Annotated in this window: 113 protein-coding genes, 1 other RNA gene and 2 pseudogenes (1 of these 116 only partly in view); 63 read left to right on the top strand and 53 right to left on the bottom strand. The window is 69.8% G+C overall.

Translation table 11 applies throughout. The annotated features are described in order from the left end of the window. Both MKK65_RS16760 and MKK65_RS16755 read right to left on the bottom strand, forming a co-directional pair. A protein-coding gene (locus MKK65_RS16760; RefSeq protein WP_243959096.1) for a CAP domain-containing protein crosses the window boundary here: on the bottom strand, positions 1 to 262 show its 5' portion. 248 nt of this gene lie to the left of the window's left edge; the window shows 262 of its 510 coding nt (coding positions 1-262); its start codon is at positions 260 to 262; its stop codon lies beyond the left edge, outside the window. A 101-nt stretch (positions 263 to 363) separates the two neighbouring features. After that, positions 364 to 3,090 carry a DUF3772 domain-containing protein gene (locus MKK65_RS16755; RefSeq protein WP_243959094.1) on the bottom strand — a complete coding sequence of 909 codons (2,727 nt, stop codon included), beginning with the start codon at positions 3,088 to 3,090 and terminating at the stop codon, positions 364 to 366. A 612-nt stretch (positions 3,091 to 3,702) separates the two neighbouring features. Here MKK65_RS16755 and MKK65_RS16750 point away from each other — a divergent pair. Beyond that, positions 3,703 to 4,251 carry an HNH endonuclease gene (locus MKK65_RS16750; protein ID WP_007563401.1) on the top strand — a complete coding sequence of 183 codons (549 nt, stop codon included), beginning with the start codon at positions 3,703 to 3,705 and terminating at the stop codon, positions 4,249 to 4,251. A 172-nt stretch (positions 4,252 to 4,423) separates the two neighbouring features. Here the strand turns inward: MKK65_RS16750 and MKK65_RS16745 are convergent, their stop codons facing one another. Next, the gene (locus tag MKK65_RS16745) at positions 4,424 to 4,573 is read right to left on the bottom strand and encodes a hypothetical protein (RefSeq protein ID WP_243959092.1); all 150 of its coding nucleotides are present in this window, start codon (positions 4,571 to 4,573) and stop codon (positions 4,424 to 4,426) included. Between the two features lie 362 nt (positions 4,574 to 4,935). Between MKK65_RS16745 and mnmG the strand changes: the two genes are divergently transcribed. The 4 genes from mnmG to MKK65_RS16725 are packed head-to-tail and all read left to right on the top strand — an operon-like array spanning position 4,936 to position 9,324. Further along, entirely contained in the window at positions 4,936 to 6,825 is a 1,890-nt protein-coding gene (mnmG, locus tag MKK65_RS16740; RefSeq protein ID WP_243959090.1) for a tRNA uridine-5-carboxymethylaminomethyl(34) synthesis enzyme MnmG, read from the top strand. Then, positions 6,822 to 7,457 carry a 16S rRNA (guanine(527)-N(7))-methyltransferase RsmG gene (gene rsmG / locus MKK65_RS16735; protein ID WP_243959088.1) on the top strand — a complete coding sequence of 212 codons (636 nt, stop codon included), beginning with the start codon at positions 6,822 to 6,824 and terminating at the stop codon, positions 7,455 to 7,457. Before mnmG ends, rsmG begins: the two co-directional genes overlap by 4 nt. Next, positions 7,454 to 8,347, top strand: coding sequence for a ParA family protein (locus MKK65_RS16730; RefSeq protein WP_058193189.1), 894 nt, complete (start codon positions 7,454 to 7,456; stop codon positions 8,345 to 8,347). The genes rsmG and MKK65_RS16730 overlap by 4 nt, the downstream gene beginning before the upstream one ends. 56 nt (positions 8,348 to 8,403) lie before the next feature. Then, positions 8,404 to 9,324: a ParB/RepB/Spo0J family partition protein gene (locus tag MKK65_RS16725; RefSeq protein WP_243959086.1), complete on the top strand. Its 921-nt coding sequence runs from the start codon at positions 8,404 to 8,406 to the stop codon at positions 9,322 to 9,324. A 319-nt stretch (positions 9,325 to 9,643) separates the two neighbouring features. Here the strand turns inward: MKK65_RS16725 and holA are convergent, their stop codons facing one another. From holA to MKK65_RS16700, 5 genes are all read right to left on the bottom strand, one after another. Continuing rightward, the gene (holA, locus tag MKK65_RS16720) at positions 9,644 to 10,675 is read right to left on the bottom strand and encodes a DNA polymerase III subunit delta (RefSeq protein WP_243959084.1); all 1,032 of its coding nucleotides are present in this window, start codon (positions 10,673 to 10,675) and stop codon (positions 9,644 to 9,646) included. 7 nt (positions 10,676 to 10,682) lie between these two features. Next, positions 10,683 to 11,228 (bottom strand): LPS assembly lipoprotein LptE, encoded by a 546-nt coding sequence (gene lptE / locus MKK65_RS16715; protein ID WP_243959203.1) that lies wholly within the window; start codon positions 11,226 to 11,228, stop codon positions 10,683 to 10,685. 121 nt (positions 11,229 to 11,349) lie between these two features. Further along, positions 11,350 to 12,303 (bottom strand): AEC family transporter, encoded by a 954-nt coding sequence (locus MKK65_RS16710; RefSeq protein WP_243959082.1) that lies wholly within the window; start codon positions 12,301 to 12,303, stop codon positions 11,350 to 11,352. A gap of 108 nt (positions 12,304 to 12,411) precedes the next feature. Then, positions 12,412 to 14,646 carry a TonB-dependent siderophore receptor gene (locus MKK65_RS16705; protein ID WP_243959080.1) on the bottom strand — a complete coding sequence of 745 codons (2,235 nt, stop codon included), beginning with the start codon at positions 14,644 to 14,646 and terminating at the stop codon, positions 12,412 to 12,414. A gap of 134 nt (positions 14,647 to 14,780) precedes the next feature. Further along, positions 14,781 to 15,647 carry an acid phosphatase gene (locus MKK65_RS16700; RefSeq protein ID WP_243959078.1) on the bottom strand — a complete coding sequence of 289 codons (867 nt, stop codon included), beginning with the start codon at positions 15,645 to 15,647 and terminating at the stop codon, positions 14,781 to 14,783. Positions 15,648 to 15,846: 199 nt separating this feature from the next. On the opposite strand from MKK65_RS16700, the gene MKK65_RS16695 reads away from it, so the two are divergent. After that, positions 15,847 to 16,410, top strand: coding sequence for a hypothetical protein (locus MKK65_RS16695; RefSeq protein ID WP_243959076.1), 564 nt, complete (start codon positions 15,847 to 15,849; stop codon positions 16,408 to 16,410). Then, positions 16,407 to 16,850, top strand: coding sequence for a hypothetical protein (locus tag MKK65_RS16690; protein WP_243959075.1), 444 nt, complete (start codon positions 16,407 to 16,409; stop codon positions 16,848 to 16,850). Before MKK65_RS16695 ends, MKK65_RS16690 begins: the two co-directional genes overlap by 4 nt. Before the next feature lie 68 nt (positions 16,851 to 16,918). On the opposite strand, the gene MKK65_RS16685 is transcribed toward MKK65_RS16690, so the two are convergent. The 4 genes from MKK65_RS16685 to MKK65_RS16670 form a co-directional block, all read right to left on the bottom strand. Next, complete coding sequence (locus MKK65_RS16685; protein ID WP_243959073.1) at positions 16,919 to 17,776, bottom strand: alpha/beta fold hydrolase; 858 nt, start codon at positions 17,774 to 17,776, stop codon at positions 16,919 to 16,921. Between the two features lie 23 nt (positions 17,777 to 17,799). After that, positions 17,800 to 18,645, bottom strand: coding sequence for a 2,3,4,5-tetrahydropyridine-2,6-dicarboxylate N-succinyltransferase (dapD, locus tag MKK65_RS16680; protein WP_243959071.1), 846 nt, complete (start codon positions 18,643 to 18,645; stop codon positions 17,800 to 17,802). 72 nt (positions 18,646 to 18,717) lie between these two features. Further along, a complete protein-coding gene (locus MKK65_RS16675) occupies positions 18,718 to 19,167 on the bottom strand; it encodes a cyclic nucleotide-binding domain-containing protein (RefSeq protein ID WP_058193200.1) in 450 nt (149 codons plus the stop codon). Between the two features lie 127 nt (positions 19,168 to 19,294). After that, positions 19,295 to 19,981: a response regulator transcription factor gene (locus tag MKK65_RS16670; RefSeq protein WP_058193201.1), complete on the bottom strand. Its 687-nt coding sequence runs from the start codon at positions 19,979 to 19,981 to the stop codon at positions 19,295 to 19,297. 446 nt (positions 19,982 to 20,427) lie between these two features. On the opposite strand from MKK65_RS16670, the gene MKK65_RS16665 reads away from it, so the two are divergent. Next, complete coding sequence (locus MKK65_RS16665; protein WP_243959201.1) at positions 20,428 to 20,925, top strand: L,D-transpeptidase family protein; 498 nt, start codon at positions 20,428 to 20,430, stop codon at positions 20,923 to 20,925. Positions 20,926 to 20,928: 3 nt separating this feature from the next. Here MKK65_RS16665 and MKK65_RS16660 read toward each other — a convergent pair whose 3' ends face one another. After that, complete coding sequence (locus tag MKK65_RS16660; protein WP_243959069.1) at positions 20,929 to 21,681, bottom strand: YggS family pyridoxal phosphate-dependent enzyme; 753 nt, start codon at positions 21,679 to 21,681, stop codon at positions 20,929 to 20,931. 376 nt (positions 21,682 to 22,057) lie between these two features. Here MKK65_RS16660 and leuS point away from each other — a divergent pair, with 376 nt between their 5' ends. Continuing rightward, a complete protein-coding gene (leuS, locus tag MKK65_RS16655) occupies positions 22,058 to 24,640 on the top strand; it encodes a leucine--tRNA ligase (RefSeq protein ID WP_243959066.1) in 2,583 nt (860 codons plus the stop codon). 190 nt (positions 24,641 to 24,830) lie between these two features. Here leuS and MKK65_RS16650 read toward each other — a convergent pair whose 3' ends face one another. From MKK65_RS16650 to MKK65_RS16640, 3 genes are read right to left on the bottom strand one after another with little or no spacing between them, the layout of a single operon-like run. Then, the gene (locus tag MKK65_RS16650; protein ID WP_243959064.1) at positions 24,831 to 25,622 is read right to left on the bottom strand and encodes an ABC transporter substrate-binding protein; all 792 of its coding nucleotides are present in this window, start codon (positions 25,620 to 25,622) and stop codon (positions 24,831 to 24,833) included. Beyond that, positions 25,619 to 26,362, bottom strand: coding sequence for a TerC family protein (locus tag MKK65_RS16645; RefSeq protein WP_243959062.1), 744 nt, complete (start codon positions 26,360 to 26,362; stop codon positions 25,619 to 25,621). The genes MKK65_RS16650 and MKK65_RS16645 overlap by 4 nt, the downstream gene beginning before the upstream one ends. Then, positions 26,359 to 27,312 carry a lipid kinase gene (locus MKK65_RS16640; RefSeq protein ID WP_243959060.1) on the bottom strand — a complete coding sequence of 318 codons (954 nt, stop codon included), beginning with the start codon at positions 27,310 to 27,312 and terminating at the stop codon, positions 26,359 to 26,361. Before MKK65_RS16640 ends, MKK65_RS16645 begins: the two co-directional genes overlap by 4 nt. A 280-nt stretch (positions 27,313 to 27,592) precedes the next feature. Here MKK65_RS16640 and MKK65_RS16635 point away from each other — a divergent pair, with 280 nt between their 5' ends. The 3 genes from MKK65_RS16635 (at position 27,593) to MKK65_RS16625 (ending at position 30,866) form a co-directional block, all read left to right on the top strand. Beyond that, entirely contained in the window at positions 27,593 to 28,429 is an 837-nt protein-coding gene (locus tag MKK65_RS16635; protein ID WP_243959058.1) for a hypothetical protein, read from the top strand. A 42-nt stretch (positions 28,430 to 28,471) separates the two neighbouring features. Continuing rightward, positions 28,472 to 29,740, top strand: coding sequence for a thermonuclease family protein (locus tag MKK65_RS16630; protein WP_243959056.1), 1,269 nt, complete (start codon positions 28,472 to 28,474; stop codon positions 29,738 to 29,740). 85 nt (positions 29,741 to 29,825) lie between these two features. After that, entirely contained in the window at positions 29,826 to 30,866 is a 1,041-nt protein-coding gene (locus MKK65_RS16625; RefSeq protein WP_243959055.1) for an aldose epimerase family protein, read from the top strand. A gap of 4 nt (positions 30,867 to 30,870) precedes the next feature. Here MKK65_RS16625 and MKK65_RS16620 read toward each other — a convergent pair whose 3' ends face one another. The 5 genes and pseudogenes from MKK65_RS16620 to MKK65_RS16600 form a co-directional block, all read right to left on the bottom strand. After that, positions 30,871 to 31,347 carry a hypothetical protein gene (locus MKK65_RS16620; protein WP_243959053.1) on the bottom strand — a complete coding sequence of 159 codons (477 nt, stop codon included), beginning with the start codon at positions 31,345 to 31,347 and terminating at the stop codon, positions 30,871 to 30,873. Between the two features lie 74 nt (positions 31,348 to 31,421). Next, entirely contained in the window at positions 31,422 to 31,775 is a 354-nt protein-coding gene (locus MKK65_RS16615; protein ID WP_243959051.1) for a hypothetical protein, read from the bottom strand. Positions 31,776 to 31,791: 16 nt separating this feature from the next. Then, positions 31,792 to 32,211, bottom strand: coding sequence for a hypothetical protein (locus tag MKK65_RS16610; protein ID WP_243959049.1), 420 nt, complete (start codon positions 32,209 to 32,211; stop codon positions 31,792 to 31,794). A gap of 107 nt (positions 32,212 to 32,318) precedes the next feature. After that, the gene (locus tag MKK65_RS16605) at positions 32,319 to 32,840 is read right to left on the bottom strand and encodes an Hsp20/alpha crystallin family protein (RefSeq protein WP_243959047.1); all 522 of its coding nucleotides are present in this window, start codon (positions 32,838 to 32,840) and stop codon (positions 32,319 to 32,321) included. A gap of 260 nt (positions 32,841 to 33,100) precedes the next feature. Then, positions 33,101 to 33,577: pseudogene (locus tag MKK65_RS16600) on the bottom strand (Hsp20 family protein); the annotation flags it as partial. A gap of 322 nt (positions 33,578 to 33,899) precedes the next feature. On the opposite strand from MKK65_RS16600, the gene MKK65_RS16595 reads away from it, so the two are divergent. Then, positions 33,900 to 34,475 (top strand): GNAT family N-acetyltransferase, encoded by a 576-nt coding sequence (locus tag MKK65_RS16595; RefSeq protein ID WP_243959045.1) that lies wholly within the window; start codon positions 33,900 to 33,902, stop codon positions 34,473 to 34,475. A 166-nt stretch (positions 34,476 to 34,641) separates the two neighbouring features. On the opposite strand, the gene MKK65_RS16590 is transcribed toward MKK65_RS16595, so the two are convergent. The 3 genes from MKK65_RS16590 to MKK65_RS16580 all read right to left on the bottom strand — a co-directional run bounded on the left by MKK65_RS16590 (position 34,642) and on the right by MKK65_RS16580 (position 36,561). Further along, a complete protein-coding gene (locus MKK65_RS16590; RefSeq protein ID WP_243959043.1) occupies positions 34,642 to 35,262 on the bottom strand; it encodes an outer membrane protein in 621 nt (206 codons plus the stop codon). 37 nt (positions 35,263 to 35,299) lie between these two features. Beyond that, the gene (locus MKK65_RS16585) at positions 35,300 to 35,545 is read right to left on the bottom strand and encodes a DUF6894 family protein (protein WP_058193222.1); all 246 of its coding nucleotides are present in this window, start codon (positions 35,543 to 35,545) and stop codon (positions 35,300 to 35,302) included. A 455-nt stretch (positions 35,546 to 36,000) separates the two neighbouring features. Continuing rightward, entirely contained in the window at positions 36,001 to 36,561 is a 561-nt protein-coding gene (locus MKK65_RS16580; RefSeq protein ID WP_058193215.1) for a L,D-transpeptidase, read from the bottom strand. A 181-nt stretch (positions 36,562 to 36,742) separates the two neighbouring features. Between MKK65_RS16580 and MKK65_RS16575 the strand changes: the two genes are divergently transcribed. The 8 genes from MKK65_RS16575 to MKK65_RS16540 all read left to right on the top strand — a co-directional run bounded on the left by MKK65_RS16575 (position 36,743) and on the right by MKK65_RS16540 (position 47,969). Beyond that, on the top strand, positions 36,743 to 37,210 hold the full coding sequence (locus MKK65_RS16575; protein ID WP_243959041.1) for a hypothetical protein: 468 nt from the start codon (positions 36,743 to 36,745) through the stop codon (positions 37,208 to 37,210). A gap of 233 nt (positions 37,211 to 37,443) precedes the next feature. Next, a complete protein-coding gene (locus MKK65_RS16570; RefSeq protein WP_243959039.1) occupies positions 37,444 to 38,745 on the top strand; it encodes an efflux RND transporter periplasmic adaptor subunit in 1,302 nt (433 codons plus the stop codon). Positions 38,746 to 38,763: 18 nt separating this feature from the next. After that, positions 38,764 to 41,931: a multidrug efflux RND transporter permease subunit gene (locus tag MKK65_RS16565; RefSeq protein WP_243959037.1), complete on the top strand. Its 3,168-nt coding sequence runs from the start codon at positions 38,764 to 38,766 to the stop codon at positions 41,929 to 41,931. A gap of 498 nt (positions 41,932 to 42,429) precedes the next feature. Further along, positions 42,430 to 44,046: an ABC transporter substrate-binding protein gene (locus MKK65_RS16560; RefSeq protein WP_243959035.1), complete on the top strand. Its 1,617-nt coding sequence runs from the start codon at positions 42,430 to 42,432 to the stop codon at positions 44,044 to 44,046. A 9-nt stretch (positions 44,047 to 44,055) separates the two neighbouring features. Next, positions 44,056 to 45,033 (top strand): ABC transporter permease, encoded by a 978-nt coding sequence (locus MKK65_RS16555; RefSeq protein ID WP_243959033.1) that lies wholly within the window; start codon positions 44,056 to 44,058, stop codon positions 45,031 to 45,033. A gap of 10 nt (positions 45,034 to 45,043) precedes the next feature. Next, complete coding sequence (locus MKK65_RS16550) at positions 45,044 to 46,015, top strand: ABC transporter permease (RefSeq protein WP_243959031.1); 972 nt, start codon at positions 45,044 to 45,046, stop codon at positions 46,013 to 46,015. Next, on the top strand, positions 46,012 to 46,992 hold the full coding sequence (locus MKK65_RS16545) for an ABC transporter ATP-binding protein (RefSeq protein WP_243959029.1): 981 nt from the start codon (positions 46,012 to 46,014) through the stop codon (positions 46,990 to 46,992). Before MKK65_RS16550 ends, MKK65_RS16545 begins: the two co-directional genes overlap by 4 nt. Beyond that, positions 46,989 to 47,969, top strand: a complete 981-nt coding sequence (locus MKK65_RS16540) for an ABC transporter ATP-binding protein (RefSeq protein ID WP_243959027.1) — start codon at positions 46,989 to 46,991, stop codon at positions 47,967 to 47,969. The genes MKK65_RS16545 and MKK65_RS16540 overlap by 4 nt, the downstream gene beginning before the upstream one ends. 30 nt (positions 47,970 to 47,999) lie before the next feature. Here MKK65_RS16540 and MKK65_RS16535 read toward each other — a convergent pair whose 3' ends face one another. Further along, complete coding sequence (locus MKK65_RS16535; RefSeq protein ID WP_243959025.1) at positions 48,000 to 48,674, bottom strand: Crp/Fnr family transcriptional regulator; 675 nt, start codon at positions 48,672 to 48,674, stop codon at positions 48,000 to 48,002. Between the two features lie 185 nt (positions 48,675 to 48,859). Here MKK65_RS16535 and MKK65_RS16530 point away from each other — a divergent pair, with 185 nt between their 5' ends. The 3 genes from MKK65_RS16530 to MKK65_RS16520 are packed head-to-tail and all read left to right on the top strand — an operon-like array spanning position 48,860 to position 50,810. After that, positions 48,860 to 49,660, top strand: coding sequence for a pentapeptide repeat-containing protein (locus MKK65_RS16530; RefSeq protein WP_243959023.1), 801 nt, complete (start codon positions 48,860 to 48,862; stop codon positions 49,658 to 49,660). Between the two features lie 31 nt (positions 49,661 to 49,691). Next, the gene (locus MKK65_RS16525; protein WP_243959020.1) at positions 49,692 to 50,081 is read left to right on the top strand and encodes a thioredoxin family protein; all 390 of its coding nucleotides are present in this window, start codon (positions 49,692 to 49,694) and stop codon (positions 50,079 to 50,081) included. Between the two features lie 9 nt (positions 50,082 to 50,090). Beyond that, positions 50,091 to 50,810 carry a cytochrome c biogenesis CcdA family protein gene (locus MKK65_RS16520; protein ID WP_058195071.1) on the top strand — a complete coding sequence of 240 codons (720 nt, stop codon included), beginning with the start codon at positions 50,091 to 50,093 and terminating at the stop codon, positions 50,808 to 50,810. A 211-nt stretch (positions 50,811 to 51,021) separates the two neighbouring features. Here MKK65_RS16520 and MKK65_RS16515 read toward each other — a convergent pair whose 3' ends face one another. Further along, positions 51,022 to 51,462: an MEKHLA domain-containing protein gene (locus tag MKK65_RS16515; RefSeq protein ID WP_243959018.1), complete on the bottom strand. Its 441-nt coding sequence runs from the start codon at positions 51,460 to 51,462 to the stop codon at positions 51,022 to 51,024. A gap of 136 nt (positions 51,463 to 51,598) precedes the next feature. Beyond that, positions 51,599 to 52,786 carry an SMP-30/gluconolactonase/LRE family protein gene (locus MKK65_RS16510; RefSeq protein WP_243959016.1) on the bottom strand — a complete coding sequence of 396 codons (1,188 nt, stop codon included), beginning with the start codon at positions 52,784 to 52,786 and terminating at the stop codon, positions 51,599 to 51,601. A gap of 717 nt (positions 52,787 to 53,503) precedes the next feature. On the opposite strand from MKK65_RS16510, the gene MKK65_RS16505 reads away from it, so the two are divergent. Then, on the top strand, positions 53,504 to 54,226 hold the full coding sequence (locus MKK65_RS16505; RefSeq protein WP_243959014.1) for a ParA family protein: 723 nt from the start codon (positions 53,504 to 53,506) through the stop codon (positions 54,224 to 54,226). On the opposite strand, the gene MKK65_RS16500 is transcribed toward MKK65_RS16505, so the two are convergent. Further along, positions 54,217 to 55,602 carry a M20/M25/M40 family metallo-hydrolase gene (locus MKK65_RS16500; RefSeq protein ID WP_243959012.1) on the bottom strand — a complete coding sequence of 462 codons (1,386 nt, stop codon included), beginning with the start codon at positions 55,600 to 55,602 and terminating at the stop codon, positions 54,217 to 54,219. The two genes, MKK65_RS16505 and MKK65_RS16500, sit on opposite strands and share 10 nt — an antisense overlap. A gap of 234 nt (positions 55,603 to 55,836) precedes the next feature. Between MKK65_RS16500 and MKK65_RS16495 the strand changes: the two genes are divergently transcribed. The 5 genes and pseudogenes from MKK65_RS16495 (at position 55,837) to MKK65_RS16475 (ending at position 60,412) form a co-directional block, all read left to right on the top strand. Continuing rightward, positions 55,837 to 56,361, top strand: coding sequence for a (2Fe-2S)-binding protein (locus MKK65_RS16495; RefSeq protein ID WP_243959010.1), 525 nt, complete (start codon positions 55,837 to 55,839; stop codon positions 56,359 to 56,361). Continuing rightward, a complete protein-coding gene (locus MKK65_RS16490; protein ID WP_243959008.1) occupies positions 56,358 to 57,365 on the top strand; it encodes an FAD binding domain-containing protein in 1,008 nt (335 codons plus the stop codon). Before MKK65_RS16495 ends, MKK65_RS16490 begins: the two co-directional genes overlap by 4 nt. An 8-nt stretch (positions 57,366 to 57,373) precedes the next feature. Beyond that, positions 57,374 to 59,626, top strand: coding sequence for a xanthine dehydrogenase family protein molybdopterin-binding subunit (locus tag MKK65_RS16485; RefSeq protein WP_243959006.1), 2,253 nt, complete (start codon positions 57,374 to 57,376; stop codon positions 59,624 to 59,626). A gap of 108 nt (positions 59,627 to 59,734) precedes the next feature. Beyond that, a pseudogene (locus MKK65_RS16480) lies at positions 59,735 to 60,171 on the top strand (EamA family transporter). Positions 60,172 to 60,256: 85 nt separating this feature from the next. Next, the gene (locus MKK65_RS16475) at positions 60,257 to 60,412 is read left to right on the top strand and encodes a hypothetical protein (protein ID WP_243959004.1); all 156 of its coding nucleotides are present in this window, start codon (positions 60,257 to 60,259) and stop codon (positions 60,410 to 60,412) included. 9 nt (positions 60,413 to 60,421) lie between these two features. Here the strand turns inward: MKK65_RS16475 and MKK65_RS16470 are convergent, their stop codons facing one another. From MKK65_RS16470 to MKK65_RS16460, 3 genes are all read right to left on the bottom strand, one after another. Further along, the gene (locus MKK65_RS16470) at positions 60,422 to 61,102 is read right to left on the bottom strand and encodes a glutathione S-transferase family protein (RefSeq protein WP_243959002.1); all 681 of its coding nucleotides are present in this window, start codon (positions 61,100 to 61,102) and stop codon (positions 60,422 to 60,424) included. A 172-nt stretch (positions 61,103 to 61,274) separates the two neighbouring features. Then, entirely contained in the window at positions 61,275 to 62,762 is a 1,488-nt protein-coding gene (locus MKK65_RS16465; RefSeq protein WP_409565439.1) for a M48 family metalloprotease, read from the bottom strand. A gap of 5 nt (positions 62,763 to 62,767) precedes the next feature. Then, positions 62,768 to 63,619 (bottom strand): thermonuclease family protein, encoded by an 852-nt coding sequence (locus tag MKK65_RS16460; protein WP_243958999.1) that lies wholly within the window; start codon positions 63,617 to 63,619, stop codon positions 62,768 to 62,770. Between the two features lie 563 nt (positions 63,620 to 64,182). Between MKK65_RS16460 and MKK65_RS16455 the strand changes: the two genes are divergently transcribed. The 4 genes from MKK65_RS16455 to MKK65_RS16440 all read left to right on the top strand — a co-directional run bounded on the left by MKK65_RS16455 (position 64,183) and on the right by MKK65_RS16440 (position 68,762). Continuing rightward, entirely contained in the window at positions 64,183 to 64,593 is a 411-nt protein-coding gene (locus tag MKK65_RS16455; RefSeq protein ID WP_058195106.1) for a helix-turn-helix domain-containing protein, read from the top strand. A 168-nt stretch (positions 64,594 to 64,761) separates the two neighbouring features. Continuing rightward, complete coding sequence (metK, locus tag MKK65_RS16450) at positions 64,762 to 65,940, top strand: methionine adenosyltransferase (RefSeq protein WP_243958997.1); 1,179 nt, start codon at positions 64,762 to 64,764, stop codon at positions 65,938 to 65,940. Between the two features lie 194 nt (positions 65,941 to 66,134). Further along, complete coding sequence (locus MKK65_RS16445) at positions 66,135 to 66,869, top strand: tRNA (guanine(46)-N(7))-methyltransferase TrmB (protein ID WP_243958995.1); 735 nt, start codon at positions 66,135 to 66,137, stop codon at positions 66,867 to 66,869. Positions 66,870 to 67,043: 174 nt separating this feature from the next. Further along, a complete protein-coding gene (locus MKK65_RS16440; RefSeq protein ID WP_243958993.1) occupies positions 67,044 to 68,762 on the top strand; it encodes an HWE histidine kinase domain-containing protein in 1,719 nt (572 codons plus the stop codon). A 68-nt stretch (positions 68,763 to 68,830) separates the two neighbouring features. On the opposite strand, the gene MKK65_RS16435 is transcribed toward MKK65_RS16440, so the two are convergent. Beyond that, positions 68,831 to 69,658: a hypothetical protein gene (locus tag MKK65_RS16435; RefSeq protein WP_243958991.1), complete on the bottom strand. Its 828-nt coding sequence runs from the start codon at positions 69,656 to 69,658 to the stop codon at positions 68,831 to 68,833. A gap of 419 nt (positions 69,659 to 70,077) precedes the next feature. Between MKK65_RS16435 and MKK65_RS16430 the strand changes: the two genes are divergently transcribed. The 5 genes from MKK65_RS16430 (at position 70,078) to MKK65_RS16410 (ending at position 74,202) form a co-directional block, all read left to right on the top strand. Continuing rightward, entirely contained in the window at positions 70,078 to 70,677 is a 600-nt protein-coding gene (locus MKK65_RS16430) for a superoxide dismutase (RefSeq protein ID WP_243958989.1), read from the top strand. A gap of 153 nt (positions 70,678 to 70,830) precedes the next feature. Then, positions 70,831 to 72,357, top strand: a complete 1,527-nt coding sequence (gene murJ, locus MKK65_RS16425) for a murein biosynthesis integral membrane protein MurJ (protein WP_243958987.1) — start codon at positions 70,831 to 70,833, stop codon at positions 72,355 to 72,357. A 79-nt stretch (positions 72,358 to 72,436) separates the two neighbouring features. Further along, positions 72,437 to 73,108 carry a haloacid dehalogenase type II gene (locus MKK65_RS16420; protein WP_243958985.1) on the top strand — a complete coding sequence of 224 codons (672 nt, stop codon included), beginning with the start codon at positions 72,437 to 72,439 and terminating at the stop codon, positions 73,106 to 73,108. Between the two features lie 126 nt (positions 73,109 to 73,234). After that, a complete protein-coding gene (locus MKK65_RS16415) occupies positions 73,235 to 73,705 on the top strand; it encodes an SRPBCC family protein (protein ID WP_152997663.1) in 471 nt (156 codons plus the stop codon). Between the two features lie 149 nt (positions 73,706 to 73,854). Continuing rightward, the gene (locus MKK65_RS16410; protein WP_201025840.1) at positions 73,855 to 74,202 is read left to right on the top strand and encodes a hypothetical protein; all 348 of its coding nucleotides are present in this window, start codon (positions 73,855 to 73,857) and stop codon (positions 74,200 to 74,202) included. Between the two features lie 159 nt (positions 74,203 to 74,361). Here the strand turns inward: MKK65_RS16410 and miaA are convergent, their stop codons facing one another. Further along, a complete protein-coding gene (gene miaA, locus MKK65_RS16405; RefSeq protein WP_243958983.1) occupies positions 74,362 to 75,282 on the bottom strand; it encodes a tRNA (adenosine(37)-N6)-dimethylallyltransferase MiaA in 921 nt (306 codons plus the stop codon). Between the two features lie 14 nt (positions 75,283 to 75,296). Between miaA and serB the strand changes: the two genes are divergently transcribed. Then, complete coding sequence (serB, locus tag MKK65_RS16400; protein WP_243958982.1) at positions 75,297 to 76,190, top strand: phosphoserine phosphatase SerB; 894 nt, start codon at positions 75,297 to 75,299, stop codon at positions 76,188 to 76,190. 274 nt (positions 76,191 to 76,464) lie between these two features. On the opposite strand, the gene MKK65_RS31385 is transcribed toward serB, so the two are convergent. The 7 genes from MKK65_RS31385 to MKK65_RS16365 form a co-directional block, all read right to left on the bottom strand. Beyond that, complete coding sequence (locus tag MKK65_RS31385; protein ID WP_313902045.1) at positions 76,465 to 76,629, bottom strand: hypothetical protein; 165 nt, start codon at positions 76,627 to 76,629, stop codon at positions 76,465 to 76,467. 152 nt (positions 76,630 to 76,781) lie between these two features. Next, positions 76,782 to 78,332, bottom strand: a complete 1,551-nt coding sequence (locus MKK65_RS16390; RefSeq protein ID WP_243958980.1) for a Do family serine endopeptidase — start codon at positions 78,330 to 78,332, stop codon at positions 76,782 to 76,784. A 107-nt stretch (positions 78,333 to 78,439) separates the two neighbouring features. Next, entirely contained in the window at positions 78,440 to 79,393 is a 954-nt protein-coding gene (hflC, locus tag MKK65_RS16385; protein ID WP_243958978.1) for a protease modulator HflC, read from the bottom strand. Continuing rightward, positions 79,390 to 80,583 (bottom strand): FtsH protease activity modulator HflK, encoded by a 1,194-nt coding sequence (hflK, locus tag MKK65_RS16380; RefSeq protein ID WP_058195050.1) that lies wholly within the window; start codon positions 80,581 to 80,583, stop codon positions 79,390 to 79,392. The genes hflC and hflK overlap by 4 nt, the downstream gene beginning before the upstream one ends. A 293-nt stretch (positions 80,584 to 80,876) precedes the next feature. Further along, the gene (locus tag MKK65_RS16375) at positions 80,877 to 81,368 is read right to left on the bottom strand and encodes a dihydrofolate reductase (RefSeq protein WP_243958976.1); all 492 of its coding nucleotides are present in this window, start codon (positions 81,366 to 81,368) and stop codon (positions 80,877 to 80,879) included. Then, entirely contained in the window at positions 81,365 to 82,159 is a 795-nt protein-coding gene (locus tag MKK65_RS16370) for a thymidylate synthase (RefSeq protein ID WP_243958974.1), read from the bottom strand. Before MKK65_RS16370 ends, MKK65_RS16375 begins: the two co-directional genes overlap by 4 nt. Positions 82,160 to 82,305: 146 nt before the next feature. After that, on the bottom strand, positions 82,306 to 83,163 hold the full coding sequence (locus MKK65_RS16365) for a CPBP family intramembrane metalloprotease (protein WP_279596778.1): 858 nt from the start codon (positions 83,161 to 83,163) through the stop codon (positions 82,306 to 82,308). Between MKK65_RS16365 and ssrA the strand changes: the two genes are divergently transcribed. The 4 genes from ssrA to MKK65_RS31235 all read left to right on the top strand — a co-directional run bounded on the left by ssrA (position 83,155) and on the right by MKK65_RS31235 (position 84,671). Beyond that, positions 83,155 to 83,535: a transfer-messenger RNA gene (ssrA, locus tag MKK65_RS16360) on the top strand. The two genes, MKK65_RS16365 and ssrA, sit on opposite strands and share 9 nt — an antisense overlap. Before the next feature lie 66 nt (positions 83,536 to 83,601). After that, on the top strand, positions 83,602 to 84,231 hold the full coding sequence (locus MKK65_RS16355) for an SspB family protein (RefSeq protein WP_243958970.1): 630 nt from the start codon (positions 83,602 to 83,604) through the stop codon (positions 84,229 to 84,231). A gap of 37 nt (positions 84,232 to 84,268) precedes the next feature. After that, a complete protein-coding gene (locus tag MKK65_RS16350) occupies positions 84,269 to 84,532 on the top strand; it encodes a hypothetical protein (RefSeq protein WP_243958968.1) in 264 nt (87 codons plus the stop codon). A gap of 4 nt (positions 84,533 to 84,536) precedes the next feature. Beyond that, on the top strand, positions 84,537 to 84,671 hold the full coding sequence (locus MKK65_RS31235; RefSeq protein ID WP_279596777.1) for a hypothetical protein: 135 nt from the start codon (positions 84,537 to 84,539) through the stop codon (positions 84,669 to 84,671). A gap of 154 nt (positions 84,672 to 84,825) precedes the next feature. Here MKK65_RS31235 and MKK65_RS16345 read toward each other — a convergent pair whose 3' ends face one another. Together MKK65_RS16345 and MKK65_RS16340 are read right to left on the bottom strand one after the other, a co-directional pair. Further along, complete coding sequence (locus MKK65_RS16345) at positions 84,826 to 85,083, bottom strand: hypothetical protein (RefSeq protein ID WP_243958965.1); 258 nt, start codon at positions 85,081 to 85,083, stop codon at positions 84,826 to 84,828. Between the two features lie 61 nt (positions 85,084 to 85,144). After that, positions 85,145 to 86,554: a cytochrome P450 gene (locus MKK65_RS16340; protein WP_243958963.1), complete on the bottom strand. Its 1,410-nt coding sequence runs from the start codon at positions 86,552 to 86,554 to the stop codon at positions 85,145 to 85,147. Between the two features lie 121 nt (positions 86,555 to 86,675). Here MKK65_RS16340 and fumC point away from each other — a divergent pair, with 121 nt between their 5' ends. The 4 genes from fumC to MKK65_RS16320 all read left to right on the top strand — a co-directional run bounded on the left by fumC (position 86,676) and on the right by MKK65_RS16320 (position 89,332). Then, positions 86,676 to 88,091 carry a class II fumarate hydratase gene (fumC, locus tag MKK65_RS16335; protein ID WP_243958961.1) on the top strand — a complete coding sequence of 472 codons (1,416 nt, stop codon included), beginning with the start codon at positions 86,676 to 86,678 and terminating at the stop codon, positions 88,089 to 88,091. Between the two features lie 107 nt (positions 88,092 to 88,198). After that, positions 88,199 to 88,402, top strand: a complete 204-nt coding sequence (locus tag MKK65_RS16330; RefSeq protein ID WP_058195041.1) for a DUF4169 family protein — start codon at positions 88,199 to 88,201, stop codon at positions 88,400 to 88,402. A 10-nt stretch (positions 88,403 to 88,412) separates the two neighbouring features. After that, entirely contained in the window at positions 88,413 to 88,643 is a 231-nt protein-coding gene (locus MKK65_RS16325; RefSeq protein ID WP_058195040.1) for a ribbon-helix-helix domain-containing protein, read from the top strand. Positions 88,644 to 88,714: 71 nt separating this feature from the next. Next, the gene (locus tag MKK65_RS16320) at positions 88,715 to 89,332 is read left to right on the top strand and encodes a ParB-like protein (RefSeq protein ID WP_243958959.1); all 618 of its coding nucleotides are present in this window, start codon (positions 88,715 to 88,717) and stop codon (positions 89,330 to 89,332) included. A gap of 193 nt (positions 89,333 to 89,525) precedes the next feature. Here the strand turns inward: MKK65_RS16320 and MKK65_RS16315 are convergent, their stop codons facing one another. Continuing rightward, the gene (locus tag MKK65_RS16315; protein ID WP_243958957.1) at positions 89,526 to 89,909 is read right to left on the bottom strand and encodes a PRC-barrel domain-containing protein; all 384 of its coding nucleotides are present in this window, start codon (positions 89,907 to 89,909) and stop codon (positions 89,526 to 89,528) included. Between the two features lie 119 nt (positions 89,910 to 90,028). Between MKK65_RS16315 and mepA the strand changes: the two genes are divergently transcribed. Then, complete coding sequence (gene mepA / locus MKK65_RS16310; RefSeq protein WP_243958955.1) at positions 90,029 to 90,964, top strand: penicillin-insensitive murein endopeptidase; 936 nt, start codon at positions 90,029 to 90,031, stop codon at positions 90,962 to 90,964. A 16-nt stretch (positions 90,965 to 90,980) separates the two neighbouring features. Here mepA and MKK65_RS16305 read toward each other — a convergent pair whose 3' ends face one another. Beyond that, positions 90,981 to 91,334, bottom strand: coding sequence for a hypothetical protein (locus MKK65_RS16305; protein ID WP_243958953.1), 354 nt, complete (start codon positions 91,332 to 91,334; stop codon positions 90,981 to 90,983). A gap of 384 nt (positions 91,335 to 91,718) precedes the next feature. Here MKK65_RS16305 and MKK65_RS16300 point away from each other — a divergent pair, with 384 nt between their 5' ends. The 4 genes from MKK65_RS16300 to MKK65_RS16285 all read left to right on the top strand — a co-directional run bounded on the left by MKK65_RS16300 (position 91,719) and on the right by MKK65_RS16285 (position 93,132). Next, positions 91,719 to 92,021, top strand: coding sequence for a hypothetical protein (locus MKK65_RS16300; protein ID WP_243958951.1), 303 nt, complete (start codon positions 91,719 to 91,721; stop codon positions 92,019 to 92,021). After that, complete coding sequence (locus MKK65_RS16295; RefSeq protein ID WP_243958949.1) at positions 91,993 to 92,448, top strand: hypothetical protein; 456 nt, start codon at positions 91,993 to 91,995, stop codon at positions 92,446 to 92,448. The genes MKK65_RS16300 and MKK65_RS16295 overlap by 29 nt, the downstream gene beginning before the upstream one ends. A 126-nt stretch (positions 92,449 to 92,574) precedes the next feature. Next, a complete protein-coding gene (locus tag MKK65_RS16290; protein ID WP_243958947.1) occupies positions 92,575 to 92,931 on the top strand; it encodes a hypothetical protein in 357 nt (118 codons plus the stop codon). Positions 92,932 to 92,970: 39 nt separating this feature from the next. Further along, positions 92,971 to 93,132 carry a hypothetical protein gene (locus tag MKK65_RS16285; RefSeq protein ID WP_201025839.1) on the top strand — a complete coding sequence of 54 codons (162 nt, stop codon included), beginning with the start codon at positions 92,971 to 92,973 and terminating at the stop codon, positions 93,130 to 93,132. A gap of 3 nt (positions 93,133 to 93,135) precedes the next feature. Here the strand turns inward: MKK65_RS16285 and msrA are convergent, their stop codons facing one another. Next, the gene (gene msrA / locus MKK65_RS16280; protein WP_243958945.1) at positions 93,136 to 93,792 is read right to left on the bottom strand and encodes a peptide-methionine (S)-S-oxide reductase MsrA; all 657 of its coding nucleotides are present in this window, start codon (positions 93,790 to 93,792) and stop codon (positions 93,136 to 93,138) included. A gap of 226 nt (positions 93,793 to 94,018) precedes the next feature. Between msrA and MKK65_RS16275 the strand changes: the two genes are divergently transcribed. Then, positions 94,019 to 94,513 (top strand): PAS domain-containing protein, encoded by a 495-nt coding sequence (locus MKK65_RS16275; protein WP_058195032.1) that lies wholly within the window; start codon positions 94,019 to 94,021, stop codon positions 94,511 to 94,513. 9 nt (positions 94,514 to 94,522) lie between these two features. On the opposite strand, the gene MKK65_RS16270 is transcribed toward MKK65_RS16275, so the two are convergent. After that, complete coding sequence (locus MKK65_RS16270) at positions 94,523 to 94,843, bottom strand: hypothetical protein (protein WP_058195031.1); 321 nt, start codon at positions 94,841 to 94,843, stop codon at positions 94,523 to 94,525. 182 nt (positions 94,844 to 95,025) lie between these two features. On the opposite strand from MKK65_RS16270, the gene MKK65_RS16265 reads away from it, so the two are divergent. Further along, a complete protein-coding gene (locus tag MKK65_RS16265; RefSeq protein ID WP_409565442.1) occupies positions 95,026 to 95,706 on the top strand; it encodes an HAD family hydrolase in 681 nt (226 codons plus the stop codon). Between the two features lie 584 nt (positions 95,707 to 96,290). Continuing rightward, positions 96,291 to 96,620: a hypothetical protein gene (locus tag MKK65_RS16260; protein ID WP_243958941.1), complete on the top strand. Its 330-nt coding sequence runs from the start codon at positions 96,291 to 96,293 to the stop codon at positions 96,618 to 96,620. Positions 96,621 to 96,627: 7 nt separating this feature from the next. Here the strand turns inward: MKK65_RS16260 and MKK65_RS16255 are convergent, their stop codons facing one another. From MKK65_RS16255 to MKK65_RS16245, 3 genes are all read right to left on the bottom strand, one after another. Then, positions 96,628 to 97,347, bottom strand: coding sequence for an invasion associated locus b family protein (locus MKK65_RS16255; protein WP_243958939.1), 720 nt, complete (start codon positions 97,345 to 97,347; stop codon positions 96,628 to 96,630). Between the two features lie 124 nt (positions 97,348 to 97,471). Then, positions 97,472 to 97,762 carry a hypothetical protein gene (locus MKK65_RS16250; protein ID WP_243958937.1) on the bottom strand — a complete coding sequence of 97 codons (291 nt, stop codon included), beginning with the start codon at positions 97,760 to 97,762 and terminating at the stop codon, positions 97,472 to 97,474. A gap of 156 nt (positions 97,763 to 97,918) precedes the next feature. After that, the gene (locus MKK65_RS16245) at positions 97,919 to 98,410 is read right to left on the bottom strand and encodes an AAA family ATPase (RefSeq protein ID WP_243958935.1); all 492 of its coding nucleotides are present in this window, start codon (positions 98,408 to 98,410) and stop codon (positions 97,919 to 97,921) included. 380 nt (positions 98,411 to 98,790) lie between these two features. Between MKK65_RS16245 and MKK65_RS16240 the strand changes: the two genes are divergently transcribed. Next, positions 98,791 to 99,684, top strand: coding sequence for a hypothetical protein (locus MKK65_RS16240; protein WP_243958933.1), 894 nt, complete (start codon positions 98,791 to 98,793; stop codon positions 99,682 to 99,684). Between the two features lie 179 nt (positions 99,685 to 99,863). Then, a complete protein-coding gene (locus MKK65_RS16235) occupies positions 99,864 to 100,091 on the top strand; it encodes a hypothetical protein (RefSeq protein WP_243958931.1) in 228 nt (75 codons plus the stop codon). Between the two features lie 170 nt (positions 100,092 to 100,261). Here MKK65_RS16235 and argH read toward each other — a convergent pair whose 3' ends face one another. Then, on the bottom strand, positions 100,262 to 101,641 hold the full coding sequence (argH, locus tag MKK65_RS16230; protein WP_243958929.1) for an argininosuccinate lyase: 1,380 nt from the start codon (positions 101,639 to 101,641) through the stop codon (positions 100,262 to 100,264). Between the two features lie 42 nt (positions 101,642 to 101,683). Between argH and tlpA the strand changes: the two genes are divergently transcribed. Beyond that, on the top strand, positions 101,684 to 102,325 hold the full coding sequence (gene tlpA, locus MKK65_RS16225; protein ID WP_243958927.1) for a thiol:disulfide interchange protein TlpA: 642 nt from the start codon (positions 101,684 to 101,686) through the stop codon (positions 102,323 to 102,325). A 12-nt stretch (positions 102,326 to 102,337) separates the two neighbouring features. Here tlpA and MKK65_RS16220 read toward each other — a convergent pair whose 3' ends face one another. Then, complete coding sequence (locus tag MKK65_RS16220) at positions 102,338 to 102,703, bottom strand: DUF6883 domain-containing protein (RefSeq protein ID WP_091861171.1); 366 nt, start codon at positions 102,701 to 102,703, stop codon at positions 102,338 to 102,340. Further along, complete coding sequence (locus MKK65_RS16215; RefSeq protein ID WP_243958925.1) at positions 102,700 to 102,972, bottom strand: DUF4926 domain-containing protein; 273 nt, start codon at positions 102,970 to 102,972, stop codon at positions 102,700 to 102,702. The genes MKK65_RS16220 and MKK65_RS16215 overlap by 4 nt, the downstream gene beginning before the upstream one ends. A gap of 81 nt (positions 102,973 to 103,053) precedes the next feature. On the opposite strand from MKK65_RS16215, the gene nhaA reads away from it, so the two are divergent. Together nhaA and MKK65_RS16205 are read left to right on the top strand one after the other, a co-directional pair. Next, complete coding sequence (nhaA, locus tag MKK65_RS16210; protein ID WP_243958923.1) at positions 103,054 to 104,259, top strand: Na+/H+ antiporter NhaA; 1,206 nt, start codon at positions 103,054 to 103,056, stop codon at positions 104,257 to 104,259. Between the two features lie 51 nt (positions 104,260 to 104,310). After that, a complete protein-coding gene (locus MKK65_RS16205; RefSeq protein ID WP_243958921.1) occupies positions 104,311 to 106,065 on the top strand; it encodes a carbamoyltransferase in 1,755 nt (584 codons plus the stop codon). Positions 106,066 to 106,158: 93 nt separating this feature from the next. On the opposite strand, the gene MKK65_RS16200 is transcribed toward MKK65_RS16205, so the two are convergent. Then, a complete protein-coding gene (locus MKK65_RS16200) occupies positions 106,159 to 107,025 on the bottom strand; it encodes an NAD(P)-dependent oxidoreductase (RefSeq protein ID WP_243958919.1) in 867 nt (288 codons plus the stop codon). A gap of 286 nt (positions 107,026 to 107,311) precedes the next feature. On the opposite strand from MKK65_RS16200, the gene MKK65_RS16195 reads away from it, so the two are divergent. After that, the gene (locus MKK65_RS16195; RefSeq protein ID WP_243958917.1) at positions 107,312 to 109,372 is read left to right on the top strand and encodes a carbon starvation CstA family protein; all 2,061 of its coding nucleotides are present in this window, start codon (positions 107,312 to 107,314) and stop codon (positions 109,370 to 109,372) included. 9 nt (positions 109,373 to 109,381) lie between these two features. Beyond that, a complete protein-coding gene (locus MKK65_RS16190) occupies positions 109,382 to 109,603 on the top strand; it encodes a YbdD/YjiX family protein (protein ID WP_409565438.1) in 222 nt (73 codons plus the stop codon). Positions 109,604 to 109,848 lie beyond the last annotated feature (245 nt).

The raw sequence follows: 109,848 nt of genomic DNA, 5'->3' as shown, positions 1-109,848 counted from the left end.
CCATGGCGGCGGCCTCGGCCTCCGCCAGCCGCTGCAGCTCGGGATCGACCGTGAGGGGCCCGGCGCCGCGGTTGCGACGATAGGACGAGATCATGTCCCGGGCGGCGTCGGTGTCGACATGGGCGGCCTGGCTGGCCAGCGGCAGGTAGATGCTCGGCAGCGCCGTCGTGGTCGGCGCCTCGGCGGCGCAGGCACCCAGCAGGGCCAACGCCGGAACGCAGACCGCCGCCCCAAAGCCTCGTCTCAGGTTGCGTCCGCCCACGTTCGAAGATCCATGCTTGCGCATCCGGCTCGGACGCCCGGGCCATATAGGGAGCGCCGGGCGATCGTGCATCCGTGCCCGATGAAGCCGGGCGCCTGCCCTCAGCCCCCAGCGCTCCGGAGGCCGCGGTCACGCTGCGGCTGGGCCGGTGATGCCCCGGTCTCGTTGGAATCCTGAAGGGGCTTGGACTCCCGGGGTTCGGGCGCCTGTGCCGCCTGGCCGAACCGGCTCGCGATCTCGCCCATCGCGCTCTGCATCGCCTCGAAACCCTGCACCGTCACGATGCTGGCGCCGGGGCCGAGCGGCGGGATGAAGCCCGCCCCCGACAGGGTGGCGAACACCGCGTAGTTCAGGTCGGTCTGAACCTTCTGGCCCAGGCTGACGTCGACGATCCAGACCAGTAGCTCGAATTCCAGGAACGGGTCGCCGATCTTCTTGAACACCACCCGGGGGGCGGGGTCCTTCAGCACGTCGGCATGACCTTGAGCGCAGCCGACGATCATCTCGGCGGCCCGCACCGGGTCCTGGTTACGCAGCACGCTGACCGTGATGCTGACCCGGCCCGAGCGGTCGCCGCGCACCCGGTTCTTGACCACCCCGGAGATCAGGTTCGAGTTCGGCACGATCACGGACGACCGGTCGAAGGTCTGGATCTCGGTGGAGCGCACCGAGATGCGCTTCACGATGCCTTCCGAATCGCCGATCACCACCTGGTCGCCGACCCGGATCGGCCGCTCCCACAGGAGCAGCAGGCCGGAGACGAAGTTGTTGACGATCGACTGCAGGCCGAACCCGATACCGACCGACAGGGCGCCGGCCACGATGGTCAGCTTCTCCAGGCTGAGGCCGAGATACGAGAAGGCGAGGGCCAGCGAGAGCAAGAAGCCGAAATAGCCCGCGATTGTGGTGATCGAGTTGCGCAGGCCGGCGTCCAAGTCGGTGGCTGGCAGGTAGGTCAGTTCCAGCCAGCGCTGCACCGCCCGGGTGACGAACACGCCGAGCACCAGGATCCCGATGCCGAACGCGATGCTCGACAGCGAGATCGTCACGTCCCCGACCTTGAAGCCGAAGAAGGCCTGCCGGATCGACGAGACGATATCGGTGGAATCGAGCCCCCAGGGCGCCAGCACGAGAAGTGCCGCCACCAGGATCAGGATCACCCGGGCGGCCCCGGTCGCCAGGACCGAGATCTGGGTCAGCGAGCGCTTGCGCAGGCCGGTATTGGCCTGGAGCGCGGTGGCCAGCCGGGTCTCGTCACAGAGCGCGCGGCCGATGAAGGTGTCGACGCTCTGGACCAGCAGGTAGAGCAGAACCAGGACGCTCGCGGTCCAGATCAGCTGATCGATCAGGAAGGCCGCGAAGGCGACGTAACCCACGAGCGCCCCGACCCCGATCAGCGCCACCGCGGCCCAGCCGAGCAGCCGGGCCGGGCCGCCGATGCCCGTGGTGGTCTTGGTCGGCACATAGGGGCCGAAGCAGGCTTCCTCCTCCTGCTCGGTATCGGCGAACCGGTGGAGGCCGACCGCCAGGATCAGCGCCGTGGCGACAGCCCCGAGGCCGCGGGTCGCGATCGAGATCGGCAGGGCCGCCGAGATCCCGGAATTCAGCGCCTCCACGGATTTCACCACGGTCAGCACCGTGGCGATGCCGACCGCAAGCCGGGTCAGCCGGGTCGCGGCCGCATCGCCGACCGGGGCCGGGCGCCAGGCGGGCTTGTCGGGGCTGAGCAGCCCGTCGCACAGGGCCTCTACGAAGGCGATGAAGGCCAATCCGCCCAGGATCGCGGCGGCCACCGGCAGCAGCCGGGAGGGCAGCAGGTTGGTGGCGTCGAGCGCGTAGTAGACCGCGTAGGAGCCGGCCACCGCCGGTACGGTGCCGAGCAGGATCACCCGCCAGGCGGCCAGCAGGGTGGCGCGCCGCGACGGTTCCGTGGCGGAGGCGTCCCGCCGGGCGGCCCGGGGGGCGATGTTGCGCCGCCCGAAATACAGCGCGATCGAGATCCCGAAGGCGAGCCCGAGGAACAGCAGGTTGCCGATGCTGCCGTTGCGGGAGAACAGCAGCCCGATATCCGACAGGGCGCTCTGCAGCGAGCGCGTGTCCCGCGGTACGTCGGCCATGACCTTGGCCCAGAGGCCGGGGCCGACCAGGGGCTGCGAGCGCTGGAACAGGTCGCGGGTGAACGATTCGCGCCGGCGGTTCGAGACGCGGTCGATGATCTGATCGCCCTGCACCAGCAGGGAGCGGGCGAGCCGCTGGGTCTCGTCGATGCGGGTCACCGCGGCCTCGCGCTCGACGCGCTGCTCGGCGACATCCGCGCTCTCCTGAGTGTCCTTCGGCTTCGGGCCGAGCTGCGTCAGCCGCTCCCGCGCCGCCTCGAGCGGCGTGTCGAGCCGGGTGATCAGCGCGCGGATCTCCTCGGTGACGGTCCCGGCACTGTCGCGAATCGCCGAGAGATCCGCGACGGTCAAATCGGGATGCCCCAGCTGCTTCTCACGCGCCTCAAGCTCGGCCTTGGCGATGTCGAGCTGGGCTCGGACCGCCTTGAGCTGCTCGGACATCTCGGGCTTGGGCGCCGCGGGCTGGGGCGCCGCGGGCTTGGCATCGGCGGGCTTGGCCTCGACTGGCTTGGCGTCGGGCGCCTTCGCGTCGGCGGGCTTGGCGTCGGCCGGCTTGGTTCCTGGGTGCTGCCCGGCCGGGGTCTCGCCCTGAGCCCAGGCCACAGGTGGCGCGACGGCCGGGATCGCCAGCATCAGCGCGGCCACGAGGGCCAGCACGGGCCGACGTGGCGCGTCGTTGAGCTTCCGGGAGCGCACCAGCGTGCGGATCATAAGCTACCTCTCGTCGGGCGCGCCGGGCGCGCAAGCGGTGCCCGGCATCGGCGGACCGGCGGCATCGGGAACCGCGCGGGCCTTCTCGAGCGCTCGCCGCCGAAGGCGACACCGGATCGACATCGGCGAGCGCGTCGAATCGAAGCCTGAGGGGCGAGCGGGATGGCAAGGCGATCGAGCTCGCCTCTCGAGGCCGGGCGCTGTGGGCTTCCAATAGGGCGAAACCGTGCCACTGCCCACCCTCGGGCGGATCGCCGGGGCCAAGGCCTGCTGTGGGTGCGTCCCCGGGACCCGGCGGGAAAAGCTTCACAAGGGTGTCACGGTGGGATTAGATGAACATCAGATGGACAGGGCCTTTTCGTCGTCACGCGAAAGGGTTCGGCCGGCTCTGATGCCGGTCCGGCCCGGCCGCGTTCCGGTTGCTACCGCACCGACTGGCGTCACCGCGCGCCGGCCCGCCGCCCTGTTGCTCCTTCCGCCTCTCCCGCTGAGCCGACGCCCCGTCCGCCGGCCCGTCCTGCACTGGCTTCTGGCCGCGTCGGACGCGCCGGCGGGGCGCCGGCGCGTTCCCGCGCGTTACACGCGTCAGAGATAGTCTGAAGAGTCGCGCCGATGATGGATCTCCAAACCCTCGTCCTGAACGCGGATTATCGGCCGCTCTCCTACAATCCGCTCTCTCTCTGGTCGTGGAAGGACGCCTTCACAGCCCTGTTCCTCGACCGCGTCACCCTGGTGGCGAGCTACGATGTCGAGGCGCGCTCGCCGTCCCGGGCTCTGCGGGTGCCGAGCGTGGTGGCGCTGAAGAACTACGTCACGCTGGCCCGCAGCCCGGCCTTCACCCGCTACAACATCTACCTGCGCGACGGTTTCAGCTGCCAGTATTGCGGGCTCCGGCTACCCTCGGGCGGCCTGACCTTCGACCACGTGGTGCCGCGCTCCCGGGGCGGCCTGTCGAGTTGGGAGAACGTCGTGGCGGCCTGCTCGCCCTGCAACCTGCGCAAGGCCAACCGTACGCCGCAGGAGGCGGACATGCCGCTGGCGACCGAGCCGCGCCGGCCGACCCGCTACGAGCTGCACCATCGGCAACCCGAGTTCGACCACCGCCAGTATCACCACACCTGGCTCGACTACCTGTACTGGGACAGCGAACTGGAGAGCTGAGCGCGCGCCCGATCGCGCGATCTCGGCCGCCCGACGCTCGGTGCGCGGCGCGGAAACATCGCAGGCCTTCAGCCGGTCGCCCGACCCGGAAGGCCTATGTGGAGGCCGCGCCCCATCCCCGCCGGAAGAGGGGAGGATTGGCATATCGGCCGGGCTCGATCGGGCTTGGACGCTACGACCGCGTCGGGAACATCCCGGTGAGCAGCAGTGCGAAGGCTGCCAGGCCGAACTGCTCTTCCTTGCGATGCGTGGGATCGAGGAAATGGGCGGCGGCGCCGGCCGCGCAGCAGGCGACGCCGAGGCCGATCGTCAGAAATGACATCGCAATCCCTGCTCATCGCGCGTCGCCCTCGACGCTGCGAAACAGTCCCGGTCCCGGGGCCTGCCGGACGCCGTTGTCCGCTCAGGATGTTTTGTATTTGAATGCTTGCACGCCTGATGAAAGCTGAAAAGTCGCGGACGAAGTCTCATGAGCTGCTGTTGTTTCGGTGAGATGTATCAGAGTGATCGACATATCGGCCGCGATGTCTGAAGAGATGAAGTAAATGCCGTATTCGGTGCGATGGCTCGCCGGGCGCCGAATCCTCGGCGGTAGCGCACCCCGAAAAGAAAGCCCCCTCCCCGCATCGATGCCGTGATCCCGGACGCGTTGACCGTCCCGGCCACGCCCGCGTAATCACCTGCATGCTTACCACCTCATCCGACAGGTTCGACGTCGTGGTCGTCGGCGGCGGCCATGCCGGCGTCGAGGCGGCCGCGGCGGCTGCGCGCTGCGGCGCCCGCACGGCCCTGGTCACCCACGACCCCGCCACGATCGGCGCCATGTCGTGCAATCCCGCGATCGGGGGGCTCGGCAAGGGCCATCTCGTGCGCGAGGTCGACGCCCTCGACGGCCTGATGGGCCGGGTCGCGGATGCGGCCGGTATCCAGTTCCGCCTGCTCAACCGCCGGAAGGGGCCGGCCGTGCGCGGGCCCCGCACCCAGGCCGACCGCAAGCTCTACGCCGCCGCCATGCAGGCGGCCGTCGCCGAGACGGACGGGCTTACCGTGGTGGCGGGCGCCTGCGAAGACCTCGTCCGCGATCCGGCGGGGCACCTCTCCGGCCTCGTGCTCGCAGATGGCCGGACGATCGCCTGCGCCGCCGTGGTGCTGACCACCGGCACCTTCCTGCGCGGGCTGATTCATATCGGCGAGCGCCAGATCCCGGCCGGCCGGGTCGGCGAGGCGTCAGCGATCGGGCTGGCCCAGACCCTCGACAGGCTCGGCCTGCGCCTGGGCCGGCTGAAGACAGGCACCCCGCCCCGCCTTGACGGCCGGACCATCGACTGGTCGGGCCTGGAGATGCAGGAGGCCGATGCCGAGCCGGTGCCATTCTCGACGCTGACCCAGAAGATCACCACGCCGCAGATCCGCTGCGGCATCACCCGGACCACCCAGGCGGTCCACGACCTGATCCGGGCCAACCTGCATCGCTCGCCGATGTATTCCGGCGGCATCGCCAGCCGGGGGCCGCGCTACTGCCCGTCGATCGAGGACAAGGTGGTCCGCTTCGGCGACCGGGAGGGCCACCAGATCTTCCTCGAGCCGGAGGGGCTGGACGAGCCGACGATCTATCCGAACGGCATTTCCACGGCCCTGCCGGAGGAGGTCCAGCGCGAGATCATCCGGCTGATCCCGGGGCTGGAGCGCGCCACGATCCTGCGGCCGGGCTACGCCATCGAGTACGATTACGTCGACCCGCGCGAGCTCGATGCCGGGCTTCAGGTGAAGCGCCTGCCCGGCCTGTTCCTGGCCGGCCAGATCAACGGCACCACCGGTTACGAGGAGGCGGCGGGCCAGGGGCTGGTCGCCGGGCTCAACGCTGCCCGGTGCGCCGGCGGCCGCGACGTCGCGACCTTCGATCGGGCCGAATCCTATCTTGGGGTGATGATCGACGACCTCGTGACCCATGGGGTCAGCGAGCCGTACCGGATGTTCACCTCTCGGTCCGAGTACCGCCTGTCCCTGCGGGTCGACAATGCCGACGAGCGGCTGACGCCGCGGGGAATCGCGCTGGGCTGCGTCGGCCGATCGCGGGCCGATCACTTTTCGGTCTCGCAGACGGAGCTTCGAGAAGCGCGCAGCCTGCTCGATTCTTTGAGCCTCACGCCGAATCAGGCGGCCCTGCAGGGCATCGGCTTGAACCGCGACGGCATCCGCCGCAGCGCGTTCCAGCTGCTGGCCTATCCCGAGATCAACTGGGGACAGCTCGCGGCGATCTGGCCGGAGCTCGCCGAGACGTCGCCGCGCGTCGCCGACCGGTTGAAGACCGACGCGACCTATGCGGTCTATCTGGACCGGCAGAATGCCGACATCGCCGCCTTCCGCCGCGACGAAGCCGTGCGTCTGCCCGCTAGCCTCAACTATGCCGGGATCAGCGGTCTCTCGAACGAGATGCGGGTGAAGCTCGAGACCGTCCGGCCGGGCACCCTGGGTCAGGCGGCGCGGATCGAAGGCGTGACCCCGGCCGCCCTCACCCTGCTGGCTGCCCATGCGCGGCGGGCCGCACCTGCCGCCGACCGCCGCGCCCCATGAGCGATCCGGACCGCGCCCGCGTTCTCGCCGCCTCCGGTGTTTCACGTGAAACAGCCGCGCTGCTCGACCTTTACGTCGCCCAGCTCCGGCGCTGGCAGCCGATCAAGAACCTCGTTGGACCGGCGACCCTGGCCGAGGTCTGGAGCCGCCATATCGATGACGCGCTTCAACTCCTTGACCTCATCCCCGAGGCCCGGACCTGGCTCGATCTCGGATCCGGCGCCGGCATCCCGGGCCTGATCCTCGCCATCGCGGGCCGCGACCGCGGCATCCAGGTCGATCTAGTCGAGAGCAACGCCCGCAAATGCGCCTTCCTCACCGAGACCGCCCGCCTCACCGGCGCGCCGGTCCGGGTGCGCAATGCCCGGATCGAGGCGGTGATCGGTGATTATCAGGGCGTCGACATCGTCTGCGCCCGCGCGCTCGCGCCCATGACGCAGCTCCTGGCCTGGACGGAGCCGCTGTTGAAAACGGGCACCACCGGGCTGTTTCCGAAGGGCCGGGACGTGCAAGCTGAATTGACCCAGGCGGCTGCGCAGTGGAGAGTCGTTAACGACCTCGTGCCGAGCCGGACTGATTCCGAAGCCCGGATCGTGCGCGTCACTGCCCTCGCCGCCCCGAGCCATCGATGACCGAAGCGATCCTCGGCGATTCCGCCGACCGGTCCGTGGATCCGTCCAGCGATCCCGTCTTGCCCCCCGCCGAAAGACCGTCCGTGAGACATCCCCTGCGGATCCTGGCGCTCGCCAACCAGAAGGGCGGCGTCGGCAAGACCACGACGGCGATCAACCTCGGCACTGCCCTGGCGGCGATCGGCGAGGACGTGCTGGTCCTGGACCTCGATCCCCAGGGCAACGCCTCCACGGGGCTGGGCATCGACCGGGCCCGCCGCCAGGTCTCGACCTACGACGTCATGACAGGCGAGGCGACGCTGGCCGAGGCGGTGATACCCACGGCGGTGCCGCGGCTGTCGATCGCACCCTCCACCATGGACCTCCTCGGCCTGGAGATGGAGCTGGCGACCCTGCCCGACCGGGCCCACCGGCTGCGCGGCGTGCTCAAGGATATCGGCCAGGCTCAGGGCCTGAACCGGATCAGCTACGTGCTGATCGATTGCCCGCCCTCGCTCAATCTGCTGACCATCAACGCGCTGGCCGCCGCCGACGCGGTGCTGGTGCCGCTGCAATGCGAGTTCTTCGCCCTGGAGGGTTTGAGCCAGCTGCTGCGCACGGTCGAGCAGGTTCGGGGCGCCCTGAACCCGAAGCTCACCATCCAGGGCATCGTGCTGACGATGTTCGACCCGCGCAACAACCTCTCCGCCCAGGTGGTGGCGGATGTACGCGGTTTCATGGGCGACAAGGTCTACGAGACCGTGATCCCCCGCAACGTCCGCATCTCCGAGGCGCCGTCCCACGGCAAGCCGGCTTTGCTCTACGATTTGAAATGTGCCGGCAGCCAGGCGTATCTGCGCCTCGCTTCCGAGGTGATCCAGCGCGAAGGCCGGGTGCCGGCGGCGGCCTGATTGTGTGATCCCGGAAGATCGGGGATCGAGTGCGGAGCGTGACACGGGTGACAAGGATGGCGGAGGAGGGGGCACGACCCCGTCTCGGGCGCGGGCTCGCGGCGCTGATCGGTGATTTCGGCGATGTCGGGCAGGCGGCCAAGGCCGAGGGCAAGATCGAGCCGCAGCGCAAGGTCCCGGTGGAGTTCCTGCGCCCGAACCCGCGCAACCCCCGCCGCAGCTTCGGCGAGGCGGAACTCGCGGAGCTGGCGACCTCGATCACCCAGCGCGGCATCATCCAGCCGATCGTGGTGCGGCCGCTGGCCGACGTGCCGGGCGCGTTCGAGATCGTGGCGGGCGAGCGGCGCTGGCGGGCCTCCCAGAAGGCCGGGCTCGACGAAGTGCCGGTGGTGATCGTCGAGATCGACGATCGCGCCTCCCTGGAATTCGCCATCCTGGAGAACGTCCAGCGGGCCGATCTCAATCCGATCGAGGAGGCATCCGGCTACGAGCGCCTGATGCAGGACTTCGCCTACACCCAGAAGGAACTGGCCGAGATCCTGGGCAAGAGCCGCAGCCATCTCGCCAACACCCTGCGGCTGCTCAATCTGCCCCCCTCCGTGCAGGACCGGGTCACCGCCGGGGAGCTCACCGCCGGCCATGCCCGCGCGCTCCTGGCGGTGCGCGATCCCGAGGCCCTGGCCCGCCGGGTTGTAGCCGAGGGCCTGTCGGTGCGCGAGGTCGAGGCGATGGCCGCCGCCGAGGCGGCGGAGGCTGCTGCCCCCGACACACCCCGCCCCGGTCGCCCGCGCCTCTCCGCCGAGCGCCCTGCCCCGGTGCGTGAGCTGGAATTGCGGATCCGTCGGGCCCTGGGGGTCGCGGTGGTCTACAAGCCCAAGGACGAGACCTCGGGCGAGATCCGCATCCGCTATGAGACGCAGGACGAGCTCGAGGGGCTACTCAACCGGTTCAAGGTGTCGGAGCCGGAGCAGGGCTGAGGAGGCGTTTCACGGGCTCCCAGCGCTTCAGCGGCCTCTGAGATCCCTCCTTAAATCAGGGGTATCGCAGCCATAGGATGAACCCCCTTGTCATTCCGGGGCGCAGCAGGTGAGCCCGGAATCCAGATCCGCCGACGCGGCCAGACCTTGATCTTTCGGCGGCTATGGATCCCGGGTTCCGCTGCGCGGCCCCGGGATGACAAGGTGGGTGATCGAGCGCTGCGACAATTCCCAACCGTGAGGCCAATCAAATCTCCTCTGTGAGGAGGGGAACGCACGCCAGCGCGGGCCTACGCATCCTATCGAGCCAGCATCACCCCTAACGCCGCCGCCGGGCGCCCGCCTCGGCCACCCGCAGCAGTGCCGCGGAGGCCAGGGCGTGCGCCAACTCGGGCTCGGCCCGTCGGCAGGCCAGGATCGCGTCCTGAAGGGCTTTTGCGGCCTGCCGGAGGGTGCCGGCCGGCCAAGTGGCGAGCTGGCCCTCGATGCTGGCCTTGCGCTTGAAATGCAGGCCCCGCCAGGCCGCCGCCATCAGGGCCGGGGTCTTGTCCGGATTGTCGAGGCGGGTCGCCAGCAGGGTCAGGGCGTGCCGGAGGGCCGAGCCCAGCACCACGCCGGGATCCAGCCCCTCGTGCCGGAAGCGCCGGTAATCGCGCTCCACCGCCTCGCGGCGCCCGTCGAAGGCGGCATCGATCAGGGTGTTGAGCACGCTCGCGGCGACGTCGCTGGTGACCGCCTCGACATGGTCGAGGGTCACGGTGCCCTCCCCGGCCGCGTAGAGCGCCAGCTTCTCGATCTCCATCAGGCTCGCCCGCCGGTCGCCGCCGAGGCTGCGGACCAGGACCTCCCGGGCGGCCCGGTCGATCCGCAGGCCGCGCTCCTGGAGGGTGCGGTCGATCAGGTCGGCGAGCGTGCGCTCGTCGTCGGCGTAGCAGGGGATCGCCAGAGCCTTGGGCGAGCGCTCGCAGAGAACGCGCATCGGGTTGTTCTTGGCGAGGTCGCCGCCCTCCACCACGATCCGCGCATCGGCTACCGCGGCGCCGAGCACCGCCTCGACCGCCGGCGCGTAGTTGCGGCTGCCCGGCCGCACCCAGATCGACCGGCGGCCGCCGAACAGGCCCATCGTGCCGGCCTCGTCGCAGAGCCGGCCGGGATCGGAGGCGAGGCTGTCGCCGTCGATCCGCACCAGCGCGAAGGGGTCGGACGGGTCGGTGACGAAATCCTCGGCGAGTTTTCGCGCACGTTCGGTGACCAGGCCGGTATCCGGCCCATAGACCAGGATCACCGGTATACGCGGATCGGGCCCGCGCCGGATCAGCCCCTCGATCTCGCCCGCTTTGACCGCCGTCAAAGCCGGCTCACGGCTTGGTCGACAGCACGGCGGCCAAGCGCGTCTTGATCTGGTCGGCCAGGACACTGGCGAGACGGATCTCGGCGTCGCGCGCCGCGCGCTGGCTGGCGAAGCGCTGGACCGAGCGGTCGTAGGTCGCGGTCGAGGTCGCCACGCCCTCGGAATAGACCTTGGTGCCGGCCATGTCCTCCAGGCTGTACTTGATGTTGGCGACCAGCGTGCCGGCCTCGGCGCGGCCGGTGGTGGAGGAGACGATCGGGGTCTGCACGATCTCGGAGCCCGAGAGCTTCAGCCGATAGCGCTTGCTCGACGGCTGGCCCGACCCGTCCAACTCGAAGATCAGTTCGCTGCGCAGGTAATGCCCGAGCCGCTCCTGGCCCTGGGCCATCCCGACATCGTCGACCTGCACGGAGGCGAGCAGCGCCTGTACGGTCTCGCCGGAGGCGGTCGGCCCGTAGAGCGGGCGGAAACAGGCCGACAGGTTCAGCGCCAGGCCGGCCACACAGGCGAGGCGGCCGATCCGGACCACCACCGATACTCCCGAACGCACCATCACGTCGCCGTTCCGCCCCGCTTCGTTGCAGCCACTCTTAGCCCGGACCCGGAGGGCCGCGCCATGAGCCTATGGGGCAACCGTTACGATTCCTCTGCGGCGAGAGCGTGGTCGCTCGGTTTCAGACCGTTGCCAGATAGCCCGAGACCGTGACGATCGACAGGATCGTCGAGACCAGCACCACCGTGGAGGTCAGGTCGGCCTCGCGGCGGTAGAACTCCGCCAGCATGAACGGGCCGGTCCCGGTGGGCAGGGCGGCCATCAGCACTGCGACGTGCAGCAGCAGCGGCGGCAGGTCGAACAGGTACCGGCCGAGCCCGTAGGCGAGGGCCGGCTGCCCGACGAGCTTCAGGCCGACCAGCAGGGCCGCCGCTCGGGGCTGGGCGCTGCCGGGCCGGCGCTTCTGGGCCAGGAACAGGCCGAGCGCCACCAGGGCGCAGGGGGAGGCGGCCCCGCCGAGGAGCTTGAGAAATGTCTCGGCTGCTGCCGGTAGCGTGAGGCCGGCGCTCGGGACCAGGGCGCCGAGCGCCGGTGCCACCAGCAACGGGTTGCGGATTAGCGAGCGGCCGACCGCGCGCCAGACCGGGATGTTTGAACCGGCCTGCCCAGACCCGTGCGCTTCCCGCCGGAGCCCGGTCTCGATCAGGACGATCGCCACCGCGAACACGCCGCAGACCGTCAGGATCGCCGCCACGGTGGTGGGTGCCAGCGCCTCCGGGCCGAAGGCGACGAGTGCCAGGGGGAAGCCCATGAAGCCGGTATTGGGATAGCCGGCATTGAGCCCGTCCACGGCGGCGTCGGAGAGCGGGTGCCCCTCCCCCCGCCGGATCAGCACCGTGAGCGCGAACACCGCCAGGCTGCTCACCCCGAAGGCGGCGATGAAGCCGGGCTTCCAGATCGCGCTCCAATGGGCATGCGCGGTCACGTCGAACAGCAGCGCCGGCAGGGCCAGGAACACCACGAAGCGATTGAGTTCGGTGGTCGCGGCGGCACCGAGCACGCCGATCCGCCGGGCGAGCCAGCCGGAAAGGATCAGCGCGAAGATCGGCAGCACGACCAGCAGGGTCGAGAGCATGGGCGGCCCGGGTCGGAGGGTGAGGTTCCGGCCTTAGGCGGATCCCGCCCCGCCCTCCAGTGCTGGGGGCGGGGATCTGCCATGCCGGCCCCTGCCCCCGCGAAGCCGTTACCAGCGATAGATCAGGCTGCCGATCACCGTGGCGGGGGCGCCGCGATAGCAGAAGCCGGCCTGGCAGTTGTAGTAATCCCGGTCGAAGATGTTGAATGCGTTGATCTGCGCCCGGAAGCCTTTGTACTTCGGATCGAGCGCGGCGAAATCGTAGGCAACCAGCGCGTCGAACAGGGTCACGGTCGGGTTGCGGACCGTATCCTCGTCGTCGGCGAAGCTGTTGGCGTTGAACCGGATACCGCCGCCGACCGTCAATCCGCGCAGCGCCGAGGAGGGCGGGAACAGGTAGGTCAGGAACGACGCGAAGGTGTCCCCCGGGATGCCCGAGAGTCGGTTCCCGTCGATCGCCGCGCCGGTGACGACCGAGGTCTGCTTGACGAAGCGGAAATCGAGGTGGGTGTAGGCGACGGTCAGATTCGTCCCCGGCGCGAAGTTCGCTGTCGCCTCCATCTCGAAGCCGCGCGAGTTGACCTCACCGGTCGCCACTTGGTTGGCGAAGTTCGTGGGATCCTGACGCAGAATGCTGGTCTGGTTGATATCAAAGCCCGCGATGGCGGCGCTGATGTTGGTACCTGGGATGAGGTACTTCACGCCTGCTTCGATCTGATCGCCGGTGGCGGGCCTGTAGGGGCGACCCGTAACGACGTTGACGCCGACCTGCGGGGTGAAAGTCGTGGCGTAGCTGGCATAGGGTACGATGCCGGGCGCGAGCTCGTAGTTCAGACCGGCGCGGTACGTGAAAGCGCTGTCGTTCTGGCTCTGCGGCCCCGCGACGACGCCCCGGGTTACGCTCGCCGTGTCGGAGGCGACCCAATCCTGCCGTCCGGTCAGCGTCAGAACGAATCTCCCCCACTTCGCCTGTTCCTGGACGTAGACGCCGACCTGATCTTGCGCCTGGCGGGACGAGCGGTCGATGGTCGGCCGGGTGATCGGCTGTCGGCCGTAGTTCAGGGTGAGCAGGTTGAGGTCGGGCGCCACGCCGAAACCGGCGACGCTCGAGAAGTCGTAGTGGTAATAGTCGATGCCGGTCAGCAGCGTATGGGCGATCGGCCCGGTCCGGAGGTGGCCCTCGAGCTGTGTGTCGACCGCGAATGAAGCCAGCGACTGCTTGAACAGGCCGGTGGACCGCTGCGCGCTGAGGCCCGTCACCGCGTCGACCTGCGTGTACGAGAAGTTGGCGTCGACGCTGGAATAGCGGAAGTTCTGCCGCAGGATCAGGTCCGGCGAGAACACGTGCTCGAAGGCATAGCCGATCCGGTGCTGATCGGTCCGGTAAGTGTTGAGGGCGCCGTCACCCGAATAGATCCGCGACACACGGAAACCCGGGAAGTTGTAGAAGCTGGCATTGCCCGGGACGTTCGATTCCTGGAATTCCGTGAGCAGCGTGAAGGTCGTGTCGGCCGAGGGCCGCCACGTGAAGGCGGGGGCGATGGTGAACCGGTCATCCCGAACGCCGGGGCCGGGCAGGAATGTGTCGGACTGGCGGGCGACACCGGTAAGCCGATAGGCCATCGTTCCGTCCGATCCCTCGACCGGGCCGCCGATGTCGAAGTTGCCCTGGTAGCGGTCGAAGCTACCACCCTGGAACCACGCCTCACCGAACTGGGCGAAGACCGGGCGCTTGCTGGTCACGTCGACGATGCCGCCGGGAGAGCCGAGGCCGTAGAGCCCGGAGGCCGGCCCCCGCAGGATGGTCAGCGCCTCGGCGCCGTAGGGCTCGATGCGGGGGACAGCGAAGCCGACGCCCGTCTGGCGCAGGCCGTCGCGGAAGATACCATCGTAGGTCTCGGCGAAGCCGCGGATGTAGAACGAGTCCGCGCGGGGGTCGAAGCCGAAGACGTTGCTCGACACGCCCGGCGTGTAGGCCAGCGCCTGGTTCAGGCTCTGCACGTTGCGGTCGTTGAGCTGCTCACGGGTGACAACCGAGACCGATTGCGGAGTTTCGATCAGCGGTGTGTTGGTCTTGGTCGCGGTGGGGCTCACGCGCGCGACGTAGCCGGTGATCCCGGAGGGGCCGCCGCCGCCGCCGCTGGTGGCCGCGCTGTTGCCGTCGCCGCCGCTGACATTGGCGCCCCCGAAGCTGGCTCCGGCCGGGACCGTGGAGGCGGGTCGGGTGGCCTCCACGGAGATCTCGTTGAGCTGCACGGCACCCTGCGCAGCGGCCTGGGACGTGACGGCGGCGGTGGCCAGAGCCGTGGCGGTGACAAGTAACCCGAGGCGGGTGGAACGCATGGACGTGGAACCCTGAGATGCGCCGTTCCTTGGCGCTTCAATCACAGGATCAACCGTTCACGGGCTCTCGATCAAGCGGAAAACGTGTTTTAAATCACACACTTAGAAGTCTTCAAATCTGACATTATTCGTATTCAAAACTCTAGTGGAGGCTCGCGCAGGGCCTCCGCTTCGCGGGTGCAAACAGCCTGGTCGGGTGCTGCACCGCCTGCGGAGAGGGCGCCTCGCAGCTCGGTCCGGGCCTTGTCCAGATCGGCCCGGAAGCCTGGATCGCCCATCAGCGTGGCGAGGACCGAGGAGCCGGTGATCCGCCCGGCCGCGACGTCGCTGAGCCAGTGCACGCCGCAGACGACACGGCTCTCGCCGTAGGCCCGGCCCCGGGCCAGGATCGCGGTGGCTTTCTCGGGTACCAGGGAGGCCAGGATCAGCGCGTAGGCCCAGCCCTGGGTGGCGTGCCCGGACGGGTAGCTGAAGCTGTCGGTGAGCGCCTGGGTCCGCTGCACGCAGATCGGCGCCTCGTTGCCCACGAACGGGCGAAGCCGGCGGTAATGCACCTTCGGCCCCCGCGTCGCCCGGGCGAGGTCGAGCCGGGTGCGTTCCAGGAGGTGGAGCACCGCCGGCACCCGGGTCTGGTCGATCCGGGTGCCGAGCACGCAGGCGAAATTGTCGAGCACCGCGGACGCACCCTCCGACACGTCGTTGGCGGCGATCTCCCAGCGGGCGCTGCCCTTCAGGGCGCGGGTGCCGACGAAGGCCGCCCGGTCGGCCTTGTCGAGGGGCGCATCGTGGGCCGGTGGTGGTGGCAGGATCTGGATCGCATCGGGGCCCGCCGTCTCGGCCAGATAGGGTTTCACCGCCGGCTTGCCGGGCTTGAGCGTGTCGGCCCCCAACGATGGCGCCGCTTGCGGGTTCGCCGGTGCGGGGTGGGGCGTGTCCTCGGCGCGAACCGGAGTCGCGGCGATCAGGACGGCGAGGGCCGGCAGGGAGAGGGTGCGCAGCATCGGATCCGTAGCGGTTCGGGCGAAGGGGCGAGGACGAGGCGGGCCGCACCCGCAGACAAACGAACGGCTTGGCCGGACGGTTCAGTCCGCGCACAGGCCTCCGATCCTGTCCAGGGGCTCCCGTGACGGATGACAGACGGTTGACCCGGGCTGCCCGCCGCGCGAACGCTATGGCGTTTCCTTCCGGCTTCCCGACCGCATGGCCCAGCCCCTCGATCGCGCCCGCCTCCTGGAGGCCTTCGAAGCGCTCGGTGCCGACCTCGCTGAGCATGGGCGCTTCGTCGAACTCGCCGTCTATGGCGGCGGCGCGCTGATGCTGCAATTCGCATGGCGACGCGCCACTGAGGATGTCGATGCGGTTGTGCGGGCCGGCTACGACGAGGCGGTGCTCGCGCCTTCGGTGATCCGGGTCGCCGCGCGGATGGGGCTGGAGGCGGACTGGCTCAACGATGCCGTCGGCATGTTCACCCCGCTTGAGGAGGACGAAACCCTGTTCGCCGTGTCCGGCACGTATCCCACCGGTGGGACACCAGGACTTCGGACCGTCCTGGCTAGCCCTCCCTACCTCCTGGCGATGAAGTTGCACGCCTTGCAGAGCCTCGACCGCGGAGACCGAGACCTGAACGACGCGCGCGCCCTCGCGGCTCACCTGGGCTTAAGCGATGTGCAGGCGCTCGAGCGCCTCTATCGCTCGATCTATGGCGAGGACCCGTCGCCGGAGGTGCGAACTCGGTTTCCTGCGGTCATCAAGTCGGTGCCATGAGACCGCATTCCCTGGCGGAAGTCGTCGCGCGGGCGCGGGAGGACAGGGATTGGGAGCACCATCTGCGCGACTTCCTCGACGCCTTCTACGCCGCCGACGGCGACGTCACGCGGCAGGCGGGGTTCATCGCCGATGAGCCGGGTTTGCTCGGGCTTCCGGAGGCCGATGCGTTCCTGGGCGGGGCCGGGGAGCATCTGGCGCGGCGCTGGGGTTTGCGAATGCCCGCTTGGGTCCGGGCGGAGAGCCGGTATCTGACGACCGCCCTGTTCGTGCCCGACGACAAGGTCCTGCGGGGCTATCTCTTGTGCGTCAGCCCGGTGTCGTTCCGGACGCGGCTGATCTTCACAGGGCCGGACCCGCTCCAGCGCGCCCGCTTCCCCTACCATCGGGGCGTGATCACGATGCCGCCGGAACATGGGTTCCCGAAGGCGGAGCCCTGATGAGGCCAGGGCTCCGCCCTGGATCCGCAAAAGGTCCCGGACCTTTTGCGGATCCAGAAATTTGCCGGCTAAACCACCCGGATCGCGGCCGCCACCGCGGTGGGGAACTCCTCGTGCGGGCTGAGCGCCCCAGGGATCGCGACGCTCGTGACCTGGCCTTGGGCGATCAGCGCGTCCATCTCGGCGCCGGAGCGGCGCGGGGCCTTCTCGGGGCGCAGCACCAGGGTCGGCGGCAGGACGCCGCCGAACAGGTCCAGGAAGGCGGTGCGGTCGGCCACGGGGTCGAGGCCACCGGTGACGAAGGCGGCGGTGCCGAACCGGCCGTTCTGCTGGCGGGTGACCGCGTGCTTGGCGCGGATCACGTCCGGTGTGACGTGGGCCGGGTCCGCGTAGACATGAGCGCGCATCATCCGACCGATGATCGGCGGACTGATGTTGAGCCGGTAGAGGGCATCGCCGAGGATCGGCGCCTCCACGGCCCGGCGGATGCGGGGGAACCAGTGCGCGCGGCTCGGCATCGCGGTGGGCAGCGGCCCGCGCCAAGTCGGCGCGACCAGAACCAACCGCTCGAATGCCCGCGGGTGCCTGCGCGCTGCGGCGACCAAGTAGCCGGCTCCGTGGCCGGCCGCGACGCCGAGCGCGTAGGGGCCGGGGGCGGCGGCGAGCAGCGCATCCAGGAAGGCGTGCAGGGTGTCCGGACCGAGGGGGAGGCGGGTCCGCGGCCGGGCGCCGAAGCCCGGCCAGTCCGGCACCAGGCAGCGGTACTCCGAACCGAGGGCGCGGGCGAGATCGCGCATCTCGCCCCGGTCCGAGATCGTCGACAGGGCCGGCAGCAGGAGCGCATCGCGCCCCGTACCGATCACGTCGCAGAGGGTCGGCACCGGCCGGCCCGCTACGGTCAGGTCTAGATGCCGCGTCGTCTCCACCGGGCCACCCTCCCCTTCCACGCTTACGTGCGCAGCAGCTCGTTGATGGCGGTCTTCGAGCGGGTGCCGGCATCGACGCGCTTGACGATCACCGCGCAGTACAGGCCGGGGCCCGGGGTGCCGTCCGGCAGCGCCTTGCCGGGCATCGTGCCCGAGACCACCACGGAGTAGGGCGGCACGCGGCCGTACATGACCTCGCCGGTGGTGCGGTCGACGATCTTGGTCGAGGCGCCGATATAGACGCCCATGGACAGCACGCTGCCCTGGCCGACGATGACGCCCTCGGCCACCTCGGCGCGGGCGCCGATGAAGCAATCGTCCTCGATGATCACCGGGTTGGCCTGGAGCGGCTCGAGCACGCCGGCGATGCCGGCGCCTCCTGAGATGTGACAGTTCTTGCCCACCTGGGCGCAGGAGCCGATCGTCACCCAGGTGTCGACCATCGTGCCTTCGCCGACATGGGCACCGAGATTGACGAAGCTCGGCATCAGCACGGCGCCCGGCGCGATGTAGGAGCCGCGGCGCACGAAGCAGCCCGGCACGGCGCGCAGGCCGGCGGCGCGGAATTCGGCCTCGCCCCAGCCGGCGAACTTGGAGGCGACCTTGTCCCACCAGGGCGCGCCGCCGGGGCCGCCCTCGATCGTCGCCATGTCGTTGAGGCGGAAGGAGAGCAGCACCGCCTTCTTGAGCCACTGATTGACGACCCAATCCTGGTTGCCGCTCTTCTCGGCAACCCGGGCCTTGCCGGAATCGAGCAGGTTCAGCGCCTCCTCGACCGCCTCGCGGACGGCACCCTGGGTGGACGTCGAGATGCCGGCGCGCTCCTCCCAGGCCGTCTCGATGGTCTTGGCGAGGTCGGAGGTGGACATGGGCGCACGATGCTCTCGATGGCGGGAGCCCGTGCTTACAAGCGGGCACCGGGGCTGTCACCCGGGGCGGCTTCAATCCTCCAGCAGAACCCGCACCCGGTCGAGATCGGTCACGAGGTCGACGAGGTCGATCGCCAGGGTGTCGTAGACGGATTGGGCGGCCGCAGGGAACTCCTCCAGCACGCGGCGCATCAGCGTCGGGGTGATCCGCATGACTTCGGCGGCGCCCTCGGCCCGGGCCTCGGTCGGGCGGGTGCCGCGCACGAACAAAGCGAGCTGCCCGATCAGCGCGGAGCGCCCGGCCCGCACCGGCTCGGCCTCAGTGACTCGAGGGGCGAGCCGGATCGTCCCCGACATCACCACGAAGCCGCCATCGGCTGGGTCGCCGCGGGCGAAGAGCAGGTCGCCATCGGCCAGCTCGCGCCGCTCGGCCGCGAAGGTCAGCAGGCGCAGGGCGTCCCGGTCGAGGAAGCCGAACAGCGGCGCGTCTGCGAGGATCGCGATGTCGTCGTCGAGCCCCAAAGAACCGCCCCACCACCTGCGTGCAAACGAGCCTGAGCCTCGCTTACACGCAAATCCCTAAAGCCCTTCCCGATCGCGTTGCAATCGCGCTTGGCTCTCGGTTCGCGCCGTGAGGCGCAGGGGGCGATCAGGGGAGCAGCTTGTAGCCGCCGCCTTCGGTGACGAGGATCGCAGCGGTGGCGGGGTTCGGCTCGATCTTCTGGCGCAGCCGGTAGATGTGCGTCTCCAGCGTGTGCGTGGTGACGTGGGCGTTGTAGCCCCAGACTTCGGCGAGCAGGGTGTCGCGGTTCACCACGGCCCGGCCCGCCCGGTACAGGAAGCGCAGGATCGCGGTCTCTTTCTCGGTGAGCTTGAGCTTCGAGCCGCGCTCGCCGACCAGCAGCTTGGCGCCGGGCCGGAACGTGTAGGGGCCGATTTGGAACACCGCATCCTCGGACGCCTCGTGGCTGCGCAGATGCGCGCGGATCCGGGCGAGCAGGATGCCGAACTTGAACGGCTTGGTGACGTAGTCGTTGGCGCCCGCCTCCAGACCCTCGACGTGGTCGGCCTCGGAATCCTGCGCGGTGAGCATGATCACCGGGCCGCGGAATCCGCCGGTGCGCATCCGGCGCACGGCCTCGCGCCCGTCGAGGTCGGGCAGGCCGACATCCATCACCGCCAGGTCGATACGCTCGGCCCCGACCCGCCGGACGGCGTCCGCGGCGTTCGCCTCGGTGACCACGGTGAATTCCTCGCAGAGGTCGAGCTGCTCGGTAAGCGTGTCGCGCAGAATCGCGTCGTCGTCACAGATCAGGAGGCGGTAAGCATTCGACATCGTCCGGGGCCCTGGAGCTCGCTGTGGGACCGGGAGACCCGATGGCCGGAACAGCGCGCGGTGACAAGAATCTGGAGCACGCCGTCCGTCGCGTGACAACACCGCCGGCTCCAGGAAAGCGGGGCCGGCGCACCGGAATCCAAGGGCGTTCGGTCCCCCCGTCGCAGGGCGATGGGCTGTTCGCTCCCGAATCCCGGCTCCGACGGCCTGGGTTCCGAGGCAAGGATAGGGCTTCGTTTGTGGCTGGAAATTGCCTTGCGCGCAATTTTTCTCGGTTTCGGTATTGGATACCGGGTAGAACGCCGGCCGATCCGCCGAGGGATCGCGTGCCGGCGGCTCGGATCGGGGCCTGTGAGGCGGGCAGGGGAGGGGCGTTGGTGCGGAGAGATCGGCGTGAGCGGCCCGGACTCGTCCGCGTGACCCTGGGCGAGATCCGGGTCCGCGCCATGGTCGACGACCGCCGCCGGGGCCAGCTCTTGATCGGCCCGGCCGTGATTCCCTGCGCCCTCGGGGCAGCCGGAATCGTGAGTGACAAGCGCGAGGGCGACGGCGGCTCGCCGCGCGGGCGCTTCCGCCTGCGAGGGGGCGCCTACCGACCGGATCATCTCGGTCTACGCCCGCGCACAGCTTTGCCCTTGCGGGCGACCCGACCGGACGACGGCTGGTGCGATGACCGCCGGGACCGCCGCTACAACCGGCCGATCCGCCTGCCGGCCCCCGGCATCAGCGCCGAGTCGATGTGGCGGCCGGACGGGCTCTACGACGTGGTGATCGACCTCGATTACAACCGCGCGCCCATCCGGAGAGGGCGGGGCTCGGCGATCTTCCTGCACATCGCCCGGGACGGCTACCGTCCTACCGAGGGCTGCGTCGCGCTGGCCAGGGCAGACCTGTTGCGGCTGCTCAGGCGGCTCGGCCCGCGCACGCGTCTGCGGATCGGGTAACCCTCACGCCTTCCGGGTCCGCGCTCCGAAAATCGCCGTCCCGACCCGGACATGTGTGGCGCCCTGCTGGATCGCCGCCGGAAAATCCGCGCTCATGCCCATCGAGAGGATCGACAGGTCGTGCTCCTCCGCCAGCCGGGCGAGCAGGGCGAAATGGGCCGAGGGCGGGTCCTCCGCCGGCGGGATGCACATCAGGCCCTGGATCGCGAGGCCGTGCGTGTCGCGGCACGCGGCCAGTAGGGCGGCGAATTGATCCGGCAGGACGCCCCCCTTCTGCGGCTCCGCCCCGGTATTGACCTGGATCAGCAGCTTCGGGGCGCGACCCGCGCGCTGGATCTCCTTGGCGAGCGCTGCCGCCAGCGACAGCCGGTCGAGGGAATGGATCACGTCGAACAGGGCCACCGCCTCGCGGGCCTTGTTGGATTGCAGCGGCCCGACCAGATGCAACTCGACATCCGGGTAGCGGCTGCGCAGGTCCGGCCATTTCGCTGCGGATTCCTGGACGTAGTTCTCCCCGAACACCCGCTGGCCCGCCTCCAGGGCCGGGACGATGCCCTCCGCCGGCACGGTCTTGGAGACCGCCACGAGCTGGACCTCCGCCGGGTCGCGGTCCGAATCCTCGGCCGCCTGTGCGACGGCGGCGCGGACCTCGGCGAGCCCGGCGGCGACATCGGCCTCGCCGACAGGCGGCTTGGCGGTCGGCTGCCCCATCCCGTCCGTCGGGGGAGCGTTCGAGTCGGTGATCGCGTCGTTCATCGCGTGTCTGTCCTGTCACTGCCGGGCCCGTCCCGGGAGGCGGGTGCTCCAACCCACCCCCGCATCCTGAGGTGCCCGGCGACCGAAGATCGCTGGGCCTCGACGGAACCCTCCAGGGATCGCACGGCTGGCTGGAGGCCTCCTTGGCGGTCTCCGCTCCGCTGCGCCGTCTCAGGATGAGGGGGATGGGTGGGACCGCCCTGGTGCGGGCCCCTCTCATGAACCGTGTGCTGCCTGCCGACCTATGCCGTTGCGTGGCGGGCGCAAGCCCGGATCGGTGCATCCGTTGACCGGCTCCGGCGCAGATATGCTACTGGGCCACAACGTGCCGCGGCTCTCACCGATCAGCCGCCGAGCCCCTGACCCAGCCGGATCCATGACCAGCACTGCCCCTTCCGCCGTCGAGCGCTACAACGCCAAGGATGCCGAGCCCCGCTGGCAGGCCGCCTGGGCGGAGCAGCGGCTTTTCGAGACCGACAACGCCGATGGGCGCCCGAAATACTACGTTCTGGAGATGTTCCCGTATCCGTCGGGGCGCATCCACATGGGCCACGTGCGCAATTACGCGATGGGCGACGTGGTCGCCCGGTACAAGCGCGCCCGGGGCTTCAACGTGCTCCACCCCATGGGCTGGGACGCGTTCGGGCTGCCGGCCGAGAACGCCGCCATGGAGCGCAAGGTCAACCCGCGGGACTGGACCTACGCCAACATCGCGTCGATGCGCGACCAGCTGAAGGCCATGGGCCTGTCGCTCGACTGGAGCCGGGAGATCGCGACCTGCGACCCCGATTATTACAAGCACCAGCAGCGCATGTTTCTCGACTTCCTGGACAAGGGGCTGGTCACGCGGCGCACCGCCAAGGTGAACTGGGACCCGGTCGATCACACCGTGCTGGCCAACGAGCAGGTGATCGACGGGCGCGGCTGGCGCTCCGGCGCCCTGGTCGAGCAGCGCGAGCTGACCCAGTGGTTCTTCAAGATCACCGATTTCGCCGAGGACCTGCTCACCGCGCTGGACGGGCTGGACCGCTGGCCGGAAAAAGTCCGGCTGATGCAGAAGAACTGGATTGGCCGCTCCGAGGGGCTGGAGGTCCGGTTTGCCCTCGCCCGGCCGCCGGCCGGCGCGGCCGAGTCCGTGACGGTCTACACCACCCGGCCCGACACCCTGTTCGGCGCCCGGTTCCTGGCGATCGCCGCCGACCATCCTCTGGCCGCGACCCTGGCCGCGAACAACCCCGACCTCCAAACCTTCATCGAGGAGTGCCGGCGCACCGGCACCGCCCAGGCGGCGATCGACACCGCGGAAAAGCTCGGTTTCGACACCGGCCTGACCGTGCGCCATCCCCTAGACCCGGCCTGGGAGCTGCCGGTCTACGTCGCGAATTTCGTCCTGATGGACTACGGCACCGGCGCGGTGTTCGGCTGCCCGGCGCACGACCAGCGCGACCTCGATTTCTCGAACAAGTACGGGCTCGGTAACGTGCCGGTGGTCTGCCCCGAGGGCCAGGATCCGGAGGCGTTCCTGATCACCACCACGGCCTATGTCGAGGACGGGCGGATGATCAATTCGCGCTTCCTCAACGGCATGACCACCGGGGAGGCCTTCGAGACCGTAGCGCGCCGTCTCGAGCAGGAGGGGGTGGCCAAGCGCAAGGTCCAGTTCCGCCTGCGTGACTGGGGCGTCTCGCGCCAGCGCTACTGGGGCTGCCCGATCCCGATCTTCCATTGCGAGACCTGTGGGCCGGTGCCGGTGCCGATCTCCGACCTGCCGGTGAAGCTGCCGGACGAGGTGTCCTTCGACCAGCCCGGCAATCCGCTGGAGCGGGACCAGGCCTGGCGCAACGTGCCGTGCCCCAAATGCGGCGCGCCGGCCCGGCGCGAGACCGACACGATGGACACGTTCGTCGATTCGTCCTGGTACTACGCCCGCTTCACCGCGCCCTGGCTCACCGACGCCCCCACCGACCGCGCCACGGTCGATCGCTGGCTGGCGGTGGACCAGTATATCGGCGGCATCGAGCACGCGATCCTGCACCTGCTCTACGCAAGGTTCTTCATGCGGGCGATGCGCGAGACCGGCTGGGCCGGCGTCTCCGAGCCCTTCGCCGGCCTGTTCACGCAGGGCATGGTCGTCCACGAGACCTACAAGGACGCGACCGGCGCCTGGGTGCCACCGGCCGAAATCCGCTTCACCACGGAGGAGGGCGAGCGCCGCGCGTTTCACGTGAAAACTCAGGCGCCGGTTGCGATCGGCCCGATTGAGAAGATGTCGAAGTCCAAGAAGAACGTGGTCGACCCGGACGACATCATCGCGAGCTACGGGGCCGACACCGCGCGCTGGTTCGTGCTGTCCGATTCCCCGCCCGAGCGCGACGTGATCTGGAGCGAGGAGGGCGTGCAGGGCGCTGCCCGCTTCGTCCAGAAGGTCTGGCGGCTGACCCATGCCGCGCTGTCCGCGAGCGGGGACGGCGCCGCCGACCTCACCCTGCGCAAGGCCGCCCACCGGGCGCTGGCCGCGGTGCAGGACGATATCGAGCGCCTGCGCTTCAACCGCTGCGTCGCCCACATCTACACCCTGGCCAACGCCCTTGAGGACGGGCTCCGCGGGCCGGTCTCGCGCGCGGCGGCCACGGAAGTGGCCGGCATCCTGGTGCAACTCATCGCCCCGATGATGCCGCACCTGGCCGAGGAATGCTGGACGGCGCTCGGCCGCCCTGGGCTGGCCGCCCAGGCCCCCTGGCCGGAGGCCGAGGCCGGGCTGCTGGTTGAGGACGAGATCACCCTGCCGGTGCAGATCAACGGCAAGAAGCGCGCGGATGTGACGGTGCCCCGCGACGCCGACCCCAAGGCGGTGGAAGCCGCCACCCTGGCCCTGGAGACGGTCCAGAAGATTCTGGAGGGCAAGCCGCCGCGCAAGGTGATCGTCGTCCCGGGGCGGATCGTGAATCTGGTGATGTGAGTTTGTGGAGTGCTGTCGGCGGGCAGGCCTTATCTCCTACCCGCGCCCTCATCCTGAGGTGCCCGCTTCAGCGGGCCTCGAAGGAGGGCTCCGGAAATCGCTCGACTGGCTGGAGGGCTCCTTCGAGGCCTCCGCTCCGCTGCGGCACCTCAGGATGAGGCGACGGGTTGGACTTGCCGCAGACCCAGCTCTACGGCGCCGCCAGCCCCGGATCCTGCCCGTTCGTCTGCAGGCTCCGCGCGATAAACCCATCCGCCTTCGCCTGCGCGAGGAAGCCCGCAAGAAAGGCCGCCCCCGCATCCCGCCCCACTGGCAGGCCCATCGCCTGCGGGATCTCCATGAAATGCCCCGGCAGCAACCGCACCTCCGGGTGGAAGGCCGCGTAGGCGGCGAGCGGCTGATGCACTCCGGCGGCGACATCGAGCCCGTCCCGGGCGAAGGCCGTGACCGCCTCCGCCGAGGTCGGCGCCCGCACCAGGCTGGCGTGACGCAGCGCGCGGGTCAGGAACAGGTCGTAGGCGCTGCCGCGTCCCACTGAGATCCGGATCCCGGTGCGGTCGACGTCCGGCAAACTCCCGATCGGCGAGGCGGCGGGCACGAGGTAGCTGCCGGCGATCAGCACGTAGGGCGCCGTGAAGGCGATGCCTTCGGCGCGCTTCGGGTCGATCGCCAGGAAGCAGATGTCCCAAGTCCCGGACCCGGCCGAGCCCGAGACGGTACCCGCCCCGGGAAACGTCACGAACGCCACCGGCATGCCGAGTTTCTGCGCCAGCGCCCGGGCGAGATCGACCGACACGCCCGCCGGGCCATCCGCCCCGGACCGGGCCAGAACCGGGTTGCCGAGGTTGATTGCCGCCCGGAGCGTGCCGGTGGGGGCGAGGTCGTGCAGGATCGCGGGGGAGGGCGTCATCGGGATCGTCTCCGCGTGAGCCCGGGTGACGATGAGCAGGGCGCACAGGGAAGCGGCGATCCGGATGGTCATCCCCGACCTCCGCCCGCCGCCCGTCGGCGCCCCCGGGCCAGCATGTTGAGGCCCTCGACGCCGGCCGAGAACGCCATGGCTGTGTAGATGTAGCCCTTCGGCACGTGGGCGCCGAACCCTTCGGCGATCAGCGTCATGCCGATCATGATCAGGAAGCCCAGCGCCAGCATCACCACGGTCGGGTTGCGGGCGATGAAGGCGGAGAGCGGCTCCGCTGCGACCAGCATGACGATCACCGCCACGACAACGGCCACCATCATCACCGGCACGTGCTCGGTCATGCCGACCGCGGTGATGATCGAGTCGATCGAAAACACGAGATCGAGGAGCAGAATCTGGCCGATCGCGGCACCGAACCCGATCGTGCCGCCGATCTTCTTCTCATCGGTCTCGTCGGGATCAACGCTGTGATGGATTTCCTTGGTGGCTTTCCAGAGCAGGAACAGGCCGCCGCCGATCAGGATCAGGTCGCGCCAGGAGAAATCCTGGTTCAGGACCGAGAAGACCGGCTCGGTCAGGTGCACGATGAACGCGACCGTGCCCAGAAGCCCAAGTCGCAGGATCAGGGCCAGCCCGATCCCGATCCGCCGCGCCCGGGTCTGCTGGTCAGGCGGCAGCTTGTTGGTCAGGATCGAGATGAAGATCAGGTTGTCGACGCCGAGCACGACCTCCATCACGATGAGGGTCGCGAGCGCGACCCAGACGGCCGGCTGCGTGGCAAGCTGGATCAGGTCAGTCACGGGTCGGGCGTTTCGTGGTCCGGGAACAGGCGGCTGCCTAGGGTGGAAAGGTCGAACGGACCGGGGCGGCTCGCCGGATCGGGGGCGTAGACCCGGAGGATCTTTGGGCAGACCTTGAAATGAGCGGGCGTGTGGGTGGTCAGCTCGCCGTCGGTGTTCACCGGCCGGGGCTTACGTGTCGCGATCTTGATCTCCCGCGTCTGGAAGGCGCGCACGTCGGCGGCGCGTCCATGGGTGCCCCGGCGCAGGGCCGGCAAGAGCGCGATCAGCCGCCACCAATGCGCGACTTCCAGGCTGTAGAAATCGAGCTTGCCGTCGTCGACCGTGGCGGTCTCCTCCACGGTCATGCCGCCGCCGTAGTGCCGGCCGTTGCCGACCGAGACCTGGATCGTCGTCACCCTCTCGACCGTGCCGTCATGCACGATGGTTACGGTGAACGGCCGCACTCGGCGCAGCACCCGGATGGCCGCGACCGCGTAGCCGAGCACCCCCCAAGTCTTCTTCGACTCCGCGGTGAGTTCGCCAGCGAGTTCGGCGGAGAAGCCGATGCTGGCGACATTGAAATAATAGTGGCCGTTGACCCAGCCGAGATCGACCGGCCGCGCTTCCGCCGTCGGGATGAACCGGGCTGCGGCCAGGGGATCCAGCGGCAGGCCGAGCGAGCGGGCGAGGTCGTTGGCCGTGCCCAGCGGCAGGATGGCGAGGGGCAGGCCGCTCTCCACCAGAGCGGGCGCGGCCATGTTCATGGTGCCGTCGCCGCCGCCGAGGATCACGAACTCGACATCCTTGGCGCGCGCGCGGATCACCTCGCGGCAATCGGCATCCGGCGGCGGCTCCACCGGCTCGATGCCCCCGGCGCGCAGGATTCCCCGCACCTCGTCGAGGTCGAGGCCGCCATTGCGGGCCTTCGCGTTGCAGATCAGCAGCGCCCGACGCCGGTCCCCGCTCATCGCGGACTCCGATGCGGGTTCGGGGTTGCCTCGGTCTCAGGTCGGGCCACGGGAACCTCGATGCGTGGGGCGAAAGATCGCCTGAAACCGGCGACGGCCAAGATTGTCCCCCACTTGGTAGTGGAACGGTCGAACGCAACCCCGTCATCCACGCAATCCCCGGCTGGTGTCGGCCCGACACATCGGCAGAGTCGTGGGCGCGCCTGCACCAAACCGTGGAACCTCCTCGGCATGCGGGCGCGTTCTCATCACGTCTGCCCCGGCCGCCAGGAAGGCACCGATGCCCGCCACCATGCCCACCCGACCACGTGCCCTCGCGCTCGGCGTGATCCTGCCTCTGGCCTTCGTCGGCGGCGCCTCGGCCCAGCAGGGGGCATCGTCGCAGAGTTCCTGGGTCGATCCGCCGGCCCGAGCCTCGACCGCCGCGCCGGCCAAGGAGCCTATGAAGGCCGTGAGCCAGGAGCAGGCCAAGCCATCGACGGACGCGAGGGCCACGGTCCGGCAGGCGGCCAAGCCCGAGCCTGCGGACGATGCCCTGCCCAAGTCCACCTCGACCAAGGCCGCGGCTCCCCGGCGTGCGGCTGCCCTGGAGCGACCGCCGGTCCGCGAGACCCTACGGCGGCAGGCACTCCATCCTCGGCGCCTCGCCGACACGCCGGCCGCCATGGTCCCCACGCCGGCCGCTGCCTCCTCCGAGCGCGCCGCCATCGCCCGGGCGCTCGCGGCGAATTACCTCGCCACCGTCTCCAGTTCGGGGGACACGATGGTGGGCGCCGCGCCGCATTTCTATGGGACGCGGGTGCGCTTCTACGGCCACCCCATAACCCTCGCCGGTCTGGTTGCCGAGAAGCGTAGCTTCGTCCAACGCTGGCCCGAGCGTCGCTACGAGCCTCGGGCGATCCGCACCGCCTGCGATGCCGAGACCTGCACGATCCGCACGATCGTCGATTTCCGCACGGCGAATCCCGGTCGCGGTGCGATCTCCACCGGGGCGGCCGAGCTGGTCCTCGAGGTAAGCTTCACGGGCTCGCGCCCGGTGATCGTCGCCGAGACCGGACGGGTCCTGCGCCGCAGCGTCCAGGCCGGCACCCTGGCTCCCTCGCCCGGCAAAGCGTAAAGCGGCATCCGTGCGGCGCACGGCGATGCCGGGATCGGGTTTATGACGTCTTCAACGATGGCGGCGGAACAGGAGGCGGGGCCGGCGCGTCCGGCTCTCGACGATCCGGAGCGTGCCGCCCTCCGCGAAGCGATCCGGACAGCGATCGCCCGGGCGCGGCCGCGCCCGGTCGCCGTGCGGACGCTCGAACTTATGGCCGAGGCGGCGATCGTGCCCGGGGCCTACGGCTACCGGGTGCTCGACCGCCACGGCGTTCCGCGCCTGCGCCTGGGCACGTCCGACCCGATGACGCTCGCGGATTTCGTAGCGGAACTGAAGGCGCGGCACCCGGCCCTGTTTCTGCCGGCGGAGCCAGAGCCTGCGCCCGCCCCGGCCCTGGAGGAGGCCAAGGATTCGCCGATCCTGACCAGCGCCTACGAGATGAAGGTCGCCACTGCCCGCTTCGTCGAGACACAATCTGAGCGGGCGCGTTCGCTCGCCGAGCGGTCCACCGAGCAGGGGCGGGCGCTGGCGCAGAACGCGGCTGGGCGCTTCGCCACCCTGCGGACGGGCTTGCAGACCCGGTTCGGCGGACCGACCGATGGAACTGCAGTGTCGGTGCGTAGCTCGGATCCGGCCGCTGCCTGGAACAAGGGACCAGGCCGGATCGGTGAATCGATCCGCGGCACCCTGTCCAGCTTGCGCGCGCGACTCGGCTTCGGCGTCGGAACCGGTGATGAGGGCGGCCGTCATCGCCGCTGGCTCGTCGGTGCAAGCACAGCCGCCCTGGTGGCGGTCGTTGCTGCTGGTCTGGTCCTAGCCGGGCGTGAGCCGGAATCCACGCGCCCTGCGGCTTCGCGGGCGACGTCGCCTCAGGCCGCCAATTCTCCGGCCAGCTCCCCGACGAACCCAGCGGTGGCTCCGCCAACTGCTTCACAGGCCGCGCCCCCCGACACGGTCACGCCCCCGCCTGAGACCGGCGGCGATCCGGAACCCGACACGCCGCCGCCTGCGGCCAATGCCATCACCGGGCCGGCCCAAGTGATCGATACCGCGACCCTGAAGCTCGGCGGCAAGGTCGTGCATCTGTTCGGCGTCGAGTGGGTGCGGGGCGGCCAGGCCGACGAACTCGCCCGCTACCTCGCAGGCCGCCCTGTGACCTGTCAGCCGGCACCGGGCAGCGAGAACATGAACTGTCAGGTGAACGGCCGCGACCTCTCCGAGGTCGTGCTGTTTAACGGCGGCGGCCGGGCCTCCCCGGAGGCAAGCCCTGAACTCGTCGCGGCCGAGGATCATGCCCGCAGCGAGCGACTCGGCGTCTGGAAGCGCTGAGCGAAGTGCTTTCACGGGGTTCTGCCCCACTCCGAACGATCACCCAGCTTTTGAAACCGGTATGTCTTCGAGAGCGGGGAAGGCCATGCGAGGCGAGATCTTCGGGCGAACCGCGGACGGGCAGATCGTCACGCGGCACATCCTGAGCCGGGGCAGCCTGCGCGTCCATGTCCTTGATTTCGGCGCGGTGATCGCGGCGATCGAGGTGCCCGATCGGGCCGGCTGCAGCGCCAACGTCGTCCTCGGACTCAATACCCTGAAGGGCTACGAGACCGTGAGCCCGAGCTTCGGCGCCCTGGTCGGCCGCTATGCCAATCGCATCGCGGGCGGGTGCTTCAGCCTTGACGGCCAGACCTATCGGCTGCCGGTGAACGAGGGTCCCAACACCCTGCATGGCGGCGACCGCAACTTCGGCAAGCATCTGTGGCACGTGGAGGCGGCCGACGGCACGAGCCTCGCCCTGGCCCGCCGCTCGCCGGACGGGGAGGAGGGATTCCCCGGCAACCTCGACGTCCGCGTGCGCTACAGCCTGCCCGAGGACGGGCTGCTGCGCCTCGATTACGAGGCGGTGACCGAGCGGCCGACGATCCTGAACCTCACCAACCACAGCTACTTCAATCTGGCCGGGGAGGGGACCGGCAGCGTGCTCGACCACATGGTTCAGGTCGAGGCCGACGCGTTCACCCCCACGGACGCGACGCAGGTCCCCACCGGCGAGATCCGGCCGGTCGCCGGCACCCCGTTCGATTTCCGCACCCCGCACGCGCTGGGGGACCGCATTCGGGTCGGCGATCCGCAGATCGCCTTCGCAAAGGGCTACGACCACACCTTCGTGCTGCGCGGTCCCGCCGGGACCCTGCGCCCGGCCGCGACCTGCATCGATCCGGGCAGCGGACGTCGGCTCGACGTGGCGACCACACAGCCGGCCCTACAGCTCTACACCGGCAACAACCTGGACGGCACGCTGATCGGCCCCTCCGGCCGGATCTACCGCTCCGGCGACGGCGTCTGCTTCGAGACGCAGGGCTTTCCGGACGCCCCGAACCAGCCGGGCTTTCCCTCCGCGGTCCTGCGGCCGGGGGAGGTGTTCCGGGCGGTCACGACGTTCCGGTTCTCGGTGGCCTGAAACATCAGGCCGCGAGAACCAGATCCTCCCCGTCCGCCTGCGGCACCGGCACGGCGACCATGGGGGCGGAGGGTTTGGGGCGCCAGGTCTCGCCGAGGGCCAGGAGTGCGGCCTTCACCGCGTCGAGCTGCGAGGGCTCGCCCTCGGCCATGCCCTCGGCGGCGGCCACCTCCTTCAGGTACTCGTCCCAGGCCCACCGGCGAAGAAGTTCGCGCTTCCCTTCGCGCCGCAGCCGGGGGTGATCCAGCACGGCGGACGGCGTGGCGAAGACCGCCGCCGGATTGACCAGCGCCCGCTCCAGCTCCGGCCCGTCCGGGAAACGCGGCGGCGCGGCCGGCGCCCGTTCCCGGCCGAGCACGACCCGGAGCGGCGCCCGTTCGAGTCGGCGCCGGTCTCCCGGCCGGGTCGTGCAGGGCGCGTTCCCGCGGTCCGCTTCGGCGGGGGACTTTTTGTGTCCGGGTCCGATCGCACGATGCTGCATGGTTGCCTCCTTGAAGCCCAGCCCGACGGCGTGGTCGTCGCGCCGGGCGGCACGATGGTGGGGATGCGCCGCGCTCAGGCCGTCAGCAGCCCGAGGCGCGCGGCGGATTGGACGCCGAAGCTCGCCGCGAAGTCGAGGAGGGCGGCGTCCCAGGCGGTGAGGTGCGTGGCGCTGGCCGGCGGCCCGGCCCGGGTGATCGCAGCGCCGAGCCAGACGAAGCCCGACAGGCTCAGCAATCCCGCCAGCACCCAGGGCATGGCCGGTGCCGGGCTGAGGGCCGCCAGGGCGAGGCAGAAGGTGGTCGTCGCGATCCAGCCGGTGAGGGGGGACCACGTCGCCCGCTCCGCCGCCCCGGCCGGCGTCCCAGTTCGGCTGCGCCGGAGCCGGCTCGTCCAGCGAGAGCGGTCCTGCAGGTCGAAGGTCGTCATCGATCGCCTCCGGGCCTCAGTTCAGGACGGCGTCCCGCGCGACCGCGCCGCGCCGCAAGCGGCGGCCGAGCACCACCGGGCTCCGCGGCTTGCGCGGCGCCGCGGTCCCGCCGGGGACGGGCGTGCCGTCCAGGGCCTGGAGCGCTTCCAGGATCGCGTCGAGCGGCACCGGCTCGGCCCGGCAGCCCGGCAGGCAGCGCAAAGTCGGGCAGGACTCCACGGCGCGGGCATCGGAGGCCCAGGAGGCCAGGATCGCCCGCTTCTCGGCCCGCGACAGGCCGGGATAGGACAGGACCTCCCGGGGATGCCGGAACACGTCGCCCGGCGCCACGAAGGCCTCGAACGGGTCGACCGCCGCCGCCCTTAAGGTCGCTGCGGCCATCGGGCCGAGGCGCTCGATAGGGGTGTCGATCGGGGTGGTTTCGATGGGATGCATGCGACCCTCCTGTGCGTCAGCAGAGGCTGGGGCGGCCGGCAGGTCCGCGCTCGGTCGTCCTGCCGGTCCAGGCCGGCCGCCGCCTCAGATGTTCGGGCGAACCCGCCTCAATGCGCCGTCGTCTGGGTGCCGCCGCCGTTGATGGCGATGCGGCGCCCACGGTCCGGCGCCTTGGCCGAGCGCGGCAGCGTCACGGTGAGCACGCCGCTCCGGAACGTGGCCTCGGCCTTGTCCGCCTCGACCGGGACGGGCAGGGCGATGACCCGCTCGAAGCGGCCGTAGCTCCGCTCCGAGTAGCCGCGCGCCCTGTCGGCGGTCTCGGCGCGCTTCTCGCCCCGCAGGGTCAGCACGCCGTCCTCGATCAGGAGCTCGACGTCGGTCTCGTCGAGGCCGGGCAGCTCGGCCGCGAGCCGCAGACCGCCATCCGCCTCGACCAGCTCGACGGTGGGCCAGGTGAGGCCCCGGCCGGCCAGGCTCGGAACCGAGCCGAACCCGGTGAACACGTCGTCGAACAGGCGGTTCACCTCGCGGTGGAGCGTCAGGAAGGGATGGGCCGCCTCGGACGACAGGGCGGTCGGCGCCGGGGTGCCGGCGTTGCGGGGCCACGGAATCAGATCTCGCACGCTCATGGGGATCTCCGTCAGGTTGGCGTCATGGGCATCTCATGCGATCGGCCGTCGGCGGCCCGCGGGTCTGCGGGCCCCCGAGGGATGTCGTTTCGTCCAACGGGGGAGCCCGGGCGGTCCGCGGATCGGGCGGCCCGGGCTCGGACCGGCCGCGATCAGGCGGCCTTGACCTCGGATACCTTGGCTTCGGACACCTTGGCCTCGGAGACCTTGGCGTCCGCGATCTTGGCGTCCGAGATCTTGGCCTGGGCGACCTTGGCCTGGGTGACCTTGGCCTCGGGGATCTGCCCGGGCGCATTGTCCTGCCCGGACGTGGACGTGACGCCGCCGATGGCGATGCGACGAGGCTTCAGGGCCTCCGGCACCTCGCGCTTGAGCGCGACGGTCAGGAGCCCGTTCTCCAGGCTCGCACCCACGACCTTCACATGGTCGGCCAGGTTGAAGGTCTGGCGGAACGTGCGGCCCGCGATGCCGCGGTGCAGGTAGTGCCGCTCGGTCTCGGGCGTCGCCTTCTGGCCCGACACGAGGAGCACCGTGTCCTGCTGGGTCAACACGATCTCGTCGGGGGTGAAGCCCGCCACCGCCATGGTGATGCGGTACTGATCGTCCGCGACCTTCTCGATATTGTAGGGCGGCCAGGCGGCCGTGGTCTCGACGCGTTCGGCCTGGTTCAAGAGCTCGAACAGACGGTCGAACCCGATGGACGACCGGAACAGAGGCGCAACGTCGTAAGTCCTCATAACCACATCCTCCAGTGAGCAACGTGACTACAAGAGTCGCCGGACACCAGGACCAGCGCCCAACTGGCGAGCCTGTTTCCAGGCCTCGCACGCGCGTAACGTTTGCTTTGCGGTGCGGTTCCGCAAGAGGTATGATTTTTGTCGGGGCGCGTTGGACGGTGGCATGCCGGCGGCACGCCATCCCCCCTGCAGGCTGAAGCTGCAGCAGCGGGACGGGGAGGCGGGGGGCTCGTCCCGGCCGCCCATGTCCGGCGAGGACGTTTGTGGGAGCCGTCGCCTGCTCAGGAGCAGGCGCGATGTCCAGCCCGCCCAGGAGCCCCCGGTGGAATCCATCCCGTTCCTGCCGGAGCCCGTGACGATCCGGCCGGCGGGCCTGGACGATGCCCCGGCCCTCGCGGTGCTCCATGTCGCCACGTGGCGGGAAACCTATGCCGGGCTCCTGCCCGATGCGATGATCGCCGCCCACACGGTCGAGACGCGGATGGCGATCTGGACGCGGATCCTCGGGGATCGGGCGTCCGGCACCGGGGTCGCGGTGGCCGCCGGACCGGTGGGGCTTGTGGGGTTCGGATCCTGCGGCGCCCAGCGTTCGGCCGAACTGGCCGCGGACCGGTTCGACGGTGAGGTCAGTGCGATCTACGTCCGGAGAGCCGCCCAGCGGCGCGGGATCGGCACCGCCCTGATGTCCGCGCTGGCGGCCCATTTGCTGGAGAGCGGTCATCGTGCCGCCAGCCTGTGGGTGCTGCGCGACAATGCGATGGCCCGGCGATTCTACGAGCGCCTCGGCGGTGTCGTGGTCGGCGAGCGGGCGGAGCACCGGGAGCAGGGCACGCTCGTAGAGGTCGCCTATGGCTGGCGCGATCTGGCGGTGCTTCGGCGGGGTCCGATGTCCGGCTGACGCGGACCCTCCGTCCGTGCGCGCGCAGCGAAGCAACCTGGGGAAACGCCACCTTCGGGGGTCGCACGCTGCCCTGGGATGCTCCGCGCCCCTCGCAGGGACGGTTGTGGCCCATCAGGCCGAAGCGCTCTCAACCGCAGGCGTGATCAGCCCCAAGTAACGAAAATCAGCGCAGGCCGTTGCGCACCACGCCGGCTTCCACCGCCACCGAGAGGCGGTCCGTGACCGCCCACTCGACCCCGACGCGGGCGTTCGGCAGGATCGCGATGTCCGCCCGGGTCAGGGGCGGGCTGAACGGGGTCGGGCCGACCCGCAGGGTGTCGTGGACCGCGCCGGCCCCGGCCTTGGCGTAGAGCAGCACATCCGGCGCCAGCAGGGTCCCGACCTTCACCTCCAGCGCGCCGGCGAAGTCGCGGCTGTAGGCGAGGCGTCCGAAGCCCGGGGTGAGGGCGCCGTCGAGGCCGGCGAGGTAATCCAGGCCGCCGCTGATCCCGTAGAGGATCGGCCCCTCCTGCCACATCCGGCCGCCCTCGAACCCGATCGTCGGGCCGGAAAAGCTGCCTAGATGCCGGGAGGAGCTGACCGCGTAGCCGGTGGACAGGCTCGCGTAGGAGCCGGTCCACCGGCCCGCATCCGCGACCGGCTCCCAGGCGAAGGTCGGCAGCGGCGCGAAGCCCGTGACCGGCAGGAGCGCCTGCGCGGCGGCGGGGCCGGCCGGGAGCAGGGCGGCGCCGAGAACGAGGCCGGCAGCGAATCGGCGGGGGCGAGAACCGGCGGATCGGATCATGCCGGCAGGATAGCGAAATGCGCCGGCGCGAAACAGGTCAGGCCGCCAGGGACCGGTCTTCGACCGGTTGCCCGAAGGGCTGCACCAGAACGCGCCGACCGCTCAGGTCGTGGACGCTCACCCGCCATTCGGACCAATCGGTCCGGTCGGACAGGGTCTGCATCACGTCGGCGGCGACCCGGCGCGCCCGTACGCTCAGGCGCCCGGCCGCGCGGATGTCGGCGCCACGGGCGTCGAAGACGCATTCCAGGCCGTTGGTGCAGTGGAACCGGTAGCGGGCCATCGGAACTCCCGTCGCGTCCTGCATGAAACCTTAATGTTCCATATATGTTCCTTAACCAAGGGGCCATCCTGCGGATACGATCGGCCGCAGCTGCGCCGCGGGTGATCCACAGGATGTCGGTTCGCGCCGTTCCGCCGCCCGTCTCGCACGGTCGCCGCATGCGCGGCCCGGGGCAGGGCGGGATGCGCCGGGACCGGAGGCCCGATCCTCAGGCCCGATCCCGGTGCGGTTTGCCGAGCCGCTGATTCCGCGGGACCGTGGATGCGGGGCGGTCCGTCCGCGAGGTCCTGGGCTTCTCAGGCGGCCGCGGATCCGCTCCCGGTATCCCGAACGGGTACGCGCCAGGCCTGGCCCGGGCATCCCGTCAGCCTCAGGCGATCACTCGTTTCCCGTCGGCGAGCCCGGGAGCGCGGCCCGAAGACCCGGCTCCCGGCCCCCTCCGTCGGGCGGGGCGCTCAGTCGCGCACCACCACCTTGGTGCCGACCCGGACCCGGTCGTAGAGATCGACCACGTCCTTGTTGGTCATGCGGATGCAGCCCGAGGACACCGCGGCGCCCATCGTCTCGGGCTCGTTGGAGCCGTGGATCCGGTAGAGCGACGAGCCGAGATAGAGGGCGCGGGCGCCGAGCGGGTTGTCCTGGCCGCCGGCCATGAAGCGCGGCAGGTCCGGACGGCGGGCCAGCATCTGCTGCGGCGGGCGCCAGGCCGGCCATTCCTTCTTCATCGTCACCGTCTTGGTGCCGGACCAGGAGAAGCCCTGCCGTCCGACGCCGACGCCGTAGCGGATCGCCTCGCTGTTCCCGAGGATGTAGTAGAGCCGGCGCTGGCGGGTGGAGATCACGATGGTGCCGGGCTTCTCGGTGCTGTTCCAGCCGATCGTCTCGCGCGGGATTGCCTGGCTGCGGAAGACGTTCAGGAAATCCGCGAGCGGCCCGCTATCGATCGGGCCGGCGGAGGCGGGGGCGCTCCCCAGCAGGGCGGCTGCGAGCCCCAGCATCGCGATCCGTCTCGCCATGGTCTTGTATCCTCTCACGTGCCAGTCCTTGCCGACGGCGTCGGTCGTCGCGGGTGGACCGCGATCCTCGGGGGAGCCGGCCCTGACTTCGCGGCAAGGTTGAGGCCGGCCGAGGGGAGAGGGCGAATCCAGGCCTGCCTGTGTGCTCCGGGCAACACTGAAAAAACCCGCGACGCCGTGGGTGATTGCGCCGGGGGACGGCCGTGCTTATCTCGGGATCGTGATCCGATCCGCCGCCTTTCTGGCCCGCCGCCTCGCGGGCTCGCCGGACCGCCTCGTCCGGAGCCTCGCCATGCTGGCGGTGCTCGTGGTCGCGGCGGCTGCACTGATGGCTGCGCCCCGGCCGGCCCGGGCCGCCCCGGTGGCGGGTCCGGCCTGCTGGGTGGTGAGCCAGACCGTCGCCGTTCTGTCGGACGCGCGCAGGGTGGAGACCCGCAAGACCGCCCCAGAGGCCCGTCGGGCATTGTTCGACGGCACCGACCTGTGCCCGGCCGATCTCGAGATCGTCAGCGAGCTCGGGCTTCCGCGCCGTCCGGTGGAAGCGGTGCAGCCGCGTCACGCCTCCGCCGCATCCTATGGTTATGCCCGGGCCGTCGTGCCGGCTTCCGGACCGGACGAGTCCCTGCACCGGCCGCCCCGGGCGGCCTGATCCGCGCCGCCGGTTCCGCCGGCCGGGCGCTCCGATCTCCGCCGTATCGGCGCAGGGCCATCGTGCCGGATTCCGGATCCGGCACGGCGGTCCAAAGTCCTGATCGTGCAGCATCGGCCTTCCGAGAGCCGGAAAATCCCCTCGGGAGGATGCGCGATCCGCCTCGACGACGCGCGGCCCTTGCTCCGCGCCGGCCCCAGTTGACGCATGTTTTTCCAGGAGCGTCGGAACCCGTGACCCGCACTTCGACCGCCATCACCCCGTCCCCCGTCCGCCGCCGCGCGCGCCTCCTGGGGTCGGCTGCCCTGCTGGCCCTGGCGCTGGGGGCCTGCAACCCGAAGCAGGTGGCCGCGCCGACGCCGCCGGTGCCGGAGGTGGGCTTCGTCACGGTAACGCCACAGGCGATTCCCTATCTGCGCGACCTGCCCGGCCGGGTGGCGCCGATGCGCATCGCCGAGGTCCGCTCGCGGGTCTCGGGCCTCGTGGTCAAGCGCCTGTTCGAGCAGGGCAGCCAGGTCAAGGAAGGCGACATCCTCTACAAGATCGACCCGGCCCCCTACCAGGTTGAGCTGGCGAGCGCCGAGGCCGCGCTCGCCCGCCAGGAGGCCGCCCTGGTGCTGGCCCGTCAGCAGGCCGACCGGCTCGAGCAGCTGCTGACTCGGGCCACCGCCAGCCAGGCCCAGTACGACGCCGCCTTCGCGGGCAAGAAGCAGGCGGAGGCCGAGGTCGCCGGCGCCAAGGCGGCCCGGGACCGGGCGCAGCTCAACCTCGGCTGGACCGACGTGCGCGCGCCGATCACCGGCCGGATCGGCCGGGCGCTGCTCACCGAGGGAACCCTGATCGAGCCGGGCTCCACGGGCGCGCTGGCCACGATCCAGCAGCTCGACCCGATCTATGTCGACATCACCCAGTCGGTGGGCGAGCTGAACCGCCTGCGCCGGGATCTGGCCAGCGGCGAGCTCGCCCGGCTGGAGGACAACACCGCCAACGTCCACCTGATCATGGACGACAATTCCCTCTACCCGCTGGCCGGCCGCCTGCTGTTCTCGGACGTCACCGCCGATCCGAGCACCGGCCAAGTGACCCTGCGGGTGCAGTTCCCCAATCCGCATGACGAGCTGTTCCCGGGCATGTATGTCCGCGCCCGGATCAAGCAGGGCATCGATTCCGACGCCATCGCGGTGCCGCAGCAGGCGATCCAGCGCACCGAGGACGGCCGCGCCGAGGTCTGGCTGGTCCGGGCCGACGACACGGTGATGCGCCAGCCCGTCGAGGTCGGGCCGGTGGTCGGGCAGAACTGGCTGATCCGCGACGGGCTCAAGGCCGGCGAGCGGGTCATCGTCGACGGCGTCCAGAAGATCACCGCGGGCGTGAAGGTGAAGCCCGTGGACCAGACCCCGCTCCACGGCGAGGAAAGCCCGAAGCACGACGCGGATGAGGCCCCCGACTCTCCGGGTGGACAGACGCCCTGCGCCCCGAACCCCGGCGACAAGGCGCAGGCCGCGCCGCGCGCCGCCGCGATCAACCGCCACTGAGCCCCGGGGACCACGCGCATGGCACGCTTCTTCATCGACCGCCCGGTCTTCGCCTGGGTGGTGGCTTTGTTCATCTGCCTGGGCGGCGCCCTGGCGATCCCGAACCTGCCGATCGCGCAGTATCCGGTGATCGCCCCGCCGCAGATCGCCCTGTCCACGGCCTATCCCGGCGCCTCGGTGGACAGCCTCTATGTCGGCACCACCCGGCTCATCGAGGATGAGCTGAACGGCGCGGCCGACATCATGAACTTCGAGTCGACCACCGACTCGTTCGGCTCGGTCAACATCACCGCGACCTTCCTGCCCGGCACCGCGCCGGCGCTGGCCTCCGTGGAGGTGCAGAACCGGCTGAAACGCGTGGAGGCCCGCCTGCCCGCGGAGGTGCGCCAGCAGGGCATCCTGGTCGAGGAGGCCTCGGCCGCGACCCTCAACATCATCACCCTGATCTCCAAGGACGGGTCGATGGACGAGGTGGGCCTGGGCGACTTCCTGATCCGCAACGTCATCAACGAGATCCGGCGCATCCCCGGGGTCGGGCGGGCGACGCTCTACTCCACGGAGCGCTCGCTCCGGGTCTGGGTCGATCCCGACAAGCTGCGCGGCCTGTCGCTCAGCGCCGAGGACGTGACCGGGGCGATCCGCAACCAGAACATCCAGGTCGCCTCCGGCTCGGTCGGCGCGCAGCCGAGCCCGACCAAGCAGGCGGTCACGGTGCCGATCATCGTGAAGGGCCAGCTCGGCACCATCGAGGATTTCGGCGCCATCGTGCTGCGGGCCAATCCGGACGGCTCGAACGTGCGCCTGCGGGACGTCGCCCGGATCGAGCTCGGCGGCGACGCCTACCAGTTCTCCACCCGGCTGAACGGCGGCCCGGCCGCCGGCATCTCGGTGACGCTGGCCCCCGACGGCAACGCGCTCGAGACCGCCAAGGCGATCCGCGCCAAGATGGTGGAGCTGTCGCAGTTCTTCCCGCCGGACCTGAAGTGGGACATCCCGTACGACATCACCCCGGCCGTCGAGGCCTCGATCGAGAAGGTGCTGCACACCCTGGTCGAGGCGGTGGTGCTGGTCTTCCTGGTGATGTTCCTGTTCCTGCAGAACATCCGCTACACCCTCATCCCCACCATCGTGGTGCCGATCGCCCTCATGGGCACGGTCACGGTGATGTGGATCTCCGGCTTCTCGGTGAACGTGCTCACCATGTTCGGCATGGTGCTGGCCATCGGCATCCTGGTCGACGACGCCATCGTGGTGGTGGAGAACGTCGAGCGGATCATGAACGAGGAGGGGCTGCCCCCCAAGGAGGCCACCAAGAAGGCCATGGAGCAGATCACCGGGGCGATCATCGGCATCACCCTGGTGCTGATGGCGGTGTTCATCCCGATGGCGTTCTTCCCCGGCTCGGTGGGCATCATCTACCGGCAGTTCTCGATCGCCATGGTGACCTCCATCGCATTCTCGGCGCTGCTCGCCCTGTCGCTGACCCCGGCGCTCTGTGCGACCTTCCTGAAGCCGGTGGCCAAGGGCCACGGCCACGCCAAGGGCGGCGTGTTCGGGATGTTCAACCGCTTCGTCGACCGCGAGACCGCCCGCTACGGCCGCGGCGTCGCGGGGCTCATCCGCAAGTCCGGCCGGGTGATGCTGATCTACCTCGCCCTGGTGGCGGGCACCGCCTACGCCTTCATCAACCTGCCGGAGGGCTTCCTGCCGGTCGAGGACCAGGGCTTCTTCACGGTCGACATCCAGACGCCGCCCGGCGCCTCCTACAACCGCACCCAGGAGGCCAACCGCAAGGTCGAGGAGTACCTGCTGGCGCAGCCGGGCGTCGCCACCGTCACGATGCTCAACGGCTTCTCGTTCTCCGGCCAGGCGCCGAGCACCAGCCAGGCCTTCGTGACCCTCAAGCCCTGGAGCGCGCGCGACGCGAAGAGCTCGGCCGCCGCCCTGGTGGCCGGCACCAACGCGGCGCTCAGCACCTACCGCGACGCCACCGTGGACGCCCAGGAACCGCCGCCGGTGGACAACCTCGGCAACGCCGCCGGCTTCTCGTTCCGCCTCCAGGACCGGGCGAACCGCGGCTACGCGGCCCTGCTCTCGGCCCAGGACCAGCTGCTGAAGCTCGCGCAGGCGAGCCCGATCCTGCAGAAGGTGAAGATCGAGGGCCTGCCGCCGACCCCGCAGGCGGAGCTGGTCGTCGACCGCGAGAAGGCGGCGGCGCTCGGCGTCAAGTTCGAGGACATCAACGCCACGATCCAGCTCAACCTCGGCTCGGTCTACACCAACGACTTCCCCAACCGGGGCAAGATGCAGCGCGTCTACGTCCAGGCCGAGCAGCTCCAGCGCATGAACGCGTCGGACATCCTCAACTACGCGGTGAAGAACGCCGGCGGCACCATGGTGCCGATGTCCTCCTTCGCCGAGCTGAAATGGGGCATGGGGCCGAGCCAGATCGTCGGCTTCAACGGCTACCAGTCGGTGCGCATCACGGGTGAGCCCAATCCCGGCTACACCTCGGGCGACGCCATCGCCGAGATGGAGCGGCTGATGCTGCAACTGCCCAAGGGCTTCGGCTATGCCTGGACCGGGCAGTCGTTCCAGGAGAAGCAGGCCGGCAGCCAGGCGAGCCTGCTGCTGGCGCTCTCGGTGCTGATCGTGTTCCTGTGCCTGGCCGCGCTCTACGAGAGCTGGGCGATCCCTGTCTCGGTGCTGCTGGTGATCCCGCTGGGCGTCATCGGCGCGGTGGCGGCCGTCTATCTGCGCGGCATGCCCAACGACGTGTACTTCAAGATCGGCCTGATCACGATCATCGGCCTGTCGGCCAAGAACGCGATCCTGATCGTGGAGTTCGCCAAGGACCTCTGGAAGCCCGGGACCTCGGTGGTGCGGGCCGCGATCGAAGCCTCGACGCTCCGGTTCCGGCCGATCGTGATGACCTCGCTCGCCTTCATCTTCGGCGTGGTGCCGCTGGCCATCGCCACCGGCGCCGCCTCGAAGAGCCAGCAGGCGATCGGCACCGGCGTGATGGGCGGCATGATCACCGCGACCGTGCTGGCGGTGTTCTTCGTACCGGTCTTCTTCGTGGTGGTGATGCGCCTGTTCCGGCGCAAGGCCGTGGCGGACGGAGAGCGCGGGGAGGGCGCGGACGAGGCCGTGCCGCATCTACCGCACCACGCGGCGGCCGAGTAGGACGAGTAGGATCGGAAGCACGCCTGAACCGCGACGCGTTTTCCCTCCCCCCTCTGCGGGGGAGGGTGGCCCCCGAAGGGAGTCGCGAGAGGGGAGCGACGGTGCAGAACAGGGCTTCGCCCGTCATGCCGGTCGCGCCCTTTGCCGAACCCGGGTTCCCCTCTTGCGGGACTTCGTCCCGGCCCGACCCGGCCTGACGGCCGGCCCACTCTCCCCCGCAGCGGGGGGAGGGAGGCGCGCTTGGTGGTAGCCTTGCCCCTCATCCGGCAGAGATGTGTGGACATCATAGCGCAGAGGGAGGCGGGCGGGCGCGCGCCATCTGACCGCGATCCAGAAACACCGCAGCCCGCCAGCCCCGCATTTTGCATACAGATGGTCCGAACCTTGCTGTGGGTGTGTGGCCGGCGCGGTTTGCCCGCGCGCTTCACTCGGCCTAGGCTCAACCCCTGCGCTGGTGGTGGCGGCCTGCCATCAACTTCCACGGTTCCGGAGATCCGCTTGTCCCGTTCGACCCTGAAGATCCTCGCCCGCGGCGTGGCCGCAGGCGCGGTCGCGGCCTTCGCGCTGTCGGCTTTGCCCGCGCAGGCCGCCAACGTGTTCCGCTTCGCGTTCCAGGGCGATCTGAAGTCGCTGGATCCCTACTCCCTCAAGGAGAGCTTCACCGAAGGCATGCAGCAGGCGGCCTACGAGGCGCTCGTCACCCTCGACAAGAACCTGAAATTCGCCCCCGGACTCGCCGAGTCCTGGGAGACGCCGGAGCCGACCCGCTGGCGCTTCCACCTGCGCAAGAACGTGAAGTTCCACGACGGATCGCCCTTCACCGCCGACGACGTGCTCTTCTCCGCCCAGCGCGTTCGGGCCTCGGGCTCGAACTTCACCACCAACGTCCCGGCGGACGCCGAATTCGTGAAGGTCGACGACTACACCGTCGACATGGTGCTGAAGAAGCCGAACCCCATCGCCATCGCCCAGTTCCCGACCTGGCTGATCATGTCGAAGAGCTGGTCGGAGAAGAACGGCGCCGCCCAGCCGACTCCGGCCAACGCCACCAGCCCGAGCTACGCCACCCTGCACGAGAACGGCACCGGCCCGTTCGTGATCGCCGAGCATCAACCCGGCGTGAAGACCGTGTTCAAGAAGTTCGACGGCTACTGGGGCAAGGCCGAATCGAACCTCGACGAGGCGGTGCTGACCACGATCGCCAACCCGGCGACCCGCGTCGCCGCGCTCCTGTCCGGCGAGGTCGATTGGATCGATCCCGTGCCGCTGCAGGACCAGCAGCGGGTCAATGCCAGCGGCACCGCCATCGTGATGGCCGGCCCGGAGCTGCGCACGGTCTTCCTCGGCATGGATCAGGACCGGGACGAGCTGAAGGATTCGAGCGTCAAGGGCAAGAACCCGTTCAAGGACATCAAGGTGCGCGAGGCGTTCTACCTCGCCATCGACGAGGAGACGATCGCCAAGCGCGTGATGCGCGGCCAGGCGGTGCCCTCCGCCCTGATGCTCGCCCCGAGCCTGTACGACCGCGGGGGCGAGTTTAAGCGCCCGGCCACCGACCTCAAGAAGGCCAAGGAGCTGATGGCCCAGGCCGGCTACCCGGACGGGTTCTCGCTGACCATGGACTGCCCCAACGACCGCTACGTCAACGACGAGGCGATCTGCCAGGCCGTGGTCTCGATGCTCGCCCGCATCAATGTCAAGGTGAACCTCAACGCCCAGCCCAAGGCCAAGTACTTCGCCAAGGTGCTGGCGCCGAATTACGACACCTCGTTCTACCTGCTCGGCTGGACGCCGTCGTCGCTCGACAGCCACAACATCCTCTACGAGATCGTCGGCTGCCGGAAGCCCGGCGACAAGTCCGGTCGGGGCAGCTGGAACCTGGCGGGCTACTGCGACCCGAAGATCGATGAGATCGCCGACAAGGTCGAGGGCGAGACCGACAAGACCAAGCGCGACGCCTTGATCAAGGAGGGCTTCGACACCCTGAACGGCGACTGGGGCTACATCCCGCTGCACCAGCAGGCCCTGGCCTGGGGTGTCTCCAAGAAGGTCCACCTGACCCAGCGCGCCGACAATCTGCTCCTGCTCTACTGGGTCTCGAAAGACCCGCAGTAGGCGCCGGGCGTGCTCGCCTTCCTGCTGCGCCGGGTGATGCAGGCGGCCGCGGTGCTCGCGGTCGTCGGTCTCATCGCGTTCTCGATGTTCCGGTTCGCGGGCGACCCCGTGAACCAGATCGTCGGGCCCGATACCCCCGCCTCCGAGCGGGCCGAGATCCGCAAGAGCCTCGGCCTCGACGATCCGGTGCTGGTCCAGTTCGCCCGCTATGCCGGCGACGTGGTGCGGGGCCGGCTCGGGATCTCGTACCAGTTCCGCCAGCCGGTCTCGCAGCTGCTGGCCGAGCGCATGCCGGCGACCCTGGAGCTCGCCTTCTGCGCCACGGTCTTCGCCCTGGTGGTCGGCGTCCTGATGGGGGTCTATTGCGCGCTGCGCCGGGATTCCTGGCTGGCCGGCCTGTTCCAGGCGGTCTCGCTGATCGGCATCAGCCTGCCGACCTTCCTGATCGGCATCCTGCTGATCTACCTGTTCTCGGTGACGCTGGGCTGGCTGCCCTCCTACGGGCGCGGCGACACGGTGCGGCTCGGCTGGTGGACCACCGGCTTCCTGACCTGGTCCGGCCTGAAGGCGCTGATCCTGCCCTCGGTGACCCTCGGCCTGTTCCAGATGACGCTGATCATGCGGCTGGTGCGCGCCGAGATGCTGGAGGTGCTGCGCACCGACTACATCCGCTTCGCCCGCGCCCGGGGCCTCTCCACCCGGGCCGTCCACCTGCGCCACGCCCTCAAGAACACCCTCGTGCCGGTGATCACCATCGCCGGGCTGCAGCTCGGCTCGGTCATCGCCTTCTCGATCATCACCGAGACGGTGTTCCAGTGGCCCGGCATGGGCCTGCTGTTCGTCCAGGCCGTGCAGAACGTCGATATCCCGATCATGTCCGCCTACCTGCTGCTCGTCGCGCTGATCTTCGTGACCATCAATCTCGTGGTCGACATCCTCTACACCGTGGTCGATCCGCGCCTGCGGCTGTCCTCGGCGACGGCATGAGGGCCGGTTGATGAGCGGACGCGATATCGACGCCGGCGATGCCCCGCCGGTCCCACTGCAGGCGGCGACGCCGGGCCGGCTCGCGCGCTGGCGCGATTCCGACCTCGTCGCCAGCTTCCTGCGCTCCAAGACGGCCATGGTGGCGCTAGTCGCCACGGTCCTGATGGTCGGGCTCGCGGTGGCGGCCCCCCTGATCTCGCCTCAGAATCCCTACGACCCGGCCCAGCTCGACCTGATCAACTCCAACCTGCCGCCGATCTGGCAGGCGGACGGGCAGGCGCCGTTCTACCTCGGCACCGACGACCAGGGCCGGGACGTGCTCTCGGCGGTGCTCTACGGCCTGCGCCTGTCGCTGATCGTCGGGGTGCTGGGGGTGATCACCTCGGGGGTGCTCGGTATCGCCCTGGGATTGATTGCCGGCTACGCGGGCGGCGCGCTCGACACGCTGATCATGCGGATCGCCGATGTGCAGCTCACCTTCCCGGCAATCCTGATCGCCCTGGTGGTGGACGGGGTCGCCCGCGCCAGCTTCGGCGGCGCGCTGGATGTCGGGCCGCTGATCGGGCTGATCGTGATCTCGATCGGCCTGTCGTTCTGGGTGCAGTACGCCCGCACCGTGCGCTCCTCGGTGATGGTCGAGAAGGGCAAGGACTACGTCCAGGCCGCCCGGCTGATCGGCCTCACGCCCCCGGTGATCCTGGTGCGTCACGTGCTGCCCAACGTCACCGGCCCGGTCTTCGTCATCGCCACGATCAACCTGGCGCTGGCGATCATCACCGAGGCGACCCTGTCGTTCCTCGGCACCGGCCTGCCCGAGACCATGCCGTCGCTCGGCACCCTGATCCGCACCGGCAACCGGTTCCTGTTCTCCGGCGAGTGGTGGATCGTCGCCTTCCCGGGCCTGGCGCTGGCCGGCCTCGTCATCGCCATCAACCTCCTGGGGGATTGGCTGCGCGACGCCCTCAATCCGAAGCTGCAATGACCGAAACCATCCTCTCCGTGCGCGACCTCACGGTCACGTTCGACACCCGCCGCGGGCCGCTCACCGCCATCGACCGGGTCTCGTTCGACATCGGCCGGGGCGAGATCCTGGGCGTCGTCGGCGAATCCGGGGCCGGCAAGTCGGTCACCGGCTCGGCGGTGATCGGGCTGATCGACCGCCCCGGCCGGATCAGCGGCGGCGCGATCCACCTGCGCGGCCAGCGGATCGACACCCTGTCCCCCGAGGCGATGCGGCGGGTGCGGGGCAGGCGGATCGGCATGATCTTCCAGGACCCGCTGACCTCCCTGGACCCGCTGTTCCGGGTCGGCGACCAGATCGTCGAGACCCTGCGGGCCCATACCGACCTGTCGGTGAAGGCGGCCCGCACCCGGGCGATCGACCTGCTCGCCGAGGTCGGCATCCCGGCCCCCGAGCGGCGGATCGACGGCTATCCGCACGAATTCTCGGGCGGCATGCGCCAGCGGGTGGTGATCGCCCTGGCGCTCGCCGCCGAGCCGGAGCTGATCATCGCCGACGAGCCGACCACGGCGCTGGACGTCTCGGTCCAGGCGCAGATCATCACCCTGCTCAAGCGCCTGTGCCGGGAGCACGGCACCGCGGTGATGCTGGTCACCCACGACATGGGGGTGATCGCCGAGGCTGCCGACCGGGTCGCCGTGATGTATGCCGGGCGGGTGGCCGAGATCGGCCCGGTGGCCGCCGTGGTGCGCGAACCCCATCACCCCTACGCGGTCGGCCTGATGGGTGCGATCCCGACCCTGTCGCAGGAGGCCGACCGGCTCAGCCAGATCCCCGGCTCGATGCCCCGGCTCACCGCCATCCCGAGGGGCTGCGCCTTCAACCCGCGCTGCCCGAAGGTTTTTTCGCGATGCCGCGTCGAGCGGCCCGAGCCGATCCTGGTGGGCGCGAGCCGCGTCGCCTGCCACCTGTACGACGTCACGGAGAAGGCGGCGTGAGCGCCTATGTCGAGGTCACCGACCTACGCCGCCTGTTCGATGTCTCAAAACCCTGGCTCAACCGGGTGATCGAGCGCGAGCCGCGCCGCTTCCTCACCGCGGTGGACCGGGTCGGCTTCACCATCGCCAAGGGCGAGACCTTCGCGATCGTCGGCGAATCCGGCTCGGGCAAATCGACGGTGGCCCGGATGGTGGTCGGCCTGCTGCCGCCCTCGGCCGGCGAGGTCCGCATCACCGGCATCTCGATGACCGATCCCCGGGAGGCGGCCGCAAGGCGGCGCCTGCGCTCGCGGATCCAGATGATCTTCCAGGATCCCTACGCGTCGATGAACCCGCGCTGGCGGGTGGGCAAGATCATCGCGGAGCCGATCCGAGCGTTCAACCTGATCCAGGGGGAGGGGGCGATCCGCGCCCGGGTCGGCGAGCTGCTCGGCCTCGTCGGCCTCCACCCGGACGATTCCAGAAAGTATCCGCACGAATTCTCCGGCGGCCAGCGGCAGCGGGTCGCCATCGCCCGGGCGCTCGCCAGCCAGGCGGAGTTCCTGGTGGGCGACGAGCCGACCTCGGCGCTCGACGTCTCGGTGCAGGCGCAGATCCTGAACCTGATGCGCGACCTGCAGGACCGGCTCGGGCTGACCTACCTGTTCATCTCCCACAACCTCGCCGTGGTCCGCCACATGGCGACCCGGGTGGGGGTGATGTATCTCGGCCGCCTGGTCGAGGTCGCGGCCGCAAAGGATCTGTTCGCCCGCCCGCGCCACCCCTACACGCGGATGCTGCTCGACGCGGTGCCCGACCTCGCCCATGTCGGCCGCGCCCGGGTGCCGGTCTCCGGCGAGATCCCGAACCCGATCGACCCGCCCCCCGGCTGCACCTTCAACCCGCGCTGCCCGCTGACCAACGACCGCTGCCGCACCGAGGTGCCGGCTCTGCTCGACGGCGTCGCCTGCCACGCGGTGCAGGAGGGACGGGCCTGAGCGGTCCGGATCGGAGGCGCGCGCCGCGCCTCACCGCCGACCAGCGGCGATCAAGCTGGCGCGGTCGACGATCTCGACCGCGCCGCGCCGGAGTTCGATCAGGCCGGCTTCGGCCCATTGCGCCAGGATGCGGCTCACCACCTCGCGCACGCTGCCGATGTCGTCGGCGAGCGTCTGATGGGTCACGGCAACGACACCCCGCGGATCGGCTTCGGCCAGGAGCCGCTGGGCGAGGCGCTGCTTCAGCGGGGCGAACGCGACCGCGTCGATGAGCGTGAACAGGCCGGACATCAGCCGCGTGTAGTCGTCCATGACGAAGCTGCGAAACGCGGCGCTGTCGCCCATCAGGTGTTGGAACGTGCCCACCGGCAGGGCCGCGAGCTCGGTCCGCTCCTCGGCGATGCTCTGGGCCGGGAAGGTGCCGCCGGACAGGAGGCATTGCGTGGTGAGGGCACAGGTGCCGCCCGGGCCGACCTTGTAGATCAGCACCTCGCGGCCGTTCTCCGACATGCGGAAAATGCGCGTGCGCCCCTCCAGGCACATCAAGTAGTTCGCGCATTCGCCATCCAGCTCATAAGCAACGGCGCCGGCCTCCAGCACCGGGAATTGCACGGTTCCCCGAGCGAGCTGCAGATGCGCCGGGCTGAGGGCCTGGATGAGCGGAAATCGGTCGATCCAGCGCTCGACCTTCTGCGCGTCCGTCATGTCTGGCGTCGCCCTCCGGCCGTGACGACGGGCTGATCGTCCGGCTCGCGTTGCGTTTTTCTCCCGCCGCGCCGGACTTGTGTGACCTGGGTCACCGACCGGGTGCAGCGACTCGGCATAGCATCGTGACACAACGAACACGATACGGGCGCCGGCCCTGCACGGCACCCGATGGGAGTGAACCGATGCGCCGCCTCGCCCTGAGCTTCATGCTGGCCGCCCTGGCCGCCGGCCCCGCCGCTGCCGAGCAGGATCTGCTGCTTGGCGCTGACATGGCCTCGCCGGCGATGACCAAAGCCGAGATGAGCCGCGCCGACGTCGAGGCGCTGATCAAGACCGCCGACGGCAAGCCGATCGACCTGCACGACAAGGCGCTGTCCGGCCTCGACCTGTCGGGGTTGAACCTCCGCGGTGCCAATCTGCGGACGGCGCGGCTGAACAAGACCAACCTGCGCGGTGCCGATCTCAGCGGGGCGAATCTCGAACAGGCTTGGTTCCTGAAGGCCGACCTGTCCGGCGCCAAGCTCGCGGACACGAAGATGTTCGGGATCACCGCCCGCGACGCCAACCTCACCGGCGCCGATCTCAGCCGCTCCATGCCGATCGGCGATTTCAAGGGCGCCAATATGAGCGGGGCGACACTGGTCGATCTGAACGGCGGCGCCGATATCAAGAACCAATCCATGGGCCTGATGCGGGCGGTGTTCACCTCGGTGAACCTTGCGGGCGCGAACCTGAAGGGGGCCAACCTCGGCCGGTCGCGGCTTGAATACGCCGACCTCAAGGATGCCGACCTGACCAACGTGGTGCTGATGGGCTCGGACCTGTCCGGGGCGAACCTCACCGGCGCCACGGTCGCGGGCGCGGACTTCAAGAACGTCGATGTCAGCGGCGCCCGGCTGATCGATCTCAAGGGGCAGGACAGCGCCAAGGACTGGTCGGGCCGTGTCAACGTCGACCGCGCCATCACCCAGGCGTCCAACTGACCATCACGCACGCACACGGAGAGATGCGCCCATGACCGCCCGCCACATCCTGTTCGCCGCCTTCGCCTCCGCCCCCCTGCTGTTCGGCACCGGCGCGATCGCCGCCGAGATGACCTACACGCCCGCCGCCTTCGAGGCGGCCCAGAAGGCCGGCAAGCCAATCCTCGTCCACATCACCGCCCCCTGGTGCACGACCTGTGCCGCGCAGAAGCCCATCCTGGCGAAGCTGGAGGCCGAGCCCAGGTTCAAGGACCTCCAGGTGTTCGACGTCGATTTCGACAGCCGCAAGGACGTGGTGAAGCAGTTCGGCGCCACGATGCAGAGCACGCTCATCACCTACAGGGGCACCCAGGAGACCGGACGCTCGGCCGGCGAGACCAAGCCCGAGGCGATCGCGTCGCTGCTCGACAAGGCGATCTGAGGCTCCGCCATGGTCACGAGCTTCGGCCTCGCGTTCCTGGCCGGCATCCTTTCGGTGCTGTCCCCCTGCGTGCTGCCGCTGCTGCCGCTGGTGCTGGGCGCGGCAGCCTCGGAACACAGGCTCGGCCCGGCGGCGCTCGCCGCCGGCCTCGCCCTGTCCTTCGTGGTCATCGGCTTGTTCGTGGCCACCGTGGGGTTCGCCATGGGTCTCGACGCCGGCGTGTTCCGGATCGGCGCGGCTGTCATGCTGATCCTGATCGGTCTGGTCCTGATCGTCCCGGCAGCCCAGACGCGGCTGGCCGTGGCGGCAGGGCCGGTGAGCAACTGGACCGAGAGTCGGTTCGGCGGGTTCTCGACCGCCGGGTTGCTGGGGCAATTCGGCGTCGGTGTGCTGCTCGGGGCGGTGTGGAGCCCGTGCGTCGGCCCGACCCTCGGCGCAGCCTCGCTGCTCGCCTCTCAGGGACGCGACCTCGGGACTGTCGCGTTGACCATGCTGCTGTTCGGCCTCGGCGCGGCCCTGCCGCTCCTCCTGCTCGGCACGCTGTCGCGCGAGGTGCTCATGCGCTGGCGCGACCGGATGATGGGCCTGGGCAAGGGGCTGAAGGCGGCCCTCGGCCTGATCCTCGTGGCCACGGGGCTGATGATCGCGACGGGCTACGACAAGGTCGCGGAGACCGCCCTGGTCAACGCCTCGCCGGATTGGCTGACCGCTCTGACCACGCGCCTCTGAAGCCGATCGTTGGCCCCGACCCGACGCACATCCGAACGCCCGGTTTCGGGCCAAAGGCGAACCGGCTGAAAGCCGCCGATTCCGGCGTGCCGCCCTGTTTCTTCGGTCGCCTGGAAGCGGCCCTTCCGCCCTTCGGCTCGGACGGCAAGCGGACGTCAGTGCGCGTCGCAGATCATCACGCGCGCGCCCGGGAGCGGACGCATCTTGCCCCTCACGCGTCGCGCCACGCGGAAAATGTCGCCGCCTGGCCCACACTCACGCCGTCGCGGTCGAGCTGCCAGACCACCGCCTGCTCGATCCAGAAGCGCCGGCCGCCCTTGGCGATCCGCAGGCCCCGGTAGCCGCGGGTGAAGCCGTCGCGGACCACGGCGTCGAGGAGCCGCTGCCGCTCGGCGCGCTCGGGCGCCTCGGCGGAGAGCCGGGACGGCAGGCCGACCAGCTCGTCCCGCCCGTAGCCGAAGCAGGCCTGCGCGGCCCGGTTGGCGTAGACGAAGCGCGGGTCCGCGCCGCCATCATGGGCCAGGACCACGAAGGGCGCCTGTTCGTAGAGCCAAACCGCGTCCGCCCCTTCAGGCACCAGCGCCGCGCCGAGGCGGCGCCGGTGGCTGCCGGTGAGGACGGCGAAGAAGTCGGGATCGCGCGAGAGGTCCATCGCGGCCGTCCGGAATGCGCTGCTCCGCAAGCATCAGCCCGAACGGGGGTTTCCGGCGTTCGGACAGCGATGATGCGAAACCGAGGATCCAGCGCATACCCGGTCCTGCACCGATCGGCGCGTGCCGAACTTCACCCTACAGCACCGGATCCGCGTCGATGCGCATGCGCAGGATCGCGTAGGGCCTCTCCTGCAGGTCCTGGCCGCGGTTGAATTCCGGCCGGCGGTTGACCTGGGCGCTCGAGATGTAGAGCCAGCGGTCCGGGGTGATCCAGAACGTGTCGGCCCAGATCAGGCGGTCATCCGCGGCCAGCACCTCGACGGTGCCGTCCGGTCGGCGCCGGCCGACGGCGTTGTGCTCCTGCAGGCTGAGATAGATCCGGTCCTGCGAATCCGTGGTCAGGCCGCCGGTCATGCCCTTCTCGCCGAGGTCCTGGACCTTGGCGGCGAGATCCGCATCCGACACCTTCGGATCGAGGAGCGCGGCGGTCTCCACCGCGTAGAGGCGCCGGCTCATCAGTGGTGCGTAGTACAGGCGGCTTCCGTCCGGGCTGATCGCGATGCCGTTGGCGCCGCCCTTGGGGCTCTTGGCCGGGGTCTCGCCCTTCTGCTCCATCACCGGCCGCAGCTCCACGAACTTGACCAGGCCCTCCTGCGTGGCCGTGCTTGGATGGTCGGCGAGCCGCCGTGTCACCCGCCCGCTGGCGAGGTCGACCGCCAGGATCGCCCCCTGGCCGCCCTGGCCCTGGTCGGTGATGTAGGCCAGCGCCCGGCCGTCGCGGATGTCGACCCGCAGGTCGTTCAGGGAGGAATCCGCGACCATGCCGGCATCGAGCGGGATCACCCGGCGGATCCTGTCCTGGGTGATGTCGATCTCTACGAGCTTGGCGGCCCCCGGCACCGGCTTGCCCTTGCCCTCGGGCAGGCCGGAATCGAGGATCCAGAACGCGTCGTTGCGGTCGAACACGCCGTTGGGCACGTGGAACAGGGTCGCCTGCGGGTCCTTCGGATCGGACATGTTGGTCCGGGCGTCCGGGTAGGGCTTCACCGAGCCGTCGGGGAGCACCTCGCCGAGCGTCACCGGCTCCGATCCGGTGAAGCGCGGCATCATCACGAACATCCGGCCGCCCCGGGCGATCGCCAGGCCGGTGGGCGTCGACGGGGCGTCCGCAGCCATCGCCAGCTCCAGAGCCCCGGCGGGGCGGCTGGTCGGGGGCGCGCGGCGCGACGACCGCGCGGGGGCGGGTGATGGTTCCGCCTGGGCCGATCCGGCCGCGAGGGCGACGAGGCCCGATCCGATCAGGCGGCGGCGGTCGAGGGACATGCGGATCCTGGGGCGGAGATGGGCGGTCGGCGGCCCGCCTCCGCCGCTTCCGGCGGATCGAGGGGCCGTCCGAGCCGCAGGGTCGGGAATACCGGCCCAACGCGCGGCGGGGGCGGGTGATCCCGCGTCCGGCCGGCCACGATACGATCCTGCCTCCGGCGCATGCGTGGGGTCGCGGATCCCGGGGAGTCCGGATCTGCCGACCGATGTCCAGACCGGTGACGTCTGCAGCATTGTTTGTATTCGCATGCGCGACGTCATTGTCGCAAGTGATTGTCCGATTCGGATATGGCAGTTCTCATTTGAATATGAAACTTTATGTATTGATGGGATCGATGACTTTCTTGTTAGGCGCGCGTTAAGGTCGAAAAAGTATCAATCGCGGCATCGTTCGGCTTCAGGGGCCACAAACATACGATCTGCATGACACCATTCGTTCAGGGTTGTCCTGGGGGTTGGTGGCGGCCCGTAAGATCTGATCGTGTGGTTCGGATGCTCAGGACGGTTTCTGACTAAGGCGCGCGTCGGCCTCCGGTGTTCATGATGTCATCGTCATGATAGCTGGGCTACGGTCGCCACGGCGGAGACCGCGCGCGGGCGATTCACCGGGACGGGCCCGCGGGACAGGGCCTCACGCGCAACACGGGAACGGACGGCCGTCTTTCGGCACTGCGGCGATCGCGGGGACCGGGCCCGAGATCGACAGGTAGGAGAGGCATGGATCCCCAAGGATCCGGACACGAGCCGGAGGCCGCGCCGCGCGGGAACGTCAAACCGCCGCGGATCCTCGCGGTGGCGGTGCAGAAGGGCGGCACCGGCAAGACCACGCTGGCCGCCTCCCTCGCCGTCGCGGCGGCGGAGGCCGGGGAGCGCGTGACCGCCCTCGATCTCGACCCGCAGGCCTCGCTGGCCGGCTGGGGCGCCCTGCGCCGGAGCGACGCCGTCGCGGTGGACCGGATCCAGCCCTGGGAGATCGCCCAGCTGCCGGAGATCCTCGACATCCTCGCCCAGCAGGGCACGACCCTGGTCGTCCTCGACACCGCCGGCAGCGCGGCCGGGCTGGCGCCGGCGCTCAAGGATGCGGATTTCGTGCTGATGCCGGTCCGGCCCTCGCGCCTCGACATCGTGGCGGCGCGTCCGACCCTCCAGGCCCTGGTCGGCCTCGGCCTGCGCGACCGGCTCGCCCTGGTGCTGAACCAGTGCCCGCCGCCGCCCTCGCCGCGGACCAGCGCCTACGCCGCGCAGCTGCGGGCGCTGGGCGTGCTGGCCGAGCCCGGCATCATCCACCGGGTCGACCATCAGGACGCCCTGGCGACCGGGCTCGGCGTCACGGAATACGCGCCCGCGAGCCCGGCCGCGGAGGAGATCCGGGCCCTGTGGGCCTGGATCGACGCGAAGATGCAGATCGCCCGCCCGGTCTGGTCCGACGCTCAGCCCTGACCGAGCGCCGCAAGGATCCGCGCCCAGGAGCGCGTGCCCTTGTGGAAGCTCGTCAGGTCGTACTTCTCGTTGGGCGAGTGGATGCGGTCGTCGTCCAGGCCGAAGCCGATCAGCAGCGTGTCGCGGTTCAGGAGCCGCTTGAAGTCGCCGACGATCGGGATCGAGCCGCCGGCGCCCACGGTCACGGCCGGCACGCCCCATTCCTCGGCGAGCGCCGCCTTGGCGGCCCCGAGCTGCGGCATGTCGAAGGGGAGGCTGATCGCCCGCGAGCCCTTGTAGGTGATGACATCGACCGTGCAGTCGGACGGGATGCGCGCGCGCACGAAGGCCTCGAACCGTTCGGCCAGAACCTTCGGGTCCTGGTCGTCCACGAGGCGGAACGAGATCTTGGCCGAGGCGGTCGACGCGATCACCGTCTTGGTGCCCTCGCCGGTATAGCCGCCGATGATGCCGTTGGCGTCGCAGGACGGGCGCGACTGCACCAGCTCGATCGGCATCCGCCCGCGCTCGCCCGCGGGCTCCTTCAGGCCGATCGGCCCGAGCAGGGTCTCGGGCGTCAGGCCCAGGCCGCGCCACTGCTCCAGCACCTCGGGCGGGCGCTCGTGCACGCCGTCGTAGAAGCCCGGGATCGTCACCCGGCCGTCGTCATCGTGCAGGTCGGCGATGATCTTCGACAGCACGTGGATCGGGTTGCGGGCGGCGCCGCCGAAGAAGCCCGAATGCAGATCACGGTCGGCGCAGGTGACCTTCACCTCGAAATACGCGAGCCCGCGCAACGACGACGTGATGGCCGGCGTGCGCCGGTCCCACATGCCGGTGTCGCACACCAGCACCACGTCGCAACCGAGCTTGTCGCGATTGGCCGCGACCCATTCGGGGAGGCCCTGCGATCCGCTTTCTTCCGCGCCCTCGATCAGGATGGTGACGCCGCAGGGCAATTCACCATTCATCGCGATATGCGCCCGGCACGCCTCCACGAAGGTCATGACCTGACCCTTGTCGTCGGAAGACCCGCGCCCGACGATGGTCTTGCGGCCGTCTGCGTCGGAGGCGATGCGCGGCTCGAAGGGCGGCGTCGTCCAGAGGTCGAGCGGATCGACCGGCTGCACGTCGTAATGGCCGTAGAACAGGACGTGCGGGGCGCCGGGCTTCGGTTTGGTCGCGAGCACCACCGGGTGCAGCGACGTGTCCTCCACGGAGGTCTCGAAGCCGAGCGCCGTCAGGTCCTGGGCGAGCCACGTGGCGGCGGCCCGGCAATCGCCGGCATGGGCCGGCTCGGTCGAGATCGACGGGATGCGCAGGAAGGCGAACAGCCGCTCCAGGGCGTTCTCCAGGTCCGTGTCGATGTCATTCAGAATCGCGTCGAGCGCGGCCATCGGGGGCTCCGGGGTGCGGCGTGGCTTTGGGTGAATCCAGCGTTACCCGAGGCGGTGCGGGTGCGGCAACGCCCGCATCGGCCGCCCCTGAGACCGATCGTCCTCGGAACAGGCGCAGATTGGAATGGTTATCGAGAGAACCGTCTGGCTGACGCGCCTGTCGCTCCGTCGCCGCACCCAGACCGATCCGTTCCCCGCCCGGATTCGTGGCGGCCCCAGACCTTGGACCAGTCCATGCTCCTCGAACACAGTCCGCCGGTGCGGGCCGATACCGGCCTCGCCATCACCCTGACGATCAACGGGCAGCGCCGCGAACTCCAGGTCACGCCCTGGACCACGCTGCTCGATCTCCTGCGTGAGAAGCTCGACCTCACGGGCACCAAGAAGGGCTGCGACCACGGCCAGTGCGGCGCCTGCACGGTGCTGGTCAACGGCACCCGGGTGAATGCCTGCCTGACGCTGGCGGTGATGAAGGACGGCGCCGAGATCACCACGGTCGAGGGGCTGGCCGGCCTCGGCAACCGGGGCGGCAGCAACGCGCTGCATCCGATCCAGGAGGCGTTCATCGAGCACGACGCCTTCCAGTGCGGCTACTGCACGCCGGGCCAGCTCTGCTCCTCGGTCGGCCTGATGAACGAGGGCCACGCCCACAGCCGTGAGGAGATCCGTGAGGCGATGAGCGGCAACATCTGCCGCTGCGGCGCCTACACCAACATCGTCGACGCCATCGAGGACGTGATGCAGGGAGCCGCTCGATGAACCGCTTCGACTATGTCCGCGCCGGCACGGTGGCGGAGGCGGTCCAGGCCTACGGGGCGGGCGCGCGGTTCATCGCGGGCGGCACCAACCTGATCGACCTGATGAAGTACGACGTCGAGAAGCCGGGTCGGCTGATCGACATCACCCGCCTGCCCCTCGACGGCATCGAGGCGCATGAAGGCGGCCTGCGGCTCGGGGCGCTCGCGACCAACGCCAAGGTCGCCTACGACGACCGCGTTGCCGCGCAGTATCCGCTACTGCGCAACGCCATCCTGGCCGGCGCCTCGGCGCAGCTGCGCAACGCCGCTTCCACGGGCGGCAACCTGCTGCAGCGGACCCGCTGCTATTACTTTTATGACACGGCCACGTCCTGCAACAAGCGCGAGCCCGGCACCGGCTGCCCGGCGATCGGCGGCGTCAACCGCATCCACGCGATCTTCGGCGCCAGCGAATCCTGCATCGCCACCCACCCGTCAGACATGTGCATCGCCCTGGCTGCGCTCGAGGCGACGGTCCGGGTGAGCGGGCCGCAGGGCGAGCGGACGATCCTGTTCGCGGATTTCCACCGCCTGCCGGGCGATAGCCCTGAGATCGACACCAACCTCGCCGCCGGCGAGATCATCGTGTCGGTGGACTTGCCCGAGAGCAAGTTCCCGCAGCACTACACCTACCTGAAGCTCCGCGACCGGCTGTCCTACGCCTTCGCGCTGGTCTCGGTGGCGGCGGGCATCGAGCTCGACGGCGACACGATCAAGACCGCCCGCCTGGCGCTGGGCGGCGTCGCCCACAAGCCCTGGCGCAACCGTGAGGCCGAGGCCCTGCTGGAGGGCAAGCCCGCCACCCGCGAGAGCTTCCAGCAGGCGGCCGACCTCATCGTCTCCGAGGCCAAGCCGCAATCGGCCAACGGCTTCAAGATCGACCTCGCCCGGCGCGCCATCGTGCGCGGCCTCGAACAGGCCGCTGCCGGCACGCCCCAGTCGCTCAGCGACAAGCGCATCCAGTAGGCACCCCGATGACCCAGACCTTCAGCTCCACCGGCCACGACACCTTCGTCGGCAGCCCGCGCAGCCGCATCGACGGACCCGCCAAGGTCACCGGCCTCGCCAAATACGCCAGCGAGTTCGCTGCCCCCGACCTCGCCTACGGCTACGTCGTGTCGAGCGCCATCGCCAAGGGGCGGATCGCAGCGATCGACTCCGCCGAAGCCGAGGCGGTGCCCGGCGTTCTCAAGGTGATTACCCACGAGAACCGGCCGCGCACCGCGTGGCGGGACAAGAACTTCCAGGACGCGGTGGCGCCCCCCGGCTCGCCGTTCCGCGCCCTCTATGACGACCTGATCGTCTATAGCGGCCAGCCCGTCGCCCTGGTGGTGGCCGAGGATTTCGAGACCGCCCGCTACGCCGCCTCGCTGATCCAGGTCCGCTACGAGGCCCAGGAACCCGTCACCGATCTTAAGGCCGCACGCGGTGACGCCTACGATCCGCCCGAGAAGCGCGGGGGCATCAAGCCGCCGCCGGAGCCGTGGGGTGACGCCGACCAGGCCTTCGGCAGCGCGCCGATCCGCGTGCAGGGCGCCTACACGCTGGCCAACGAGCACCACAACCCGATGGAGCCCCATGCCACCACGGTGGTGGTGGAAGAGGACGGGACCTACACGGTCTACGACAAGATCCAGGGTGTTTCGAACAGCCACCAGTATCTCGCCAACGTGTTCGGCCTGAAGCCCGATCAGGTGCGGGTGCTCAACCCCTATCTCGGCGGTGGCTTCGGCTCCGGCCTGCGCCCGCAATACCAGGCCTTCCTGGCGATGCTGGCCGCCCAGGAGCTGAAGCGCTCGGTCCGGGTCACCCTGACCCGCGACCAGATGTGGTCGTTCACCTATCGCGGTGAGGCGCTGCAGACTGTCTCCCTCGGCGCCGAGGCGGACGGCACCCTGACCGCCCTCCGGCACGATGCCGTGCAGGGCACCTCCCATTACGAGGATTACCAGGAGGTCATCGTCAACTGGTCGGGGGTGCTCTACCGCTGCGATAACGTCGCCCTGACCTACCGGATCGCCAAGCTCGACACCGCCACCCCGGGCGACATGCGTGCGCCCGGCGCCGTCACGGGCGTCTTCGCCATCGAGACCGCGATGGACGAACTCGCCTACGCGACCGGGATAGACCCGATCGCGTTGCGGCTGAAGAACTACGCGGAGTCGGACGCCACCGCCGAGGGCAAGCCGTTCGGCTCCAAGGAGCTGAAGGCCTGCTTCACCCAAGGCGCCGAGCGCTTCGGCTGGTCCAAGCGCAGCCCCGAGCCCCGCTCCATGCGCGAGGGCCGCGAGCTGGTCGGCTGGGGCGTTGCCACTGGCGTCTGGGAGTCGATGATGATGCAGTCGAACGCCATCGCGACGCTCACCGCCGATGGCCGGCTGACGGTGGGCAATTCCACCGGCGACATCGGCACCGGCACCTACACGATCCTGACCCAGATCGCCGCCGACACCCTGGGCCTGCCCATGGAGTCGGTGACCACCAAGCTCGGTGACACGCGCTTGCCCGAGGCACCTGTTGCCGGCGGATCCTGGACGGCGGCCTCTTCCGGCACCGCCGTGATGAAGGCCTGCCGCAACGTCGGCGAGCAGGTGTTCAAGCTGGCCCGTGGGCTGGAGAACTCGCCCCTCGCCAATGTCGATGTCGACCGCGCCGTCTTCGCGGATGGCCGCATCTCGGTGGCGGGTGATCCCAGCCGCAGCGTCTCGATGGTCGAGGTGATGCGGGCCGCCGGTGTAGACAAGGTCGAGGCGGTCGAGGAGGCTGGTCCCGATAAGGACTTCAACGAGACCTACCAGGCCTACACCCACGGGGCGATCTTCGTGGAGGTGAAGGTCGACGAGGAGCTGGGCCAGGTCCGGCTTACCCGGGTGGTCTCGGCGATCGCGGCCGGCAAGATCCTGAACCCCAAGACCGCGCGCAGCCAGATTCTGGGCGGCGTGGTGATGGGGATCGGCTCGGCGCTCGAAGAGGAGTCGATGCTCGACCACCGCTTTGGCCGGTTCATGAACCACAATCTCGGCGAGTATCACGTGCCGGTCCATGCCGACATCTACGACATCGACGTGATCTTCGTGGACGAGGAGGACAAGGCCAACCCGCTGGGCGTGAAGGGCCTGGGCGAGATCGGCATCGTCGGCACTGCCGCGGCGATCACCAACGCGGTGTTCCACGCCACCGGCAAGCGCGTCCGCGACCTCCCGATAACGATCGACAAGCTGCTGTGACGGGCGGCCGATGTTTCCCGTGAAACATCGGCTGCTCTCGGGACCGGAATATCGTTAGAGGAAGACCGTCACATACATCGTGTGGCGGTCTTCCCGCGTCAGCCTCCTCTGAATCACCTTCTGCAATCCTGGCGCTTTTGGGCCCTCTCCGCCGCCGGCTGCGCGGCGCTGACCGCGATCCACGTCAAGGTCGGGGTTGCAAGCGTCCAGTCGGATGTCGCAGCCTTCGTGCGAACCCGGATGATCGTCGCTTCTGCGGGGGCAATCGTGGTCGGCTCCGGCCAGACCGGGGGCTCGTGCAGATCTCCGGCCGCGACCTGGTCGCCCTGATCCTGTCGGGTCTCGCCACCGGGGCCTCGTAGCTGTGCTCCTTCTGAGCGCTGTCGCTCGGGAATGCCGCCCGGGTCGCGCCCCTGGATAAGCTCAGCGTCGTGCTGGTCGCGCTCCTCGGAACTAGCCTGCTCGGCGAGAGCCTGAGCCTCGCGGCCTGGGCCGGCATCGCGCTGATCGCCGCCGGAGCCGCCCTGGTCGCCTCGGGGTGGTAATCCTCACGCGATGGATGAGCGTTGGCGCACCGATCCGTTTACCGATCGGGCGCATCCTGCGGGTCTCTTGCGAAGGAGACCACCCATGGAATCGGTCTATCGCGGTTTCGAGACCTCGCTGCTCGGTCTCGCCTTCTGCCTTGGCCTGGGCGCCTGCCTCACGCTCGGCACGCCGCCGGCGCCGGGCAACGGGCTTGCCGTCACCCTGCCGATGCTCTCCGTGACGCTCGGCGGTCCCTGAGCCGGCGCATCATGCGCCGCTTTGGGTCGCCCGGAACATGAAGCCGCGCGCCTCGTCGTCCATCTCGGCCTTGAAGGTGTGGCGGCCCTTCAGCGCCTCCGCGGCCTGGGCGGCCGGACGGGCGTTGATCGCGGCGAGGAGGCGCTTGACGTTCGGCAGGGCGGCGAAGGCATCCTCGCCCAGCACGAACGGCACCATGCGGGCCCAGCCCCACACCGCCATGTCGACGATCGTGTAGGTCTCGCCCAGCACGAACGGACGGTCGGCGAGCCGCTGGTTGAGGATGCCCCAATGCCGGCGCGCCTCGAACGCGTAGCGCTCCTTGGCGTAGGCGCCGCCATCGGGGGCGAAGTGGCGGAAATGCACGCCCTGGCCGGAGAACGGCCCGATGCCGGTGGCGACGAACATCAGCCAGGACAGCATCTCGCCCCGCACCCGCTCACCCTCGGGCAGGAACTGGCCGGTCTTGCCTGCGAGGTAGAGCAGGATCGCGTTCGAATCGAACACCGTCACGTCGCCGTCGACGATGGTCGGCACCTTCGCGTTCGGGTTGAGGGCCATGTAGGCGGGATCGAACTGCTCGCCCTTGCGCGGATCCACCGGCACCGGCTCGTAGGAAAGGCCCATCTCCTCCAAGCAGAGGGCGACCTTCATCGGGTTTGGGCTCAGATTGTAGTAAAATCGAATCACGGCGCTCTCCCTGCCGCATCGCCCCGAACGGGGCGACCGGCTCTCGGAAACAGGTGATGCTCGTCAAGCGCTTCGCTCATCGCTCTGGATGCCGGATCCGCGGCGCCGAGCGTGCGCCGCGGGACGGTCGTCCGAGAGCCGCGCTTGTGCAAGCCGTCGCGAAGCGGGGCGGCTATTCCACCACGATCTTGTAGCTGCGGCCCGGCACCAGGGCGGCACCGCGCTCCAGGCCGTTGAGCACGAGGAACCGGTCGAGGGCCCGGTCCGGCACCGCCATGCGGCGGGCCAGCTCCTCGGCGCTGGCCGAGCCGGCCTGGACCACCTGCAGCCGCAGGGGCCGCAGCACCGCCTCCTCGGGGGTGATCGCCCGCAGGCTCGCGACCCAGGGGCGGAAGGCCGGCTCGGGGTCGGTGGCGCCCTTGGCGGCCATGATCATCCGGAAGGTCGCGTCGTCGATCCGGATCGCCGCGAGCCGGAATGTCCAGTCCTTCCCGCGCGAGAGCGCGAAGGCCGCCGGGTGCCCGCCGATTTCGCGGGTCTCGAACCCGGCCGGGTCGAGGGCGTCGTTCCAGCTGCCCTTCAGGGCCGCGTCGAGGGGCTGGCCGTCCTTGGCCTCGATCTGGTCGAACAGCAGACGCCGGTTGCCGTCCGGGGTCGTGCCGAGCACCGCCGAGCGGGTGTTCTCCAGAACGAACCCGTCCGGCACGTCGAAGGCGATGCCGAGCCCGGGATGGACGAAGCGATGGCCGCGCACCGCGCCGTCGCGCGGGTTGTCGCCATACGGGAGCCCATCCACCGCGGCGAGGTAGGCGGCGCGGTCGTCGGCGCCGATCCCCGGCGCCCCGATCCGGCGCGCCGCCCGGGTGACCTGGGTGACGCGCTCGACCGTGCCCGGATGGGTCGCCAGCATGTCGGGCTCGCCGGTGCCGCCGCTGCCGGCCTTCAGGTTGGTCGAGCGGTTGAGCGCGGTGAGGAAGCGGCCGGCCGCGAACGGATCGTAGCCGGCTTTGGCGAGGGTGCGCACCCCGGTGGCGTCCGCCTCCAGCTCCTGCTCCCGGGAGAACCGGGCCAGCGCGAAGCGCGACTGGTGCTGCAGCTGCGCGCCGGTATCGGGATCGTTGAGCACGTCGGCCACCACGCGGCTCACCAGGGCCGAGCGCAGCTCCAGCTCGCTCCGGGCGGTGGCGTGATTCAGCGTCACGTGCGCCATCTCGTGGGCGAGCACGGCGGCCACCTCGGAGGTGTCGCTCGCCAGCGCCACCAGCCCGCGGGTGACGTAGAGCCGCCCGTTCGGCAACGCGAAGGCGTTGACCACGGGCGAATCGAGCAGCGTCACCGCGTAGGTCTGGTCCGGGCGCTCGCTGGCCTTCACCAGCCGGTCCGTCACCTCCGTGAGCATCCGCATCACGTTGGGCGCGCGCACCTCGCCCCCGAAGGAGGCCACCAGCTTGAGATGGTCGGCATCGGCGGCCCGCTCGCGCCCGGTGGTGCGCGGCGCCTCGGCCGGGACCCGGACCACGGCCGGTGTCACCGGGCCCGCGGCCTGGTCGGCCACGCAGGCGCCGAGGGCGGCAGCCAGGAGCATGGCTCCGGCACAGGCCGATGCCCGGCCGCGCAAGCGCCGCTCCACCCCTCCAAATCCCTCCGTGATCCGGCCCATCGCGATCAGCGCCGCAGCTCCCGTTCCCCCGTCGGCCCGGCCTCGCGCCGATCCGGCTCGCTCAGGATCTCGACCGCGTCGGCGTTGGCCTCCAGGGTCGGGCCGCGCCAGACTTCCAGGATGCCGCGGACCCGCACGCGCCGGCCTTCGAGCGAAGCCGCACTCAAACCACGGTCCCGCATCATTCGCCAAGTGCGTTTCGATACCATGACCGTGAGCCCGTCCTCGCCGCGACCCACGAAGTCGAGATAGGTGCGGGCGCTGCGCTCGCCGACATGGCGGATGCGCCCCTCCACGATGGCGAACCGGCCCTCCCGCGCCCGCAGCGCCGGGCCGTCGGTGGCCTGGAGCACGGAATCGCGCCACAGGCCGAGCCGCTTCTCCCGGGCGGCGTCTTCCACCGTACGCAGAGCCGGGCGGCAGAGCGAATCATGTTCGTTCGCATCCGCGAAGGCGAGCCCGGCCGGGATCAAGCCACCCGCGAGATCGATCCCGGTCTCCGCCACCTGAATGTCGGCCCGCTCCCGGCCCCAGCGGTCGGTTTGCCCCCGCGGGACGACGACCAGGCTGTCGCCCCGCCGGGCTTCGAGCCAGACGCGCGCCGCCTCTGCGGGCTCCGGGGTGTCCGGCCAAAGCAGGGAGTCCAGCACCACCCGGGCGCCGGAGGCGAGGCGGATCTCGCCGCGCAGACCGATCCCGTCGAGGATCTCGGTGCGCGTTGGTCCCGGACGGCACTCGGCGGTGCCTGACGCGGCGTGGGCCGGCATCGCCGCGCCGAGGACGACCAGCACCAGGGCCGTCGTCGCGCGGCCCGTCCGGTGTCGCCATTCCGCCGATCCGCCCTCTGGCTCGATCATCGCGTGCATCCCGGACGATCATGCCCCGGATCGGTCTCGCACGCATCGCGCGGTTGGCCTGTCCGGGTCTTGATGCTATGGGAATCGTGGTCGTCTCCGTAGCTCAGCTGGACAGAGCACAGGTTTCCTAAACGGTCACAATTGGGCGTCGCGCTGGGAAACCGCGCGGCGGATCCGCTCAAAGTCGGGGAAAGCTCCCGGCGCCGGTACGCCGGCGTCCTGCCGATCCCGAGCCAAGCCCGCCCGATGCACGTGCATTCGACGGGAAGGTGTAGAGACTAGACGGGCGGCACCTAACGGCCGGGCGCAAGCACGGTCCAGGGTGAAGGGATAGTCCAGGCCACGAACGCGGCCCGCGAGGGCGGCGGCGGCGAAAGCCGAAGTGGTATGAAACCTGGGGTCGCAGGTTCGAGCCCTGCCGGGGACACCAGAAAACAGGTCGCCGACGCTCTGTCGGGGCGCGAGAAATCATTTACCGCTCTGGTCACCCGCCGGTGACACGACCTCGCTATGCGGTTAAGCTTCGCCGCCCGAAAATCGCGGCAGGAGTGGGCAAGTTCTTCATGGCGGGTCAGAAAACCGATCAGCGTGACGTGTATGTCGGTCAACGCATCGCCGAGCAGCGCCGGAAGGCATCGCTGACGCAGCGTCGCGTCGCGCAAAGTTTCGGGATGTCGGCGGCACAGCTGCAGAAGTACGAGAAGGGCACCAACAGAATCAGTGCCGTCCATCTCGATATCTTCTCCCGGATGACCGGGGTGCCGATGGATTACTTCTTCAAGGGCATGCCCCGCAACGACGACTTCACGGCCCCGGGCTTCTCCGAGCCGGAGCAGACGCCTTTGACCGAGGGCGGCGGCCTGCAGGGCCTGGCCGAGATCGTCGGCCGCCACATCACCGAGCATTTCTCCGAGGAGGCCCGCCGGGACGTCGCCGCCGCCATCCGGGCGCTCGACCACAAGCTCAACGGCTGATTGCTGAGTCGCGCAGCAGGCGAGCGGTTTGTCGGCCGTTTCGTACGTTATAGCGGATCCGTTCGGCAATCCGCCTTGACCCTACGGCAACCCGATGCGAGAACCCCGCCCGCATAAGGGGTCAAACGCCGCGATCGCGACGGCGTACCCGTGATCGGGATCCGTCCGATGCCGCGTTCAAACTACCTCTTCACCAGTGAGTCGGTCTCCGAGGGCCATCCCGACAAGGTCAGCGACCGGATCTCCGATACGGTGGTCGATGCCTATCTCGCGGCGATGCCGGAGGCCCGGCTCGGGGTCGAGACCCTGACGACGACCAACCGCATCGTCATCGCGGGTGAGGTGCGCGGCCCGGATTCGGTGACCTTCGAAAACCTCGAGGAGCTGACCCGCCAGGCCGTGAAGGATATCGGCTACGAGCAGGACGGCTTCCACTGGAAGAACAACGAAGTCGCGATCTACCTCCACGCCCAGTCCGCCGACATCGCCCAGGGCGTCGACGCGGCCGGCAACAAGGACGAGGGCGCGGGCGACCAGGGCATCATGTTCGGCTACGCCGCCGACGAGACCCCGGAGCTGATGCCGGCCCCGCTGTTCTACGCCCACAAGATCCTCAAGGACCTCGCCGACGCCCGCAAGAAGGGCGAGGGCGATGCCGGCAAGCTCGGCCCCGACGCCAAGAGCCAGGTCACGGTCCGTTACGAGAACGGCCGCCCGGTCGAGGCGACACAGATCGTGCTCTCCACCCAGCACCTCGACGAGTCCCTGGATTCGGCCGACGTGCGCGTCATCGTCGAGCCCTACATCCGGGCGGCCCTGCCCCAGGGTTGGGTCAACGAGAGCACCGTCTGGCACGTCAACCCGACCGGCAAGTTCGTGATCGGCGGTCCCGACGGCGATTGCGGCCTCACCGGCCGCAAGATCATCGTCGACACCTACGGCGGCGCGGCCCCGCACGGCGGCGGTGCCTTCTCGGGCAAGGATCCGACCAAGGTTGACCGCTCGGCCGCCTATGCGGCGCGCTACCTCGCCAAGAACGTCGTGGCGGCGGGGCTGGCGCGGCGCGCCACCATCCAGCTCGCCTACGCGATCGGCGTCTCGAAGCCCTTGTCGATCTACGTGGATCTGCACGGCACCGGCCAGGTCGACGAGGCCAAGCTCGAGGCGGTCCTGATGGACGCCATGGACCTGTCGCCCCGCGGCATCCGCACGGCGCTCGGCCTGAACAAGCCGATCTACGCGCGCACCGCCGCCTACGGCCATTTCGGCCGCGCCCCCGAGGCCGATGGCGGCTTCTCCTGGGAGCGCACCGACCTCGCTCAGAAGCTGAAGTCGGCCCTGTCGTAAGGCGGTTCGCGCTCGAACGCTGAACGACCTGCCAGCGCACCGTCCCGGATCCGGGGCGGTGCGCTGGCTTTTTCTTGAGTCCCGGATTCAAAAGGTCTTGGACCTTTTGCGGGTGCAGGGCAGAGCCCTGCTGTGGGCTGCGAGCCCTTTGGAACCCCGTCCTCGCCCGGGCGCGGACGACGCGTTGGTAGCCGATGTCTGACCTGAACGGACGGCCCGGTCACGAGGCCGACGAGCCGGAGCGCGCCTTCTTCGGGCGGCGCAAGGGCAAGCGCCTGCGCGGCCTGCAGGAGCGGCGGCTCACCGACCTGCTCCCGGGGCTCCGCGTCGATCTCCCGCCGGGTGACCAGCCGCTCGATCCGCGCACGCTGTTCCCCGCGCTCGGCGGCGCACCGGACGAGGTCTGGCTGGAGATCGGTTTCGGCGGCGGCGAGCACCTCGCCGCCCAGGCCGAGGGTCATCCCCGCATCGGCATCATCGGGGCCGAGCCCTTCGTCAACGGCGTGGTCAAGCTGCTCGCCGCGATCGAGGCGCGGTCCTTACGGAACGTCCGCATCCGCGACGAGGACGTGACCGCCCTGCTGGCACGCCTGCCGGATGCCTGCCTGGACCGGGTCTATCTGCTCTATCCGGATCCCTGGCCGAAGCGCCGCCAGCGCAAGCGCCGCTTCGTCTCGGACGCCTCGCTCGCCGAGATCGGCCGGGTCCTGAAGGATGGCGGCCTGTTCCGCTTCGCCAGCGACATCGACGATTACGCCGGCTGGACCCTGGTCCGGGCCGCCCGCTGCCCGGTCCTGACCTGGACGGCGCGGCAGGCCCGCGACTGGACCGAGCCCTTTCCGGGCTGGCCCGGAACCCGCTACGAGGCGAAGGCGCTGGCGGCGGGCCGGCATCCGACCTATCTGGAGTTCGTGCGCCGCCCGCGCTGAGCGCCTGGACGCACGCGGCCTCGCCGAACCGGCATCCCTGTCGGTGCAGTGCGTACGGGACGCCTTGCAACGGTCACGCTCGGGCGCCATCCTGAGTTGCCTTCGCGGTCCGGGCCGCGGCAGGGGGGTATCTCGTGCGGGAGCGCGTCACGGCGTGCTCAAGGATGTATCCGAGTGGACGAGAGCGTGGGTCCAGACCCGGCGACGGACGACCCGTATCGCGCGGGCTTCGACGATGCCGCGATCGGCCTCGTCGTGCTGTCGGCGAACGGAACGGTGATCGTCGCCGCCAACCGGGTCCTGCACGATCTGCTCGGCTGGTCGCCGGGCATGCTGGTCGGTCGCGCCGCGGCGGATCTTCTCGCGGAGACTGAACGCGACGGCCTCGGTGACGGCATCCAGGCCTGGCGTCGGGCGGACGGGGCCGTGATCGACGTGCGGGTGCGGCGCTCCGGCCGGACCCTGGTGGTCGAGGCCGTGGATGCCGATGCGGCCGCGCATTCCGAGGCGAACCGCGAGGCACTGGAGACCGCCGGTCTCGGTGAGTGGCGCTGGGACCGGGCGACCGGCCTCCTGACCCTGTCGCGTCGGGCGGCCCGGATCCTGGGGCGACAGCCCGGGCGGTCCGTGCCGTGGGACGAGCTCAAGTCCGGCCTGTCCGCTCCGGAATTGGCGCGCTTGAGCGCGACTGTGTCGGAGGCGTGCCGGTCCGGCCAATCCTATCATTTCGACACCCCCGTCACCGCGGCCGGGCGCACCGTGATCCTGCGCGTGCGGGGGCAATCCGTGCCGGGTCGCGATGGCGAGCCCGTCGGCATGGTCGGCGTCGTCCAGGACATTACCACCCGGATCGAGGCCCGGGACGAGATCCTGTCGCGGGATCAGCGCCTGCGGGTCGCGACCACGATCGCCAAGCTCGGCATCTTCGAGTGGCACATGCTCGAGGACCAGGCGATCTGGGAAAACGAGCACATGTACGAGATCTTCGGGCATGCCCCCGAGGACGGCACCATCGGCAAGAACGAGTTCCTGAGCGACATCCTCCACCCGGACGATCGCGCCGCGGTCCGGCACGCGATCTCGAAGGCGCTGCGCGAGGACGGGATCCTGCAGATCGGCGGCCGGATCCGGCGGAAATCCGACGGGGCGTGGCGCACCATCGACATGGCTGGCCGGTTCGAGCGGGACGCGCCGAGCCGCCTGCCGCGGCGCCTGATCGGTGTGGTGGCCGATGTGACCGACCGGCGGATCGCCGAGGAGCGGCAGAGCCTGTTGATCCGGGAGCTGCACCACCGGGTGAAGAACACTTTGGCCACCGTGCAGGCGATCGTGGGCTCCACGGCCCGGACCGCCTCCAGCATCGAGGATTTCTACGAGGCCTTCGTGGGGCGGATCAAATCGCTCGCCCACACCCACGCCGTGCTTACCGAGGATACCTGGCAGACCGCCTCGCTCGCGAATCTGCTGCTGAGCGAGCTGAAGCCCTACGCGGAGGTCACGGCCGATGGCGAGGCCGAGGGGCGGATCAGCCTCGACGGTCCGGCGATCGACCTGCCCTCCGAGATCGCGGTGCCGATCGGCATGGCGATCCACGAGCTCACCACCAATGCGGCCAAGTACGGGGCGCTCTCGAACCGCTCCGGGCGGGTCGCAGTGACTTGGTCCCTGGAGCCGGGCGGGCCGGCCGGGATCCTGCGCTTCCACTGGCGTGAATCGGGCGGGCCGCCGGTCCGGCCACCGAGCCGCCAGGGCTTCGGTTCGCGCCTGCTGCAGCGGGTGCTGATCACCCAGGTCCAGGCCGAGGTCGAGACCGACTACGATCCCGAGGGGTTTGCGCTGACCATGCGGGCGCCGATCCCGCCGCGCAACGACAGCCTCAACCCCCTGGTCTAGGACATCTTCCCGGACGATGGTTGCCGGCTATCGAATAAGGACGCGGCGCGAGACGACTCGTTCCGCCGTCAGGCCGCGCCCCGGGCCCCGGATTCGCCGCCGCCATCCACGAAGGCTTTCAGCTCGTCCAGGGACGCGAAGGTGAAGCGGCCCTGCGGCGTCTCCGCCTCGATCGAGCCGTCCTCGTACATCACGTAGGTGTTGCCGCCGGAGGCGTAGCGCCCGACCACGGTGCGGGTTTCCGGCTTCGTCTCGGGCTCGGGCTCCGGCGCCGCGTCGAGGCTCGGGCGCAGGGCAGGGGGCTCCGAGGCCGCCTCCAGCTTCGCGGACGCCTCGGGCGCGGCGAACAGGTCGTCCTCCGCGCTGCGCTCGCTGACGGGCTCCGGCGCTGGCTCAGGCCGGTGGAGCGGCTCCGCGGGCGGGGCGGGGGGAACGGCGGAAGGAACGGACCGGAGCGGGAAATCCGCTTCGATCGCCGGGGGCCTGTGCGGCTCGATGACCTTCGAAGCCTCGGCCGGTGCGGGCGGGACGTCCTCGAGGAGGCGCAGGTCGGGCTCGATCCGTGGCCGCTCGGGATCGAAGGGCGGCTCGACGATCGATGGCACGATGAAGGCCGGGGCGGCCGGCAGCACCGGCGGCAGCCGCGGCGTGCTCTCGGCGGCTGCGCTCTCGGATGACGCCAGCACCGGGCGCTGCCCGATCGCCCGCTCCAGCCGCCGGAACACCAGGCCGAGCACGCCGATCCCGGCCAGAATCGCGCCCGACGAGGCCGCGACCGAACCCGCGATCACCATCGCGAGGCCGCTCTCCAGACGCACATAGGGGAAGCCCTGGATCACGGCGGCGCAGCCCCCGATGACCATGGCGGCAGCGAGCGCGAACAGCGCAGCGATCATGTTACTCTCTGACACGGGCCGGCTAACGGCCGGCGCTTAAGGCGTGTCGCACAGTAAGGCCTTGCGGGCATATTGCAAAATCCGGCGGCGAGATTGTCCGGGATACCGGTTCTCGTGGATCGTCCGGCCGGCTCTCCGCGCCGCCGCCGGGCGGCCGGGTGCCACCCGGGCGCCATCTGGGCGCCACTTGGGAAAGTTTGCATCAAGCCTGGCCGGAACGGCGTTGCCGTCGCGCGGACGCCGACTTACCTAGCGGATCGTGACCCGGATGCCCCCGCCGGGGACGAGGCCGCCCATGGCTGGCGCCGGCTGCTGTTTCCCGTGAAACACAGCGGGCCCTAGCCTCTTGTTACCGTGCGATGATTTCGGAAAGCCGGATCCGGCTTGTCCGCATCGTGCTCTAAGCGGAGACAGAGCCCATGACCTTCACCCTGCCGGAACTGCCCTACGCCTACGACGCGCTCGGGCCGTACATGTCGAAGGAAACCCTCGAGTTTCACCACGACAAGCACCACAAGGCCTATGTCGATACCGGCAACAAGCTGCTCGAGGGCACGGATCTCCAGGGCAAGAGCGTCGAGGAGATCGTCAAGGCGGCCTACAACACGAATCAGCCGCTGTTCAACAATGCCGGCCAGCACTTCAACCACCTCCATTTCTGGAACTGGATGAAGCCGAACGGCGGCGGCGCGATTCCCGGCGCGATCGCCAAGAAGATCGACGAGGATCTGGGCGGGGCCGAGAAGTTCAAGGCGGACTTCATCCAGGCGGGCGTCAGCCAGTTCGGCTCGGGCTGGGCCTGGCTCGCCGTCAAGGACGGCAAGCTCGCGATCCTCAAGACCCCCAACGGCGAGAACCCGCTGGTCCACGGCGCCAAGCCGATCCTGGGCGTCGACGTGTGGGAGCACTCCTACTACATCGATTACCGCAACCGCCGGCCCGACTACCTCAAGGCGTTCATCGAGAATCTGGTGAACTGGGAGTACGTCGAGAAGCTGTACGGCGAAGCGACCGCCTGATCCGGCCATAAGCGGCGCTGCGGGCCGATCGTGTCCGCGGCGCCCTTGAGATGCCGGCCAAAAGCGGCTCTTGATGCGGCCCCCGGGCTCAGCAGGGCAGGCCGCCATTCTTTCCTCGTTTCCAGACCCCGTGATCCCGCAGCGGGCGGATCCATGATCCGCTCCATCCTCTCGGTGGGTGGCTGGACCCTCGTCTCCCGCGTTACCGGCTTCGCCCGGGACGTGGTGATGGCCGCCGTGATGGGCGCGGGGCCCATGGCCGACGCCTTCGTGGTCGCGTTCCGGCTGCCGAACCATTTCCGCGCGATCTTCGGCGAGGGCGCGTTCAACACCGCCTTCGTGCCGGCCTATGCCGGGCTCGCCGAAGCGGGCACCTCCGGCGAGGCGCATCACTTCGCAGACCGCGTCTTCACCCTGATGCTGATCGTGCAGCTCGTGCTGCTGAACCTCGCCCTGCCGGCGATGCCCTGGGTGGTCCACGCTTTGGCGCCCGGCTTCGCCGAGGATGGCGAGCGCTTCCAGCTGGCGGTTGCGCTCACCCGCATCACCTTCCCGTACCTGCTGTTCATGACCCTGGTGACGCTGCTGTCGGGCATCCTCAACGCCCACCGGCACTTCGCCGTGGCGGCCGGCGCCCCGGTGCTGCTCAACCTCGCCATGCTGGCGGCCCTGTCGCTGAGCTTCCTGTTCCCCAACGCCGCCTACGCTGCCGCCTGGGGCGTCGCGGTCTCCGGCGTGCTGCAATTCGGCCTGCTGTGGTGGGGCTGCCGTCGGGCCCGGGTGATGCCCGACATCGCCGTGCCGCGCTCCGACCCGGCGCTGAAGCGGTTCTTCGTGGTGCTCGGCCCCGCGGTGATCGGGTCGGCCGGGTTCCAGATCGCGGCCTTCGCCGACACGATCATCGCCAGCTGGCTGCCGAGCGGCGCGGTCTCGGCCCTGTATTATGCCGACCGGCTCTACCAGCTGCCGTTCGGGGTGATCGCCATCGCGGCCGGCACCGTGCTCCTGCCGGAGATGAGCCGGCGGCTCGCCTCCGGCGACGTCGCCGGCGCGCACGCGGCGCAGAACCGGGCGGCGGGGTTCTCCCTGGCCCTGTCGGCGCCGTTCACGGTGGCGTTCCTGACCATCCCGGGCCTGATCATGGCGGCCCTGTTCCAGCGCGGCGCCTTCAGCGCCGAGGACGCGTCCCGGGCGGCCTCGGTGCTCGCCGCCTACGGGCTCGCCCTGCCGGCCGTGGTGCTGGTGCGCAGCGCCGTCGCCAGCTTCTACGCCCGCCAGGACACCAAGACGCCGCTCTGGGCCTCGCTGACGGCGATCCTCGTCAACGTAGTCCTGAAGCTCTGGCTCACCGGGCCCTACGGCGTCACCGGCCTGGCGCTGGCCACCGCGGTCAGCCAGTGGGTGAACCTGCTGATCCTCGTCGTCCTGGCCAAGCGCCGCGGCTGGACGGCGCCGGGCCGCACCTTGGGCCTCACGGTCCTGGGCGTCGGCCTTGCCTGCCTCGCGCTGGCGGGCGTGGCGGTCTACGGCCAGGGGCTCGCGGAGGCTCTAGTGCCGACCCTGCCGCACGGGCGCGAGATCGCCGTCCTGGCGGTCCTGGGCCTCGCCGGGGCCGTGGTCTATGGCGGCCTGCTGGCCGGCCTGCTGCACCTGTTCGGCCTGCGCCTGCGCCGGGCCTGAGCCCGTTCGTCCCATCGAGCTGGGCTCGCCGCCGCGCCTGCGAGTCCCACATCGTCCCTGAGCGCCATTGAGGAACGCCATGACCAAGGACCTGCTCGCGGGCGTGAAGGCCGTCGTGTTCGACGCCTACAGCACGCTGTTCGACGTGAATGCCGCGGTCCAGCGCTACGCCGACCTGGTCGGGCCGGATGCCGACCATCTCTCCGAGGTCTGGCGCAACAAGCAGCTCGAATACAGCTGGACGCTGTCGCTGATGGGCCGCTACGCCGCCTTCTGGGACCTCACCGTGCGCGCCCTCGACCATGCCCTGGCGCTGCATCCGGGTGTGGATCCGAGCCTGCGTGAAAAGCTGCTCGACGCCTATCGCGATCTCGAGGCCTACCCGGAGGTGCCGGCCGTGCTCGCGGCGCTGCAGAAGCGCGGCCTGCGCACAGCGGTGCTGACCAACGGCAACGCCGCCATGGTCGATCGCGCCGTGGCCTCGGCGGGGCTCGCCGACCATCTCGACGCGGTGCTCTCGGTGGACGACGCGCAGGTGTTCAAGACCCATCCCGACGCCTATCGGATCGCGCTGACCCGGCTCGCGGTCGGGGAGGCGGACGTGCTGTTCTGTTCCTCGAACCGCTGGGACGTAGCGGGCGCCCATGCGTTCGGGTTCCGGGCCGCCTGGGTGAACCGCCGGGGGCTTCCGGACGAGTACGCAGACCTCGCGCCCCAGGCGGTGATCACGTCGCTCGACGGGCTGCTCTGAGACCCACGTCGGGGCGCGCTGCCGCGGGTTGGACTAAAGTCGCGCTTGCAACGTGCGGCCCGCGCGCTTGGTTCGCCTTTGACTCGGACGCCAGAATCAGGAGCGTCGAGCGTGAGGGAGCGTCTGATGAAGCGCGTGTTGTTGGCCGCCGCATTCTGCGTCGGCGTGGCCGGACCGGCCTGGGCCCTGGATGTCACCAAGTCGGTCGATGTCGCGGCATCGCCCGAGGCGGTGTGGAAGACCATCGGCGGATTCTGCGGGATTGGCGACTGGCATCCGGTGATCGAGAAATGTGCCCTGTCTAAGAAGGGCGGCAAGGATGTCCGCACCCTCAGCCTGAAAGGCGGCGGGACGATCGTCGAGGAGGAGGAATCCCGCGACGACAAGAAGATGGCCTACACCTACACGATCCTGGAAGGCCCGCTGCCCGTCACGGATTACCATTCGACCCTCATGGTCGCGAAGGCCGGCAGCGGCTCCAAGGTCACCTGGACCGGCACGTTCAAGGCCAAGGGCGCGCCCGACGCTAAGGCGCAGGAAGCCATCGCGGGCGTATACGATGCCGGCCTGAAGGGCATCGCCGCCAAGGCGAAGTGAGGTTCAGGCGGCAGCGGGACCAGGGTGTTCCGCTGCCGCGGCTCGGTCTGTCGGCGCCACAACTGGCACGCGATCGAATTGCCCCGCTTCGGAGATTTTTAATCGTCCCGGTGTTGGATCATCCGCAACACGAACGGGAGAAGTTGCGCGTGGCCACGAACGGTTCCTTCACGATGATCCGCGCCGGGGCCGCAGCCCTTGCGGCGACCCTGGTGCTCGGGGCCGTCGCCCCGGCCACCGCCCGCGACCAGACCGGCGCGATCATCGGCGGCCTCGCGGCCGGCGTTGTCGGCGGCGTGGTCGGGGGCGCTCTGGTCAACGGCGCCAACCAGCCGCCGCCCCCGCCGCCGGAGTACCGCCCGCGCCGCGTCCTGGTCGAGGAGCCCGAGACCGTGGTGGTGCGCGAGCGCCGCGGACCCATCTGCCATTACGAGCGTCGCAAGGAATGGCTCGGCGACGGCGAGTTCACCTACCGTCGGGTCGAGGTCTGCGAGTAACGCGATCGCATCCGCGAGCTCCCGCTCCCCCGGGAGCTCGCGGTTTCCTGCCCCCGGCTTCGGGATCCTGCGTGGGTCGCCGCCCCTAGTGGCGGCGTTGATCCGCTCGCGGCTCTGCGGGCATTCCGCGCGTGCAGGATGCGAGCGCCCCGGCGTACCTCAGATGTCGGCCCCCTCCGCCTCGGGGTCGAGCCAGCGCCAGTCCGTCCCCATCTGGTGGCGGAACCACGTGACCTGCCGCTTGGCGTAGGCCCTGGTATCGGCCTGGCCCCGGGCGATCGCCGCTTCGAGGTCGAGCGTCCCGTCGAGATGGGCGATCAGGCCCGGCACGCCGTGGGCGCGCATTACCGGCAGCATCGGATCGAGGCGTCGCGCGCGCAGGCGGGACACTTCGTCGAGGGCGCCGTCTGCGATCATCGTGCGGAAGCGGGCGTCGATGCGGGCGCGCAGCAGCGCGCGATCCGGCGCCAGGAAGAATCTTTGCAGGTTCTGGCCGGCCAGAGGCCCGGGCACCGGGTCGCCGTAAAAACTGGCGATCGGTCGGCCGGTGGCCAGAAAAATCTCCAGGGCGCGCATGACTCGCATGCGGTCGCTCGGGCGCAGGCGGGCAGCGCCCTCGGGGTCGTGCCGGGCGAGGTCGGCATGCAGCGCCTCGGTCGGGCGGCCTTCGGCCTCGTCCCGCACCCCGGCGCGCACCGCCTCCGGCACCGGCGGCAAGTCCGAAAATCCCTGCTCCAGGGCGCGGAAATACAGGCCGGTGCCGCCGACGAAGACCGGCAATCGGCCGTCGAGGTCCGCGAGCAAGGCCGTGGCATCCCGGGAGAACTGCCCCACGGAATAGTTCACCGCCCCGTCGACATGGCCGTAGAGCCGGTGGGGTACCCGCGCCTCCTCGTCGGGCTCGGGCCGGGCGGTGAGGCGGCGCAGGTCGCGATAGACCTGCATGGAATCGGTGTTGATCACCACGCCGCCGTGGCGCAGCGCGAGCCGGACCGCCAGCGCCGACTTGCCCGAGGCGGTGGGCCCTGCAATGAGGATCGCCGCCGGGCGTCCCCCGGTCTCTCTCCGGTGTGGCGGCAAGGCGAAACTCCACGATGCTGGTCGCGGTCCTGATAGCAAACCCGGCTCGGCCGTCCATCACCGACGCGGTGCTGGCCGAGGCGCGCGCGGTGCTGCGGACGGAGCACCAGCCCCGGATCCTGCACGGGGAGGTCGCCGCCGAGGTGCTGGTAGCGGGCGATCCGGCCGACGCGGGCGCTCTCACGGAACGGCTGCGGAGCGCCCTCTCCGGCGAGCCGATCGACATGGCCGTGCTGCCGGCCGATGCGCATCGGCGCAAGCGCCTATTCCTGGCCGACATGGACTCGACCATGATCGAGCAGGAATGCATCGACGAACTGGCCGGGACGCTCGGCCTCAAGGACCATGTCGCGGGGATCACCGAGCGGGCGATGCGCGGCGAGATCGCGTTCGAGCCGGCGTTGCGCGAGCGCGTGGCGCTCCTCAAGAACATTCCCGTCACGGCGGTCGATGGGCTGATCGCCGATCACCTCAGCCTCACCCCGGGCGGGCCGACGCTGGTGCGGACCATGCGGGGACACGGCGCCCGAACCTGCCTGGTGTCGGGGGGCTTCACCCTGTTCACCGGCCCGATCGCCGGGATGATCGGTTTCGAGGAGCACCGGGCCAACGTGCTCGGCGTCGCGGACGGGCGGCTCACCGGCACGGTGGAGGACCCGATCGTCGGCAAGGCGGAGAAGCGCGCGGCGCTGATCGAGCTGCGCGATGCCCTCGGGCTCGGCCCCGCCGAGACCCTCGCGGTCGGCGACGGCGCCAACGATCTCGACATGCTGGCGGAGGCCGGCCTGGGCGTCGCCTTCCGGGCCAAGCCCGCGGTGGCGGCCGCCGCCCGGGTCCGGATCACCCACGGCGACCTCACCGCGCTGCTGTACCTGCAGGGATATGGGGCGGCGGAGTTCGTGGCGTGAAGGTTTGGAGCCCCTAACACAACCGATTTTTGTGCCCGCTAAGTGTTTGAAGTTGCTAGGGTCGAAGCGGTTTAGATAGGTGCTCTTAGTGAAAGGTGCGGGCGAGCGTGACCACCGCGCCGAGGACGGCCAAAGTCTGAAAGCCGATCACGCCGACGAGCCAGCGCACCGTTTCGACTTTCGCGGACGCAAAATCTGCCTGTGTGGCGAGCCGGAGCGCTTCGATATCGGCGCGGGTCTGGATCTTCAGGGCTTCGATATCGCCGCGGACGACCTAGATGTCGCCTTGCACGTCGCGGATATCGCCCTTGGTGGCGAGGTTTCCGTCGAGGACATCGACCAACGCGTCGGCAAACCCTTCGGCCTGCTCAGGCGACAGCTTGGCCTTCTCGCGCAGGGCGCGGGCGAATTTCAGGGCGTCGAAGGCGACGGCGGTCATGGAGGTCTGGAGATTCCGAGCCGCATCGACTCGCGGCACCAGTGTGCTGCACGGACCGGCCGCGTCAATGCGGCCGTTCCCATCCGCAAAAATGCGAAGGCCGCCGCGTCCTTTCGGAGCGACGGCCCTCAGCCTTTTGGAGCGCAGCGGGTTTATTCCAGCCCGATCGCCACGAAGCGCACGTCGCCGGTGGCGCTGGCCACGAGCAGGAGGACCGACTTGCGCCCGTCCTTCTTCAGGGCCTCGACCCGCTTGGTCACCTCGGCCGGCGTGTTCACCGCCTCCTGGCCGACCTCGACGATCACCTCGCCCGGCTGGATCCGCTTGTCGGCGGCGGTCGAGTTCGGGTCGACCCGGGTGACGACCACGCCCTTCACGCTGTCCTTGATGGCGTACTTCTTGCGCAGCTCGTCGGTGATGCCGGAGAGGTTGAGGCCGAGCGCCTGACGGGTCGCGCTCTCGGCCTCGGGCTGGCGCAGGTTGGCGAGCTGCGGCTTGTCGGTATCCTCGAGCCGGCCGAGGGTGACGGGCTTGGTCAGCTCCTCGCCCTTCCGGACCACGACCACGTCGACCTTCTGACCGACGGGCGTCGAGGCGACGATCCGGGGCAGGTCGCCCGACGCCTTCACGGGGGCGCCGTTGAACTTGACGATGACGTCGCCGACATCGATCTCGGCGGTCTTGGCCGGACCCTTCTCGTCGACCCCGGCCACCAGGGCGCCGCGGGCGCCGCCCTTGAGGTTGAGCGCCTCCGCGGTGGCGTCGTCGACGTTCTGGATGCGCACACCGAGCCAGCCGCGCCGGACCTCGCCGAAGTCGCGCAGCTGGTCGATCACGGGCTTGGCCGTGTCCGACGGCACCGCGAAGCCGATGCCCACCGAGCCGCCGGTGGGCGACAGGATGGCTGTGTTGATGCCGATCACCTCACCGTCCATGTTGAACAGCGGGCCGCCGGAATTGCCTTTGTTGATGGCCGCGTCGGTCTGAATGTAGTTGTCGTAGGGGCCGGACTCGATGTTCCGGCCCCGGGCCGAGACGATGCCGGCCGAGACCGAGCCGCCGAGGCCGAACGGATTGCCGATGGCGATGACCCAGTCGCCGGGACGCATCGTGTCGGACTTGCCGAACGGCACCGCCTTCAACGGGTGGTCGGCGGCGGGCTTCACCCGCAGCACCGCCAGATCGATCTTCGAATCCTTGCCGATGATCTCGGCCTTCAGCTTGGTGCCGTCGTGCAGGATCACCTGGATGTCGTTGGCGTCGCCGATGACGTGGTTGTTGGTCACCACGATCCCGGACGTGTCGATGATGAAGCCGGAGCCCAGCGAGTTCGACTTGCGCTGCTGGCGTGGGCTGTCGTTGTCGCCGCGCTCGCCACCTTTCTCCCCGCCCTTGCCGCCGCGGCGGTTGAAGAACTCCTCGAACAGGTCCTCGAAGGGCGTGCCTGGGGGCAGCTGCGGCATGGTGCGGCTGTTGCGCGCCTCGACCGTGGTGGAGGCGGAGATGTTCACCACCGCGTCGGTAACCTGATCGGCGAGGTCGGCCAGCGAGGCGGGCCCCTTGGCGAATGCGGGAGCCGGCAGGGCGGCGGTCGCGAACGAGGCGCCGACAAGGATCGCTGCCATCAGGGAGCGGGCGCGGGTACGGGGCTGCGCCTGCGCGCGGCCGAAGGGCGCCGGGGGGGCGCTCGCGACGGGGTGCATGGTCGACCTCTTCAAGAACGCGTTTCCGGTTTCGCGGGCCGCCGACCGGGATCGGCCGCCCGCGGATTGTCTCGCATCGTAGTTCGCTGGCGCCGGGGCGCCAGCGGTCAGCGCGTCGCGCCGGTGGAGGCGGTCGGGTCCGTCGGCGCGCGGGGCGTGCGCGGCGGCGAGGCCGTCGCCCGGCCCTGCTGGTCGCTGAAGTAGCGGAAGAAGTCCGAGCTGGGGCTGATCACCAGCCGGGTGTCGGAGCCCTTCAGCCCGGTCTCGTAGGCCTGCATCGAGCGGTAGAAGCTGAAGAAGTCCGGGTCCTTGCTAAACGCCTCGGCGAGGATCCGGTTCTTCTCGGCGTCGCCCTGGCCGCGCAACTGCTCGGACTTCTGCGTCGCCTCGGCGAGGATCACCGTGACCTCGCGGTCGGCCTTGGCGCGGATCGTGGCGGCGCTCTGATCGCCGTTGGCGCGGATGTCGGCGGCCTCGCGCTCGCGCTCGGTCTTCATCCGCTTGTAGACGGCGGCCGAGTTCTGAGCCGGGAGATCGACCCGGGTCATGCGCAGGTCGACGATCTCGATGCCGAGCGCCTTGGCCTGCCGGTTCACGTCCTCCTGGATCTGGTGCATCAGCTGCCCGCGATCGGTCTTGACGATGGCGTCGCGGGTCGAGCGGGCGAGCACGTTGCGCAGGCCGGAATTGGTGAAGCTGGCGAGCCGCTGATTGGCGAGCCCGATATTGCCCACCGCCTGGTAGAACCGCAGCGGATCGAGGATGCGGTAGCGCGCGAAGGCGTCCACCTCCAGGTTCTGCCGGTCGGCGGTGAGCACCGTCTGCACCGGCAGGTCGAGGTCGAGCACGCGCTTGTCGAAGATCACGACGTTCTCGACGAACGGCACCTTGAAGTAGAGTCCGGGCTTCTCTTCGCCGGTGGCGTTGAGGACGGCGCGGACGCGGCCGAATTGCAGGACGAGGGCCTGCTGCATCTGGCCGACGGTGAAGATCGAGGCGTAGAGCCCGATCGCGACGATCGCGGCGACGGCGATCAGGCCGGTGCGGAGAGCCTGTTTCATCGGGCGGCTCCCGTCGCGGTCTGGGACGGGGCGCGGGCGCCGAACTCGGTGAGCGGCAGCACCGGCAGGACCCCGGCGGCGGCGCCGGAGCCCGGCTGCGCGCCGTTCTGGTCGATGATCACCTTGTTCACGGAGCCCAGAACCTTCTCCATCGTCTCCAGGAAGAGCCGCTCGCGGCTGATGGCCGGGGCGGCCTTGTAGGAGGCGTAGACCTCACTGAAGCGTGCGGCCTGGCCGGTGGCGTCGGCCGTCGCCTTCGTCCGGTAGGCCTCGGCCTGCTGGAAGATCTGCGATGCCCGGCCCCTTGCCTGCGGCACTTCGCGGCTGGCGTAGGTCTTGGCCTCGTTCTGCGCCGTGTCGGCGTCCTGCTGGGCAGCGTTCACGTCGATGAAGGCCGGCCGGACTTCCGGCGGCGGGTTGACCGAGACGAGCTGAACCACCTCGATGCGCACGCCGGCGCCGTATTCGTCCAGCGCCTTCTGGACCATCTCCTTGACCTCCTGGGCGATGCTCGACTGCTCGTTGGTGAGGATCGCCTGGATGTTGCGGCGGCCGATCACCTCGCGCATCGCGCTCTCGGAGATCGCCTTGATGGTGCCCTCCGGGTTCTGGAGGTTGAACACGAAATCGGAGGCCTTGAGCGGGTTGATCCGCCACTGCACCTCGAAGTCGAGATCGACGATGTTCTCGTCACCGGTCAGGATCAGGCTCTCGTCCGGCACGTCGCGGGTGCGGCCCTGGCCACCGGGACCGGAGCGGAAGCCGATCTGGATGGAGTTCTGCGAGCCGACATCCGGCTTGACCACGCCGCCGATCGGATAGGGGAAGTTGTAGCGCAGGCCCTCGCCCTTGGTGCCGACGTAGCGGCCGAAGATCGTCTCGATGCCGACCTGACGCGGGTAGACGGTGTAGAAGCCGGTCGCGAGCCAGACTGCGACCGCCAGCGCCGCGATCACCGCGGCGCTGCGTCCGCCGCCGATGCCGCTGCTCGGGCCGCCGCCATAGCCGCCGCCGGTGTTGCCGCCGCCCGGGATCAGGCCGCGCAGGCGGTCCTGCCCGCGCCGGAGCAGGTCCTCAAGGTTGGGCGGGGTCTTGCCGCCGCCACCATTACCCCATGGGCCGCCGCCGTTGCCGCCGGGCCGACCCCACGGGCCGCCGCCGCCACCGCCGCTCTGATTGCTCCAAAGCATCCTAGCCGTCGTCTCCTGCCTGCCCGCGCCCGGTCCGCACGCTGAACGTGCTCCCCGGGCTGCGTCTCCCTGCCTGAACGGCCGCGCTCACCCGCCTAGTCCCGCCGAACCGGACCGCTCGCGCTGCGGACGGGCTCGATCGGCGGCTAAACGCCTGCACGGACGTCTCTTCTCGCGAGGCCTGGAGCCCCATGAGAACGCATGCCCGACAGGCACCTGCGGGTGTGCGCCCCATGCTGTCAAGGCTGGCAGGTGGGCACGCACAGGCCGGAAGACAACCGCGGCGGCGCGCCTCAGCGGATGCGTACCCAATCGACGAACGCAAAGGCGTGCTCGTCGCGCGGGCCGGCCGGATGTGCCTCGCGGAACGCCTCCCGGAACGCGGCGCGATCGAAGGCGGGAAAGCGCACGTCGCCCTCCGGCTCCGCCTCGACCTCGGTAAGGTGGAGCCGGTCCGCATGCGGCAGGGCCAGGGCGTAGATCTCGGCCCCGCCCACCACCATCAGCTCCGGTGCGGCCGCCGCCGCGACGGCGGCGTCCCAGTCGTGGACGATCTCGGCGCCCTCGGCGCGGAAGCCCGGATCGCGGCTGAGCACCAGGGTGCGGCGCCCCGGAAGCGGCCGGCCGATCGAGGCCCAGGTCCGCCGGCCCATCAGCATCGGCTTGCCCATCGTCAGCGCCTTGAACCGCTTCAGGTCGCTGGACAGGTGCCAAGCCAGCCCGTTGTCGCGGCCGATCACGCCGTTGCGGGCGACCGCCACGACCAGCGCGATGGCGGGGCTCATACTGCCACCGGGGCCGCGATGGCCGGGTGCGGATCGTAATTCTCGATGGTGATGTCTGCGTACCGGAAGGCGAAAAGGTCGCGGACCTCCGGGTTGAGCCGCAACTGCGGCAGCGGGCGTGGCGTGCGGGTGAGCAGGGTCCGGGTCTGCTCCATATGGTTCCGGTAGAGATGCGCGTCGCCGAACGTGTGCACGAAGTCGCCGACCCCGAGCCCGGTCACCTGGGCGATCATGTGGGTCAGGAGCGCGTAGCTCGCGATGTTGAACGGCACCCCCAGGAAGGCGTCGGCCGAGCGCTGGTAGAGCTGGCAGGAGAGGCGCCCGTCGCTCACGTAGAACTGGAACAGGCAGTGGCAGGGGGCGAGCGCCATCCGGTCGAGGTCGGCCGGGTTCCAGGCCGAGACGATCAGGCGGCGGGAATCGGGATTGCGCCGGATCTCGCCGAGCAGCCACGCGATCTGATCGACGCTGCCGCCGTCGGGCTTCGCCCAGGAGCGCCATTGCTTGCCGTAGACCGGGCCGAGATCGCCGTGCTCGTCCGCCCACTCGTCCCAGATCGTCACGCCGTTGGCCCGCAGGGCTGCGACGTTGGTGTCGCCCGCCAGGAACCAGAGCAGCTCGTGGATGATGGAGCGCAGGTGAAGCCGCTTCGTGGTGACCAGCGGGAAGCCCGCGGACAGGTCAAAGCGCATCTGGTGACCGAACACCGAGAGGGTTCCGGTACCGGTGCGGTCGTCTTTTGCGGCGCCCTCATTGAGGATACGCCGAAGCAGGTCATGATAAGCGTCCATCGAGCACTCCTGCTCGTCAGAATGGCCGCCGCTAGAGTCAAAGCCGTGTATGGGCATTGGCGGCGTGAGTCTCGATGCGGGACGGCCCTCGGTCGCTGTTTCCGAAGCCCCATGCCGAACTGGCATCCCCTCCAGCGCCGAATACTTTACGCCGGCCAGAGCACGTAGGTCACCAAAGCAAGGTTCGACCAGCCATGCAGGGCGATGCCGGGCCAGAGGCGGCCGGTGCGCCAGCGCAGCCAGCCGAGCGCCAGCGCCAGGGGCAGCAGCGAGACCGGCCGGGCGAGCCCCCAGGACGAGACATGGGCGGCGGCGAAGATCACGGCGGTGACCAGCACGGCGCCGACGGGCCCCAAGGCTTCCCGGGCTCGGGCGAAGGCCTCGCCGCGCAGCAGCAGCTCCTCGGCCACGGGGGCCAGCACCGCGAGGTAGAGCAGCCAGGCCACGACCGCGCTCTGGCTCATGAATGGCGAAAGCGTCACCCGCCGGCCGAAGCTCGCGCCGAACAGCTCGGCCGTGCCGGTGACCCAGACGATGTGCAGCACCGGCCAGACCAGGAGGAGCGCCAGTAGCGCGACCGGGCGCATCCCGTTCGGGCGCTCGCGATCCAGCGCCAGGCGCCGACGCCAGCCGGCCCGGTCGCGCCACCACGCCCCGGCGAGCACCAAGGCGGCGAGATAGACCTGGCGCAGGGCGTCGACCGCGAAGGCGCGGTGGGCGAGGTCCACCGCGCCGAGGAAGGGGCGTCGCTCGGGCGGCAGGAACGGGTCGATCCCGGCCCACAGGTCGAAGCCGACGCGGACGCTCGCGAGGGAGAGCAGGCTCGCGGCGCCGAGATAGATGAGCACGAGGGCAATCAGGACGCTCAGGCGCCAGACAGCGCCCCAGATCCGGTCGCGTCGGCGTGGCCCGTCGAGCGCGAAACCGCGTGACTGCGCATTTCCGGCAACAGCCGGGTCAAGAGGTTCGCCCTGAGACAGTGGCGCGACACGATCGGGCTTCAAAACCGGACCGATCCCCTCTATATCTTGGGTGCCGGTCGCGAGGCCGGCTATGGCGATAAACGATCTTCGAATTAAACCTATCGGACCCGGGGGCGGTACCCGGCGCCTCCACCTGATCCCAGGACCGATGGCCGCAAGGCCGGGGGCCTTGCACTGGTCTCAGGCGGAGGCGAGACAGGATCGACGAAGGCTAAAGGTTGATCGTTCGCTCGGCATGGCTCCGCCGTTATCGGGCCCTGGCGAGAGTTGCCAACGACACCTTTGCACCGGTGGCGGTGGCCGCGTAAGCGGTCGCCACGATCGGTCTCAAGTCCTAGCGGTTCGCATCGTCTAGGCGGGGCAGGAAGGCGCCCGGCACCGGAAGCCTTCACTCATTTCCTCGGTCCGGCCATCCGCGGCAGGGCGCTGGGCACAGACCGGGCGAGAGCGCGACCGCAGATGGCAGACGACCTGATCCGCTACGATCTCCTGGTGCAGGACGCCCTTCGCGGGGTGGTCCGCAAGGTGCTGACCGACGCCGCCCGAGACGGGTTGATGGGCGACCATCACTTCTACGTCTCGTTCCGGACGGAGGCGCCCGGCGTGCGGATGTCGCAGGCCCTGCGCGAGAAGTACCCCCAGGACATGACCATCGTCCTGCAGCACCAGTTCTGGGACCTCAGCGTCCACGAGCACACCTTCGAGGTCGGCCTGTCCTTCTCGGGCGTGCCGGAGCGGTTGCTGGTGCCGTTCGACGCTCTGTCGGGCTTCTTCGACCCCTCCGTGCAGTTCGGCCTGAAGTTCGACCTGACCGAGGCCGGCGAGGTGCCCGAGGAGGCCAACGCCGCCCCGGCCAAGGCCGGCCCGCGCGGCGCCGGCTCCGAGCCGAGCGAAGTCCGGCCCAAGGGCGCCGGGCTTGCCACGATCGGCTCGGCCGCCCCGAAGGTTCTGCCGGCGCCGGCCGCCCAGGGCGACAAGCAGCCCAGCGCCAAGCCGGACGAGAAGGCCCCCCGCCCCGCCGCCAAGAAGGAGGGCGAGGAGGGCAGCGCCGAGGTCGTGAGCCTGGACGCATTCCGGAAGAAGAGCTGAACTCACCGGGCCGAATCGACGGCCCGGGGCTTCATCGGTGGACGAGACTGTCGCGCAGCCGATCATGTCGGCCGCGGAGCGCAAGCATCGCGCGAAACGATTCAATGAAGGCGTGAAGCTCGTCGCGACCTTCTTCAACGCAACGGCGATCCTCACGCTCGGAACGGCGTTCATCAGCCCGCTGGTTCAGCATCCTGCGGATGTGTTCACCAACAACGGCTGGGCTTTTCTGCTCGCGTCCGTCATCTTACATGTGATCGGACAGATCGCGATTCGGTTGTTCCTGCGCGCCGAGGAGTAGCTGGATGCCCCAGAGCTATGCCCTTCAGATCCTGATGATCGCCGTCGCCATGTCGGTGCTCGGCCTCGGGGGCCTCTTCGTGGCCGCGCGCATCTACGATCGCAACACGCGCCGGCTCGAAGCACGCCGAGGCGATTGAAGCGCCTTACCGAAGACCACCCCGATACGACGACACGCCGGCGCCAGTCCATCGTCAGCGTGGCTTCATGAACCTCAGCCACCGTTTCGAGCCCGGTGGCGGCGCTCACCGACACCTCGACGGTCCCCCGCAGGCCATCGCCTCACAGGCGTCATCACGGGCCGAGCAGTTTGACGAAGGCCGCCCCGGCCCCGAAGAACGCGGCCGCGGCGGCCATGCCGGCCAAGCCGATCGAAAGCGGGGCGAGCACGCGATCTCGGCCGATCTTCAAGGTCTCGGCCTGAAGCTTGGATTGCTCCGCGATCAGCTTGCGTTGCTCGGCGACGAACTTTTCCGTCTCCGCGTTGGACCGCAAAACGCGGGCGACCTGCTCGGCGTAGTCGAGCGTGGGGGGCGCTGCCGTACCGGACATCGGGGAATCTCCCTCAACCCGGTCCACAAGGTGCGAACCGGCAGGGACCTCGTCAAGCTGTTCAGCCCCGCAGCTCCGCCTCCATCCGCAAGCCGTGCTCCGGCCGGAGCGTCACCCGGTGGAGCGGGCTGACCGGCGGATGATCCGCCGGCAGATGGAAGCGCACCGCCCGGACCACGTGGGCGAGCACGATCACCGCCTCCTGGATGGAAAAACTCTGGCCGATGCAGACCCGCGGGCCGGCGCCGAAGGGCAGGTAGGCGAAGCGCGGGATCGCGTCTCGGTTCTCGGGCAGGAAGCGCTCGGGCATGAACGCCTCGGGATCCTCCCAGAGCGTCTGGTGGCGGTGGAGCACCCAGGGGGCCACCATCACTAGCGAGCCGCGCGGGATCTTGATCCGGCCGAGGCGATCGTCCCGGGTCGCCTGCCGGCTGAGGAACGGCACCGGCGGGAACAAGCGCATCGCCTCCTCGATCACCGCCCGCGTGTAGGGCAGTTGCTCGACGGCGAAATCGCCCGCGCCCGCGGCGTCGACCTCGGCCTCGACCCGCGCCTGCGCGGCGGGATCCTGCGACAGGCAGTAGAGCGCCCAGGTCAGGGAATTGGCCGTGGTCTCGTGGCCGGCCGCGATGAAGGTGACGATGTTGGCCTTCACGGCGAGGTCCGAGAGCCCGTTGCCGGTCTCGGGATCCTGCGCGGCGAGCAGCAGGGTCAGAAGATCGCGGGGCGCCTCGCCCCGCTCCATCGCCGCTTTGCGCCGGGCGATGAGCTCGTCGACCACTTCGGCGAAGAACCGCCCCGCCGGCCGCGCCCGCAAGCGACCGATCCGCGGCACGAAATCGGGCACGCCGAACACGTCGAGGGGGTCGATCGGCCCCACCGCCTCCAGGAACCGGGTGATGGCGCGGCCCAGGGCGTCCGGGTCGCCCGGCAAGCCCTGCGTGAAGATCGTCCGCTCCAGCACGTCGAGGGTGACGCGGGTCATCTCCAGGGCGACGTCGACGGGCTTGCCGCCCCGGCGGGCGAGGCGGCGCCCCAGCTTGGCCCCGGCCGCGTTCATCGCGTCGGAAAAGCCCTGGACCGTGCGGGCGTTGAAGATCGGCGCCAGCGTCCGGCGCTGGAGCCGCCACTCGTCGCCCTCGGCGCTCAGGAGGCCGTTGCCCAGGCCCGGCGCCAGAACCCGGCGCTGCAAATCGTCCTTGCGGTAACCCTCGACGTTCTCGACCAGGAGATAGCGAATCAGCGCTGGGTCGCTGACCACGGTGATCCGGCCCATGGCGCCCTCGGCGGCCACCACCGGCTCCTTGAAATGCACGTCCATCCAGGTGGTGATCGGGTTCTTCCGAGCGGCCCGGAGGAAGTCGAACAGGCCCAGCGGCTCGCGCAACGGGCGCGGCACGGGCGGGCGGAACCGGGTGGCGGATTCGTGTGCGGCCAGATCGCGGTCGGCTCGGTCGATCGTCGCGTTCATCGGCTCCTTGTCCGGCGGGAACAGAGCCCCGCTCTTGTCCGGCGCCGGGGAAAACCGGCATCGCGATTCACCCGCGCCTCATTTAAGTAGGCACCGCACTGCACCAAACGTAGAGGCCACGATGTCGCCCACCGAGACCGGAACCGCCACCCGCACCGAGTCCGACACCTTCGGGCCGATCGAGGTCCCGGCCCACCGGTATTGGGGCGCACAGACCCAGCGCTCGATCCAGAACTTCAAGATCGGCACCGAGCGCATGCCGGCGCCGCTGGTCCACGCGCTGGGCTTGGTGAAGCAGGCGGCCGCCCTGGTGAACAAGGATCTCGGCGCGCTGGAGCCCAAGCTCGCCGACGCCATCGCGGCCGCGGCCGCCGAGGTCGTGGCCGGCCAGTACGACGACGAGTTCCCCCTCGTGGTCTGGCAGACCGGCTCGGGCACGCAGTCGAACATGAACGCCAACGAGGTGATCGCGAGCCTCGCCAACGAGGCGCTGGGCGGGAAGCGCGGCGGCAAGACGCCGATCCACCCGAACGACCACGTCAACCGCGGCCAGTCCTCGAACGACACCTTCCCGACCGCCATGCACATCGCCGTGGCCCGGGAGATCAGCGAGCGGCTGATGCCCGCCCTGACCCATCTGCACACGGCGCTCGACGCAAAGGCCAAGGCGTTCGAATCGATCGTCAAGATCGGCCGGACCCACCTGCAGGACGCGACCCCGGTCTCGCTGGGCCAGGAATTCTCCGGCTACGCCGCCCAGGTGGCGCTCGGCGGCTCGCGCGTCGCCGCCACGCTGCCCGGCGTGCTGGCGCTGGCCCAAGGCGGCACCGCCGTCGGCACCGGCCTCAACGCGCACCCCGCATTCGCCGAGAAGTTCGCCGCCAAGGTCGCGGCGCTGACCGGGCTGCACTTCACCAGCGCCGACAACAAGTTCGAGGCGCTGGCCACCCACGACGCGCTGGTGTTCACGCAGGGCGCGCTCTCGGCGCTCGCCGCCGGCTTGTTCAAGATCGCCCAGGACATCCGCCTGCTCGGCTCCGGTCCGCGCTCGGGCCTCGGCGAGCTGTCGCTGCCGGAGAACGAGCCCGGCTCCTCGATCATGCCCGGCAAGATCAACCCGACCCAGTGCGAAGCCCTGACCATGGTCTGCTGCCAGGTGGTCGGCAACGCCACCACGGTGAGCTTCGCGGGCTCGCAGGGCCATTTCGAGCTGAACGTGTTCAAGCCGGTGATCGCCAATGCCGTGCTGCAGTCGATCCGGCTGCTCGCCGACGCCGCGGTGAGCTTCACCGACAATTGCGTGGTCGGCATCAAGGCCAACGAAGACAAGATCGCCGACCTGATGAGCCGCTCGCTGATGCTGGTGACCGCGCTCGCCCCCTCGATCGGCTACGACAAGGCCGCCGAGATCGCCAAGACCGCCCATAAGAACGGCACCACCCTCAAGGAGGAGGCGCTGCGCCTGGGCTACGTCACGGAAGCGGAGTTCGAGCGCGTGGTCCGGCCGGAGACGATGCTGGCCCCCAGCGCCGAATAACGGTTTTGCAGGTCCCGGATCCGCAAGGTCCAGGACCTTGTGCGGGTCCAGGGCGGAGCCCTGGTGTCTTGGGGCTCCGCCCCCAACCAAGAGCCGGGAGGCGATCCGTGGCCGAGATCATCAACCTGCGCCAGGTCCGCAAGGCCAAGGCCCGCGCAGCCGAGGACGCCAAGGCCGAGGAGAACCGGATCGCCTTCGGGCGTCCGAAGAAGGCCAAGACCCTGCAGCAACGGCGCAAGGCCCTGGAGATCGACCGCCACGAGGGCCACCGGCTTGAGCGCGGCGAGCCGGATTCCGATTCGTCCCCATGATGCGCCCAACGTGAGCGCGGGCGTCAGCAAGCGCTCGGTGGTGATCGCGGGCCATCGCACCAGCGTGTCCCTGGAGGATCCGTTCTGGGCGGCGCTCCGGGAGGTCGCGGAGACGCGCGGCCAGTCGGTCCAGGCGCTGATCGGCGCGATCGATGCCGGACGCGGCGGCCAGAACCTGTCCTCGGCGATCCGGGTGTTCGTGCTGGACGCCGTGCGGGCCGGGCCGATCCGCGAAACGTGAGCGCATCCGGCCTTCCGGTCGGCGACCCGTTGTGGGAAGGGCGTGACAGAACCACGCAGGAAGCCTGATCCATGCCCATCCGCGAGCCGCTGCTCAAGCCGATCCCAATCACCGAGCTGCGCCCGACCCAGATGACGGTGGGCTACCGGGAGGTCGCCGAGAAGCGTCGGCGGTGGCGGAGCTACGACGGCGACAAGAAGAAGGCATTCCTCGGGGCACACATGATCCCGACCGTGCTCGGGCCGAAGAAGCGCCACTACGTCGTCGACCACCATCACCTGTCCCGGGCCCTGCAGGAAGAGGGCGTCGAGAGCGTGCTGGTCACGGTTCTGGCCGACCTGCATCACCTGGAGAAGGATGCGTTCTGGACGGTCTGCGACCACAAATCCTGGGTCTACCCCTACGATGCCGAGGGCGTGCGGCGGGATTTCAAGGACATCCCCAAGGCGATCGCCGACCTCGCCGACGATCCGTACCGCAGCCTCGCGGGCGAGCTGCGCCGGGCCGGCGGCTTCGCCAAGGACACGACCCCGTTCAGCGAGTTCCTCTGGGCGGACTTTCTACGCCGCAACATCAAGGAGAAGCGCGTCGAGGGTGATTTCTCGGAGGCGCTGGAGAAGGCTATGGCCCTGGCGAAGTCCAAGGACGCCGGCTACCTGCCGGGCTGGTGCGGCCCTTCGGAGGGCTGAGGCGCAGGGCCCCTCGCCCGTGCGGGCCAGGCGGTTCTCATATCGCTGCCGGATGAGAACCAACGGCGGCCCCGAGCGCGCCTCCCTCCCCCCTTTGCGGGGGAGGGAGAGCCACGGTGTCTCCCGTGTGTTCTCCCAACTCAATGTGTGAGTCCGCGAGCCTCCACGGGGGAAGCGTGCACGGCGGGTTCGCCTAGATCCCCCAATAGGGCGCGGCGTCGTAGTAGCGATGAATCTGCTCCTCCCAGGCACCGTCCTGCGCCGGGTCGGTGCCCTCGGGGGTGCGGGCGGGGGCGGCGCGCAGCTGCTCCTCGGTGAGGTCAAGCACGTAGGCGTCCTGCTCGGGCGCGAAGCGCAGCACCGACCAGGGCAGCGTGTAGAAATCTTCGCCAAGCCCCAGGAAGCCGCCAAAACTCATCACCGCGTAGGCGACCCGGCCCGAAACCTTGTCGAGCATCAGCCGCTCGATCCGGCCGACCTTGCTGCCGTCCGGCCGGCGCACATCCGTGCCGATGACCCGATCGCTGGCGATCAGGCTGCGGGGCTGCCGCGGTGCGGGTCGAGGATTGGCCGCCATGTTCGCCTCCCGGGGGTATGCTTCGCGTTTGGGTTGCTGCCTGAAAAACGCCCCGGCGATGCCCCACGTTCCGGTCTGGGCCCACGCCCGCCCCTTCAGACGGACGAACAGCTCCCCGCATGCCGATTCTGCGCCCCACCCCGAGCCCCATTGCGGGCGTCGCCCTCGCCGCCCTGATCCTGTCCGCCACGGGGGCGCACGCCCAGGACCGCGGCAGCGTTAATCCGAAACCGCTGCCGCCCCTGGAGCACCCGGACGCGCCCTCGACCCCGGCCAAGGCTCTGTTCGGCCGCGTCACCCGCGCCTCCAGCGGGCCGGCCCATATCTACGGGTTCTACGCCAAGGGCTGCTTCGCCGGCGGCGAGGCGCTGCCGATGGACGGGCCGAACTGGCAGGTCATGCGCCCGTCCCGCAACCGGATGTGGGGCACGCCGTATCTAATCGATTTCGTTGAGCGCCTGTCGCAGAAGGCGGCTCGGGTCGGCTGGCCGGGCCTGCTCGTCGGCGACATGGCCCAGCCCCGTGGCGGCCCGATGATCACCGGCCACGCCTCGCACCAGATCGGCATCGATGCGGATGTCTGGCTGACGCCGATGCCCGACCACCGCCTGAGCCGGGCCGAGCGCGAGGAGACGTCGGCCACCGACATGGTCCGCCCGGACCGCCTCGACATCGACCCGGAGGTCTGGACGCCGACCCATTTGCAATTGATCAAGCTCACCGCCGAGCAGCCGGAGGTGGAGCGCATCTTCGTCAACGCGGCGATCAAGAAGGCCCTGTGCCGGGAGGCGTCGGGCCGGAGCTGGATGTCGAAGGTACGCCCGATGTACGGGCACAATTACCACTACCATATCCGTCTGGCCTGCCCGGCCGGCCAGGACGATTGCCAGCCCCAGGGCGCCCCCGCCGCCACCGACGGCTGTGACGATCTCGGCTACTGGTTCTCCGACGCGGTGCTGCACCCGAAGCCGCCCAAGGTACCGCCGAAGCCCAAGCCCGCCATGACCATGGCGGCCCTGCCGTCCGCCTGCCGGGCGGTGCTCAAGGCACCGTAGCGAACCGGCGCGCGGATCAGTCCAGGCACCGGTCGAAGTAGATCTGCCGGATCCGCTCCATGGCCTGATACGCCTCCCCGGGCCGGAACGTCATGAGTTCCGGGCCGTCGGGGACGCGGCCGAAGAACGACGTGGCGAGATCGACCACGAAGCCGCGCTCGCCCGTGTAGAGCCCCTCCCGGTTCTTCACGTTGACCGAACCGCAGATGATCGCTCCTGCGCTCCGGCGCAGCACCGTGACCTTCGCGTCCGGGCTCTTCAGGTGCCTCTCGATCAGATCGAGGACCGTGCGGGTATCCGCCGGCCCCAGGGCGGCGCCGGAGCCATCGTCGACAATCTGGGCGCGGCCGCCCGACGAGCCGGTCGCCATCGCCAGACACAAGAGAGCGGATACGGCCCGGACCATGCGGCGTTGACGGCGCTCCCACTCGCGAACAGATCGGTATGCCGAACTCGAGCAACCGGAGATGAGACGCGTCACGCTACGGCGTTTGGTGCGATATGGGAAGCAATACGTCCGGATCCCGGCGCTTGCCAGGCCACAAACTGGCATCGTCAGGGGGGCTCTCGCCGATGGACGTGATGAGCCGGGATATTGCGGCAGATAAAACAGGATAAAACCATAATAATATACGGTTTCTATGATCGAAGGCTCTTATTTTTACGCTTCATTGCACGGCGCGCTTGTGTCCCGCCGCAAACACGTATGCAACGAGGGTCGTGCAACCGATACCCCGTCTGGAGAGCGCGCACCGTGACCCGATTGCTGACGGCCGTGCTGGTAGCCTCGACCCTCGTGAGCGCGCCGGCCTGGGCACGGCTCAAGGTGGACGACAAGGCGTCGCTCTGGCCGCGCGCCTCCATGGTCGACAAGATCGATTTCACCGACCGGATGGGCAAGGCGATGCATGCGCTGTCGCCCGATCTCGACAGCCGCTACTTCATGCATTGCCTGGAGGAGACGACGAATATCGGCGATACCAAGGATCTGAGGCTGGACGACATGGTGCGGACCTGCCTATCGCTCCATGCGCGAGAAGCGGCGGATCCGGAGTAGCGGTCCGGTGCCGGCGGTCGGGCGCCGCAGCGGCGGGGGCGTCACCGCCCTGGCACTCGGCCTCACGCTGCTTGGGCAGACGGTGAGCGGCGGCAGGGCCCAGAGTGTGACCGACCTCTCGGCCTTGGCGATCGGCCCGGACGACACGCAGGCCGTGCTCGCCCTCATCGGACGGCATTTGCACAGCACCGACGCCCAGGTGGCGGGCCTGCGGCGGGGCCGCACCGGGGGAATTTGCGGCACGGTCGAGGTCAGGAACCGCATGGGAACCTATACGGGCCCGCGCCCCTTCGTCGCCAAAGTCGACGCGGACTTCGCCGGACGCCTGCCCGAGGGCGCTGAGCTGCGCAATCCGGGAAGCATGGCCGAGTACTCGCGCCTGGAACGCGCGCGGGCGATGTTCGTGGAGAACTGTATCGACCGGTGATAGTCAGTCGCGATGCGCGGTCCGTGGCGATGTCGCCGCCCGCGGTCGACCGATCGAATTGGCTGATCCGATAGCCGCCCGGCCTCCTCGGCCGCGATCCCGGCGCCCATGATGGAGTGTCCTTGAATGCGAATCCGCAGCCTGTTGCCGGCGACGCTTGTCCTGGCCGCCATCGCAGCGCCCGCCCTCGGTCAGGCGCCGGTGGAACCGCCGGCCAACGCCCTCAAGGCGGCCAAGCTCGCCGGGCTGGCTGGTTTCGTGAACGTCCATTGCGAGGCGCTGCGAACCGACGGGGACCGCTTCAAGAGCGTCGTCAAGGCGATGGGCGTCGATCCGGCGGATCTCGAACGCGATACCCTGTTGCTACACGCCCAATCGTACCTGGCCGTGTACGAGAAGGATGTGCCGGCCAGCTGCGCCCGCGCCGATGAGATGTTCGGCCGGACCGGCAAGGTCGTACCGGGCGTGTTCGTCCCACGCTGAGCGTTCGCCGAACCGGACGCGCCGTGCTAGGGCCAGCGGATGCCCCGCTGGCTTTTCCTCATCCTCGTCACCGCCCTCGCACTCTCGGTCGTGGGCGGCGTGCTCATCGTCCTGCGCAGCCCGAGGAGCACGCCTCAGCCCGAAGCGGGCGCCGTCACCGCGCCCGCGGCGCCGGTGCCGCGTCCGGCCGGCACCCCATGAGTCTCAGGCGGCGATTCCGGTCCCCAGCGGGCAGCTGACGCCGGTGCCGCCGAGCCCGCAATAACCGGCCGGATTCTTGGCAAGGTATTGCTGGTGGTAGCCTTCCGCGAAGTAGAAGGTCTCCAGCGGCACGATCTCGGTGGTGATGTCCGGGAGGTCGCGCGTCCGCAGGGCCCCGGCATAGGCCGCGCGCACGGCCTTGGCGGTCGCCTCCTGCTCGGGCCCGCTGGTGTAGATGCCCGAGCGGTACTGCGTGCCGACATCGTTGCCCTGGCGCATGCCCTGGGTCGGGTTGTGACTCTCGAAGAAGGTCCGCAGCAGGGCTTCCAGGGGCAGCACTGCCGGGTCGAAGGCCACCAGGACCACCTCGTTGTGGCCGGTCTGGCCGGTGCAGACTTCCTCGTAGGTTGGGTTCGGGGTGTGGCCCCCGGCATAGCCCACCGCAGTGACGAACACGCCCTGCGGCAGTTGCCAGAAGCGGCGCTCGGCACCCCAGAAGCAGCCGAGCCCGAGCACGATCGTCTCGGTCCCCTCGGGATAGGGTCCCTTGAGCGGGTTGCCGTTGACGAAGTGGGTCTCGGCGGTCGGGATCGGGTTCGGGCGCCCCGGCAGGGCCTCGGCGGCGCTCGGCATCTCGGGGCGCTTGCGGAACAGGAACATCGTCTCTCGCCTTCCGGATTTTGGGGTAAACGGAATATGGGGACGGCCGGGCTGCCGAGAAAGCGACCAAGACTTTGTTGGTCATTGGTACGGGCCGTACGGACCGCCCAGAATCCCGGCGCGAGCGGCGAATCCCGACCGGAGCACTGGACCGCGCCAGCAATTTCCGGCTTGTAGGCACGCGAAGCCGCGACCTTCAGGTTGCGGCGTGAGGGGCTCAAACCAGATGGACACGGGCTGGACCGCCACGAGCCACGTGCTGGATAATCTCAGAGCGGAGTCGAACCGGGGCGACCCGTTCGCGGCGGCCGTGCGGGCGACCCGGATGCCGATGATCGTCACCGATCCGCGGCAATACGACAACCCGATCGTGTTCGCGAACGACGCCTTCCTGAAGCTGACCGGCTACACACGGTTGGAGGTCACCGGGCGCAACTGTCGCTTCCTGCAGGGGCCGGAGACCGATGCGGCCGACGTCGATCGCCTCCGCACCGCGATCCGGCAGGAGACGGACATCCGGATCGATCTCGTGAATTACCGCAAGGACGGCTCGGTCTTCAAGAACGCGCTGTATGTCGGGCCGGTGCGGGATGATGCCGGCGCGGTGGTCTACTTCTTCGCGTCTCAGATCGACGTCACCGAGCATTACGCGCTGACCGCCGAAGTCGCACGGCTGAAGGCTGAGCTCGCCGAAGCTCGGGCTCGCCTCGCCGACCGCTAGGACGGCCCGCTAGGGCTTCGTCAGGAACCCGATCGGCTCCCGGCCCGGCTGCCCGAGCCAGAGCAGCACAGCCCCGAGCCCCAGACCGATCAGCGAGGCCGGGGCGAGGGTGAGCGGCAGGCCCAGCAAATGCCAGAGCCAGGGGGCGGCCCCTTCGAGGCTGCCCTGCAGGGTGCCGGCCTTGTCCTTGGACAGGGTGGCGATCACGTCCGAGAGCGGCGTCACCCGCAGGCCGTTGTTGGCGATCGAGCGGGCCCCGTCATAGACCAGCGCAACGAAGCCGCCGGCCATCAGCAGGAAGCCCAGGACGCGGGCCAGGAATCGGAACATCGCGGGATCTTCTGAGCCATGCCTGCGCGCCCCGGGAGGCGCTCGCCCCGGGAGTATGGGGCCGAGCCGTCGGGTGCAAGCCGGGGCCCGCACAGGATGAACTGCGGCATGCGCGCGGTTGCCGCCCCCGGGGGCCCATGCCACAGGGACGCCCGGCGGCACGGGGCCGTCGAGGACCGTCGATCTTGGACGCGCACGCCCGGACGCCCGCCTTGGTGATCTTCGATTGCGACGGCGTTCTCGTCGACAGCGAGCCCCTGAGCCTCGCCTGCCTGACGGCCGGCCTCAACCGGATTGGCGTCGGCATCACCTTCGAGACCGTCCGCGCGCGTTTCACCGGCACCTCCATGGTGTCGATCATGGAGCATGTCGCGCACGATTACGGCGTCACCGCGCCCCCGGGTTTCGTGGACACGGTCAAGGCCGAGACGCTCGCATTGTTCGATACCGAGCTGCGCGCGATGCGCGGCGTCGCCGAGGCGGTCTCGGCGCTCGGCCTGCCGGCCTGCGTCGCGTCCAGCAGCGATCCGGTGCGGCTGCGCCATTCCCTGGGCCTGACCGGGCTGCTGCCGCTGTTCGGCGAGCACGTCTTCTCCTCGGCCCAGGTCGCCCGGGGCAAGCCCTTCCCCGACCTGTTCCTGTTCGCCGCGGAGCGTATGGGGGCGGCGCCAGAATCCTGTCTGGTGATCGAGGATAGCGTGCCCGGCGTCACCGCGGCAAGGCATGCCGGCATGCGGGTCGCCGGCTTCACCGGCGGCGGCCATTGGGGCCATGACCCCGCGGGGGCCGATCTCCTGCGCGCCGGTGCCGATCGGGTCTTCTCGGACTTTGCCGACCTGGCCGGCGTGATCGCCGGGGCCTGAAACCATCGCGTCTCCCGGGGAGCCCGACAGGACCGGCTTCCTGCCAAGCCGGGCCCGAAAATCGGAAGCCCGTTCCGTTGACGGGCGGGCGGCCCGGGCCCATCTTTGGCCTCGCCGAACGGGGCGGGCGTCCTGGCCTGCCCCCTCGGCCGCGGTGATTTGAGAAGCGTAGCTTGCGCCGCGTCATCAAACGCTAAAGCACTGCGACGGCGCCCGCGCCGCGCGGTCCTTCACGCTGGAGGACATGGATGTCGACCCGAACCGGCTCCCTTCGCCACCCGCTCCGTCATGGGCACGCCGTACCGATCCATCGGCCGTGCTGTCGGTGCCGCGCGCGTCGCGAAAAGGGTTTCGCGTCGAAACCCGGGATTCGATCGCAAGCCTGAGCGGGCCGAGCGCCGGCTCGCCGAGGCAGATCTGCTGGGCGCGCGCAGAGCCGGACCGGCATAGCGTGCGCGTCACATCGAGGGCCTAGAGACGCGCACGATCGACGCGATCGGCGAAACCTGAGCCGCACGAACCCGCGACAACCCTTCCCGCATTCCGGCACGGCCCTGACGCCGGCCAAGGCAGGATTCCGTCCCATGCCCAGTCTCGATATCGACCTTACACAGACCGACCGTCCCGATTCCGACGCTGTGGCGCCCGCAGGCTTCGCCCTCGCCGACGATCCGTCGGCGGGCCGGACCAAGCCACCGCGCGTGATCGAGATCGGCGAGGTCACCGCCGGCATCGCCGTGCCCGAGGGGCGCGGTGTGCGCTTCTTCTCGTCCTCGCGTGATTTCGACGGCCTCGACGGTGCGGTGTTCCGCAATGCCGAGCAGGCGGCCCGCGCCGCCCGCGAGCGGGTCGCGGCTCGCACCCGCGCGGCCGCCCGTCACGACCGGGTGGCCGAGCTGCGCCGCCGGGCTTGAGCGGACCCTACTTGGCGCACTCGTCCCGGGTGCGCTTCATCGCCTCTGCGAACCCGGCGAGCGCGTATTCGTCGCTCGTTGGGTTGCCGCGGAGCGAAGTGGTCTTGATGATGAGCTTTGGGTTGCGGGCGCTCATTTCAGACACCACCCGGGCCTCCTCGGCCGGGTTCTGCAGCCAGGCGTTGCCGTCCTTCACCACCAGGCCGTAGCGGCCGGTGCCGAGATTGAGGCTCGGGTCGGTGGGCGCTGCGGCGGAGCCCGGCCGGACCTGGGCGGCCGCGGGCTTCGACGGGAAGCCCAGCATCACAGCCACCTCGTTCTGAACGTTCTCGCCCTTGCGCACGCTCACGAACAGATAGGCGGTGTCGCGCTTCAGGGTCTTGGGCGAGCGCGTCTGTGGCTGGGCGATGGCGTAGCAGAGCTTGGCGCGGCCATCGCCATTCACGAACACGTTCCAGTCGCCGAAAATCGCCACCGGGGTAGCCTGCTGCATCCCCGGAGGTGTCGCCGACTTCCTTTCGGCCCGCGGCGCCCGCTCGCGGCGCTGCCGACGTCCGCGGCGCGTCGGTGCCTCGTCGGACCCTGCCTCGGGCGCGGCTTCCTGGGCCTGGGCGGCCGTCGTGGACAAGGTGAGCCCGCCGACCATGGCCCCGACGAGGCCGGTGACGAGACCGGAGGCGAGCAGGGCGAGGGCTCCGACCGGGAGCAGGCGGGGGACGCGGACCATCTTCACTTCCTGTCGACGGGCGGCCCCATACGGGGCCGAACCGGGGATCGGGATTAGTGAAGCCCGCGTAAAAAGTCGGCAAGATGGCAGCCAAGCTCGATGGCGGCCAACAGCGTGGGACGACTCAGACCGCCCGAACCTCTGCGGCCAGGGCCGCGATGACCGCCGCGGGGACCGATACAGGATCGGTGGCCGCCTGCACGCCCAGGGCGGGCGGCACCGCATTGGGCTGGGCCGGGGGCGTGCGCTTGCGGGGCGGGTCGTTATAGGGAGTGTTGTAACCCTTGCGGACTGCCGACCAATAGGTCTCCCGGGTCAGGCCCGAGCCGGTCAGGGCGGCATCGATCATGGCCGTAGCCCGTGCCGCGAGTTCGGGCACCTCTTCCGGCTTCAGCCAACTCTCGACAGGCATCATGCGATCTCCGATCCACACAGCCGAGCTTCTAACGGACCAGACTTAGCCAGAGGGTGAACGCGCAGGCCCACGGAAGGTTGCGATGCACAAATTCGCGTAGGGCCTGTGGGTGGGTGTGGGTAGCCGTGACCGATGCATCCGCCGGGGCCGGCCCCGTTACGGGCGATGCAGGATCACGTCGAATCCCTCGTCCGGGGTCGGCGCCGCAAAGTATTGGGTAAACAGCTCGAACTGCGCGTCCGTCACCGTGAAATCGTGCGCGCCCGAGGCATTCCGCGCCCGCAGGCGCGCCTTGCACACGTCGTCGGCGACATAGAGATAATGCAGCCGATGGGCCACGCCTGCGTCCTCGAACTGGGTGCGCATCCAATCCCGGCTGGCGACGGTATTGGCGGGGAAATCCAGCACCACCGAGAGCCCGGCCCGAAGCAGGTCGACCACGTGCGGACCCATCACGCTCCGCAGGCGGGCCGAGTGGCGCGCATAATCGTCGAGGCAGGTCTGCTCGTCGGGATACAGCCGGGCGAGCCAGCGATCCTCGGCCACCACGATGGTGCCGGGATGGGCGCCGAGGCTGGCGGTCAGCGTCGATTTTCCGGCAGCGATCTTGCCGCATACGAGATGCAGTACCGGTTCCTGGGCAGGCATGAGCTTCGACCTTGGGGACGGCGCACCGGGCGGCACAACGTTCACGGGCGGGCAGACCCGGCCTGACGGATCAGGCCGGGCCGTGAATTCGGCTGCGAATCGCAGCGCCTGCGCGGGGAATCGACAAGGTCATGAACGAGTGATGCCAGCTTTCATCACCCCAGGCTAGAGGCGGCCCAGAATGATGGCGGAGCGCGACGCAGACTGATGTCGAAGTCGCCCGCTGAGCGAAGTGACTTGTTCTGGGCGAGGGCCGATTTCTGCGCTCATCATCATAAGCCAAGAGTTGAATTTGTGAAAAGCTTCAGCGCGGCGTATGTATTTCTTGCCGATCTCGTCTGATTCCATCGGCGTACGACAGTTCCGCGCGGCAGGTGGCCATGGTTGGATCTGTGAACCGGGTGGCGGCGATCGAGGGGCCTCAGCGCCCGGCTGCGCACAAGCCGGCGAGCCCGGGGATCGCGGCCGACGCGCATGGGACGGCACAAGAGGGCGGGGCCGGTGCAGAGCCGGATGAGGATGCGCGGTTGGCGCCTCCGGATCGGCTGGGCTACGCCAAGCTGTCCCAGATCAGCAGCGTGCTGATCACCCTGGCCTCGGCGCGGACCAGCCAGCGGGACGCCACAGCCTTCGCGCTCCAGGAGGCCGAGCGGAAGCTCCGGCGGCTCAAGGCCGAAGCCCTCGCGGCCGTCGTCTCCGGTGACAGGAAGGCGGCAGCGCTCATCGCCCAGGACTTGGCCAAGGTGGCCCGGGAGATTGCCGATATCGCCCGGGACTATGCCGCCGCAGGGGGGGAGCCAGGCTTCACAGCGGCCAGCCTCGCCGAGGTGACGGCGGCGATCGATATGGGCGCAGCCCCTGGACAGGAGGGGGCCAGCTCGGAAACGCCACAGGCCGAATCGAGCGCGCCTGCGGACGATCCGGACGCGGTGGCAGCACAGAGCCATGCGGCGGCGGACGATCCGAGCGCGGCGTCACCACATGCGACCACCGATGACGCCGAGCAGCCCCGATCCTTGCCGGAGGACGAAGCCTATCCCGGCACCCGGCTTCGGCAAGGGTCGGGCGGTCAGGGCGACGACACCTTCGAGGCAGACGTGCGCAAGCTGCTGGACGAGGCCGCGGCGTCGAAGCGGGCGGTGGAGCGGGTCCTGCACGGCCAGCCGGTCTTGCCGGACGCCACCAGTCCGGTGATCGAAACCAGATCGGCCCTCCAGACCGGCCTCGCCACGCTGGTCACCCAGCCGACCGAGCCAAGTCGCGTCCGGGTCTAATGGGCGTCGCGAGGGCGGATCGGTTCGGTGGTGCCAGAGCGTTTGCCGCCGAAGCGGGTTCCGGTTCGGTGTCGGCGAGCGCATCACATCGAGAACTTAGAGCATCATCCCGAAAGGTCGCGTCCGACTTCCGGGATGATGCACACTCAAGATCTTAGGAAACCGCAGGGTATTGTATCGTGGACAAGATCAGCGCGACGACCGCCCATTCCTCCGCGCATCACGCGTCCAGCGCGAGTCGCGCGCATAAAGCCAACGAGCCCGACAAGACCAGCCGGCAGGTGACCGAGAACAAGGTCGTCGAAGCCAAGCTGGAGCGCGACGCGCAAACCAAAAAGATGATCGATAGCCGGCCGTCGCAGGCGCACCTGAAATTTCAGGCCTCACTGCGTTCGACGGGCACCTAGAAAAAGATGCTGCAAACTCGAAGTCCCAGCGCGCCGTCTTGATTCCGATATTCAGGACGATGCGCCAGTCAGGTTTGGTAGTGGAGCCCCCGAGGAACCAGGGCTCCGCCCTGGACCCGCAAAAGGTCGAAGACCTTTTGAAACCAGGATTGTCCGCCGCCAATGCGTGCTCAGCCGAGCCGCTCGATCCAGCGCTGCGCCTGTGCCCGGACATTGTCCGGCGCGGTGCCGCCGTAGCTGGTGCGGCTGGCCACGGAGTTTGCGACGCCGAGCACAGCGTAGACCGCGTCGGTGATCCGCGGCTCGGCCTCCTGCATCTCGGGCAGCGACAGCTCTTCCAGCCCGACGCCCTTGGCCGAGGCGGCGCCGACCAGACGGCCGGTGACGTGGTGGGCCTGGCGGAACGGCAGGCCGAGCTCGCGCACGAGCCAGTCGGCGAGGTCGGTCGCGGTGGCGTAGCCGGAACCGGCGGCTCGGGCGAGCACGTCGGCGTTGGGCTCCAGGTCCTTCACCATGCCGGTCATGGCGGCCAGGCACAGGGACAGGGCCTGGAGGGCATCGAACGTGCCCTCCTTGTCCTCCTGCATGTCCTTCGAATAGGCGAGCGGCAGGCCCTTCATCACCACCAGCAGGCCGGTCAGCGCGCCGATGATCCGGCCGGATTTCGCCCGCACCAGCTCGGCCGCGTCGGGGTTGCGCTTCTGGGGCATGATCGACGAGCCGGTGGTGTAGCCGTCCGACAGCTTGACGAAGTTGAACTGCGCCGAAGTCCAGACCACCAGTTCCTCGGCGAAGCGCGAGAGATGCACCGCGCAGATCGAGGCGGCGGCCAGCGATTCCAGGGCGAAGTCGCGGTCGGCCACCGAATCCAGGGAGTTCGCGGTCGGCCGATCGAAGCCCAGGGCCGCCGCGGTGGCGTGCCGGTCGATCGGGAAGGAGGTGCCGGCGAGCGCCGCGGCGCCCAGCGGGCATTCGTTGAGCCGGGCGCGGGCGTCGCGGAACCGGCCGCGGTCCCGGGCGAGCATCTCGACATAGGCCAGGCAATGGTGGCCGAAGGTGACCGGCTGGGCCGACTGGAGATGGGTGAAGCCCGGCATCACCGTGCCGGCATGCTTGAGCGCGGTGTCTGCGAGCGCCCGCTGCAGGTCGGCAGCCTGCTGGTCGAGGGAATCGAGGGTGTCGCGCACCCACAGCTTCATGTCGGTGGCGACTTGGTCGTTGCGCGAGCGCGCCGTGTGCAGGCGCCCGGCCGCCGGGCCGACGATCTCGGTGAGCCGGCTCTCCACCGACATGTGGATGTCCTCGAGCTCGCGCTTGAACACGAAGCGCCCGGCCTCGATCTCGTCGCGCACGGACTTGAGCCCGGCCTCGATCGCGGCCACATCCTCTGCCGGAAGGATGCCGGCCGCGCCCAGCATCGCCACATGCGCCAGCGAGCCGCGGATATCCTGGGGGGCGAGGCGCTTGTCGAATCCGATGGAGGCGTTGATCTCCTCCATGATCTCCGCCGGGCCGCTGGCAAAGCGGCCGCCCCACATCCGGTTGCTCATGTCGATCCTTCCGCGCCCTGAACGTCCCGGCAGGCAAGCCTGATGCCCGGTCGCACCACTCTGATGGCCGGCGCGGGCCTCGCCGCGCTCGCCGTCCTCGGGACCGCCCTATACGGGAGCGGTCTCCTGCCCGGCAACACGGGCGGGGCGGCTCAGCCCTGCGCGGGCGCGACCAACGCACTCGCCCGGGTCGACGCCGCCGCCAAGGGCGAGGTCGCAGGCATGCAGGCCCTGAAGCAGGCGCGGCCCGCGCCCGAGATCCGGTTCAAGGGGCCGGACGGCGCCGAGACCGGGCTCTCCGACTTCAAGGGCCGGCTGCTGCTGGTCAACCTCTGGGCGACCTGGTGCGCCCCCTGCAAGGCCGAGATGCCGGCGCTCGACCGCCTTCAGGCGGAACTCGGCGGGCCGGATTTCGCCGTCGTGGCGATCAACGTCGACACCCGCAACCTCGACAAGCCGCCGGAATGGCTCAAGCAGGCCGGCATCCACGCCCTGCCGTTCTACGCCGATCCAGGCGGGCGCGTGCTGCCCGCGATCCAGCGCGACACGCAATCCCCGGGCCTGCCGACCACGATGCTGATCGATGCGCAGGGCTGCACCATCGGGGTGATGAAGGGCCCCGCCGCCTGGTCGAGTCCCGACGGGCTGGGGTTGATCCGCGCGGTTTTGGGAAAGGTGTCGTGAGGGGACGGCGCGTTATGGATCGCGCGGCGCTTTCCGGAGCGGCTTCAGGGTAATGAACCGCGCCGGATGCAGCCCAGGCTGGTCATCGACCTGCCAGACGGTCCGAATGTTCGCCGCGGTTCCATTGGGACAAGGCATCGGCCCTTCGAAGTGGTACCGCAGGCCGTACGGCACCGGATAGGCTCTTGTGAGCGTGGACGGCGTCGGGTGGCCGACAAGGGCCGTCATCAGCGTTATCGGATCGTCGATCGCGAAGCCGAGGCTCAGCAGGAAGGCGCATTTCGGCCCGCCATCCTCGTGATCCGGATCGAGCAGGTAGCGCCGCACCTTGTCGTCATCGACCCGGAACTGTGCCGGGTAGCCGACCGGGCCGATCAAGCGCTGGCGCGCTCCACGAGGACCAGGGACTCGGGCGCGATGGCGGCGAGCGCCTCGACCGGCCGCGTGAACTCGACATCGAAGGCGGCGCCCGCGCCCCAGACGGCGACGATCGTCCCGGTGCTGCCAACGGGCACGCGCTCACCATCTTCACCGATCACCTCGGCGAGGGTCCGAACGCGGTCGAGTTCCCGGAATGCGGTCCCCGTAGGAGCCCGATCTGCAGGGGAACGGCTGTCGACCACCAGCGAGAGCAGCCGGTCTGACATGGCATGACGATACGGGACGGCCGCCCCGCGATGCAAGGCGCCCCTTGCCCCCACCCCCGAACCAAGCCAAGCCTGCCCGCGATGAAGCCGCCTTCCAATCCCGACCGCGCCTCACCGGCCCGCGGCCGGCGCCCGCTCTCGGCCATCCGCACCATGCTGGCGAGCGAGGCCGCGGGCGGGCTGATCCTGATGGCCGCGGCGGCGCTGGCCCTCGTGGTCGCCAACGGCCCGTTCGCCGAGGCCTACGCGCACGGGCTCCACGCGATGCTCGGGCCGATGAGCGTGCAGCACTGGATCAACGACGGCCTGATGGCCGGGTTCTTCTTGCTGGTCGGGCTGGAGATCAAGCGCGAGGCGCTCGACGGGCGGCTGCGCACCTGGCCGGATCGGGTGCTGCCCGGCATCGCGGCGTTCGGCGGCATGGCGGTACCGGCCCTGGTCTACGCGGCGGCCAATCTCGGCGCCGGGACCCTGCGCGGCTGGGCGATCCCGGCGGCCACCGACATCGCCTTCGCGCTCGGCGTCCTGGCGCTGCTCGGCAAGCGGGTGCCGGTCTCCCTTAAGATCTTCCTGAGCGCCGTGGCCATCGTCGACGATCTCGGCGCCGTGGTGGTGATCGCGCTGTTCTATGGCTCCGGCCTCGATGTCGGGATGCTGGGGCTGGCCGCACTGGTACTGGCCGGCCTCTACGGCCTCAATCGCGCGGGTGTGACGTGGCTGTCGGCCTATTGGCTGCTCGGCCTGGCGCTGTGGCTGCTGGTGCTGCGCTCCGGGATCCACGCCACGGTGGCGGGGGTGCTGCTGGCCTTCACGATTCCGATCCGGGTGAGCCCCGGCCGGCTGGAAGACGTGGATTCGACGCTCCATCGCCTGGAGCACGGGCTAGCGCCCTGGATCACCTACCTGGTGGTGCCGATCTTCGGCTTCGCCAATGCCGGGGTGGACCTGACCGGCCTGACACCCGACGCCCTGCTCCAGCCCGTGACGCTGGGCATCGCCGCGGGTTTGTTCCTGGGGAAGCAGGCCGGCGTGTTCGCCAGCCTGCGGCTCGCCGTCGCGCTCGGCTGGGCGCAGCGGCCGGCCGGGGCCGGGTGGGGCCAAGTCTACGGCGTCGCGGTCCTGTGCGGGATCGGGTTCACCATGAGCCTGTTCATCGGCGGTCTCGCCTTTGCGGACCCGCAGCACGAGACCGCGGTGAAGCTCGGCGTGCTGGCGGGCTCGGCCCTGTCGGGACTCGCGGGGGCGGCGATTCTTCTGCTGGCGCCGCGCCCCGCAGCATGCCGGTAGCCGCCATGCCCGGGCTTCGCTGCGCACGAAAATGCGCTACCTCGCCGGGGCATGCGCTTCTATCTCGGCCTCGCCACCACCTTCCACGATCCGGCGCTCGCCCTCGTCGGGCCGGACGGCACCCTGCTGTTCGCCGAGGCTGCTGAGCGCTTCCTCCAGTACAAGCGCGCACCGAACTGCGAGCCGGACATCCCGGCCCGGGTCGTCGCCCTGTTGCAGGACTACGTGCCGCCTGGCTCGGAGCTCGTCGTCGCCTCGACCTGGGGCCCGCAATTCACCGAATTCCTGCGCGGGCAGGCGGGGGCCGGCACCTTCGATCTGATGGCGCTCGCCGCCCACACCACAGCGCTCAACCGCTCCTTCGTGCCCGAGCAGGCCGAGCGGGTGTTCATCGCCGACCTCCATGGCGCCCAGGAACGAGTGGGCCACGGTACCCTGCTGGCCCTCAACCAAGAGGCGCGGATCACCGGGACGCCGCGTGCGACGATCGCCGGGCAGCGGCGCTACCCGCACCATCTCTGCCACGCCGCCTACGGGCTCTGGGGCAGCCCGTTCGTGGAGGCCACCGCCCTGGTGGTCGACGGCATGGGCGAGACCGGCGCGGCGGCGATCTACCGATTGCAGGACGGCCGGATCACCGAGCTGCGCCGCCATCGCGGCCGCGGATCGCTCGGCTTCCTGTACGGGCTGATCACCGATCTGGCCGGCTTCGACCAAGTGAAGGGCGAGGAATGGAAGATCATGGGGCTCGCCCCCTACGGAAACCCCGATCCGGACCTGTCAGCCCTGCTGACCCCGCTTTGCACGATCGAGTCCGGTCGCCTGCGCTTCGCCGAGGCCGAGACGATCCAGGCGGTCGCCGCGGAAATCCGCGCGCGCCGCCCGGCGGACGCTTCGGAGACCGGCTGGGCCGACCTCGCCCGCTGCGGCCAGGATTTTTTCGGGACTTTGATGGACGTGCTGGTGGCCGAGGCCGCCGCCCTCGGCCCCTCCGACAACCTCGTGATCGCCGGCGGGTGCGGTCTCAACTCGTCGTATAATGGACGGATGCTCGGCCGCTCCGGCTTCGCCCGGCTGCACGTCCCCTCGGCGCCGGCCGATGACGGCAACGCGGTGGGCGCCGCCTGGCTCGCCTACGCGGAGGACCATCCGGACTGGGCCGGCCCGCCCGCCGCCTCGCGCCCGCTGACGCCCTATCTCGGCTCCCGGGTCTCGACCACCGCGATGGAGCGCTTGGCCGAGCAGGAGCCGCGGGCCAAATGCGTCGGACACGCGGAGGCGACCCGGGCCGCCGCGCAGATCCTGGCCGCGGGCGGCCTCGTCGGCTGGGTGCAGGGCCGGGCCGAGTTCGGCCCCCGGGCGCTCGGCAACCGCTCGATCCTAGCCGACCCGCGGCCGGAGGGCGCCAAGGATGCGCTCAACGCCAAGGTGAAGTACCGCGAGGCGTTCCGGCCGTTCGCGCCCTCGATCTTGGCCGAGGCCGGGCCGGACTGGTTCGCGGATTACGCCGACAGCCCGTACATGGAGCGCACCCTGGTCTGGCGTGAGCACGTCCGGGCCCGCGTGCCGGCCGTAGTCCACCAGGACGGGACCGGTCGGCTTCAGAGCGTCACGCCGGAGCGTAATCCGGCCTACGCGGCCCTGATCGCCGCCTTCGCGGACATCACCGGGGTGCCGATCCTGCTCAACACGAGCTTCAACGTGATGGGCAAGCCGATCCTCCACAGCGCGGAGGACGCGATCCTGATGTTCTACACCACCGGCCTCGACGCCCTCGTGGTCGAGGATTGGCTGGTCGTGAAATAGGACACGCCGCGCCCCGGGGGGGGGCACGGCGTGGCATTCGGCAGGACCTGTCGTCTGAGGGCAGCCCAAAAGGGCAGCCCAAGGTGGCCGGCCTCAGCGCTCCAGGCGCGCCACCAGGCTCGACGTGTCCCAGCGGTTGCCACCCATGGACTGCACCTCGGCGTAGAACTGGTCGACGAGCGCCGAGACCGGGAGCGTGGCGCCGTTGCGGCGAGCCTCGTCGAGCAGGATGCCCAGATCCTTGCGCATCCAGTCGACCGCGAAGCCGAAGTCGAACTTGCCCTGGTTCATGGTCTTGCCGCGATTCTCCATCTGCCAGGAGCCGGCGGCGCCCTTGGAGATCACATCGAGCACCGCCTCCACGTCGAGGCCGGCGCGCTTGGCGAAGTGAACGCCCTCGGACAGGCCCTGGACCAGCCCGGCGATGCAGATCTGGTTGACCATCTTGGTGAGCTGGCCGGAGCCCACCGGGCCCATCAGGCGGCAGGCCCGGGCGAAGGAACCGATCGCCGCCTCGACCTTGGCATAGGTCTCCGGCGCGCCGCCGCACATCACGGTAAGTACGCCGTTCTCGGCGCCGGCCTGGCCGCCGGAGACCGGCGCGTCGACGAAGCCGAGCCCCTTGGCCTCGGCGGCCGCGGCGAGCTCCCGGGCGACCTCGGCCGAGGCGGTGGTGTGGTCGACGAACACCGAACCGGATGCCATGCCGGCGAGTGCCCCGTCATCGCCCAGCACGACACTGCGCAGGTCGTCGTCGTTGCCGACGCAGGCGAACACGATCTCGGCGCCCGCGACCGCCTCCCGGGGCGTGGCCGCGAAGGCGCCGCCATGGGCCTTCACCCAGGCCTCGGCCTTCGGGGTGGTCCGGTTGTAGACGGTGACGTCGTGGCCCTTCTTGGCCAGGTGTCCGGCCATCGGGCCGCCCATCACGCCGAGACCCAGGAATGCGACCTTCGCCATTGTTGTCCGCTCCTCCCAGGGCCGAATCACGCCGGCACCGGGCCTCCGCTTGAGGCGCAGCCGGCGACGGTTTCCGGGGCCGGCCGCGACGACGGCCGGGGCCGAGATGTTGGCCCGATGTAACAGATCGGGCGTCGTGCCGCCCGCGAAGCTGCATCACAGCTCGGATCGCTTGCGTCAACGGCAGACCAATAGGATAAACCCGCAGTGTAGCCCGGGGCCTTGGAGTCCCAGCCGGTGGCCCCAGCGGCCCCGAGTGCGAGGCGATCGGTAGGGAGCGGGACGGATGGGTACGGCGATCGGCAGGCACGGGCCCTGGGCCCTTGTGGGAGCGCTCGGCGCCGCGGCTTTGGCGATCGTGGCCACCCAGCGCGGCGAGACGATCAACGCGCTCTGGATCGTGGTCGCGGCCGTCTGCGTCTACATGATCGCCTACCGCTACTATTCGAAATTCATCGCCGAGAAGGTGATGCGCCTCGACCCGACGCGTCAGACACCGGCGGTCCGGCACAATGACGGGCTCGACTACGTGCCCACCAACCGCAGCGTCCTGTTCGGCCACCATTTCGCGGCGATCGCGGGCGCGGGCCCTCTGGTCGGCCCGGTGCTCGCCGCGCAGATGGGCTACCTGCCCGGCATGCTGTGGATCCTGGCCGGCGTGGTGCTGGCCGGGGCGGTGCAGGACTTCATGGTCCTGTTCGTGTCGATGCGCCGGGACGGCCGGTCGCTCGGCGAGCTGATCCGGGCCGAGCTCGGCACCGTGCCGGGCATCATCGCGCTGTTCGGCACCTTCCTGATCATGGTGATCCTGCTGGCCGTGCTGGCGCTGATCGTGGTCAAGGCGCTGGCCGAGAGCCCATGGGGCACCTTCACGGTGATGTCGACGATCCCGATCGCGATGCTGATGGGCGTGTATTCGCGCTACATCCGCCCGGGCCGGATCGGTGAAGTCTCGATCCTCGGCTTCGTCCTCCTGATGCTGGCGATCATCGGCGGCGGCTCGGTCGCCGCGAGCCCGGTCTGGGGCCCGGCCTTCACCTTCACCGGCCCGCAGCTCTGCTGGATGCTGATCGGCTACGGCTTCGTGGCCTCGATCCTGCCGGTCTGGCTGCTGCTGGCGCCGCGGGACTACCTCTCGACCTTCCTCAAGATCGGCACCATCGTCGGGCTGGCGCTCGGCATCGCGGTCGTCGCGCCGCACATGCAGATGCCCGCGATGACCAAGTTCGTGGACGGCACCGGGCCGGTCTGGGCCGGCAGCCTGTTCCCGTTCCTGTTCATCACCATCGCCTGCGGTGCGGTCTCGGGCTTCCACGCCCTGATCTCGTCCGGCACCACCCCGAAGCTGATCGCCAGCGAGACCGATGCCCGCTTCATCGGCTACGGCGGCATGCTGATGGAATCCTTCGTGGCGATCATGGCGCTGGTCTCGGCCTGCGTGATCGACCCGGGCGTCTACTTCACCATGAACTCGCCCGCGGCGCTGCTCGGCACCACCCCCGAGACCGCTGCCGCGGCCGTCACCAAGCTGGGCTTCGCCACCACTCCGGAGGTGATCACCCAGACCGCCGCGGATGTCGGCGAGCGCACGATCATCTCCCGCGCCGGCGGCGCCCCGACGCTGGCGGTGGGCATGGCCCACATCATCTCCTCGGCCATCGGCGGCAAGGCGATGATGGCCTTCTGGTATCACTTCGCGATCCTATTCGAGGCCTTGTTCATCCTCACCGCCGTGGATGCGGGTACCCGGGCCTGCCGCTTCATGGTGCAGGATCTCGTCGGGCTGGCGGTGCCGTCGTTCAAGAACACCACCTCCTGGGGGCCGAGCATCGCGGCCACCGCCATCGCGGTCGGCGCCTGGGGCTACTTCCTGTACCAGGGCGTCACCGACCCGCTCGGCGGCATCAACACCCTCTGGCCGCTCTTCGGCATCTCCAACCAGATGCTGGCCGCGGTGGCGCTGACGCTCTGCACGGTGGTGATCTTCAAGATGAAGCGCGAGCGCTACGCGTTCGTGACCATCATCCCGACCGCGTGGCTGTGCCTCTGCACCCTCACGGCCGGCTGGCAGAAGCTGTTCTCCGCCGACCCCAAGATCGGGTTCCTGGCCCATGCCGAGCGCTACGCGACGGCCGCCGCCGAGGGCAAGCTTCTGGCACCGGCCAAGAACGCCGATCAGATGGCGCAGATCATCCTCAACGACCGGATCGACGCCGTCCTGGCGGCCCTGTTCATCGGCCTCGTCGTCGCCATCGCGGGCTTCGGCATCGCAGCCTGCCTCAAGGCTTGGCGGGCGGATCGCTGGACCGCCCTCGAGACCGATCCGCGCCTCGCGGCGGCAGAGTAAGGGATGGCCATGTCGCAGCCGCAGAGCCTGCGCAGCCGCCTCCAGACGCTGTCCAAATGCGTCTGCGACGGCGCCCGGCTGATGGTGGGGCAGGGGGATTACGCGGCCTACGCCGCCCACATCCGCCGGACCCATCCCGACCAGGCGCCGATGACCGAGCTGGAGTTCTTCCGCAATCGCGAGAACGCCCGCTTCGGCGTGGGGAACACCTCGGGGTTCCGCTGCTGCTGAGTTAGGCGATGCCGTCAAACGGTGCGGGGCTTGTCGTCCCACACCGTCATTGCGAGCGCAGCGAAGCAACCCAGTGCAGCGCGTGCTCCGCGAGCGTGGCGTTTCCCTAGTGGAGTGAAGGCGACGGAAGAGTCCCTCATGGGCTTCCCGTCGCGGTGATGGTGTGCGAGTCCGGGGCATGCGCCCTGGGATCATCGTCGAGGTAAACGCTGCGGACCGTGCCTGGCTCGAAGCCATCATGGCGG

Source organism: Methylobacterium sp. J-001 (genome assembly GCF_022829565.1).
In the GTDB taxonomy this organism is placed as follows: domain Bacteria; phylum Pseudomonadota; class Alphaproteobacteria; order Rhizobiales; family Beijerinckiaceae; genus Methylobacterium.
This window is presented reverse-complemented; position numbering and strand designations above follow the sequence as displayed.

Bases quoted from the DNA above. Each gene is read 5' to 3' on its own strand.
- MKK65_RS16430 (WP_243958989.1), top strand. From the start codon at position 70,078: ATGACCTTCACCCTGCCGGAACTGCCCTACGCCTACGACGCGCTCGGG.
- MKK65_RS16670 (WP_058193201.1), bottom strand. From the start codon at position 19,981: ATGTCGAATGCTTACCGCCTCCTGATCTGTGACGACGACGCGATTCTG.
- MKK65_RS16710 (WP_243959082.1), bottom strand. From the start codon at position 12,303: ATGCTCTCGACCCTGCTGGTCGTGCTGCCGATCTTCGCGCTGATCCTT.
- MKK65_RS16490 (WP_243959008.1), top strand. From the start codon at position 56,358: ATGAACCGCTTCGACTATGTCCGCGCCGGCACGGTGGCGGAGGCGGTC.
- MKK65_RS16375 (WP_243958976.1), bottom strand. From the start codon at position 81,368: ATGAGCCCCGCCATCGCGCTGGTCGTGGCGGTCGCCCGCAACGGCGTG.
- MKK65_RS31235 (WP_279596777.1), top strand. From the start codon at position 84,537: ATGCCCCAGAGCTATGCCCTTCAGATCCTGATGATCGCCGTCGCCATG.
- MKK65_RS16635 (WP_243959058.1), top strand. From the start codon at position 27,593: ATGCCCGCCACCATGCCCACCCGACCACGTGCCCTCGCGCTCGGCGTG.
- MKK65_RS16240 (WP_243958933.1), top strand. From the start codon at position 98,791: ATGGTTGGATCTGTGAACCGGGTGGCGGCGATCGAGGGGCCTCAGCGC.
- MKK65_RS16500 (WP_243959012.1), bottom strand. From the start codon at position 55,602: ATGGCCGCGCTCGACGCGATTCTGAATGACATCGACACGGACCTGGAG.
- rsmG (WP_243959088.1), top strand. From the start codon at position 6,822: ATGAGCGATCCGGACCGCGCCCGCGTTCTCGCCGCCTCCGGTGTTTCA.
- MKK65_RS16415 (WP_152997663.1), top strand. From the start codon at position 73,235: ATGAAGCGCGTGTTGTTGGCCGCCGCATTCTGCGTCGGCGTGGCCGGA.
- tlpA (WP_243958927.1), top strand. From the start codon at position 101,684: ATGCCCGGTCGCACCACTCTGATGGCCGGCGCGGGCCTCGCCGCGCTC.
- MKK65_RS16345 (WP_243958965.1), bottom strand. From the start codon at position 85,083: ATGTCCGGTACGGCAGCGCCCCCCACGCTCGACTACGCCGAGCAGGTC.
- lptE (WP_243959203.1), bottom strand. From the start codon at position 11,228: ATGGTGCGTTCGGGAGTATCGGTGGTGGTCCGGATCGGCCGCCTCGCC.
- MKK65_RS16290 (WP_243958947.1), top strand. From the start codon at position 92,575: ATGCGAATCCGCAGCCTGTTGCCGGCGACGCTTGTCCTGGCCGCCATC.
- MKK65_RS16580 (WP_058193215.1), bottom strand. From the start codon at position 36,561: ATGGCGAGACGGATCGCGATGCTGGGGCTCGCAGCCGCCCTGCTGGGG.
- msrA (WP_243958945.1), bottom strand. From the start codon at position 93,792: ATGTTCCTGTTCCGCAAGCGCCCCGAGATGCCGAGCGCCGCCGAGGCC.
- MKK65_RS16615 (WP_243959051.1), bottom strand. From the start codon at position 31,775: ATGACGACCTTCGACCTGCAGGACCGCTCTCGCTGGACGAGCCGGCTC.
- MKK65_RS16605 (WP_243959047.1), bottom strand. From the start codon at position 32,840: ATGAGCGTGCGAGATCTGATTCCGTGGCCCCGCAACGCCGGCACCCCG.
- MKK65_RS16390 (WP_243958980.1), bottom strand. From the start codon at position 78,332: ATGCACCCCGTCGCGAGCGCCCCCCCGGCGCCCTTCGGCCGCGCGCAG.
- MKK65_RS16275 (WP_058195032.1), top strand. From the start codon at position 94,019: ATGGACACGGGCTGGACCGCCACGAGCCACGTGCTGGATAATCTCAGA.
- MKK65_RS16455 (WP_058195106.1), top strand. From the start codon at position 64,183: ATGGCGGGTCAGAAAACCGATCAGCGTGACGTGTATGTCGGTCAACGC.
- MKK65_RS16550 (WP_243959031.1), top strand. From the start codon at position 45,044: ATGAGCGGACGCGATATCGACGCCGGCGATGCCCCGCCGGTCCCACTG.
- MKK65_RS16505 (WP_243959014.1), top strand. From the start codon at position 53,504: ATGGATCCCCAAGGATCCGGACACGAGCCGGAGGCCGCGCCGCGCGGG.
- MKK65_RS31385 (WP_313902045.1), bottom strand. From the start codon at position 76,629: ATGACCGCCGTCGCCTTCGACGCCCTGAAATTCGCCCGCGCCCTGCGC.
- MKK65_RS16315 (WP_243958957.1), bottom strand. From the start codon at position 89,909: ATGGCGGCCAATCCTCGACCCGCACCGCGGCAGCCCCGCAGCCTGATC.
- MKK65_RS16475 (WP_243959004.1), top strand. From the start codon at position 60,257: ATGGAATCGGTCTATCGCGGTTTCGAGACCTCGCTGCTCGGTCTCGCC.
- hflC (WP_243958978.1), bottom strand. From the start codon at position 79,393: ATGAAACAGGCTCTCCGCACCGGCCTGATCGCCGTCGCCGCGATCGTC.
- leuS (WP_243959066.1), top strand. From the start codon at position 22,058: ATGACCAGCACTGCCCCTTCCGCCGTCGAGCGCTACAACGCCAAGGAT.
- MKK65_RS16245 (WP_243958935.1), bottom strand. From the start codon at position 98,410: ATGCCTGCCCAGGAACCGGTACTGCATCTCGTATGCGGCAAGATCGCT.
- MKK65_RS16625 (WP_243959055.1), top strand. From the start codon at position 29,826: ATGCGAGGCGAGATCTTCGGGCGAACCGCGGACGGGCAGATCGTCACG.
- MKK65_RS16465 (WP_409565439.1), bottom strand. From the start codon at position 62,762: ATGGGCCGGATCACGGAGGGATTTGGAGGGGTGGAGCGGCGCTTGCGC.
- metK (WP_243958997.1), top strand. From the start codon at position 64,762: ATGCCGCGTTCAAACTACCTCTTCACCAGTGAGTCGGTCTCCGAGGGC.
- MKK65_RS16205 (WP_243958921.1), top strand. From the start codon at position 104,311: ATGCGCTTCTATCTCGGCCTCGCCACCACCTTCCACGATCCGGCGCTC.
- MKK65_RS16270 (WP_058195031.1), bottom strand. From the start codon at position 94,843: ATGTTCCGATTCCTGGCCCGCGTCCTGGGCTTCCTGCTGATGGCCGGC.
- MKK65_RS16295 (WP_243958949.1), top strand. From the start codon at position 91,993: ATGCGCGAGAAGCGGCGGATCCGGAGTAGCGGTCCGGTGCCGGCGGTC.
- MKK65_RS16530 (WP_243959023.1), top strand. From the start codon at position 48,860: ATGCGCCGCCTCGCCCTGAGCTTCATGCTGGCCGCCCTGGCCGCCGGC.
- MKK65_RS16610 (WP_243959049.1), bottom strand. From the start codon at position 32,211: ATGCATCCCATCGAAACCACCCCGATCGACACCCCTATCGAGCGCCTC.
- MKK65_RS16285 (WP_201025839.1), top strand. From the start codon at position 92,971: ATGCCCCGCTGGCTTTTCCTCATCCTCGTCACCGCCCTCGCACTCTCG.
- MKK65_RS16665 (WP_243959201.1), top strand. From the start codon at position 20,428: ATGGTCGACGACCGCCGCCGGGGCCAGCTCTTGATCGGCCCGGCCGTG.
- MKK65_RS16535 (WP_243959025.1), bottom strand. From the start codon at position 48,674: ATGACGGACGCGCAGAAGGTCGAGCGCTGGATCGACCGATTTCCGCTC.
- MKK65_RS16355 (WP_243958970.1), top strand. From the start codon at position 83,602: ATGGCAGACGACCTGATCCGCTACGATCTCCTGGTGCAGGACGCCCTT.
- MKK65_RS16525 (WP_243959020.1), top strand. From the start codon at position 49,692: ATGACCGCCCGCCACATCCTGTTCGCCGCCTTCGCCTCCGCCCCCCTG.
- MKK65_RS16660 (WP_243959069.1), bottom strand. From the start codon at position 21,681: ATGAACGACGCGATCACCGACTCGAACGCTCCCCCGACGGACGGGATG.
- argH (WP_243958929.1), bottom strand. From the start codon at position 101,641: ATGAGCAACCGGATGTGGGGCGGCCGCTTTGCCAGCGGCCCGGCGGAG.
- MKK65_RS16545 (WP_243959029.1), top strand. From the start codon at position 46,012: ATGACCGAAACCATCCTCTCCGTGCGCGACCTCACGGTCACGTTCGAC.
- MKK65_RS16370 (WP_243958974.1), bottom strand. From the start codon at position 82,159: ATGGACGCTTATCATGACCTGCTTCGGCGTATCCTCAATGAGGGCGCC.
- MKK65_RS16695 (WP_243959076.1), top strand. From the start codon at position 15,847: ATGGCCCAGCCCCTCGATCGCGCCCGCCTCCTGGAGGCCTTCGAAGCG.
- MKK65_RS16510 (WP_243959016.1), bottom strand. From the start codon at position 52,786: ATGTCCCTCGACCGCCGCCGCCTGATCGGATCGGGCCTCGTCGCCCTC.
- MKK65_RS16215 (WP_243958925.1), bottom strand. From the start codon at position 102,972: ATGTCAGACCGGCTGCTCTCGCTGGTGGTCGACAGCCGTTCCCCTGCA.
- MKK65_RS16640 (WP_243959060.1), bottom strand. From the start codon at position 27,312: ATGAGCGGGGACCGGCGTCGGGCGCTGCTGATCTGCAACGCGAAGGCC.
- MKK65_RS16485 (WP_243959006.1), top strand. From the start codon at position 57,374: ATGACCCAGACCTTCAGCTCCACCGGCCACGACACCTTCGTCGGCAGC.
- MKK65_RS16340 (WP_243958963.1), bottom strand. From the start codon at position 86,554: ATGAACGCGACGATCGACCGAGCCGACCGCGATCTGGCCGCACACGAA.
- serB (WP_243958982.1), top strand. From the start codon at position 75,297: ATGCTGGTCGCGGTCCTGATAGCAAACCCGGCTCGGCCGTCCATCACC.
- MKK65_RS16255 (WP_243958939.1), bottom strand. From the start codon at position 97,347: ATGGTCCGCGTCCCCCGCCTGCTCCCGGTCGGAGCCCTCGCCCTGCTC.
- MKK65_RS16700 (WP_243959078.1), bottom strand. From the start codon at position 15,647: ATGCTGCGCACCCTCTCCCTGCCGGCCCTCGCCGTCCTGATCGCCGCG.
- MKK65_RS16445 (WP_243958995.1), top strand. From the start codon at position 66,135: ATGTCTGACCTGAACGGACGGCCCGGTCACGAGGCCGACGAGCCGGAG.
- MKK65_RS16435 (WP_243958991.1), bottom strand. From the start codon at position 69,658: ATGATCGCTGCGCTGTTCGCGCTCGCTGCCGCCATGGTCATCGGGGGC.
- MKK65_RS16590 (WP_243959043.1), bottom strand. From the start codon at position 35,262: ATGATCCGATCCGCCGGTTCTCGCCCCCGCCGATTCGCTGCCGGCCTC.
- MKK65_RS16750 (WP_007563401.1), top strand. From the start codon at position 3,703: ATGATGGATCTCCAAACCCTCGTCCTGAACGCGGATTATCGGCCGCTC.
- MKK65_RS16190 (WP_409565438.1), top strand. From the start codon at position 109,382: ATGTCGCAGCCGCAGAGCCTGCGCAGCCGCCTCCAGACGCTGTCCAAA.
- MKK65_RS16650 (WP_243959064.1), bottom strand. From the start codon at position 25,622: ATGACCATCCGGATCGCCGCTTCCCTGTGCGCCCTGCTCATCGTCACC.
- nhaA (WP_243958923.1), top strand. From the start codon at position 103,054: ATGAAGCCGCCTTCCAATCCCGACCGCGCCTCACCGGCCCGCGGCCGG.
- MKK65_RS16195 (WP_243958917.1), top strand. From the start codon at position 107,312: ATGGGTACGGCGATCGGCAGGCACGGGCCCTGGGCCCTTGTGGGAGCG.
- MKK65_RS16690 (WP_243959075.1), top strand. From the start codon at position 16,407: ATGAGACCGCATTCCCTGGCGGAAGTCGTCGCGCGGGCGCGGGAGGAC.
- MKK65_RS16565 (WP_243959037.1), top strand. From the start codon at position 38,764: ATGGCACGCTTCTTCATCGACCGCCCGGTCTTCGCCTGGGTGGTGGCT.
- MKK65_RS16755 (WP_243959094.1), bottom strand. From the start codon at position 3,090: ATGATCCGCACGCTGGTGCGCTCCCGGAAGCTCAACGACGCGCCACGT.
- hflK (WP_058195050.1), bottom strand. From the start codon at position 80,583: ATGCTTTGGAGCAATCAGAGCGGCGGTGGCGGCGGCGGCCCGTGGGGT.
- MKK65_RS16305 (WP_243958953.1), bottom strand. From the start codon at position 91,334: ATGGCGACCGGCTCGTCGGGCGGCCGCGCCCAGATTGTCGACGATGGC.
- MKK65_RS16730 (WP_058193189.1), top strand. From the start codon at position 7,454: ATGACCGAAGCGATCCTCGGCGATTCCGCCGACCGGTCCGTGGATCCG.
- mnmG (WP_243959090.1), top strand. From the start codon at position 4,936: ATGCTTACCACCTCATCCGACAGGTTCGACGTCGTGGTCGTCGGCGGC.
- MKK65_RS16515 (WP_243959018.1), bottom strand. From the start codon at position 51,462: ATGGACCTCTCGCGCGATCCCGACTTCTTCGCCGTCCTCACCGGCAGC.
- MKK65_RS16585 (WP_058193222.1), bottom strand. From the start codon at position 35,545: ATGGCCCGCTACCGGTTCCACTGCACCAACGGCCTGGAATGCGTCTTC.
- MKK65_RS16460 (WP_243958999.1), bottom strand. From the start codon at position 63,619: ATGATCGAGCCAGAGGGCGGATCGGCGGAATGGCGACACCGGACGGGC.
- mepA (WP_243958955.1), top strand. From the start codon at position 90,029: ATGCCGATTCTGCGCCCCACCCCGAGCCCCATTGCGGGCGTCGCCCTC.
- MKK65_RS16320 (WP_243958959.1), top strand. From the start codon at position 88,715: ATGCCCATCCGCGAGCCGCTGCTCAAGCCGATCCCAATCACCGAGCTG.
- MKK65_RS16260 (WP_243958941.1), top strand. From the start codon at position 96,291: ATGCCCAGTCTCGATATCGACCTTACACAGACCGACCGTCCCGATTCC.
- murJ (WP_243958987.1), top strand. From the start codon at position 70,831: ATGATCCGCTCCATCCTCTCGGTGGGTGGCTGGACCCTCGTCTCCCGC.
- MKK65_RS16420 (WP_243958985.1), top strand. From the start codon at position 72,437: ATGACCAAGGACCTGCTCGCGGGCGTGAAGGCCGTCGTGTTCGACGCC.
- MKK65_RS16620 (WP_243959053.1), bottom strand. From the start codon at position 31,347: ATGCAGCATCGTGCGATCGGACCCGGACACAAAAAGTCCCCCGCCGAA.
- MKK65_RS16250 (WP_243958937.1), bottom strand. From the start codon at position 97,762: ATGATGCCTGTCGAGAGTTGGCTGAAGCCGGAAGAGGTGCCCGAACTC.
- MKK65_RS16200 (WP_243958919.1), bottom strand. From the start codon at position 107,025: ATGGCGAAGGTCGCATTCCTGGGTCTCGGCGTGATGGGCGGCCCGATG.
- MKK65_RS16630 (WP_243959056.1), top strand. From the start codon at position 28,472: ATGACGTCTTCAACGATGGCGGCGGAACAGGAGGCGGGGCCGGCGCGT.
- dapD (WP_243959071.1), bottom strand. From the start codon at position 18,645: ATGTCCACCTCCGACCTCGCCAAGACCATCGAGACGGCCTGGGAGGAG.
- fumC (WP_243958961.1), top strand. From the start codon at position 86,676: ATGTCGCCCACCGAGACCGGAACCGCCACCCGCACCGAGTCCGACACC.
- MKK65_RS16520 (WP_058195071.1), top strand. From the start codon at position 50,091: ATGGTCACGAGCTTCGGCCTCGCGTTCCTGGCCGGCATCCTTTCGGTG.
- MKK65_RS16725 (WP_243959086.1), top strand. From the start codon at position 8,404: ATGGCGGAGGAGGGGGCACGACCCCGTCTCGGGCGCGGGCTCGCGGCG.
- MKK65_RS16495 (WP_243959010.1), top strand. From the start codon at position 55,837: ATGCTCCTCGAACACAGTCCGCCGGTGCGGGCCGATACCGGCCTCGCC.
- MKK65_RS16705 (WP_243959080.1), bottom strand. From the start codon at position 14,646: ATGCGTTCCACCCGCCTCGGGTTACTTGTCACCGCCACGGCTCTGGCC.
- MKK65_RS16745 (WP_243959092.1), bottom strand. From the start codon at position 4,573: ATGTCATTTCTGACGATCGGCCTCGGCGTCGCCTGCTGCGCGGCCGGC.